Source organism: Amycolatopsis sp. GA6-003, assembly GCF_046267895.1.
Classification (GTDB): Bacteria; Actinomycetota; Actinomycetes; order Mycobacteriales; family Pseudonocardiaceae; genus Amycolatopsis.
Genome location: NZ_CP176499.1, coordinates 5,345,571 through 5,460,019, shown reverse-complemented (window position 1 = coordinate 5,460,019; position 114,449 = coordinate 5,345,571). Strand labels below are relative to the sequence as shown.

General features: G+C 68.5%; 109 protein-coding genes and 1 pseudogene (2 of these 110 cut by a window edge). 64 read left to right on the top strand and 46 right to left on the bottom strand.

The genetic code is table 11. From position 1 onward, the window contains the following. Positions 1-184: the 3' portion of a hypothetical protein gene (locus tag F9C12_RS24565; protein ID WP_409184189.1), read on the top strand. 389 nt of this gene lie to the left of the window's left edge; 184 of the gene's 573 nt are visible here — the last part of the coding sequence; its start codon lies beyond the left edge, outside the window; the stop codon is at positions 182-184. Between the two features lie 305 nt (positions 185-489). Here F9C12_RS24565 and F9C12_RS24560 read toward each other — a convergent pair whose 3' ends face one another. Beyond that, on the bottom strand, positions 490-2,793 hold the full coding sequence (locus F9C12_RS24560; RefSeq protein WP_409184188.1) for an oxidoreductase: 2,304 nt from the start codon (positions 2,791-2,793) through the stop codon (positions 490-492). Between the two features lie 257 nt (positions 2,794-3,050). Here F9C12_RS24560 and F9C12_RS24555 point away from each other — a divergent pair, with 257 nt between their 5' ends. The 4 genes from F9C12_RS24555 to F9C12_RS24540 are packed head-to-tail and all read left to right on the top strand — an operon-like array spanning position 3,051 to position 6,172. After that, positions 3,051-3,572, top strand: a complete 522-nt coding sequence (locus F9C12_RS24555; RefSeq protein WP_409184187.1) for a hypothetical protein — start codon at positions 3,051-3,053, stop codon at positions 3,570-3,572. After that, positions 3,559-4,167, top strand: coding sequence for a DUF3558 domain-containing protein (locus F9C12_RS24550; RefSeq protein WP_409461967.1), 609 nt, complete (start codon positions 3,559-3,561; stop codon positions 4,165-4,167). Before F9C12_RS24555 ends, F9C12_RS24550 begins: the two co-directional genes overlap by 14 nt. Position 4,168: 1 nt before the next feature. Further along, the gene (locus F9C12_RS24545) at positions 4,169-5,404 is read left to right on the top strand and encodes a hypothetical protein (RefSeq protein WP_409461966.1); all 1,236 of its coding nucleotides are present in this window, start codon (positions 4,169-4,171) and stop codon (positions 5,402-5,404) included. 27 nt (positions 5,405-5,431) lie between these two features. Next, a complete protein-coding gene (locus F9C12_RS24540) occupies positions 5,432-6,172 on the top strand; it encodes an ESX secretion-associated protein EspG (RefSeq protein WP_409184184.1) in 741 nt (246 codons plus the stop codon). Between the two features lie 43 nt (positions 6,173-6,215). Here F9C12_RS24540 and F9C12_RS24535 read toward each other — a convergent pair whose 3' ends face one another. Genes F9C12_RS24535 through F9C12_RS24525 form a run of 3 tightly spaced genes read right to left on the bottom strand, consistent with a single transcriptional unit; the run spans position 6,216 to position 8,844 of the window. Then, entirely contained in the window at positions 6,216-6,989 is a 774-nt protein-coding gene (locus tag F9C12_RS24535) for an amino acid ABC transporter ATP-binding protein (protein WP_409184183.1), read from the bottom strand. Next, the gene (locus F9C12_RS24530; protein ID WP_409184182.1) at positions 6,986-7,945 is read right to left on the bottom strand and encodes an amino acid ABC transporter permease; all 960 of its coding nucleotides are present in this window, start codon (positions 7,943-7,945) and stop codon (positions 6,986-6,988) included. The genes F9C12_RS24535 and F9C12_RS24530 overlap by 4 nt, the downstream gene beginning before the upstream one ends. Before the next feature lie 23 nt (positions 7,946-7,968). Then, a complete protein-coding gene (locus tag F9C12_RS24525; protein ID WP_409186839.1) occupies positions 7,969-8,844 on the bottom strand; it encodes an ABC transporter substrate-binding protein in 876 nt (291 codons plus the stop codon). A 208-nt stretch (positions 8,845-9,052) separates the two neighbouring features. On the opposite strand from F9C12_RS24525, the gene F9C12_RS24520 reads away from it, so the two are divergent. From F9C12_RS24520 to F9C12_RS24500, 5 genes are all read left to right on the top strand, one after another. Then, complete coding sequence (locus tag F9C12_RS24520; protein ID WP_409461965.1) at positions 9,053-10,714, top strand: circularly permuted type 2 ATP-grasp protein; 1,662 nt, start codon at positions 9,053-9,055, stop codon at positions 10,712-10,714. A gap of 16 nt (positions 10,715-10,730) precedes the next feature. Next, entirely contained in the window at positions 10,731-11,678 is a 948-nt protein-coding gene (locus F9C12_RS24515; protein ID WP_009085091.1) for an alpha-E domain-containing protein, read from the top strand. Beyond that, positions 11,675-12,517: a transglutaminase domain-containing protein gene (locus F9C12_RS24510; RefSeq protein WP_409184180.1), complete on the top strand. Its 843-nt coding sequence runs from the start codon at positions 11,675-11,677 to the stop codon at positions 12,515-12,517. Before F9C12_RS24515 ends, F9C12_RS24510 begins: the two co-directional genes overlap by 4 nt. Before the next feature lie 74 nt (positions 12,518-12,591). After that, positions 12,592-12,927: a hypothetical protein gene (locus F9C12_RS24505; RefSeq protein ID WP_409461964.1), complete on the top strand. Its 336-nt coding sequence runs from the start codon at positions 12,592-12,594 to the stop codon at positions 12,925-12,927. Next, positions 12,924-14,672, top strand: coding sequence for a hypothetical protein (locus F9C12_RS24500; RefSeq protein ID WP_409461963.1), 1,749 nt, complete (start codon positions 12,924-12,926; stop codon positions 14,670-14,672). The genes F9C12_RS24505 and F9C12_RS24500 overlap by 4 nt, the downstream gene beginning before the upstream one ends. A 54-nt stretch (positions 14,673-14,726) precedes the next feature. On the opposite strand, the gene F9C12_RS24495 is transcribed toward F9C12_RS24500, so the two are convergent. Together F9C12_RS24495 and F9C12_RS24490 are read right to left on the bottom strand one after the other, a co-directional pair. Further along, the gene (locus F9C12_RS24495) at positions 14,727-15,707 is read right to left on the bottom strand and encodes a FecCD family ABC transporter permease (protein WP_409184179.1); all 981 of its coding nucleotides are present in this window, start codon (positions 15,705-15,707) and stop codon (positions 14,727-14,729) included. Beyond that, complete coding sequence (locus tag F9C12_RS24490; protein ID WP_409461962.1) at positions 15,704-16,720, bottom strand: FecCD family ABC transporter permease; 1,017 nt, start codon at positions 16,718-16,720, stop codon at positions 15,704-15,706. Before F9C12_RS24490 ends, F9C12_RS24495 begins: the two co-directional genes overlap by 4 nt. Before the next feature lie 62 nt (positions 16,721-16,782). On the opposite strand from F9C12_RS24490, the gene F9C12_RS24485 reads away from it, so the two are divergent. Then, positions 16,783-17,796, top strand: a complete 1,014-nt coding sequence (locus F9C12_RS24485) for an ABC transporter substrate-binding protein (RefSeq protein WP_409461961.1) — start codon at positions 16,783-16,785, stop codon at positions 17,794-17,796. A 45-nt stretch (positions 17,797-17,841) separates the two neighbouring features. Here the strand turns inward: F9C12_RS24485 and F9C12_RS24480 are convergent, their stop codons facing one another. Then, the gene (locus tag F9C12_RS24480) at positions 17,842-19,263 is read right to left on the bottom strand and encodes a M20/M25/M40 family metallo-hydrolase (RefSeq protein WP_409461960.1); all 1,422 of its coding nucleotides are present in this window, start codon (positions 19,261-19,263) and stop codon (positions 17,842-17,844) included. 361 nt (positions 19,264-19,624) lie between these two features. On the opposite strand from F9C12_RS24480, the gene pdhA reads away from it, so the two are divergent. The 10 genes from pdhA to F9C12_RS24430 all read left to right on the top strand — a co-directional run bounded on the left by pdhA (position 19,625) and on the right by F9C12_RS24430 (position 29,793). After that, positions 19,625-20,863, top strand: coding sequence for a pyruvate dehydrogenase (acetyl-transferring) E1 component subunit alpha (gene pdhA / locus F9C12_RS24475; RefSeq protein ID WP_409461959.1), 1,239 nt, complete (start codon positions 19,625-19,627; stop codon positions 20,861-20,863). After that, a complete protein-coding gene (locus F9C12_RS24470; protein ID WP_409184174.1) occupies positions 20,863-21,855 on the top strand; it encodes an alpha-ketoacid dehydrogenase subunit beta in 993 nt (330 codons plus the stop codon). The genes pdhA and F9C12_RS24470 overlap by 1 nt, the downstream gene beginning before the upstream one ends. Positions 21,856-21,871: 16 nt before the next feature. Beyond that, entirely contained in the window at positions 21,872-23,227 is a 1,356-nt protein-coding gene (locus F9C12_RS24465) for a dihydrolipoamide acetyltransferase family protein (RefSeq protein WP_409461958.1), read from the top strand. A gap of 106 nt (positions 23,228-23,333) precedes the next feature. Continuing rightward, on the top strand, positions 23,334-23,900 hold the full coding sequence (locus F9C12_RS24460) for a TetR/AcrR family transcriptional regulator (RefSeq protein WP_409186838.1): 567 nt from the start codon (positions 23,334-23,336) through the stop codon (positions 23,898-23,900). A 20-nt stretch (positions 23,901-23,920) separates the two neighbouring features. Then, on the top strand, positions 23,921-25,855 hold the full coding sequence (locus F9C12_RS24455) for an ABC transporter ATP-binding protein (RefSeq protein ID WP_409467064.1): 1,935 nt from the start codon (positions 23,921-23,923) through the stop codon (positions 25,853-25,855). A gap of 32 nt (positions 25,856-25,887) precedes the next feature. Continuing rightward, positions 25,888-26,472 (top strand): ATP-binding cassette domain-containing protein, encoded by a 585-nt coding sequence (locus F9C12_RS24450; protein ID WP_409461957.1) that lies wholly within the window; start codon positions 25,888-25,890, stop codon positions 26,470-26,472. Further along, complete coding sequence (locus F9C12_RS24445) at positions 26,469-27,653, top strand: hypothetical protein (protein ID WP_409461956.1); 1,185 nt, start codon at positions 26,469-26,471, stop codon at positions 27,651-27,653. Before F9C12_RS24450 ends, F9C12_RS24445 begins: the two co-directional genes overlap by 4 nt. A gap of 108 nt (positions 27,654-27,761) precedes the next feature. Further along, positions 27,762-28,226 carry an FxsA family protein gene (locus tag F9C12_RS24440; protein WP_409184170.1) on the top strand — a complete coding sequence of 155 codons (465 nt, stop codon included), beginning with the start codon at positions 27,762-27,764 and terminating at the stop codon, positions 28,224-28,226. A gap of 12 nt (positions 28,227-28,238) precedes the next feature. After that, complete coding sequence (locus F9C12_RS24435) at positions 28,239-28,667, top strand: very short patch repair endonuclease (protein WP_409184169.1); 429 nt, start codon at positions 28,239-28,241, stop codon at positions 28,665-28,667. 10 nt (positions 28,668-28,677) lie between these two features. Next, positions 28,678-29,793 carry a DNA cytosine methyltransferase gene (locus F9C12_RS24430; protein ID WP_409461955.1) on the top strand — a complete coding sequence of 372 codons (1,116 nt, stop codon included), beginning with the start codon at positions 28,678-28,680 and terminating at the stop codon, positions 29,791-29,793. Positions 29,794-29,895: 102 nt separating this feature from the next. On the opposite strand, the gene F9C12_RS24425 is transcribed toward F9C12_RS24430, so the two are convergent. After that, the gene (locus F9C12_RS24425) at positions 29,896-30,348 is read right to left on the bottom strand and encodes a very short patch repair endonuclease (RefSeq protein WP_409184167.1); all 453 of its coding nucleotides are present in this window, start codon (positions 30,346-30,348) and stop codon (positions 29,896-29,898) included. A gap of 86 nt (positions 30,349-30,434) precedes the next feature. Between F9C12_RS24425 and F9C12_RS24420 the strand changes: the two genes are divergently transcribed. Further along, positions 30,435-31,721, top strand: coding sequence for a DNA cytosine methyltransferase (locus F9C12_RS24420; RefSeq protein WP_409184166.1), 1,287 nt, complete (start codon positions 30,435-30,437; stop codon positions 31,719-31,721). A 20-nt stretch (positions 31,722-31,741) separates the two neighbouring features. On the opposite strand, the gene F9C12_RS24415 is transcribed toward F9C12_RS24420, so the two are convergent. The 4 genes from F9C12_RS24415 to F9C12_RS24400 all read right to left on the bottom strand — a co-directional run bounded on the left by F9C12_RS24415 (position 31,742) and on the right by F9C12_RS24400 (position 36,733). Then, positions 31,742-32,701, bottom strand: coding sequence for a NaeI family type II restriction endonuclease (locus F9C12_RS24415; RefSeq protein ID WP_409184165.1), 960 nt, complete (start codon positions 32,699-32,701; stop codon positions 31,742-31,744). Between the two features lie 59 nt (positions 32,702-32,760). Continuing rightward, positions 32,761-34,587 (bottom strand): DEAD/DEAH box helicase, encoded by a 1,827-nt coding sequence (locus F9C12_RS24410; protein WP_409184164.1) that lies wholly within the window; start codon positions 34,585-34,587, stop codon positions 32,761-32,763. After that, complete coding sequence (locus F9C12_RS24405; RefSeq protein WP_409184163.1) at positions 34,588-35,985, bottom strand: transcriptional regulator; 1,398 nt, start codon at positions 35,983-35,985, stop codon at positions 34,588-34,590. It lies immediately after the preceding gene. Positions 35,986-36,052: 67 nt separating this feature from the next. Beyond that, a complete protein-coding gene (locus F9C12_RS24400) occupies positions 36,053-36,733 on the bottom strand; it encodes a hypothetical protein (RefSeq protein ID WP_409184162.1) in 681 nt (226 codons plus the stop codon). Positions 36,734-37,426: 693 nt separating this feature from the next. On the opposite strand from F9C12_RS24400, the gene F9C12_RS24395 reads away from it, so the two are divergent. Both F9C12_RS24395 and F9C12_RS24390 read left to right on the top strand, forming a co-directional pair. Beyond that, entirely contained in the window at positions 37,427-38,119 is a 693-nt protein-coding gene (locus F9C12_RS24395) for a hypothetical protein (protein ID WP_409461954.1), read from the top strand. Between the two features lie 246 nt (positions 38,120-38,365). Further along, positions 38,366-38,587, top strand: a complete 222-nt coding sequence (locus tag F9C12_RS24390) for a hypothetical protein (protein WP_409461953.1) — start codon at positions 38,366-38,368, stop codon at positions 38,585-38,587. 61 nt (positions 38,588-38,648) lie between these two features. On the opposite strand, the gene F9C12_RS24385 is transcribed toward F9C12_RS24390, so the two are convergent. Both F9C12_RS24385 and F9C12_RS24380 read right to left on the bottom strand, forming a co-directional pair. Then, positions 38,649-39,227, bottom strand: a complete 579-nt coding sequence (locus tag F9C12_RS24385; protein WP_409184159.1) for an SCP2 sterol-binding domain-containing protein — start codon at positions 39,225-39,227, stop codon at positions 38,649-38,651. 30 nt (positions 39,228-39,257) lie between these two features. Next, entirely contained in the window at positions 39,258-39,902 is a 645-nt protein-coding gene (locus tag F9C12_RS24380; RefSeq protein ID WP_409184158.1) for an SCP2 sterol-binding domain-containing protein, read from the bottom strand. A 120-nt stretch (positions 39,903-40,022) separates the two neighbouring features. Here F9C12_RS24380 and F9C12_RS24375 point away from each other — a divergent pair, with 120 nt between their 5' ends. Next, a complete protein-coding gene (locus F9C12_RS24375; RefSeq protein WP_409461952.1) occupies positions 40,023-40,679 on the top strand; it encodes a TetR/AcrR family transcriptional regulator in 657 nt (218 codons plus the stop codon). Positions 40,680-41,185: 506 nt separating this feature from the next. Here F9C12_RS24375 and F9C12_RS24370 read toward each other — a convergent pair. After that, positions 41,186-42,022, bottom strand: coding sequence for a MaoC/PaaZ C-terminal domain-containing protein (locus F9C12_RS24370; protein WP_409461951.1), 837 nt, complete (start codon positions 42,020-42,022; stop codon positions 41,186-41,188). A 3-nt stretch (positions 42,023-42,025) separates the two neighbouring features. After that, positions 42,026-43,360 (bottom strand): 3-oxoacyl-ACP reductase, encoded by a 1,335-nt coding sequence (locus F9C12_RS24365; protein WP_409461950.1) that lies wholly within the window; start codon positions 43,358-43,360, stop codon positions 42,026-42,028. A gap of 95 nt (positions 43,361-43,455) precedes the next feature. On the opposite strand from F9C12_RS24365, the gene F9C12_RS24360 reads away from it, so the two are divergent. Next, the gene (locus F9C12_RS24360) at positions 43,456-44,745 is read left to right on the top strand and encodes an acetyl-CoA C-acetyltransferase (protein ID WP_409184155.1); all 1,290 of its coding nucleotides are present in this window, start codon (positions 43,456-43,458) and stop codon (positions 44,743-44,745) included. Between the two features lie 49 nt (positions 44,746-44,794). Here F9C12_RS24360 and F9C12_RS24355 read toward each other — a convergent pair whose 3' ends face one another. Continuing rightward, positions 44,795-45,301, bottom strand: a complete 507-nt coding sequence (locus F9C12_RS24355) for a DoxX family protein (RefSeq protein WP_409461949.1) — start codon at positions 45,299-45,301, stop codon at positions 44,795-44,797. Positions 45,302-45,485: 184 nt separating this feature from the next. On the opposite strand from F9C12_RS24355, the gene F9C12_RS24350 reads away from it, so the two are divergent. From F9C12_RS24350 to F9C12_RS24330, 5 genes are all read left to right on the top strand, one after another. Next, complete coding sequence (locus tag F9C12_RS24350; protein ID WP_409184153.1) at positions 45,486-46,244, top strand: MerR family transcriptional regulator; 759 nt, start codon at positions 45,486-45,488, stop codon at positions 46,242-46,244. A gap of 153 nt (positions 46,245-46,397) precedes the next feature. Beyond that, positions 46,398-47,588: an ATP-binding protein gene (locus tag F9C12_RS24345; RefSeq protein ID WP_009085137.1), complete on the top strand. Its 1,191-nt coding sequence runs from the start codon at positions 46,398-46,400 to the stop codon at positions 47,586-47,588. A 256-nt stretch (positions 47,589-47,844) separates the two neighbouring features. After that, positions 47,845-47,994, top strand: coding sequence for a hypothetical protein (locus F9C12_RS24340; protein ID WP_162836041.1), 150 nt, complete (start codon positions 47,845-47,847; stop codon positions 47,992-47,994). A 263-nt stretch (positions 47,995-48,257) separates the two neighbouring features. Further along, on the top strand, positions 48,258-49,187 hold the full coding sequence (locus F9C12_RS24335) for a GNAT family N-acetyltransferase (RefSeq protein ID WP_409184152.1): 930 nt from the start codon (positions 48,258-48,260) through the stop codon (positions 49,185-49,187). After that, the gene (locus F9C12_RS24330; RefSeq protein ID WP_409184151.1) at positions 49,188-49,475 is read left to right on the top strand and encodes a hypothetical protein; all 288 of its coding nucleotides are present in this window, start codon (positions 49,188-49,190) and stop codon (positions 49,473-49,475) included. Here the strand turns inward: F9C12_RS24330 and F9C12_RS24325 are convergent. Then, entirely contained in the window at positions 49,463-50,038 is a 576-nt protein-coding gene (locus F9C12_RS24325; RefSeq protein WP_409184150.1) for a peroxidase-related enzyme, read from the bottom strand. The genes F9C12_RS24330 and F9C12_RS24325 overlap by 13 nt on opposite strands. 82 nt (positions 50,039-50,120) lie before the next feature. On the opposite strand from F9C12_RS24325, the gene F9C12_RS24320 reads away from it, so the two are divergent. Next, positions 50,121-50,771, top strand: a complete 651-nt coding sequence (locus F9C12_RS24320) for a hypothetical protein (RefSeq protein ID WP_409461948.1) — start codon at positions 50,121-50,123, stop codon at positions 50,769-50,771. 7 nt (positions 50,772-50,778) lie between these two features. On the opposite strand, the gene mctP is transcribed toward F9C12_RS24320, so the two are convergent. Together mctP and F9C12_RS24310 are read right to left on the bottom strand one after the other, a co-directional pair. Continuing rightward, complete coding sequence (gene mctP, locus F9C12_RS24315; protein ID WP_409184148.1) at positions 50,779-52,443, bottom strand: monocarboxylate uptake permease MctP; 1,665 nt, start codon at positions 52,441-52,443, stop codon at positions 50,779-50,781. Beyond that, positions 52,440-52,718, bottom strand: a complete 279-nt coding sequence (locus F9C12_RS24310; RefSeq protein WP_409184147.1) for a DUF3311 domain-containing protein — start codon at positions 52,716-52,718, stop codon at positions 52,440-52,442. The genes mctP and F9C12_RS24310 overlap by 4 nt, the downstream gene beginning before the upstream one ends. Positions 52,719-53,022: 304 nt before the next feature. On the opposite strand from F9C12_RS24310, the gene F9C12_RS24305 reads away from it, so the two are divergent. After that, complete coding sequence (locus tag F9C12_RS24305; protein WP_009085150.1) at positions 53,023-53,292, top strand: helix-turn-helix domain-containing protein; 270 nt, start codon at positions 53,023-53,025, stop codon at positions 53,290-53,292. Between the two features lie 394 nt (positions 53,293-53,686). Here the strand turns inward: F9C12_RS24305 and F9C12_RS24300 are convergent, their stop codons facing one another. The 12 genes from F9C12_RS24300 to F9C12_RS24245 form a co-directional block, all read right to left on the bottom strand. Beyond that, complete coding sequence (locus F9C12_RS24300; RefSeq protein ID WP_409184146.1) at positions 53,687-54,262, bottom strand: EndoU domain-containing protein; 576 nt, start codon at positions 54,260-54,262, stop codon at positions 53,687-53,689. Positions 54,263-54,308: 46 nt separating this feature from the next. Next, positions 54,309-55,577: a hypothetical protein gene (locus tag F9C12_RS24295; protein ID WP_409461947.1), complete on the bottom strand. Its 1,269-nt coding sequence runs from the start codon at positions 55,575-55,577 to the stop codon at positions 54,309-54,311. Continuing rightward, positions 55,571-56,176: an ATP-binding cassette domain-containing protein gene (locus F9C12_RS24290; RefSeq protein ID WP_409467063.1), complete on the bottom strand. Its 606-nt coding sequence runs from the start codon at positions 56,174-56,176 to the stop codon at positions 55,571-55,573. The genes F9C12_RS24295 and F9C12_RS24290 overlap by 7 nt, the downstream gene beginning before the upstream one ends. Next, positions 56,173-57,066, bottom strand: a complete 894-nt coding sequence (locus F9C12_RS24285) for a TIGR03621 family F420-dependent LLM class oxidoreductase (protein ID WP_409461946.1) — start codon at positions 57,064-57,066, stop codon at positions 56,173-56,175. Before F9C12_RS24285 ends, F9C12_RS24290 begins: the two co-directional genes overlap by 4 nt. Positions 57,067-57,153: 87 nt before the next feature. After that, positions 57,154-58,974, bottom strand: a complete 1,821-nt coding sequence (locus F9C12_RS24280; protein WP_409461945.1) for a phosphoenolpyruvate carboxykinase (GTP) — start codon at positions 58,972-58,974, stop codon at positions 57,154-57,156. Between the two features lie 400 nt (positions 58,975-59,374). Further along, positions 59,375-60,070 carry a DUF6802 family protein gene (locus F9C12_RS24275; protein WP_409461944.1) on the bottom strand — a complete coding sequence of 232 codons (696 nt, stop codon included), beginning with the start codon at positions 60,068-60,070 and terminating at the stop codon, positions 59,375-59,377. A gap of 88 nt (positions 60,071-60,158) precedes the next feature. Further along, positions 60,159-61,991: a dynamin family protein gene (locus F9C12_RS24270; protein WP_409461943.1), complete on the bottom strand. Its 1,833-nt coding sequence runs from the start codon at positions 61,989-61,991 to the stop codon at positions 60,159-60,161. After that, positions 61,988-62,452: a nucleotide exchange factor GrpE gene (gene grpE, locus F9C12_RS24265; RefSeq protein WP_009085166.1), complete on the bottom strand. Its 465-nt coding sequence runs from the start codon at positions 62,450-62,452 to the stop codon at positions 61,988-61,990. The genes F9C12_RS24270 and grpE overlap by 4 nt, the downstream gene beginning before the upstream one ends. Positions 62,453-62,521: 69 nt before the next feature. Continuing rightward, a complete protein-coding gene (locus tag F9C12_RS24260; protein WP_409461942.1) occupies positions 62,522-63,124 on the bottom strand; it encodes a TetR/AcrR family transcriptional regulator in 603 nt (200 codons plus the stop codon). Between the two features lie 7 nt (positions 63,125-63,131). Then, complete coding sequence (locus F9C12_RS24255) at positions 63,132-63,611, bottom strand: hypothetical protein (RefSeq protein WP_409461941.1); 480 nt, start codon at positions 63,609-63,611, stop codon at positions 63,132-63,134. A 44-nt stretch (positions 63,612-63,655) separates the two neighbouring features. Then, entirely contained in the window at positions 63,656-64,249 is a 594-nt protein-coding gene (locus F9C12_RS24250; RefSeq protein ID WP_409461940.1) for a hypothetical protein, read from the bottom strand. Positions 64,250-64,281: 32 nt separating this feature from the next. Continuing rightward, a complete protein-coding gene (locus F9C12_RS24245; protein ID WP_409184136.1) occupies positions 64,282-65,826 on the bottom strand; it encodes a dynamin family protein in 1,545 nt (514 codons plus the stop codon). Between the two features lie 166 nt (positions 65,827-65,992). Here F9C12_RS24245 and F9C12_RS24240 point away from each other — a divergent pair, with 166 nt between their 5' ends. The 8 genes from F9C12_RS24240 (at position 65,993) to trmB (ending at position 73,044) form a co-directional block, all read left to right on the top strand. Beyond that, positions 65,993-67,195 carry a sensor histidine kinase gene (locus F9C12_RS24240; RefSeq protein ID WP_409467062.1) on the top strand — a complete coding sequence of 401 codons (1,203 nt, stop codon included), beginning with the start codon at positions 65,993-65,995 and terminating at the stop codon, positions 67,193-67,195. Beyond that, positions 67,192-67,848: a response regulator gene (locus F9C12_RS24235; RefSeq protein WP_009085178.1), complete on the top strand. Its 657-nt coding sequence runs from the start codon at positions 67,192-67,194 to the stop codon at positions 67,846-67,848. The genes F9C12_RS24240 and F9C12_RS24235 overlap by 4 nt, the downstream gene beginning before the upstream one ends. Before the next feature lie 235 nt (positions 67,849-68,083). Then, on the top strand, positions 68,084-69,019 hold the full coding sequence (locus F9C12_RS24230) for an ABC transporter ATP-binding protein (RefSeq protein WP_409184135.1): 936 nt from the start codon (positions 68,084-68,086) through the stop codon (positions 69,017-69,019). 28 nt (positions 69,020-69,047) lie between these two features. Continuing rightward, on the top strand, positions 69,048-69,788 hold the full coding sequence (locus F9C12_RS24225) for a hypothetical protein (RefSeq protein ID WP_409184134.1): 741 nt from the start codon (positions 69,048-69,050) through the stop codon (positions 69,786-69,788). Positions 69,789-69,944: 156 nt separating this feature from the next. Further along, positions 69,945-70,853, top strand: coding sequence for an ABC transporter ATP-binding protein (locus F9C12_RS24220; RefSeq protein WP_409461939.1), 909 nt, complete (start codon positions 69,945-69,947; stop codon positions 70,851-70,853). Continuing rightward, positions 70,850-71,593, top strand: a complete 744-nt coding sequence (locus F9C12_RS24215) for a hypothetical protein (protein ID WP_409461938.1) — start codon at positions 70,850-70,852, stop codon at positions 71,591-71,593. The genes F9C12_RS24220 and F9C12_RS24215 overlap by 4 nt, the downstream gene beginning before the upstream one ends. A gap of 215 nt (positions 71,594-71,808) precedes the next feature. Further along, a complete protein-coding gene (locus F9C12_RS24210; RefSeq protein WP_409186834.1) occupies positions 71,809-72,303 on the top strand; it encodes a hypothetical protein in 495 nt (164 codons plus the stop codon). 21 nt (positions 72,304-72,324) lie between these two features. Then, the gene (gene trmB / locus F9C12_RS24205) at positions 72,325-73,044 is read left to right on the top strand and encodes a tRNA (guanosine(46)-N7)-methyltransferase TrmB (protein ID WP_409461937.1); all 720 of its coding nucleotides are present in this window, start codon (positions 72,325-72,327) and stop codon (positions 73,042-73,044) included. A gap of 102 nt (positions 73,045-73,146) precedes the next feature. Here the strand turns inward: trmB and F9C12_RS24200 are convergent, their stop codons facing one another. Together F9C12_RS24200 and F9C12_RS24195 are read right to left on the bottom strand one after the other, a co-directional pair. Further along, complete coding sequence (locus tag F9C12_RS24200; RefSeq protein WP_409461936.1) at positions 73,147-75,417, bottom strand: FtsX-like permease family protein; 2,271 nt, start codon at positions 75,415-75,417, stop codon at positions 73,147-73,149. Next, positions 75,414-76,109 (bottom strand): ABC transporter ATP-binding protein, encoded by a 696-nt coding sequence (locus F9C12_RS24195; RefSeq protein ID WP_409461935.1) that lies wholly within the window; start codon positions 76,107-76,109, stop codon positions 75,414-75,416. Before F9C12_RS24195 ends, F9C12_RS24200 begins: the two co-directional genes overlap by 4 nt. 188 nt (positions 76,110-76,297) lie before the next feature. On the opposite strand from F9C12_RS24195, the gene F9C12_RS24190 reads away from it, so the two are divergent. Genes F9C12_RS24190 through F9C12_RS24180 form a run of 3 tightly spaced genes read left to right on the top strand, consistent with a single transcriptional unit; the run spans position 76,298 to position 80,088 of the window. Further along, a complete protein-coding gene (locus F9C12_RS24190) occupies positions 76,298-78,100 on the top strand; it encodes a sensor histidine kinase (protein ID WP_409461934.1) in 1,803 nt (600 codons plus the stop codon). Continuing rightward, positions 78,097-78,750 (top strand): response regulator, encoded by a 654-nt coding sequence (locus F9C12_RS24185; protein ID WP_409184127.1) that lies wholly within the window; start codon positions 78,097-78,099, stop codon positions 78,748-78,750. The genes F9C12_RS24190 and F9C12_RS24185 overlap by 4 nt, the downstream gene beginning before the upstream one ends. A 30-nt stretch (positions 78,751-78,780) precedes the next feature. Continuing rightward, the gene (locus F9C12_RS24180) at positions 78,781-80,088 is read left to right on the top strand and encodes an amidohydrolase family protein (protein WP_409461933.1); all 1,308 of its coding nucleotides are present in this window, start codon (positions 78,781-78,783) and stop codon (positions 80,086-80,088) included. A gap of 2 nt (positions 80,089-80,090) precedes the next feature. Here F9C12_RS24180 and F9C12_RS24175 read toward each other — a convergent pair whose 3' ends face one another. The 6 genes from F9C12_RS24175 to F9C12_RS24150 all read right to left on the bottom strand — a co-directional run bounded on the left by F9C12_RS24175 (position 80,091) and on the right by F9C12_RS24150 (position 87,994). Then, complete coding sequence (locus F9C12_RS24175; RefSeq protein ID WP_409461932.1) at positions 80,091-80,768, bottom strand: SDR family oxidoreductase; 678 nt, start codon at positions 80,766-80,768, stop codon at positions 80,091-80,093. A gap of 52 nt (positions 80,769-80,820) precedes the next feature. Beyond that, positions 80,821-82,491: a hypothetical protein gene (locus F9C12_RS24170; protein ID WP_409461931.1), complete on the bottom strand. Its 1,671-nt coding sequence runs from the start codon at positions 82,489-82,491 to the stop codon at positions 80,821-80,823. A 99-nt stretch (positions 82,492-82,590) separates the two neighbouring features. After that, a complete protein-coding gene (locus tag F9C12_RS24165) occupies positions 82,591-83,988 on the bottom strand; it encodes an SdrD B-like domain-containing protein (RefSeq protein ID WP_409461930.1) in 1,398 nt (465 codons plus the stop codon). A gap of 54 nt (positions 83,989-84,042) precedes the next feature. After that, a complete protein-coding gene (locus F9C12_RS24160; RefSeq protein ID WP_409184122.1) occupies positions 84,043-86,121 on the bottom strand; it encodes a PhoX family protein in 2,079 nt (692 codons plus the stop codon). Positions 86,122-86,291: 170 nt separating this feature from the next. Further along, positions 86,292-87,512 (bottom strand): MFS transporter, encoded by a 1,221-nt coding sequence (locus F9C12_RS24155; RefSeq protein WP_409184121.1) that lies wholly within the window; start codon positions 87,510-87,512, stop codon positions 86,292-86,294. Continuing rightward, complete coding sequence (locus F9C12_RS24150; RefSeq protein ID WP_409184120.1) at positions 87,509-87,994, bottom strand: MarR family winged helix-turn-helix transcriptional regulator; 486 nt, start codon at positions 87,992-87,994, stop codon at positions 87,509-87,511. The genes F9C12_RS24155 and F9C12_RS24150 overlap by 4 nt, the downstream gene beginning before the upstream one ends. A gap of 85 nt (positions 87,995-88,079) precedes the next feature. Here F9C12_RS24150 and F9C12_RS24145 point away from each other — a divergent pair, with 85 nt between their 5' ends. Together F9C12_RS24145 and F9C12_RS24140 are read left to right on the top strand one after the other, a co-directional pair. Further along, the gene (locus F9C12_RS24145) at positions 88,080-88,718 is read left to right on the top strand and encodes an HAD family hydrolase (protein WP_409461929.1); all 639 of its coding nucleotides are present in this window, start codon (positions 88,080-88,082) and stop codon (positions 88,716-88,718) included. Continuing rightward, the gene (locus F9C12_RS24140) at positions 88,715-88,921 is read left to right on the top strand and encodes a hypothetical protein (RefSeq protein ID WP_409461928.1); all 207 of its coding nucleotides are present in this window, start codon (positions 88,715-88,717) and stop codon (positions 88,919-88,921) included. The genes F9C12_RS24145 and F9C12_RS24140 overlap by 4 nt, the downstream gene beginning before the upstream one ends. Before the next feature lie 72 nt (positions 88,922-88,993). Here the strand turns inward: F9C12_RS24140 and F9C12_RS24135 are convergent, their stop codons facing one another. Together F9C12_RS24135 and F9C12_RS24130 are read right to left on the bottom strand one after the other, a co-directional pair. Further along, positions 88,994-90,082, bottom strand: coding sequence for an inositol-3-phosphate synthase (locus tag F9C12_RS24135; protein ID WP_409184117.1), 1,089 nt, complete (start codon positions 90,080-90,082; stop codon positions 88,994-88,996). Between the two features lie 65 nt (positions 90,083-90,147). After that, the gene (locus F9C12_RS24130) at positions 90,148-90,705 is read right to left on the bottom strand and encodes a PadR family transcriptional regulator (protein ID WP_409184116.1); all 558 of its coding nucleotides are present in this window, start codon (positions 90,703-90,705) and stop codon (positions 90,148-90,150) included. A gap of 245 nt (positions 90,706-90,950) precedes the next feature. Here F9C12_RS24130 and F9C12_RS24125 point away from each other — a divergent pair, with 245 nt between their 5' ends. From F9C12_RS24125 to F9C12_RS24115, 3 genes are all read left to right on the top strand, one after another. Beyond that, the gene (locus tag F9C12_RS24125; protein WP_043831456.1) at positions 90,951-91,352 is read left to right on the top strand and encodes a DUF5318 domain-containing protein; all 402 of its coding nucleotides are present in this window, start codon (positions 90,951-90,953) and stop codon (positions 91,350-91,352) included. Between the two features lie 349 nt (positions 91,353-91,701). Then, positions 91,702-94,347, top strand: a complete 2,646-nt coding sequence (locus tag F9C12_RS24120; protein ID WP_409461927.1) for a transglycosylase domain-containing protein — start codon at positions 91,702-91,704, stop codon at positions 94,345-94,347. 423 nt (positions 94,348-94,770) lie between these two features. After that, positions 94,771-97,086 carry a transglycosylase domain-containing protein gene (locus F9C12_RS24115; RefSeq protein ID WP_409467061.1) on the top strand — a complete coding sequence of 772 codons (2,316 nt, stop codon included), beginning with the start codon at positions 94,771-94,773 and terminating at the stop codon, positions 97,084-97,086. Between the two features lie 66 nt (positions 97,087-97,152). Here F9C12_RS24115 and F9C12_RS24110 read toward each other — a convergent pair whose 3' ends face one another. Beyond that, on the bottom strand, positions 97,153-98,211 hold the full coding sequence (locus tag F9C12_RS24110; protein ID WP_409461926.1) for a Gfo/Idh/MocA family oxidoreductase: 1,059 nt from the start codon (positions 98,209-98,211) through the stop codon (positions 97,153-97,155). 57 nt (positions 98,212-98,268) lie between these two features. Here F9C12_RS24110 and F9C12_RS24105 point away from each other — a divergent pair, with 57 nt between their 5' ends. Together F9C12_RS24105 and F9C12_RS24100 are read left to right on the top strand one after the other, a co-directional pair. Next, positions 98,269-99,336 carry an ROK family transcriptional regulator gene (locus tag F9C12_RS24105; RefSeq protein ID WP_409461925.1) on the top strand — a complete coding sequence of 356 codons (1,068 nt, stop codon included), beginning with the start codon at positions 98,269-98,271 and terminating at the stop codon, positions 99,334-99,336. 35 nt (positions 99,337-99,371) lie between these two features. Then, positions 99,372-100,937 carry a glycosyltransferase family 87 protein gene (locus F9C12_RS24100; RefSeq protein ID WP_409461924.1) on the top strand — a complete coding sequence of 522 codons (1,566 nt, stop codon included), beginning with the start codon at positions 99,372-99,374 and terminating at the stop codon, positions 100,935-100,937. Positions 100,938-100,992: 55 nt separating this feature from the next. On the opposite strand, the gene F9C12_RS24095 is transcribed toward F9C12_RS24100, so the two are convergent. Next, positions 100,993-101,766, bottom strand: coding sequence for a deoxyribonuclease IV (locus F9C12_RS24095; RefSeq protein ID WP_409184111.1), 774 nt, complete (start codon positions 101,764-101,766; stop codon positions 100,993-100,995). Positions 101,767-101,869: 103 nt separating this feature from the next. Between F9C12_RS24095 and F9C12_RS24090 the strand changes: the two genes are divergently transcribed. From F9C12_RS24090 to dnaB, 12 genes are all read left to right on the top strand, one after another. Beyond that, the gene (locus tag F9C12_RS24090) at positions 101,870-102,691 is read left to right on the top strand and encodes a hypothetical protein (RefSeq protein WP_409461923.1); all 822 of its coding nucleotides are present in this window, start codon (positions 101,870-101,872) and stop codon (positions 102,689-102,691) included. A 133-nt stretch (positions 102,692-102,824) separates the two neighbouring features. Continuing rightward, positions 102,825-103,775, top strand: coding sequence for a hypothetical protein (locus F9C12_RS24085; RefSeq protein ID WP_409461922.1), 951 nt, complete (start codon positions 102,825-102,827; stop codon positions 103,773-103,775). Positions 103,776-103,904: 129 nt separating this feature from the next. Then, positions 103,905-104,831 (top strand): hypothetical protein, encoded by a 927-nt coding sequence (locus F9C12_RS24080; protein ID WP_409461921.1) that lies wholly within the window; start codon positions 103,905-103,907, stop codon positions 104,829-104,831. 101 nt (positions 104,832-104,932) lie between these two features. Further along, positions 104,933-105,256, top strand: coding sequence for a 30S ribosomal protein S6 (gene rpsF / locus F9C12_RS24075; protein WP_106964995.1), 324 nt, complete (start codon positions 104,933-104,935; stop codon positions 105,254-105,256). 29 nt (positions 105,257-105,285) lie between these two features. Then, positions 105,286-105,807, top strand: a complete 522-nt coding sequence (locus tag F9C12_RS24070) for a single-stranded DNA-binding protein (RefSeq protein WP_409461920.1) — start codon at positions 105,286-105,288, stop codon at positions 105,805-105,807. A gap of 34 nt (positions 105,808-105,841) precedes the next feature. After that, complete coding sequence (gene rpsR, locus F9C12_RS24065) at positions 105,842-106,090, top strand: 30S ribosomal protein S18 (protein WP_009085242.1); 249 nt, start codon at positions 105,842-105,844, stop codon at positions 106,088-106,090. A 14-nt stretch (positions 106,091-106,104) separates the two neighbouring features. Next, positions 106,105-106,569 (top strand): 50S ribosomal protein L9, encoded by a 465-nt coding sequence (gene rplI, locus F9C12_RS24060; protein WP_037364230.1) that lies wholly within the window; start codon positions 106,105-106,107, stop codon positions 106,567-106,569. 195 nt (positions 106,570-106,764) lie between these two features. Next, on the top strand, positions 106,765-107,127 hold the full coding sequence (locus F9C12_RS24055; RefSeq protein WP_409184106.1) for a hypothetical protein: 363 nt from the start codon (positions 106,765-106,767) through the stop codon (positions 107,125-107,127). 7 nt (positions 107,128-107,134) lie between these two features. Beyond that, the gene (locus F9C12_RS24050) at positions 107,135-107,734 is read left to right on the top strand and encodes a DUF3558 domain-containing protein (protein WP_409184105.1); all 600 of its coding nucleotides are present in this window, start codon (positions 107,135-107,137) and stop codon (positions 107,732-107,734) included. Between the two features lie 42 nt (positions 107,735-107,776). Beyond that, positions 107,777-109,156, top strand: coding sequence for a hypothetical protein (locus tag F9C12_RS24045; RefSeq protein WP_409184104.1), 1,380 nt, complete (start codon positions 107,777-107,779; stop codon positions 109,154-109,156). A gap of 11 nt (positions 109,157-109,167) precedes the next feature. After that, the gene (locus F9C12_RS24040; protein WP_409184103.1) at positions 109,168-109,965 is read left to right on the top strand and encodes an ESX secretion-associated protein EspG; all 798 of its coding nucleotides are present in this window, start codon (positions 109,168-109,170) and stop codon (positions 109,963-109,965) included. 713 nt (positions 109,966-110,678) lie between these two features. Next, positions 110,679-112,082, top strand: a complete 1,404-nt coding sequence (gene dnaB, locus F9C12_RS24035) for a replicative DNA helicase (RefSeq protein WP_409184102.1) — start codon at positions 110,679-110,681, stop codon at positions 112,080-112,082. 364 nt (positions 112,083-112,446) lie between these two features. Here the strand turns inward: dnaB and F9C12_RS24030 are convergent, their stop codons facing one another. After that, a complete protein-coding gene (locus F9C12_RS24030) occupies positions 112,447-113,067 on the bottom strand; it encodes a TetR/AcrR family transcriptional regulator (RefSeq protein ID WP_409461919.1) in 621 nt (206 codons plus the stop codon). 93 nt (positions 113,068-113,160) lie between these two features. Between F9C12_RS24030 and F9C12_RS24025 the strand changes: the two genes are divergently transcribed. Next, positions 113,161-113,991 (top strand): SDR family NAD(P)-dependent oxidoreductase, encoded by an 831-nt coding sequence (locus F9C12_RS24025; protein WP_409461918.1) that lies wholly within the window; start codon positions 113,161-113,163, stop codon positions 113,989-113,991. A gap of 30 nt (positions 113,992-114,021) precedes the next feature. Here the strand turns inward: F9C12_RS24025 and F9C12_RS24020 are convergent. After that, positions 114,022-114,449: pseudogene (locus tag F9C12_RS24020) on the bottom strand (SDR family NAD(P)-dependent oxidoreductase); it runs 218 nt beyond the window's last position.

Here is a 114,449-nt window from a genome sequence, read left to right as displayed (position 1 = left end):
CCGGTACCTGCCCGCGACGCCAGGGGAATCCGGGTATCCGGTGCTGTCGGTCTACCAGACCGACGTGGTTTATTACGGCTGGGACCTGCGCAGCTACCTGCGGCACGAGTTCGGCGGGGAACCGCTGGGGGAGGAACCCGCGAACGTCCGGGTCGTGGAGTTCTGGTCGCGGTTCGTGGAGTGAGTGGTGTCTTTGGCGCCGGCTCCGCCGGCGCGGCGGGATCGCTGTGTTTGGTGGCGACGGCTCCGCCGTCGCGTGCGGGATCGCCTTTAAGTCGGCGGACGCGATCCCGCCGTTCGGGTCAAGTCGGCGTCAGGCCTGGTCTGACCAAAACCGGCCAAAGACCACCACCCAACCCGACCCGAACGCGGGATCGCGTCGGCGTCTGGCGGGAGCGGCGTGCACGGCCCCCGGGCCGGGTGCGTCGTTCCCGCCAGACGCCGACTTGAAGGCGATCCCGCCGCGACGGCGGAGCCGTCGCCAAAAATTCAAGACTCCCTCCGCAGCATCCGGCTGACGCCCGCCGCGACCGTGGTCGCGAGGATCCAGCCGGACGCGGTGAAGCCGGCCGCCACCCAGTTGTCCGCCCCGTGCATGTACCAGCGCGACTTGTTGCCGAAGTCGACGATCGGCACCAGCAGGTCGGCCGTGTAGATGACCGGGTTCCATTGCAGACCGGAGTCCTGCTGGTTGACCAGGCAGCGCGGCCCGCTGGTCATGTAGCGGCCGGTGCGGTCGTTGACGCAGTCGTCCTTGCCGAGGCCGAACCACAGGCTGCCGAGCACCAGCAGCGTGAACAGCCAGCCGAGCGCGCGCACCGGACGGAAGCCGTAGCCGACCATCGACCGCTGCAGCCAGCTCCACACGCGGACACCGGGGCCGAAGAACTTGAAGCCCTTGGCGAGCGCTTCGTAGCGGAACTGCTGCTTTCTCAGCGCGACGGTGGAGGCGTGCTCCTCGTTTCCGGCCGCGCGCAGGGTCGCGGCGAGCTGGTCGTACGGACCTGGGCGGTAGCCGCGCATTGCCTTGCGCAGCAGCTCGATCCGGTGGTCCAGCGCTTTGTCGTCGTCGAGGGCGATGCCGTGTTTCAAGGCGTCGTAACGGAAATCCTCGAGTTCGAGACCGTCGGTGGCGTTCCAGATCTCTTCGTTGTCGGCTAGCGCACCGCAATGCGCCCTGCGCAGCCGCACCGAGCCAGTCGGCGGTTCCGCCGGGGACAGGACGAACTCGTCCGCCGTGACGTCGCTGGCGTCGAGCGCGATCCCGTGCGGGGCAAGGGATCCCAGCTTCGCGCCGTGCATGTCGAGCCTGCGCGCGATCTGGGCGCCGTCGAGGTTCACGCCGCCCTCGGCCAGGAACGGCCGGTCCTTGTCCTCGGTCAGCACGAGGTCGCGGCCGATCCGCGCGGTGCGGATGTCGAGGGAGAAGCTGCTGGATTTCCGTTGCCCCGGCTCGGTCAGCAGCGTGCCGAACATGTTTACCGAGCCGCCGATTTCCGCGCCTTGGAGCCGCAGCGTGCCCTTCAGGGTGGCGTCGGTCAGCTGGAAATTGCCGGAAATCTTGGCTCTCCGTGCGGAAAACACGTCCCGTCCCGGATGGAGGAACATCGAATTCCAGGCGAGGAAGTTGCCGCCGACGGTGATGTCCGCGAGCCGGAGCTGCCCAATCGGCACGCGGAGGTTGGTCGCTTCGATGTCGCCGCCGATCGTGGACCCGTCGAGATGCAGCGCCCGGTCGTAATACGGCGTCGCGCGGCCGCGCACCATGGTGATTTCCGCACCCGCGAGCCTCAATGACCCGCCGATGCGCGCGTTGACCATGCGGAGCGTGCCGAACGCCCGCAGCCCGTCGGACAATTCGAGATTGCCGTCGACCTTCAGCCGATCCGCGACCAACGCCGGCCGCGGATCGAGGTACGGATCCCCGGATTTCCAGGCGTCCACGACGACCGGCCCGCGCTGGTCGACTTGAAGCCGCGCCTCGCGCAGGACGATGTCACTGTCCACAGTGGCGCTTGGAAGGTAGAGAACCCCCTTGGCGGAGAACCGTTTCCGCTCGCTGGCCGGACCGTAGTTGTCGACCTCGCACAGCAAGCTGCCGCCGATGTGCAACCCGTTCCCGTTGAACGCGAAGCCATCCGGATTGTCGAACGTGGCCCCGGAGAAGTTGACGTTACCGCCGGTCCGCATGCCCGGCAGCCGCACCTCGCCCTCGGCGACCATCCGATAAGCCAGCAGGGCCCCGGTAATCACCAGGCGGTCGCCTTGAATAGCCTTGCCGTGCGGATGCTTGATCGTGGTCCTGGTGAGCACGACCGACCCGTCGATCACCGCGTCGGTGAGATTGACCGCGGCGTTGGGCATGCCGCGCTCGCGATCGTCCCCGCGCTGCACCGTGGTGGTCTCCAGCTCGAACCCGTCCGCGGCGATTTCCACGACGCTGCGAATCAGGCGCAGGTCATTCCGGCTGCGCAGATTTCGAGCCCGCAGACCGGGAAGCCAGCATTTCCGGAAAACGAGCCCGAGAAGAGTCGCCTCGCGCACGTCCGGCGGATGCTCGAACCGGCACCGCTCGAATTGGAAAAGGAAATTGAGATCGGCGGCGCGCAGATCGAGCGTACCGGTGATATAGGCGTCCTCGACCAGCACGATCGGCGCGTTGGTGGCCTGCCGTCTCCAGCGAAGGATGCCGGTGGTGCCAGGTTTGAGCAGGTCCGCGGCCTTCACCTCATACCGCTTGTCGGGAACCCCGGCAAACGGATCAAGCGGCGGCAAGGTCGTATCGGTCGGCACGAGCCCCTTCTCCCCACGATCGTTCGGTCCTCAGGGAATCGGATCAACGGCGGATGAGCAAGGGGCCGGGTGGAGTAGTGGGTGGTAGCGGTTACTTAGTGCTTGCGGGTGACTACTGAAGTGCTCCATTGGCCGAGCGATCTTGCGAGAACCACCTTCCCGGGCGGCGCGTGCCTGCTATGGTCACGTGCCGAAGCTGATCAAGAACAGAGGGTAGGCCGCACCCGGGAACCGCGGCCCGTGCGGGGAGGCACGACATGCCAGACGGAAGCACCAGGGACCCCCAGGCTGTCCTCAAGGACGCCCTCGCGCCGACCCAGCCGTTACCACCGGGCAGCCCGCCCCTGCCGTTGGGCGCGACCGGGCAGACGGCCACGACCGGCCAGCGCCTGGACTACACGACGCTGGGCGCCAACCAGGCGAAAGCGGACTTCGCGGCCGCGGCGGGCAATGGCGGCTGGACTTTCAATCCCGAGGCGATGGACAAGGTCATCCAGGAGTTGGAAGACAGCCTGGACGGCGACTTTCGCAAGGCGCAGAACCACGGCCAGATGATGGCCCTCATGACGCCTCCGGGCGGGGAGCACGTAAGCACGAACTATGTGTCAACGGCTGTGAAAACCGTGGTCGCGCACAACGAGTTCGTCAAGGGCGCGGTGGACTACGTCACGTCGTACCTCGAGACGCTGAAAAAGGTGCGCACCGCCTACGTAAATCAGGACCACGCTGCTATGGACGACCTACGGAAGACTGGGACCCTGCCTGATGAACACCGCTAAAGCAACCATTCCGGTCATCGTCGGCACCGCGGCGGCGCTCCTGCTCTCGGCCTGCAACAGCAATCCTGGCTCCCCAGCCCCCGCGTCGCCCCCCTCTTCCGGCACCGCCAACAGCAGCGCCAGTGCTCCGCCGAAGGTCGCGGACCCGATTACGAACACCTCAGCAGCGGAGAAGGACCCCTGTTCCGCACTGCCGACCAGCGAGGTCGAGAAACTCGGCGGCAAGGTGCGCACGACAGCGGTGGACACGACGCCCGTCGGCATCACCTGCGGCTGGATCTTCGCCGACGGAACTGGTTCAGTCAACGGAGGGCTCGCCAGCGGCGCGAACGGGCTGCAAGGCCTCTATCAGCGAAACGCTGTAGGCGGGCTGAAGAAATTCGAGGTCCAGCCGGCCATCCAGGGCTACCCCGCGGTCGTATACGACATCGGCCTGAACGGCGATGGCGCTTGTGCGCTCGCGGTCGGGATCAACGACCGGTTGGCCTATGCCGTCAACACGCAGTTGCGGCCCGGGAATCCGAACGTCGCCGATCCGTGCGCGCTGGCGACCAAGCTCGCGTCCGCGGCTATCACCAGTCTCAAGGCGAAATGACATGGCTTACACCGGTGCAGACATCTACAAGCTGATGCACAGTCCGGGCGACACGTCGAGCCTCGACAACAGCCGCACTGCCGCCGAAGAACTCAAAGGCGTGCACGAGAACCTCGGCAAAATGCTGGCCAACAGCCAGAAGGCACTTGATTCTTTCTGGAAGGGGACTGCCGCCGACGGTGCCAAGCAGGGCTTGAACCCTCTCATTCAGGCCTCTCAAATCGCGGCGCAAAACCTCGACCGAACCCAGCAGTCGATGGCCGACCAGTCGGCGTCCTTCACTACGACGAAGAACTCAGTACGCCCGGTCGCGGACTCGCGCCCAGACGATCAAAAATTAAGCGATTACGTTTCACTCGGCGCTAGCGACGACGAAAAAGCGGCCGCTCAGTTCGATTACGACACAAAGATCAACGTCGAGCAGTACACGAACTACGAGGTTTCCACAAATCCTCGTATCTCATTCCTTCCGGCCGGCTATCCGTCGGCGCACGACCCGAACGTTTCCGCGAGCGAAATCACCCCGACCGACTCCGGAACAGGACCTGCTACCGGGCGGATCGGTTCCGGAGTCGGTCACCATTCAGCGGGCGGTTCGTCTCACAACTACGGCGGCGGGCCGTCGAACAACTACAGCAACGGGCCCAGCACCTACTCCGCTCCTCCCGGGGCCGCTGGCATGCCGGCTCCTCCGCCGCCCGGGCACGGTGGGGTCGGGGCTCCTCCTGTGTCTCCGCCGAATGACAGCACTCGGGCGGCTTGGGCTGATCCCACTCCGCCGACTCCGCCGCCGACGTGGCAGCCTCCGGCTACGGTGCCGGGTGGCGGAAATCCTGGTGGGAATCCTGGCGGGATGAGCGGCGGGTTCGGGCCGGTCGGCGGGTTTGGCGGATTCGGGCCTACCAGCGGTGGCGGCGGCGGATTCGGCCCGGGCGGGTCCGGGTCCGGTGGCGCGGGCAGTGCGGGCGGCGGTGGTGCCGGACCGCGAGGTGTTGGCGGTGGTACTGGTGCCGGTGCGTTCGGCGAGGGTGCGGCTCGGCCTGGGATGGGCGGGGCTGGCGCCGCTGGGGCGAAAGGACAGCCCGGCATGGGCGGCATGGGTGGCGGCGGCAAGGGCGGCAAAGGGCCCGAGGACGAGGAACACCAGCGCAAGATCCTGCTGGCCGAAGAGGACCCGGATTCGATTTTCGGGGGTTACGACGGCAATCGGCCGACGCCGCCGGTTATCGGGGCTTAGCGGAATGGCCAAGGGGGAGGGAAAGCGGTGCTGCGCAAGCCCGTTGAGCTGAGCCTGCAGACTTTCGAGGTGCTGCTGGAAAGGCTGAATCTCGGCGACATTCACCCGACGCTGGTTCGCGGCGCTTTGTGGTACTCGCCGGAGGAGCGGCGGCAGCTGGCGGCCGACACGGATCGCGAGTTGCACAATGTCGGGCTGATGCAGCGTGGCCGGCTTAGCGACGAATTCGTTGAGACAATGCATTTGCTGCAGCGTCCGGGCGTCGAGTACTACTCGTGGGTCAAATCGGAGCGTGGCGAGCGGACGGTGCGTGCCGCGGCGAGTGGGCGGGACGCGGCGACTGTGGTTGCGGTGAACCAGAAGCTGTATATCGCGCCGTGTTCGGCGGATACGTTGGTTCGCGAGTTCATCGGGCTGCTGCCGGAGGCTCCGGCCGCGCGGGTTCTGTCGCTTAACTGTTCCGACGAGGATCTGAACCTGGTCAAAAGCGGGCAGAACACGGGACGGACCAGTCCGAGTATTCGCGACGCCAAGCAGGTGCTGCAGTGGCTCGAGAAGCCGCACACGTACTTCGGGCGGCTGTACGTCGCGGTCCGGGACAGCCGGGGGAAGCGGCGGCGCAACGAGAATCCGCCGGGATGGGCGGATATGGAGGAGGGGCGGATTCTGTTCGGGGTGGACAAGTCCGGATGGATCAGCTTGGCCGGGGCGGGGCCGCAGGAGATGGCGAAGAAGGTGCAGCAGCTGGAGAACGAGCTGCGGCGTTAGAAAGGGCCGCCCGGAGATAACTCCGGGCGGCCCCAGCAAAAACTCAAGCGTTCGGGTTCAGCACCCGGGCCAAAAACGCCTTCGTCCGTTCATGCTTCGGGTCCCCGATAACCTCTTCCGGAGACCCGGACTCCACGACAACCCCGCCGTCCATGAAGAAGACCTTGTCGGCCACTTCGCGGGCGAACTGCATTTCGTGGGTTACCACGACCATCGTCATGCCGTCCTTGGCCAGTTGGCGCATGACGCCCAAAACATCCCCGACCAACTCCGGGTCCAAAGCGGACGTCGGCTCGTCGAAGAGCATCAGCTTCGGCTGCATCGCCAGCGCTCGCGCGATGGCCACCCGTTGCTGCTGGCCGCCGGAAAGCTGACCGGGGTAGGAACGGGCCTTGTCCGCCAGACCGACTCGGTCCAGCAGTTCCAGAGCCCGTTCCCGGACCTGGCCCCGAGGCTCCCGGCGGACCTGGATCGGGGCTTCCATGACGTTTTCCAAAGCCGTCATGTGCGGGAACAAATTGAATCGCTGGAACACCATGCCGATGTTCTTGCGCTGCTCGGCGATTTCCTTGTCCCGCAGCTCGTGCAAGCGGCCGCCGCGTTCGCGATAGCCGACCAGCACCCCGTCGACATAAAGCCGGCCCGCGTCGATTTTCTCCAGGTGGTTGATGCAGCGCAGCAGGGTGGACTTGCCGGAACCGGACGGGCCGATCAGGCAGAGCACCTCTCGCTCCTGCACTTCCAGGTCGATGCCCTTCAGCACGTCGAGCGAGCCGAAGCTCTTGCACACCTTCTGTGCGGAAACAACGGGAGTCATCGCGAAGCACCCCCGCTCCCGGCACCGCCGCGGCCGAAGCGGTAGCCCAGCATTCGCGCTCCCCACCTGTTCTTCTGCGCGATCGCCCGGGAGGTGCCCCTGGCGAAATACCGCTCGATGTAAAACTGCACGACCGTCAGCACCGACGTCATGAACAGATACCACGTCGCCGCCACGATCAGCAGCGGAACCGTTTTGTAGTTCTGCGAATAAATCGTCTGCGCCGACACCATCAGCTCGAAGTACCCGATGACGACGACCAGCGACGTGGTCTTCAACATCGAAATGGTCTCGTTGCCGGTGGGCGGGATGATCACCCGCATCGCCTGCGGCAGGATGATCCGGCGCAGCGTCTTGCCCCGGCTCATGCCCAGCGCGGACGACGCTTCCAGCTGGCCGCTGTCCACGGACTGAATACCGCCGCGGACGATTTCCGCCATGTACGCCGCTTCGTTCAGGCCCAGGCCGAGCAACGACGCGACGAATTGGGTGATCAGCGTGTTCGTGTCCCAGCTGATGAAGGTCGGCCCGAACGGAATGCCCAGGCCGATCCTCGAATACGCCAGCGCCAGGAAGTTCCAGATCACCAGCTGAGTGATCAACGGCGTGCCGCGGAACAGCCAGATGTACACCGACGCCGCACCCGACATCAGCGGGTTCGGCGACAGCCGCATCACCGCGAGCAGCACGCCGCCGACGATGCCGATGATCATCGAGATCACCGTGAGCAGCAACGTGTTCCGCACGCCGTTGAGAATCCGGTTGTCGAAGAGGTACTCGCCGACGACCGGCCACTGCAACGCGGAATTCGTGACGACGCTGCGGATCACGATGAACGCGACGAACACGATGATCACGCCGGCGATCCAGCGTCCGTAATGCCGGACCGGGACCGCCTTGATCGGGGTGGTGTCGACCTCCTGCCAGGAATCGGCGGGGCCGGGGGAAGTGGACACGAGTGACTACGTCCTCAGTTTCTTCAGGAAGCGGACGGGTTGATCTCCGACTTGGTGATGGCGCCGGAACCGGACAGACCCCACTTGTCCAGGATCTTCTTGTAGATTCCGGTGTCGATGAGCTTCTGCACCGCGCCCTGCACCGCCTTGGCGAAGTCGCCGCTGCCCTTCGGCAGCACGATCCCGTACGGCGCGGTGTCGTACGGCGCGCCCGCGGACTCCAGCTGGCCGCCGGTCTGCTTCACCGCGTAGTCGATCACCGGCGAGTCGGCCAGTTCGGCCTGCACGCGCTTCGCGGTCAGTGCCAGGTTCACGTCGGTCTGCGCCTGGAACTGCGTGATGTTGATCGGCTGCTTGCCCGCCTTGGTGCACGCGGTGTTGCGCTTGCCGAGGTCGTCGACCTGCGTGGTGCCCTTCTGCACGGCCACATTCTTACCGCACAGGTCGTCCACCGACAGTTTGTCCGGATTGCCCTTGAGCACCGCGAGCGAGGTGCCCGCGCTGTAGTACGAGATCATGTCGACGGTCTGCATCCGCTCGGCGTTGATCGTGAACGACGAGATGCCCATTTCGTACTTCTTCGCCGAAATACCGGGAATGATGCCGTCGAACGCCGAGTTCTGGAACTCCGTCTGCACGCCGAGCACCTGGCCGACCGCGGTGGCGAGGTCGACGTCGAAGCCGGTCGCCTTGCCGTTCTCGACGAATTCGTTCGGCGGGTAGGTCTGGTCCTGGCCGATCACGATCTTGCCGTCGGCCTTGATCTCGGCGGGCACCTGCGCGGCCAGTGCCGCGTCCTTCTGCGCGGTCGGCGCGCTTTCCGTGCCGCCGGGAGCCTGGCTGGAACCCGCGTCGGTGCCGCCAGAGCCGTTGCCGCCCGCGCCGCACGCCATCGTCATGCCGACCAGCGCGAAAGCGGGGAGAAGGGCGAGTGCCTTCACTTGCTGTCCTCGGGCCACTTCGTCACTCCTCGTAGTTCTCAAGGGCTGAGAGCTGGCATATTGCCACTCGTAAGCGGGTATGCACAGCACTGATGCGTCACGGGGAAGTTTCGCACAAGACTTGCCGGAAGACGGGTGTCCCGGCCGCCGCGCACGGTAAGTCAGGATGTCCCCCATGAACAGCAACCCCGGACCCCGGCTGCCGCCAGCCGGTCGACGTGCGCGAACGGTGAACGGCCGCCGCACGGCCCGGCCCGGCGCGCAGTTCGACGGATACCTCGCCCCGGAGCGTCCGCACGCCGGCGCGTACGACGAGATGTTCGCGCCCGACGGCACGGTCCGCGCTCCGTACCGCGCGCTGTACGGCTCGCTCGCCGCGCTCGACGCCAGCGACCTCACCAACCGCTCGCAGGCGCTGGACCGGGCGATGGTGGACCAGGGGATCACGTTCTCGCTGTCCGGCCAGGAGCGGCCGTTCCCGCTCGACCTCGTGCCCCGCGTCATCCAGGCGACCGAATGGTCCCGGCTCGAACGCGGCGTGACCCAGCGGGTCCGCGCGCTGGAGGCGTTCCTCGCCGACGTCTACGGCGACCGGCAGATCCTGCGCGACGGCGTGCTCCCGCGCAGGCTGATCACCTCGTGCGAGCACTTCCACCGCGAGGCGTACGGGATCAAACCGCCCAACGGCGTGCGGATCCACGTGTCCGGAGTGGACCTCGTGCGCGACGAAGAGGGCACCTTTCGCGTACTGGAGGACAATCTCCGCAACCCCTCCGGCGTGTCGTACGTGATGGAGAACCGCCGCACGATGGCGCGCGTGTTCCCGGACCTGTTCGCGCGACACCGGGTCCGGCCGGTCGGTGACTACGCGTCACATCTGCTTCGCGCACTGCGAGCGGCGGCCGCGCCGAACGTCGCCGACCCGATGGTCGTCGTGCTCACCCCGGGCGTCTACAACTCGGCGTACTTCGAGCATTCGCTGCTCGCCCGGCTGATGGGCGTGGAGCTGGTCGAGGGCCGCGACATGTTCTGCCGCGACAACGTGGTCTACCTGCGCACCACGGAGGGCGAACGCCAGGTCGACGTGATCTACCGGCGGATCGACGACGAATTCCTCGACCCGGTGCACCACCGGCCGGATTCGGTGCTCGGCGTCGCCGGGATCCTCAACGCCGCCCGCGCGGGCAACGTCGTGGTGGCGAACGCGGTCGGCAACGGCGTCGGCGACGACAAGCTCGTCTACACCTACGTGCCGGAAATGGTGCGCTACTACCTGAACGAGAAACCCATCCTGCCCAATGTGGACACCTTCCGCTGCTGGCTGCCCGACGAGTTCGACCACGTCATGCAGCACGCCGACGAATTGGTGATCAAACCCGTCGAGGGTTCCGGCGGGTACGGCATCGTCTTCGGGCCGGAAGCGTCCAAAAAGGAACTCGACGCGTTGCGCCGCAAGGTGCGCGCGAACCGGCGCGGCTGGATCGCGCAGCCGGTGGTGCAGCTGTCGACCGTTCCGTCCAAGGTGGACGATCGGCTCGCGCCGCGGCATGTGGACCTGCGGCCGTTCGCGGTCAACGACGGGAAGGACATTTTCGTGCTGCCCGGCGGGTTGACCCGGGTCGCGCTGCCCGAGGGCAGTCTCGTGGTGAACTCGTCGCAGGGCGGCGGTTCGAAGGACACCTGGGTGCTCGCTTCGCGGTCCTCGACGTCGGAGCAGGAACTCGACCGGCCCGCGCTCGGCGAGGTGTCCGTTGTGGACGGTGTGGCCGCGGAACAGGGTCCGGAGCTGTCCACGTCGCAGCAGCAACAACAGCAACAGCAGAGCTGAGGGAGGGAAATCCATGATGCTGGCCCGCAACGCGGAGTCGCTGTACTGGATCGGCCGTTACGTCGAACGCGCCGACGACACCTCCCGCATCCTCAACGTCTCGGTGCATCAGCTGCTGGAAGACGCGAGCGTCGATCCGGACCACGTCAGCCGTCAGCTGCTCGCCGTGCTCGGCATTCCGTTCGACGCGGGCGACGCGCTCGACGTGTGGAAGCTGACCGAACTGGTCGCTTACGCGAAGGACAATCCGTCGTCCATCGTCGGCTCGATCAACTCCGCCCGCGAGAATACCCGCGGCGCACGCGAGGTCGTTTCGACCGAACTGTGGGAATGCCTGAACGCGACGTGGAACGCGGTGCCGGACCGGCAGCGGTACGCCCGCCGCGCCGGACCGCACGCGTTTCTGTCCTTTGTGGAGGAGCGCGCGGCGATGTTCGCCGGGCTCGCCGATTCCACGATGAGCCGCGACGACGGCTGGTTGTTCCTGGTGCTCGGCCGATCGGTCGAACGCGCGGACATGGTGGTGCGGCTGCTGCTTTCGCGGGTGTCCGACCGCGCTTCGTCGCCAGGCTGGATGACCGTCCTTCGCTCAGCGGGCGCGCAGGACACCTACCTGCGCACCAACCGCGGCGCACTTGACGCGGCACGCGTCGTGCAATTCCTGCTGAGGGACACGCTTTTCCCGCGTTCGGTGTTCCACGCGCTGCGTCAGGCAGAGGATTGTTTACGCCAGCTCGATCCGGGAATCAACGCTCGGGGCAACGAAAAGTCCGAGGCCGTCCGGCTGCTCGGCCGGGCCCGCAGCGAGCTGGAATTCCTCCACCCCGCGGCACTGCTGGACGACCTGCCGCGGCGGCTGCGCGGGCTGCAGGAAGCGATCAAGGAAGTCGGGGAAGCAGTGTCCATTCAGTACTTCCACACGTCGCCGTGGGTGGCGTGGAGCGGTGCGGAGGTGTCCCTGTGAGCTGGCAATTGCGGGTGACGCACCGGACCGGCTACCGGTACGCGACGCCGGCCACCCAGTCGTACAACGAAGCGCGGCTCACCCCGCGTTCGGACCGGCGGCAGACCACTTTGGCCACTCGCATCGAAACGTCGCCGGCCACCCGGGCCTATCGTTACACCGATTACTGGGGCACCGACGTCACGTCGTTCGACCTGCATGCGCCGCACACCGAGTTCACCGTGCTCGCGACTTCCGTGGTGGAAACCGCCGACGAAGCGGAACCGGTGCGTTCGGCGACGTGGAAGGACCTGCAGAGCGAGTCCGTCCGCGATCAGCGCACGGAGTTTTTGACCCCGACTCCGTACACGCCGAACGACCAGGAACTGTCCAAACAGGCCCGTGCGCTGCGCAAAGGACTGGACCCAGCGGACGCGGTGCTCGCGATCTGCGGCTGGGTGAACGAGCAGTTGAAATACCAGCCCGGGACCACTGGAGTACACAGCACAGCGACCGACGCGTGGCGGGCGCGCGAGGGGGTGTGTCAGGACTTCGCGCACGTGTCGCTGGTGATGCTGCGAGCGATCGGCATCCCGGCGCGGTACTGCTCGGGATACCTGCACACCAAGCCGGAGGCCAAACTCGGCGAGAAGGTAGAGGGCGAAAGCCACGCCTGGGTCGACGTCTGGACCGGCGGCTGGTGGGCGCACGACCCAACGAACGCGATCCCGGTCGGACCGCGGCACGTGTGGGTCGCGACTGGACGCGATTACGCGGATGTGGCTCCGTTGAAGGGGATCTTCACTGGGGCTAGTCAGTCCACTTTGGATGTTTCAGTGGAATTAACCCGAATGGCGTAGTCAACCCTTGTAGCGCCTTTCCCGTGTCCGGCGACTCTTCGCGCATACCAATCTATCAACAAGCGCGAGGAGCCATGGACGACAACGAGCAAGCATTGCCGGAACTAAAGGATTGGCCGACCAGATCCAACACCCTCGGCTTCCTGCCCGGCCGGAGTTCCGCACAAGTGGAAACTTTGCGCAAGGTGCTCGAGCAACTACCACTCGCCCCGTCCGATGAAATCGAGGTTACCTATACGCGAGCTGGTCATCGCCGCATCCCCTGCGAGAGGTTGATGATGTCCCAGCTGAGCCGAGGTTCGTTTGCTGCCGCGGAAACGACGGGCGCTGGCATCCGACACCGCCGCTCCTTCAATGGCTATCGACCGCGGACAATCTTTTCTTGGCACACCATATCCATGCAAACGTGAAGTTCTTTGGTGAACTTCTCGCTACCATCAACCGCGAGACACAAGTAGAGGACCTGCGCAAGTCCGCGAATGAGTTTGGCTTGCATTGGACGAGCTCGGACCAGATAAACCGGAGAGTATCTTGGCTGCAAAGCCTTGGCTTGCTTGAGCGTTGGAGAATTGGACACTGGCAGGTGACCGAACTCGGCGAACGCTTCCTCCGTGAAGCGACACTCTGCACCCCCGCTGAGGCCATGGGTATGAAGGCAGAGGCAGAAGCCGAAGCTCACACCCTCCCTGAGATCGATCCAGAACTGTCTTCACTATTAGCTCTGGACACAGTCGGACTGCGGGCCCGCAAGACCCTGATCGGATATATCCCGCGAGGGCAGAACAAGCCGGATATCGCCGAGGCGAGCACGAAGTCCGGCCTGATCGACTCGATCAGATTCTTCGTCGACATGGTCGACGAAGAATCTTCCACGGACGAATTATTTCAGCGAGCCATCCTGGCGCTCGGCCAAAAGAAGAGCTCCTTCACGCAAAGCATGCACACTTTTCGAAACATGGGGATGATCGACACCGTAGCACTGAATCGATACGGCCGCACCAGAGCCGCATACGCCTACCTCGAACCAGGCAACGAGGTCGGCCTGGTCAGGTACTTACACAGCCGATACCGGTTCATCGGCGAACTTCTTTCCGCGATTCACGAGACAACGACCGTTTCCGAGCTAGTTGGTATCGCGAAATCTCGGTACCAGTGCGCCAATATCGACAGTGCGGAAGTGCGAGCAAGGCTCAGCATCATGCTCGACGCCGGCCTGGTCAAGCGAATCGACTGGACTCGCTACCGCAGTACGGCCACCGGGAAAGCGCTGGCAGCGCAGCTTCCTCTGGAGACAGCCATCGAAAGCGACCTCGGCCTGGAACCCGAGTCGGACAACGGAAGCGGTGCCGAACACCACCACGATACGGACGAACTCCTCGGAATTACCCGCGACTTGCGCGCCTACTCAGGAGTTGCCGACGCGAGCACGGAGTTCGAGCGAACCGTCGCTAGAGCCTTCCACTACTTCGGCTTCCGCGCTGAACACATCGGCGGCAGCGGGAAGACTGATGTGCTGGTCAGTACCGAACTCGCGGCCTCGGAGATGTTCCGCGCCACCGTTGACGCCAAAGCCTCCAGCAGCGGGGTCATCAGCGACAACGCGATCAAGTTCGACGCGTTGAAGGACCACTTGCAGAAGCACGACGCCAAGTACGGGGCTGTCGTAGGACCCGGATTCACCAACCGGGTACAGGCCTGGGCGGAAAGCAACGGGTTCCGGCTGCTGACTGTCGAAGAGTTGATCGATCTCCTGACCCGGCACCATGACCACCCGGTGTCGGTCGTGGAACTTCGCCAGATTTTCGAGCAACCAGGGCAAGACCTCAGTGAACTCGCGGAACTCTACGACGCAGCCGAGAATCGGGCCGTGCTGCTCACCCGGTTGATCGACGCACTCTTCCAAGAAGGCAATGAGGAAGACCCGGTGGCGGATGGCTTCATGAGCTTGGAGAACCTGTACTACGTACTTCGGAAGGAGGTCGTACCTCGGCCGTCTCAAGGCACAGTCGAGGCCTGCCTGCAGTTTTTGACCACCAATCTGGTCCGAGCCGCGGAGCGAACCGGCGACAAATACAAACTGATCGACGCCCCGCGCAACATCGCACGGAGACTGCGTGGCCTGGGACTGGGGCTACCGTCGCTTTCGGCCGGGTAGCCGGGATAGCCGTATGTTCTCCTGCCCGAGCCGGCCCTGACGCGGATGGCGTAGTCACGCGGTCTGGCGACGGCGGGAAACCGCCAGCAGCCACAACAAGTACCCGCCACCCAAAGCGGCCGCGACCACGCCCACCGGCAGCAGTGAAGCGTCCAGCACCCGTTGGCCCACGAAGTCCGCCGCCAGCACCAGCACCGCGCCCATCGCCGCGGAGGCCAGCAGGTTCGGTCCCGGGCGGCGGGTCAGGCGGCGCGCGAGTTGCGGTGCGGCGAGGGCGACGAACGGGATCGGCCCGGCCGCGGCGGTCGCGGCGGCGGCCAGTGCGACCGCCGCCAACAGGACCACCGCACGCACTCGTGGCACGGCGACTCCGACCGCGACCGCCGCGTCGTCGCCCATTTCCAGCATTCGCAGTGCGGGCTGGTGCACGAAGAGGAACGGCGCGAGCACCAGAACAGCCACGCACAGCGGGATGAAATAATTCCAGTCGCGGCCCGCAAGATCGCCGGTCAGCCAGCCGACCGCCTGTGCCGCGGCCTCGAGTTTCGCTTGCACCAGCAGGTAACCGTTCACCCCGGCCAGCACCGCGCTCACCGCGATGCCCAGGAGCACCAAGCGGGAACTGAGCAGACCGTGCGGGGCACACAGCGCGGTGACCAGCAAAGCAGTGAGCAAACCGCCCGCGACGGCGCCGACCGAGACCAAGCCGGGGCCCGCGCCGAACAGCAGGATCATCATGATCCCTCCGGTCGCCGAGCCGGTGGTGAAGCCGATGATGTCCGGGCTGCCGAGCGGATTCCGGGTCACCGTCTGGAAAACCGTGCCCGCCAGCGCGAGCGCGATGCCGACGAAAATCGCCACCAACGCGCGCGGGAGGCGGCCCGTGACCACCAGGTACTGCGCCTTCGTGCCGGATCCGGCGAGCGTCTGCAGCACTTCGAGCGGCGACATCTCGTAATCGCCAGTGCCCACGGCGAGCACCAAAAGCACCGCCGCCACCAGCGTCAGCAGTCCGACGACCAGCCACGTCCTCATCGCCGCACCGCCTTCAGCCGCCGAGCCACGATCACGAAGGCGATGCCGCCGATCACGTCCGTCATCACGCCCACCTGGATTTCGCCGTTTCCGCCGAGCAGCCGGCCGAGGACGTCGCAACCGAGCAGCAGCACCGGCCCGAGCAGCGCGGACAACGGCAGCACCCACCGTTCGTCTTGGCCGACCAGCGCGCGCACGACGTGCGGAATCATCAACCCGACGAAGGCGATCGGCCCGCACGCCGCGGTCGCGGTCGCCGACAGCAGGCCGACCGCGATCATGCCGGCCGCGCGGGTCAGCGCCGGATTCGCGCCGAGGCCGCGTGCGCTGTCGTCGCCGAGCGCGACCGCGTTGAGCGGCCGCGCGAGCACTCCCGCGAGCACCAACGCGACCAAGAAGAACGGCAGCAGCCCGGCGAGGCTGCCGAGGCTCCGGTTCACCAGCGACCCGACGAGCCAGTACCGCATCTGGTCGAGGCTGTGCGTGTTGATCATCTGCATGCCCTGGTTGATCCCGACGAACACGGCCTGCACCGCGACGCCCGCGAGCACCAGCCGCAGCGGGCTCACCGAGCCGCCGATCACCGTGACCAGGACCGTTCCGGCCAGCGCGCCGAAGAAGGCGAACCACACCAGCTGCTGCGGCGATGTCACCGAAAACACCGCGCCGCCCAGAACGATCGCGACCGCCGCGCCGTGATTGATGCCGAGCAGGCCGGGGTCGGCGACCGGGTTGCGCGTGATCGCCTGCAGCAGCGCGCCAGCCAGCCCGAGCCCGACGCCGACGGCCAGCCCGAGCAGAGTCCGCGGCAGCCGGTCGTCGCGGATCACCACGTCCTCGAACGTGCCGCTGTAGGAGAACAACCCGTGCCAGACGCTGCCGAGCGGCAACCGGTTGGAGCCGAAGGCGATGGACAGCACCACCACCGCGACGAGGGCGACGAGCGCCGCGACCAGGACTGTCGCGCGGACGCCCCAGCGCCGGGATGTGACGCGCTCCCCAAGCAGGACCATGGCGTTCACCCTAAGGCAAGGCTAACCTCAGGCGGTACCTCACCCGATCCTCCGGAGTTCCGATGACCCTCTCCTCGGCGCGGCTGTCCCGCCGCGGTTTTCTCGCCGGCACCGCCGCCGCGGGCACGCTCGGCCTGCTGAGCGCCTGCGGGTACAAAGACGACCAGCCCGCGGCCGGCGGTGGCGCGACGTGGTCGTTCACCGACGACCGCGGCCGCAAGCTCAGCGGCGAGCGTCCACAACGGATCGTCGCACAGGTGACCGCCGCGGCCGCACTGTGGGACTTCGGCGTGAAATCGGTGGGCATCTTCGGCCCCTCGCGGCTGCCGGACGGCAAGACCGACCCGCAGGCCGGCGGCGTCGACCTGAACTCGGTGACCTCGCTCGGCAACGTGTGGAACGAGTTCAACTTCGACAAGTTCGTCTCGCTGAACCCGCAGCTGCTGGTCAGCGTGATGTACCTGAAGCAGCAGATGTGGTACGTGCCGGACACCTTGGCGGACAAGGTGGACAAGGCCGCGCCGAGTGTCGGCATCGGACTGCAGGACATCGCGATGCCGCAGGGGATCGCGAAGTTCGAGGCGCTGGCGAAGGCACTCGGCGCGAACGTCGCGACGCCGGAAATCCAGCAGGCGAAGGAAAAGTACGAGGCCGCGGACGCCAAGTTCGCCGAGGCGGTCAAGAAGACGGCCGGGCTCAAGGTCGTGCTGCTGTCCGCGCAGAAGGACACGGTCTACGTGGCCAACCCCGCGAAGTTCGCGACCTCGAAGCACTACCAGGAGAAGGGGATGCAGTTCGTCCTGCCGGAGAAGCCCGACGAGAGCCAGGGCGGCTACTACGAGCAGGTGAGCTGGGAGAACGTCGGCAAATACTCGGCCGACGTGATCATGTACGACTCGCGCGGCGGTTCGCTGTCGCTCGGCCCGGACGGGCTCGGCGGCGTCCCGACCTGGCAGCAGCTGCCCGCGGTGAAGGCGGGCAAGCTGATCCCGTGGAACAACGAGACGCCGTTCTCGTACCAGCGGTTCGCGGCGGAGCAGACCCGCGTGGCGGACGCGCTGGCCAAACTCTCGTGAGTGCCTATCCCGGTTAGAACCGCGATAGGCACTCACGAGGGAAGGTCAGCTGCGGGCGTGCGCGTCCAGCAGGTGCGCCACCGCTTCGGTGACCTGCTGGGCGTAGTCCAGGTTCAGCCACTCGTCCGGCACGTGAATGTTCGAATCCGCGCCGCACGCGCCGGTGACCAGGAACTGCGCCTGCGGGTACTTCTCGCCGAGCAGGCCCATGAACGGGATCGACCCGCCCATGCCCGCGGCGCGGTGCGGACGGCCGAACACCTCGTCGTCGACCCGGCGCAGCGCTTCGGTCAGCCACGCGGCTTCTTCCGGTGCGTTCCAGCCGTTCTCCGCCTGCTGGTCCTCGGCGATGGTGACCTTCGCGCCGTACGGGACATCCGTGGTCAGCGCCCGCTTGATCGCCGCGAGCGCGTCTTCCGCGACCGCCGTGGGCGGCAGCCGGAAGCTGAGCGTGAGCGTGGTGCTCTGCCGCAGCACGTTGCCCGCTTCGGCGGGCTTCGGAAGCCCTTCGCCGCCGATGACCGACAGCGTCGGCCGCCAGTAGTTGTTCAGCAGCAGCTCAAGCGCGTCCTCGGACACCGTCTTTCCGCCGCTCACCAACGGGAACGCGGTGCGCAGCGCCTCCGGGGCCACCTCCGCGACCGCCTCGATCTCGGCGCGGCGGCTGGCCGGCACCTCGACGTTCAGCTCGGACAGCTTGATCTCGCCGGTTTCCGCGTTCTCGATGCGCTCCAGCAGCTGCCGCAGCACGCGGAACGAGCTGGCGACGACCCCGCTGGCGAGGCCGGAGTGCTGCGCGGTGGCGAGCAGCTGGACGGTCACCGTCAGGTGCACCATGCCGCGCAGGCTGGTGGTGAGCCACAGCCGCTCGTAGTCCATGCCGCCCGCGTCGAGGCACACGACGAGGCTGACTTCGCCCAGCCGCGCGCTCAGGTGCTCCAGGTACGCGGGCAGGTCCGGGCTGCCGGATTCCTCGCCGGTTTCCAGCAGCAGCGCGATGCGCGCGTGCTCGCCGCCTGCCGCGTGCACCGCTTCCACCGCGGCGCTGGCCGCGTACCCGGAGTAGCCGTCGTCCACCGAACCGCGGCCGTACAGCCGCCCGTCGCGGATCACCGGCGTCCACGGGTCGAGGCCCTCGGACCAGCCGCCGACCGGGGGCTGCTTGTCGAGGTGGCCGTACATCAGGACGGTGCCCTTGTCCGTCGCGCCCGGGGTGGCCGGAATGTCGACGAACAGCAGCGGGGAACGGCCGTCCAGCTCGACGACCTCGATCCGCGCGCCGGGCAGGTCCCGGCCTTCGAGGTAGCTCTTGACGTGCTGGACGGCGGCGGCGAGATGCCCGGTCGACGCCCAGTCCGCGTCGAACGCCGGGGACAGCGCGGGGATCGCGATCAGACCGGACAGGCTCGGCGTGACGTCGTTGATCCACGTCGAGACCACGGATTCGCGTACGGATTTTTGCTCCACGGCGCCATCTTGCCACGGTGACCGACGTCACCGGAGCGACCGAACGTCGTGAGTGCTGATCCCGGTAAGAACCGCGATCAGCGCTCACGAGGGCAGGTGGGACCCCGGTTGAGTACCCGACCATCGCCTCTCCGATCCTCGGGCTTCCAAGCGTTTCCCCTGTTCAGCGAGGTTTTCTCAGCAACAAATCAGCAACTGCCGCTCTCCATCGGAGCAATTCTCGTGCCAGGATGTGGCCACGAACCGTCAACGCCGACGGTGACCGGGGTGCCTCGGACCCGAGGCGCCGGTCCCCGCCGGTGCAGTCGCTGTGGCCGCCACAAGCGGCCGTCAGAGGCGCCGACACCGAGGAGAACTGCTCATGCCGTCCGAACAGTGGACGCACCCGGAACCTGGAGACGGGCCGGCCGCCGTAGCGGCCCAGCCTTCCCCTGAACAGGTGATCGCCGGTTTGCGAGCGACAAGCGAAGGTGGCGCTGAGCTCACTCAGCTGCTCACCCCCGAGGGCCAGCGGGTCCCGTCCGAGCGGTTCGACCGCTACGTCGAGGACGTCGACGACGAAACGCTGAAGAACCTCTACCGCGACATGGTGCTGGTGCGCCGCGCGGACCGCGAGGCCAACGCGATGCAGCGCCAGGGGCAGCTGGGCATCTGGGTGCCGCTGCTGGGCCAGGAAGCCGCGCAGGTCGGGTCCGGTCGCGCGCTGCAGCCGCAGGACATGGCGTTCCCGAGCTACCGCGAGCACGGCGTCGCGTACACGCGCGGCATCGACATGCGCGACCTCATCGGGATTTTCCGGTGCACCGACCACAGCGGCTGGGACTACCAGGCCCACCGGTTCCACCCGTACACCATCGTGATCGGCAACCAGGTCCTCAACGCCGCTGGTTACGCGATGGGCCAGAAGTTCGAAGGCAAGGTCGGCGACGAGGGTGGCGAGGCCACCATCTGCTACTTCGGTGACGGCGCGACTTCGCAGGGCGACGTGCACGAAGGGTTCGTCTGGGCCGCGGTGTACGACGCGCCGCTGGTCTTCTTCTGCCAGAACAACCAGTGGGCGATTTCCGAGCCGACCGAACGCCAGTCGCGGCTGCCGCTCTACCAGCGCGCCCGCGGCTACGGTTTCCCCGGCATCCGCGTGGACGGCAACGACGTCCTCGCCTGCCTCGCCGTCACCCGGTGGGCGCTGGAGGAATGCCGGCACGGCAACGGCCCGGTGCTGATCGAGGCGTTCACCTACCGGATGGACGCGCACACCACCACCGACGACCCCACCCGCTACCGGCTTTCGGACGAGCTGGAGGAGTGGAAGCTCAAGGACCCGATCGAGCGCGTTCGGGCGTTCCTGGCCCGCAACGGGCACGCGGATCAGGCGTTCTTCGACAGCGTCCAGGCCGAGGCCGACCAGTTCGCCGCCGAGCTGCGCGACTACACGTTCAACATGCCGGAGCCGCCGCCGGAGCGGGTGTTTTCCCAGGTATACGCGGAACCTTCGCCGGTGCTGGAAGCGCAGCGCGAAGAGTATCTGTCCTATCTCGACGGTTTCGCCGCCGAAGAGTCGCTTGCGGGCTCGAGCATTCACAGTCGGGGTGAGCACTGATGACTGATCTGCAGAAGCTCACGATCGGCAAGGCGCTCAACCTCGGTCTCCGCCGTGCGATGGAAGAAGACCCGAAGGTCCTGATCATGGGGGAGGACGTCGGCAAGCTCGGCGGCGTTTTCCGGATCACCGACGGACTGCAGAAGGACTTCGGCGAGCAGCGCGTGCTGGACACGCCACTGGCCGAATCGGGCATCATCGGCACCGCGGTCGGCCTCGCCGTGCGCGGTTTCCGGCCGGTGTGCGAGATCCAGTTCGAAGGGTTCATTTTCCCCGGCTTCGACCAGATCTCCTCGCAGCTGGCGAAACTGCACTACCGCACGCAGGGCAAGGTCAAGATGCCCGTCGTGATCCGGGTGCCGTTCGGCGGCGGGATCGGCGCGGTCGAGCACCACTCGGAGTCGCCGGAATCGCTGTTCTCGCACATCGCCGGCCTCAAGGTGGTGTCGATTTCGAACGCCGTGGACGCGTACTGGGGCATCCAGGAGGCGATCCGTTCGGACGACCCGATCCTCTTCTTCGAGCCCAAGAAGCTGTACCACTCGGGCGCGTTGAAGATGGAGGTCGACACCTCGACCGCTCCGTCGCGGGTGTTCTCGTCGCAGCTCGTGCGCGAGGGCACGGACGCCACGGTGGTCGCGTACGGCCCGTCGGTGAAGGTGGCGCTCGAAGCCGCCACTGCCGCCGAGGCCGAGGGCAAGTCGCTGGAGGTCATCGACTTGCGCACGCTCTCGCCGCTCGACCTCGGACCGGTGTTCGAGTCGGTCCGCAAGACCGGACGGCTCATCGCGGTCAGCGAAGCGCCGTCGGAATCCTCGCTGACCTCGGAAATCGCCGCCCGGGTCCAGCAGGAATGCTTCTACTCCCTGGAGTCCCCTGTCCTGCGCGTGACCGGATTCGACACGCCGTACCCGCCCGCGAAGCTCGAGGAGCATTACCTCCCCGATCTCGACCGGGTGCTGCACGCTGTCGACCGATCTCTCGCCTGGTAAGGGGGTTCCTTCCGAAATGCCTGAGTACAAACAGTTCCCCTTGTCGGACACGGCGGAGGGGCTCACCGAAGCTGACATCCTCGCCTGGCGCGTGAAGCCGGGCGACACGGTGACGGTCAACCAGATCGTGGTCGAGGTCGAGACCGCGAAGGCCGCCGTCGAACTGCCGATCCCGTGGGCCGGGGTGGTCACCGAGCTGCACGTGGAACCGGGGCAGACGGTGGAGGTCGGGACGCCGATCCTGACCGTGGACGTGGATCCGGACGGGAAAGCCTCGCCCGCTCCCGCCGCTGCTCCCGCCGCGGAGTCCGCTCCGGCCGAGGAGGAGATGAAGCCGCTGGTCGGCTACGGCTCCAAGGCGGCCGGGACTACCCGGCGGGCGCGTAAAAGCGCGACCCCAGCACCGGCTCCCGTTGCGGCGGCACCGACCCCGGCGGCACCCGCCCCGGCCGCTCCCGCGCCGGTGGCCGAAACCCCGCGCGGCGGTTACGTCCCGCTGGCCAAACCGCCGGTTCGCAAGCTGGCCAAGGACCTCGGCGTCGACCTGCACTCGCTCACCGGCAGCGCGGACGGCGGCGTGATCACCCGCGAAGACGTGCACCGGGCAGCCAACGGATCCGCCGCGCCCGCCGGGACCCCTGTGTCCACTGTGGACTCCGGATACGACCCGGCCACCCGCGAGCGGCGCGTGCCGATCAAGGGCGTCCGCAAGGCGACCGCGGCCGCGATGGTGCAGAGCGCGTACACCGCTCCGCACGTCACGGAGTTCCTCACCGTCGACGTCACGCCGATGATGGAACTGCGCGAGAAGCTCAAGAAATCGCGTGAATTCAGCGGCGTGAAGCTCACTCCGCTGGCGTTCGCGGCGAAGGCGGTGTGCCTCGCGGCGAAGCGCACGCCGGACGTCAACGCGGTGTGGGACGAGGCCGCGCAGGAGATCGTCTACAAGGACTACGTGCACCTCGGCATCGCGGCGGCGACCCCGCGCGGTCTCGTGGTGCCGAAGATCCGGGACGCGGATTCCTTGTCGCTCAAGGAACTCGCGGTCGCGCTCACCGAGTTGACCGACGTCGCGCGCGAGGGCAAGACGACGCCGGCGGCGATGCTGGGCGGCACCTTCACGATCACCAACGTCGGCGTGTTCGGCGTTGACACCGGCACGCCGATCATCAACCCGGGCGAGTCGGCGATCCTGGCGGTCGGGGCGATCCGCGACACCCCGTGGGTGGTCGACGGCGAGATCAAGGTGCGCAAGGTGATGCAGCTGTCGCTGAGCTTCGACCACCGGGTGGTCGACGGGCAGCAGGGGTCGGAGTTCCTCGCCGACGTCGGCGCGCTGCTCGCCGATCCGGCGGTCGCGATCACGTACTGAGCCGAAGGGGCCGGGTGTGCTCGGCCCCTTCGTTGTATCCCATTGACGGAGTGAGTACTCACTCCGTACCGTGGAACGCATGGAGACGAGAAAACGAGCGCCCGGGATGGCGCCGGACGACCGGCGGCGGATGATCGTCCGCGCGGTGCTTCCGCTGGTCGTCGAGCACGGCCGAGGGGTCACGACCGCGCAGATCGCCCGCGCCGCCGGGATCGGCGAGGGCACCATCTTCCGGGTTTTCCAGGACAAGGACGAACTGTTCGACGCGTGTGTGGAAGCCGCGCTCGACCCGGCGGAGGCGCTGGAGATGATCGGGGAGATCCCGGCTGAGCTGCCGTTGGAGAAGCGGCTGGCGGAGGCCGCCGAGGCGATGAACGCGCATCTCCAGCGCATGGGCGCGGTGATGGCCGCGACGATGAAGGGACGGCCGCGTCCGGAGGAGGCGCGCAATCGCAAGTCCGTGACTGGCGACAGCCGGCGCGAGTCGATGGAGGCGATGCAGCGGGCGGTGCGCGAGCTGTTCGTTCCGGACGCCGCCCGGTTGCGGCTGCCGGTCGACAAAGCCGCCTCGCTGTTCTTGGCGCTGCTGTTCACGCAATCCCGCCCGATGCCGGGTGCCCCGACCACGGACGAGGTCATCGACGTCTTCCTGCACGGTTCGGTGCTGGCGTGATCCCGGGCGGTGGGGGCGGGATCGAGATGGCCCTCGGCCGCCGCGGTCGCCGCCGGATGGCGCAATCCGTGCCGGACAGCGGCCTCACCGGGCCGGTCGACATCCCGGAACCGGAGCAGCCGGAACAGCCGAAAGGCCTGCGTGCGCGGCTGTCCCGGATGCGCACCTCGGTGGCGGGCACGGTCCGCGGCCTGCCGAAAGTCGCGAGACTGACCTGGCAGGCCAGTCCGACGCTGACCATCGTGCTTGCGGTGATCACGCTGGCGTCCGGCCTGTTGCCGACGGTCACCGCGTACGTCGCGAAAATCCTGCTGGACTCGGTGGTCGCGGCGATCCAGCATCGCGGGTCGACCGCGGACATCGTGCGCATCACGGTGTTCCAGTTCGGCGTGCTGGTGGCGACCGCGATCAGCAGCGCGCTCACCACGATCGCGCAATCCCTGCTGCAGGAACGGATGACACTCGCCATCCGGCACCAGGTCATGCAGCACGCGAGCGATCTGCACCTGGCGTACTTCGAAGGCTCGACTTCGTACGACATGCTGCGCCAGGCCGCGCAGGAAGCGCCGACGCGTCCGTTGTCGATGATGACCTCGGCGTTAGGCCTGATCCGGACGCTGATCACCTTCGCCAGCATGATCGCCCTGCTGGTGTCGATCAGTCCGCTGCTCGCGCTGGTCGCGTTGCTGGCTCCGATCCCGGCGTTCATCTCGCAGTCGAAGTACGGCTCGCGGGCGTTCTGGCTCACGTTCATGATGTCGCCGATCAAACGGCGGATGGACTATCTGTCCTCTTTGGTCACGACGGACACGTATGCCAAGGAGACCAAGCTGTTCGGCCTCGGTCCGTACTTCGTGGACCGGTTCCGGAAGCTCGGCGTGGTGGCTTATGAACGGCAGCGGAAGCTGACGGTGAAACGGAATGTCAGCTCGACGTCGTGGGGTTTGCTGAGCACCCTGGTCGGCTCGGCGATCGCGTTGTACATCGCGCTGGAAGCGGTCGGCGGCCGGCTCACCCTCGGCGACCTGGCGTTGTACTCCGCCGCCGCGACGTCCGTGCAAAGCTCGGTGACCGGGCTGTTCGCCGCGTTTTCCGGGATGTACGAGAACAATCTCTACCTGGACACGTTGTACAAATTCCTCGACACCGAACCGGAAATCACCGCTCCGGCGAAACCGCGGCCGCTTCCGTCCACTGTAGACGGACACATCCAGTTCGAATCGGTGAGCTTCAGTTACCCGGGCGCGGACGAACCGGCGCTGCACGGGGTGAGCTTCGAGATCCGGCCGGGCGAAACCGTCGCCGTGGTGGGGCGCAACGGTGCGGGCAAGTCGACGCTGTTCAAGCTGCTGTGCCGGCTGTACGACCCGACGGCAGGCCGGATCCTGCTCGACGGCGTGGACATCCGCGAGTACGACCCGGTCGACCTGCGCACCAAGATCAGCGCGATGTTCCAGGATTACGTGACCTACCAAGGCACCGCGGCGGAGAACATCGGCCTCGGCGACCTCAACCGGCTGACCGACCGCGAGCACATCGAGGACTCCGCCCGCCGGGCCGGAGCCGACGAGCGCATCGCCCGGCTGCCCACCGGGTACGACAGCCCGCTCGGCCGGTGGTTCGACCAGGGCGTGTCGCTGTCCGGCGGGGAATGGCAGAAAATCGCGCTGGCCAGGGCCTTCCAGCGGGAGGCCCCGATCCTGATCCTGGACGAGCCGACGTCGGCACTGGACGCGCAAGCCGAGCACGACCTGTTCGACCGGCTGCACACGTTGTCGCGCGGGCGGACCACGCTGTACATCTCGCACCGGTTCTCGACGGTCCGCCAAGCCGAGCGCATTCTGCTGCTGGACCACGGAAAGGTCGCGGAATACGGCACGCATGAGGAGCTGATGGCGGCCGGCGGCGGGTACGCGGAACTGTTCACGCTGCAAGCGGAGGCGTACCTGAAGTGACTATCTTGAGGTGATCAGCCGAGGGGGGTTTCGTGCTCATCACCACTCAAGACCTGGGGGTCACCGCGGGCGAGACAGCGCTGTTCAGCGGTCTCGACCTGGCCGTCGACGCCGGCGAATGCCTGGTCGTCCGCGGTGCCAACGGGGCGGGCAAATCGACCTTGCTGCGGTGTCTCTACGGGAACCAGCAGCCCACGTCCGGTTCCGTGTCCGTCTGCGGCGGACCGCCGGACGAGCGGTCCGCCGCTTTCCGTCGCCGGGTTTCCGTCCTTTTCGACGATTCGGCACTCTTCGACGAACTCACGCCGCGCCAGCATCTCGATCTGCTGCGCAATTCCTTCGGCGGGGAACTGGCCGAGGGCCCGGTTCCGGCTCCCGATGTTCCCGCGGCGGAACTGTCCGCCGGACAACGACGGCGGCTCCTGCTGCACGCTGCGGTCGCGCGTCCGCACGAGGTGCTGCTGCTGGACGAACCGGAACGCGCGCTCGACGCCGAGGGCCGGGCCTGGCTGTCCACGCTGGTCGCGACCAGCACGGGACGCGGCGCGGCGGTCGTGGTGGCAAGCCATCACCCGCCGCTCGCGGACGAGGTCGCGGATTACGTGGTGGACCTGTGAAACGCCCGGACCTGGTCCTCGCGCTGATCATCGCGGCCGGCCTGCTGGGATCGCCGTTCTACAACACCGAACTGGTGCGCAGCCAGCTGATCGGCGGCGCACCGGTGGGCACGCTGGGCAGCGTGCTCGTGCTGTGCACCGGCCTCGCGCTGGCCTGGCGGGCGACGCTGCGGCGCGGGTACCTCTGGGCCCATCCGGCCACGCTGACCTGGGATGATTTCGACGGCCAGCGCCCTGCCGCGCTGACCCGGCGGCTGGTCCTGGACTGGGCCGCCCGGTTCGGCGTGGCGGCTTATTTTTTCGCGGTGTCCGGGATGCTCATCGGTTTCCCCAGCTCGCTAGCCGGCCCTCTTGCGCTTTTCGCGGCCGTCGCCGCACTGGCGCTGACGATGGGCCACCGACGTCCGTTCCCCGGCGAATCCCTTGCCCCGCTTACCCTCGCACTGGCGCTGGTCATTCCACTGTGGACCTACGCGCTGGTCGCCGGTCTCGCGGCGATCGCCCTGGCCTGGTCTTCTCCGCTGCCTCGGACGGTTTCCCGAGACACGTTGATCCGGCACTACACCGAACGCATGGTGCGCCGGACGTCCGCCGCCTTCCTGGACGTCTGGGCACTGCTCCCGGCCGGCCGCCCAGTGCCGTGGCGAAACGCGCTGGCCGGCCGCTTCATCGTCACCCGCTATGTAGTGACGGGGACTCTCGCCCGCCGGTACACGCTCGGCCTGCCGGTCTTCCTGGCACTCGCCGTGCTCGCGACGCACGCGACGTTCCCCGCCGTGACGTCAGTGTGGCTGCTGGGCGTCGGCGGTTATCTGGCGCTGCTCCCGTTCACCGCGCCGGTCGCGCAGCTGCATCGAGTGCCCGGACTGCGCCGCTGGCTGGACGCGTCGAACTTGCGGCTGCATGCCGTGACCTGCGCTTTCCTGTGCCTGCTAGCCCTGCTCTGGGCGGGTGTGGTCCTGCTGCTGGGGATCCCGGCGTCGCTGAGCGCAGTGGTAGCCGTGCTGCTCGCCGCACTCGCGGCTGTCCGCTCGGTGACGCGCGGCCCGCTGGATTTCAGCTCGATGGGGATGGTGCTGTACGAGGGAGTCCTGATCCCAGCTGGCCTGGTGCGGCAGCTTGTCCGAGGCCCGGACCTGCTGGTGCTGGGGTTGATCGCAGCGAGCTTTGTCCCGCTCTGATCGTCGGCTCCTCCGCCAGGGAAGTAGCCAGCCGTGTGCCTGCGGACCCTCTGACCTGGCCTTTTTCCCGATCGGGAGCAAAACCCGCCACTCGATCGTTGAATGGATATGGCTGTCGTGTTCCTGCTCTACGTCATCGCTGAAGTCGCCGCCATCTGGGCGGTCGGCTCGGTCGTCGGTGTGCTCGGCACGATCGGCCTGCTGATCGCGGGCGCGTTCGTGGGCTCGTGGCTGGCCCGCCGGGAGGGCGGCAAGGCGATGCGCGCGTTCCTGGCCACCGCGCAGTCCGGGCGCAATCCGGAGAAAGAGCTGACCGACGGCATGCTCGTCGCGCTCGGCGGGGTGCTGATCATGGTTCCCGGCTTCGTCAGCGACGTGCTCGGCCTGTTTCTCCTGCTGCCGCCGACGCGCTCGATCGCCCGGCGGTTTTGGCTGCGTCGCGCGGAGAAGCGCGCCATCCGGTACGCCAACCAGCGCCGCGGTCCGGTGATGGTGGTGGACAGCGAGGTCGTCGCGGAGGAGCCGCGGCCGACGAATCATCCGGTGATCGAAGGCCGGATCGTCGAAGGCTGAGCCTTTGCCACAATGACTCCCGTGGAGCGGCTGGAAACGACTTCCGCGGTGAGCGCCCGCATGAGCAGGCAGAAGTCCCGCAATACCTCGATCGAAATGGCGCTGCGCAAGATCCTGCACGCCGCCGGGTACCGCTACCGAGTCCACCGCCGTCCGGTGAAAGGCGTCCGCCGCGAGGCTGACCTGGTGTTCGGCCCGGCGCGAGTGGCGGTTTTCGTCGACGGCTGCTTCTGGCACGGCTGCCCCGAACACGGCACCTGGCCGAAGAACAATGCCGATTATTGGCGGACCAAGATCGAAACCAACCGCCGCCGGGACGCGAATACCGACGCGCTGCTGCTCGAAGCGGGCTGGCTGTCCGTGCGCATCTGGGAACACGAGGCGAGCGAGGTCGCCGCGTCGCGGGTGATCGAGACCGTGAAGGAACGCCGGCCCCATTAATGTTGGCGCCATGCCTCTACCGGGTCAGCCCACCGCCGCGGAATTTTTCGCCGGTATCGGTCTCGTGCGCCTAGGCCTCGAACCGGCCGGCTTCGACGTCGCGTGGTCCAACGACATCGAACCGGCGAAGCAGGCCATGTACGAGGCGCACTTCAACGACCAAGGCACGCACGAGTACGTACTGGGCGATGTCGCCGCCCTGCGCGGCTCCGACCTGCCCACTGGCCTCAGCCTGGCCTGGGCATCCTTCCCCTGCACCGACCTTTCGCTGGCCGGCTGGCGGCGCGGCCTGGCGGGCTCGCACTCGTCGACGTTCTGGGAATTCACCCGCATCCTCGACGAACTGGGCCAGGACCGGCCGCCGGTAGTGGCGCTGGAAAACGTCGTCGGCCTGGCCACCAGCCATGGCGGCGACGACCTTCGCGCGGCGATCCGCGAACTCAACCGCCTCGGCTACTCCGCCGATGTGCTGACCCTGGACGCCCGGCGGTTCGTCCCGCAGTCACGGCCGCGGTTGTTCATTGTCGGCGCGCAAAACCCGCCCGCGGACTCGCCCGCGCCGTCCCCGCTGCGCCCCGCATGGCTCACGCTGGACCCGTCCTTGCGGACACATCGCGCCCCCCTGCCCGCCCCGCCGCCGCTGCTGGTCACCGGCCTGTCCGCGGCCGTCGAACGCCTCCCCGCCGACGACGAGCGGTGGTGGACTGTGCCACGCGCTGAGGCGTTTATCGGGTCGCTCTCGCCGCTCCAACTGGAACGGCTGACGCAGCTACAGGCGGGAAAGAAGCTGGTCTACCGGACGGCCTACCGGCGCACCCGAAACGGAAAGCCAGTGTGGGAAGTCCGGCCAGACGACATCTCGGGCTGCCTGCGCACCGCGCGCGGCGGGTCGTCTAAGCAGGCCGTAGTGCAAGCGGGCCGGGGCAGCGTGCGGGTCCGCTGGATGACGCCCCGCGAGTACGCCCGGCTGATGGGCGCGGGGAAATACTCGCTGGACGGACTGCGAAACAACCAGGCCCTGTTCGGCTTCGGGGACGCGGTGTGCGTGCCGGTGGTGCGGTGGCTGTCGGAGAATTACCTGATGCCGTTGGCGCGTGGGGAGATGAGCCTCGAGGCCGCGGGCTAGCGATCAGCCGCAGCCACTCTTTCGTGCATCTTGGCGGCGCGCCGAGTGCTCGGATCAGGGACTTTGCCGAGCCTTCGCACTACTGTCGAACACGTGTTCCAGCTAGCTCATCGCATCAGTGACCGCGGCCACTGCCTCCGGCAGCGGAACGTGTTCCCAGATGCGCACCACGTTCCATCCGGCTTCGCGCAACGCGCCGGTCACCAGCTCGTCCCTGGCCATATTGCGTTGCAGCTTGGGCGTCCAGTACCACTCGTTGCTCGTCGGCTGCCGGCCGTGCTCGGGACACACATGCCAGAAGCAGCCGTCTACGAAGACGGCGATCTTTCGCGCCGTAAAGACAATGTCCGGCCGCACCCGGACGCCTCCGTCGAGCACCAGAGGAAGGTCTTTCCGGTAGCGGTAACCAAGCCGATGCAGTTCTTTGCGGAGCGTTACCTCAGGCTTGGTGTCAGTACGGCGGTTGGCGCGCATGTTCCTCGAGCGGCCCTCGCTGGCAGGGGCGGGGTAGAGCCCCTTGGCATGCGCTTCGTCCCGAGCCTCGCGGCCTGCCATCGGCACCCCTTCTCGCAGGCTTCAAGCTATGAGGAAAGATACCGTTCCGCGCCCAAGCATCTCGCGCGAGCCTTGAGGAGGTTACTGTGAGTGAGGCCTTCGAGGTCATCGAGATCTGCGCTGGTGCCGGCGGCCAGGCATTAGGCCTGAAGAAGGCTGGCTTCACTCACCGTCTCGCGATCGAGCTTGACCCCAACGCGTGCGCGACACTGAGAGCCAACTTCGAGGGCGAGGAGCACATCGTCCGAGAGGGCGACGTCGCCGATCCCGGGACGTGGATACCGGAACATCACCGGCCGGACAACGATGCGGGGTTGCCGGAACTCGCGCTCCTGGCAGGCGGGGTTCCGTGCCCTCCATTCACCATCGCCGGCAAGCAGCTGGGCGCGAACGACGAGCGTGATCTGTTCGCATGGGCCGTGGAGCAAGTCAACGTCATCAAGCCGCGCGCCGTGATGCTTGAGAACGTCCGCGGTCTGAGCATGCCCCGCTTCGCCGGCTACCGCCAGCATGTAATGGACCAGCTCGTGAGCTTTGGTTACGTTGCCGAGTGGCGCCTCCTGCACGCAGCCGGGTTCGGCGTGCCGCAGCTCCGGCCACGTTTTGTGCTTGTCGCGCTCCAGAAGGAGTATGCGGACCACTTCTCCTGGCCGGAAGAGTCCGAGCGTGAGGTCACCGTCGCGGAAGCCATCGGAGACCTGATGGGCAAGCACAAGTGGGAAGGCCTCGAAGACTGGAAGAAGAAGGCCAGCAAGATCGCCCCTACCATCGTCGGCGGCTCGAAGAAACACGGCGGCGCGGATCTCGGACCGACTCGCGCGAAGCGCGCATGGGCCGAACTCGGCGTGGATGCGATGGGCCTCGCTGACGACGCACCGAAACCGGGCGATAAATTCGAGGGGAAGCCTGGGCCCAAGCTGACCAACGAGATGGTGGCTCGCATTCAAGGCTGGGCAGATGAGTTCGGCGACTGGAAATTCATCGGCCGGAAGACCTCGAACTACCGGCAGATCGGCAACGCGTTCCCGCCACCCATGGCATTCGCCGTCGGGAAAGCAATCATGAAGGCGCTGCAGAAGGAGGGCAAAGTCAGCGACCGGCAGATAAACCAGGAACACGATCCGGTTTATCGCGCCCTCCGAGACACCGATAAATTCGTTACGGCGGAGGACCTTAAGAAGGAAGCCGGGCTTCAGCTGGATATCCCAGAACTGGAGAAACGAATCAGCCTGATCAACCAGGACTTTGACGTGGAGATCAAAGAGGGTCCCAAGGGCGTCGAGTACAAGCTCGGTGCCTTCAAGGCGTTCGTGGGCCAGGATGACCACGTCCGGCACGAGGCTTTCCAGAAGAACCGGACCAAGATCAGCTGACCCGGACGCCTGAGCTGCCGTCAGACTCGCGGCAACTCAGGAGCAGGATTCGTGAGCTGCTCGTCAGGGGAAGCGACGACCCAGTACTCGCCTTCCAGCTCCACAGAAGGCCCTAGGTCGCTCGCAGTCCTCGGTCGCAGCCGCACGCTGACGAACTCGCCTTCGCCCGGCTCAGCGATATTCAAGGTCTTCGCGACGTTAACGTGGTTGACGTAGTCGCCAAGGATGACGAAGCCTTCTCTTTTCAGAATGGAACGCGCCCCACCGTTTCCCCGAACGCGCTTCATATAGTCAGCCTGCATGGCGACTGTGGCGACGACGTTACGCGACACTCGTCTGCCCGCAGCTACGCGAAACAACGAATTGACCCGCTGCTGCCCGGACTTTGCCGCGAAGACTTCCTTGATTTCTTTCTCGCTAAGACGCAACAGCAAGTTTTCTTGCAGTGGAGCATCACGGAAAAGCCAGCGAATCTGACCCTTACCGTAGACGTTGAGGGAGCGTTTACCATCCCGGTTTTCGCGGATCCGCAGATACTCCCGCCTGGCTCGCACCAGACCTACACACCACCGGGACGCCTCGTCGCTGGCCCACACCACCATCAGCAGATGATCATTAGCTTCCGGGGGAATCATCCAGGCACCGTTCTGCTGCGAGAATTTGCAGTCGACGTCGACGCCGCCAATCGCGTAGTCCATCGATGCGCCGCCGGCGAACTCGAACTCGCGCTGAATGTTGATCTCGATCAGCGTGCCGGCATGCGTCTTCTCGGTCTTGTGCAACTGATCCCAGCGATAACGGCCAGTGTTCTGGCCGTCGAGCAGCATGTCGATGCTCCGGCGGATGGCCTTCGCGAATCGCCGCCCGTCCGGGTCGGCCTTGCGGAGGATCGCAGCGACCTCTTCAAGCTGGGGATCCGGATCCTGACGGGCGGGCTCGTTCCACAACTCTGCTTGACCGGCCTGCTCGTCGTCCGCCATGCGAACGACACTAGTTCGCTCCGCGGCTCGCTCGCACCGATTTCCCGAAAGTCCCGGCCTCAGTTCTGGCGTGCCGCGATGTGCAGCATCAGCGCCTCGACGTCCGCTGAATCCATGCCCGCCACCGCTGCTGGCTCATCATCCGGGTCACCGAGTTGCTGAACAGCGGAGTCGTCGAGGATCCGGCCCATGAAGTCAAGCTTCTCGTTGAGCCGCATCGCGACGACCTCGTCGATCGTTTCGCGAGCGGTGAGGATGGTGACGTTGGTTTCCGCATCCGGCGCGAGACCGAGGCGATGAATCCGGTCCAAGCTCTGCAGAAAGCGCCCCGCTTGGAAGTCGCGGTCGACATAAACCGCGTCGTGGCAGACCTGGTGCAAGCTGATTCCCTCGCCGAGCGTTGCCGGGTTGGAGATCAGCACCTGGCACGCCGGATCAGTCCGGAACCGATCAATCTGCTCCTGCCGTTCCGGTGTGCCACCGTGCACCACTGCGGGGGAGAAGTCAGCGAGCAAGCTCTCCAAGGTGGTGATACTGCGTACGAAGCTGGCCCAGACCAGGGTCTTCCGTCCTTGGGCCGCGTTGCCCGCCACGATCGCGAGTGCTTCCTGGTACTTCGGCGGTATCTCGTACTCGCCCAATGAACCAAGCAGCTCGTAGAGCGGGTTTTCGGGAGGCACCTCCAGTGGAGGAACCTGCAAGGATATCGGCTCGTAGCGAGAAGCCCCTTGCGAGAGCAGGGCGGGGCTGGTCGCAGCCATGATCATACGAAGAACAGTCCTGCCCAACGAGTCGAAGTCAGATCGGCTCCGTTCCGCGCGCGCAGATGCGAATTGCCCCAGAAGCGCGTCGTAGATCTCCCGATGCAGAGGAGGCATGTCGACCGTGCGAACCCGGAGACTGACGGGCGGCAGACCCAGCTCTTGTTTCGTCGTACGGGCATACATCGGCTTCAGCACGCGGCTGGCGTAGTCCAGGTTGCCGCCCTCAACGGCCTGGCTCACCACCCGTCGGCCACGGCCTGGCCAGACGAAAGCGAGCAAGCTCTCCAGGTCGCGAGCACCGTTAGGGGCCGGCGTCCCGGTCAAGATCAGCCGTGCCTTGCTCAACGGGGCGAGCGACATGCAAGCCATGCCATAGACGCCGGCCGTGCCCAGCTTCATCCGATGAGCCTCGTCGAGAATCACCAGTGCGGGACCCGCATTCAGCCAGTCTGCCAAGGTTTCAAGCGAACGGCCAAGCCTCTCGTAGTTGACGATCAGCAAGTCCGCGGCGCGGAAACCAGCTCGCCCCAGGAATTTCACGGTAAAGCCGTCTCCGAAACACTCCTGGCTCTCGTCAACCCACGCTTCGTACGCGGACTTCGGGCTGACCACCAGGACGCGGTCGACCTTCCGTTGTTCCCGCAAAGCCGAAAACACCGCGAGCGCGACGCGGGTCTTGCCGGCACCGGGAACGCTGAAGTTCGCGCCGTGTCCCAGAGAGAGAAGCTTGGCGATGTCGCGGCGCTGGAACTCCGTGAGGTCCGCCGTCCACCCAGAGCCGAGGATCCCCGGGACATCCTCCGCGGAGACCTGGTTGCTGCCCAGATCTCCGGCGAGGATCTCCTCTGACCGTTCCGCGTCTTGGAGCAGGGCCAGAGCCCGGGTGCGAAAATTCTCTTCCCAAACGACGGTAGCGGGTTCAGGCCAGTTCGCCAGCTCTTCGAGCCCAGCCAGAAACTCGTCAATCGGTACCTGGGCCGCCAGGCGGTCCACCATCCGGCCGCCTGGAAACCGTGCCATCAAGCTAGCAAGCGATTCCCGGTAGGGCGGTTGCGCACGGAGTTCCGCACGCGTTCTTGTCTGGTCAAAGGCCAGCACCAGGCTGGGCGACGATTCAGCCACTCAGGAACCAGACTCGAGCATCACGTGGCGCAGCCAATCGACGCCCTCGCCAGGGTCATTGACCGTGCGCGTTCCTTCAACCGCCAGCCGGCGAAGGACCTTTTTCAGCTTCAGCAGCGCGTCGTTGAACGCTTCTTCATCGAGCGATCGGTCGGCACGCGACATCACCAGGTCTGTCACGCACTGCTGGAGCTGGTCGGTCGCGGCGGTGACCCGATCCGATACTTTTCGTTTCTTCTTCGTCAGTGTCTGGTCGCTGCCGGCCAGCTTGATCGCGTTCTCCACCAAACTGCGAACCTCTGTCCAAGAGTCAGGAGTTCCGTCGGCGGTAGCCGACTTCTCAGCCACCGCGCGAAGCACCTTGTCAGTGAACGCTCTGGCCGTAGCGGCTTGGCTGGACCCCGCCTTCACCGACCTGCCCAATCCAGGGATGGCAACTTCGGCTGACTCGGTCTCGGGGATGAATCCGTCCGGCAGCCGGGGAGAGAGGTAGCGATCCAGGAAGTCTGGCTCGATGAACCGGACATCTGTCTTGGAAAAGTCCAGCGCGATCGCGGCGAGACGTACTTCCTTCAGGATTTCAGCATCGTCCGGCTTGACGGCTTTGACCTTCTGATAGGTACGTGCCAGCTCCCGCATCTTCTCCTGGTCGCGCTCGAACTCGATGAGCGGAATGCGCCGCCCGTCGGCCTCGCTGCGCTCGATCATCGACTTGATCGCGGAGAAGACCCACAAGTCCTGCTCGCACGCCGGCACTGTACTGCGGAAAGTCTGCGCGATAGCTGGCATCGGGACGCCCTGGCTGACCAGCTCGTCGATAGCCAGCAACCTGTTGATGTACGAGTAATCGCGCCGATGTTCCTTCCGCAGCTGGAGAGAGAGCTCGACATCTCGCACATCGGACCAGTCGCAGGACGCCGGCAGCACCGCTACCCGCATCGTCGCTTCAGGACCGTGAAGCTCCATCAGCGCAGCACGGCGAGTATTCCCATTGACGAGCACACCATCAACGGTCGTCAGCCCCGGCTCGGTCTGCTTGTACTCCCGGAGGCTCTCCTTCAGCTCCGTGAACGCCGGATCGATCTGCGTCGGGTCCGCCGACAAACTCTTCAGAAGCTTGTCGAGGTACTGCTGGCTTTCGACAGACCAGGGATCTTCGTCCACCAGTGCGTCAAGCCGCGGATCGTGGCTGCGCTGTGCACGGACCCGGTGGGTCGCCGGGTTGTAGTAGAGGTCCCCGATTTTCACCTCGACGACATCGAGGTGGACCTGCTTGCCACGCCAGTCGACGGTCTGAGTTTCCCGTGGCCCGGTTGCGTCAGCAACCTCCTTGAGCCGCCGCTCGATGAGGTTCCGGATCTCGTCAGCTCGGGGCGGTTGCCCATAGTCTTTGATCATTACCACTCCTGCGCTGGCCACGGGCTTCCCGATAGAAACGATATCCCGGGCCTAGCCCGGGCACGCCTCAGTCCAAGCCAATCGCACCGCGGACACTGGCCCGCGCCTCGGCCGGCAGCGCGCGATAGCTGGCCCATACGCGCTCCACCTCCCGAAAGTCCCGTTCGCCGGCTTCGATCCAGCTTGCCAGGACCCGCTGATCCTCCTCGCTCAAGCCTTTCGCCCGGACCGCCACCCCCGCGGCATCCGCGACCAGCTTGTTCCCTCCGAGCCGGCACCTGCGGCACTCGGCGACAAGCTGCACCGCCACACCACCGTCCGGCACCCGTACCTTCCGGCGCGCGATGTCGAGCTGCGCGCCTTCGCCCGTGTCTTCATGGACGTCACCGGGGGTAATACCGCACGAGCGGCACATATTGTCGTCATGGGCGATGATCTCCCGGCGGCGCGTGGCCCCAATGGCCGGCGCATGCGACGGCCTGGAGGTCACCCCCTTCTCCCACACCGGCTGGCCCTGCTTCACGAAGCGCTGCTCCGGGGCGGCCAAGGTGACGTCCTCCCGGTTCGTGTCGATGCGCCATCCGAAACTCCGGAGATCACGCATCCGCCGGTCGATCTGCGAGACACCGGGAAAGGTGTCGCGCAGCTGAGCCTTGGTGAACTTGTTACCTTCGCCAACTTCGGCAACAAGCCACAAGGCAACCCTTTTCATGGTGCCCAGGTTTTTATCCTGCCACGAAAGCGGCATCTCTCCTCCGTCGCGTGTAGGCCCGGCCGCAAAGCCCTTCTCCACCGATTTATATCAGGAACCGGGAGACCTGTCTGCAACTGCGGACAGAATGCAATTATTGCAGAAATATTATCACAGCGATCATTGCAGCAAAAATCGATTCTTTACTCGGTAAAATTTCACTATGCGGACCTACTGTTTCACACTGCGAAGCGGCAGAAATGTCGACTTAGCGACCCGGAGACCAGTGACCGCGACAGAACCGATCTCCGACACCGCGTACGCGCACCGAGCACCGCGAAGAGTGCGTACGCGGCCGACACTCCGTACGCAGAACTGCTGCCGCTTCGCCAGCGAAGGCTGCTAGGCTCGCCTGGCACCATCATTTCGAAAATGCGGCGCAAGCCGGAGACAACGCAGCTGGAGACAGCGCAAGCCGGAGACAGGGGGTCGTGCCGGAGTTAATCGACCATCGAAGCAGCACCTCCATGAGCTAGACCTCGCGTGCACTAAACCCTCGCGCGCACTAAACCCGTTGGGGTGCAACAGGTCTACTGGCACAGCAGATATACCGACGCCGCCCGCCGCGTCGGGTCTTAAGCCATCACGAAGCCGGTCTTCAACGTGCGCTTCGCAATGGCCCGGACGTCAGCGCAAGCACAACCAGAACCCACAACCAGAATCAGAGTTCAGAAGAGGAGATCAAGGAACATGCCAGCCCTGGGGCAAGTCGGGAAACGGCTCGGACGCCCTCCGACCCCGGAAGTAATCGCGTTCGCGGCCGCGCTCAAGAAACTGTATCTCCGCCTGCCGAAGCAGAGCATGGTGCGCAACGCTGCCGTCCTGCACGTATCGCAGCCCGCGCTTTCCCAGTACCTGAATTTGACAAGGATCCCGCCCGCGTCCTTTCTCAGGACGATCTACCTGGCAGCCTCGGCCAGGACGCCCGCAGGCGAACTGCCGTGCCGTTTAAACGAGCTCATCGAGCTGCGCCACGCAGCCAAAGAGAGCCTTTCGCACGCCGGTACGCGATGCCAAGATGCCCCTAATGCTGTGGCGCACGCCACATCCTGGGATAAAACGGCAGGAAAAAAGGACCGGCGCAACGGCAAGTCGTGCCGGGCCGAGGACCGGCGCAACGGAAACTGCGTCGCGCCGCGCGAACCGTGCGGCGGCGCGAACAAAGGTGCGCGGCCTGTTTCCAGCGACCCGTACTCCGAGGTTGAGAACCGGAAGGAGGTTGAGAACCGGAAGGTCCCGCCGGGAACCACACCCGTCTTGGCCGCTGCGGACATGATCTCGGCGGCACTCGCATCTCTGCAGCTACACGACTACGCGACCGTGCGCGAACTGCTCGAGCAAGCCAAACCATTATTACACAGAGCAACTGTTGCCTGGGCATGACATCGGACCCGAACGGAAGGGACCCGAACGAAAGCCGACCACGGAAAGAGTCGATTGCTTACTTACTGTAAACGACACTTGCGGAACATCTCACGCACCCGCATAAGCACCTGGCCGACGTGCGCTCGGGACCCGCCGTGCGACCTTCCGCGAGCATCCCGAGACGGGACTGACCGAGTTGCCGGCATGCGATCGGCCAGCCCCATCCCTTCGAACACGACCGAACACCTAGGAAGGCCATGTTCTATGGTCAATAGTAAGCGTGACCTGGGCCGCAAGCGCCCCGGCCGCGGAATCGTCACCCCGTCCAGCGGTCGCTGGAGGCGGAAGATCGCCCGTACCAGCGTTACCATTCGCCGACGCGGCAAGGACGTTCAGAAGGCTGTCGACAACCCCTGGTTCAAGCTCATGAGCTTCTTCTTCAGGCTGCTGTCGCTGATCGTCCGCCTGACCCACTGGCACTGGTAGGTCACGAGGATGGGCTCAGGCCGGCGCGCTGGCGTGAAGATCGTTCACGCCAGCGCGCCGGCTAGTCCGCCCCAGTCGGCTTAGGAATGTCGAAATACCCCGACAACCGCACCGCCGGCGCGTACTCGCCCTTGACCTTGACCTTCCCGGTCACGAACATCGCCGCCACCGCCGCGTTGCCGGTCGCCATGCGGATGAAGTCCTCCACCGCCACGGTGATCGTCGTGTCCGGGGTGCGGGACAGGTCGGTGCTCGACACGCACAGGCCGTCCTCGATGACCGTTTGGTAGCGGTCGAAATCGTCTCCGGCCGGGAAGCGCCAGGAGACCACGACGTCCACGTGCCGGGCTCGGTCCGGGCGGAAGTGTTCCGACATCCGGCGGAAGATCTCGTCCAGGAAGACCGCGCGCAGTTCGTCGTGGTCGGCGATGCCTTTCAGCTGCTCCCGCGTAGCCGCCGCGACGACATCGACCAGGGACTGCGTGGTCAGCGAGGCGATGTCGATGCCGGCTCCGGCGGTGCCGAGCATGTGCAGCGTCTCCAGGACCTGCACGAACTGCTCCGGGGTCAGTTTGCCCACCTCGAGCGTGCGGGCGAAACCGTTCACCGCGTGCTCACCGGGTGAGTGCGCGGCACGCATGCGCGAGCGCCAGCGGGACACCGGAGCGGCTCAGGCCGGTCGGGGCAGGTCGAAGTGGCCGACCAGCCCGGCTGCGAAGGCGAGGTCGCCCTTGACCTTGAGTTTCCCGGTGACGAACAGGACCGCGGGCGTTGCCTGGTGGGTGATGATGCGGAAGAAGTCCACGGGCGAAAGCGTAATCGTCACGCGGGGTTTCTCGCGCATTTCGCGGGACACTGTGCAGGTTCCGTCGGAAAGCACCGTCTCGTAGCGGTCATAACCGCCCTCGCCGGTGCCGCCGGACAGCCGCCAGTGCACCACCGCGCGCAGCGACTTCGCCCGGATGTGCGCTCCCATGCGGGCGAAAATCTCGTCCAGCACCCGCTCGCGCAGTGGACGTTCGGCGGCCACGGCCTCCAGCTGCGCCCGCGACGCGCGCGCGACCAGCGTGGCGAACTTCGTCGGGTCGACCTTGTCCAGCGAGAACGCCGGCACCTGCTCCGACAGCCGCATCAGCGCCGCCAGCAGCCGGTTCAGGTCGGAACGGCCCAGCTCACGAGGGTCGATGGCGTCCGCGACCGCGTTGGCGTCGAGCGCGCTCGCGTCGACGGCTTCGGTGCGGTCCAGCGCGTCCAGCAGCGCGACCCCGCGCAGGCCGGCCAGGTCAGAGCTGGTCGCCTCCGGGTTGTCGGCCATCATTCACCCCTTCCGGAACTTTCCGCCGTAAGGCTACCGGCGAGTAGGTAGCGCGGCAAGCAACGCCGCCGACCTGGGGACGGGTACCGTCCGTGCCAGCGAGAGGGAGGAAAGAGCAGCGTGCCCGACGAAGATCAGCGCCCACCCGAGCGAGCGAGACGGCTCCCGAGGGCGGTCCGTGAACGGCAGATCCTGGACGCCGCGGTGCAGGTGTTCTCGAAACACGGCTACCACTCGGCGTCGATGGACGAGATCTCCGAGGTCGCGGGCGTCTCCAAGCCGATGATCTACACCTACCTCGGCTCGAAGGAAGACCTCTTCGGCAAGAGCATCCAGCGCGAGGCGACCCGACTGCTGGAAGCCATCCAGGCGGGCGTGCAGCCCGACCTGCCGCCGGACATGCAGCTGTGGCACGGCCTGCGCTCGTTCTACCGCTTCGTCGCCGAATACCGCGAGTCCTGGACCGTGCTGCACCGCCAGGCACTGACGGTCGGCGGCGGATTCGCCGCGGAGATCACCGCGATGCGCACGCGCGCGATCGAACTGGTCGCGGCGCTCGTGGTGGCCGCGGGCACCCGCAAGGGCCTCGGCGAGCAGACGGAGTTCTCCGGCCCCGGCCTGGCCGCGGCGCTGGTCGGCGCGGCGGAATCGCTGGCCGACTGGGCACTGGACCACCCGGAGATCTCCGACGGCGTGCTCGCGTCGTGGCTGATGAACCTGGTGTGGCTGGGGTTCAACGACCTCGTCGAGGGGCAGGTCTGGAAGCCCTCAGAGTGAGCGGCGTGGCTCTGACGGTCTCGATCGGGGCGTTGGTGTTCACGGTCTTCTCGTTCTGGTGGCTCAATGCGCGACCTGGTCGATTGAAGACCTTTCCTCCGCACACCTTTGCTTCTGGCCCAGAGCGGAACGGCGGACAGTCGGTCCTCATCCCGTTGGTTCTTCACAACACTGGCGCACTGCCGATCGTCGTTCGAGACCCGCGCGTTGTAGTGCTGGGTGAGCCAGCGATGAGCCCGCTGAGATGGGAGAGGACACGCCCACGGCTACGCGGGGAAAACGACGCAGATCTCCCGTCGACGTTCGCCGTTCCCGGCCGGAGCGTCACCCAGATATTCGCTGAGTTCGACTCCGCTCCACCGGGCTTCCAACACCAAGATCGCGAGATCCGCGTCGAAGCTCAACTCGGACGACGGGCAAGGTGGCACCACGTCGTCAGTTTTGTGCTTCACGCGTCGGCGGCCATCCATCCAGAGCAATACCTCGAGTACCGAAACGAGAAGCCCTCAGAGGGCTGAGATCACCCCGTCCAGGTGCGGTTTCGGCTTCCGCGCATGCCACAGCTCGAAGGCCCATCCATCGTCGGTCTGCCAGGTCGTGAACGCCGCGCGGCCGGGCAGCAGCACCGGCTGCTTGAACCGCACCGCGACGGTGTACGCGTCTGGCAGCCTGCCTTCGAAGGACGCCAGCGCGTGTGCCTTCGTCCACATGCCGTGCGCGATCGCCTGCGGGAAGCCGAACAGGCGCGCGGTCAGCGGGTGCAGGTGGATCGGGTTGCGGTCGCCGGAGACCTCGGCGTAGCGGCGGCCGATGTCGCCCGGGATGTGCCACAGCGCGGACGGTTTCGGCGGCGTCAGCTGGGGGCGCGAAGCGGACCCGGTACCCGAGCCGGTGCGGCGGAGGTAGGTCGACACCTCGCTCCACACGGTGTCCGCGCCGGAGTGGACCTCGCTCACCATGTCGAACTGGCTGCCTTTTTCGTGCGGGCGCAGGTTTTCCGCGCGCACGCTCACCCGGAACGTCTCGCCGAGCGACAACGGACGGTGCTGGGTGATCCGGTTCTCGACGTGCACCAAGCCCAGCAGCGGGAACGGGAAACCCGGCTCGGTCATCAACGCCATCTGCAATCCGAACACCAGCATGTGCGGATACGTCACCGGCAGCTCGTCCGAGAACCGGAATCCGCAGACTTCGTTGTAGGCCGCGACATGTGCCGGGTCCACGACGACCTCGGGACGCACCAGTTCCGTGGTCGGCAGCGTTGAGCCACCGCCGCGGCGCAGAAGGGCTTTCGGGTACAGCGTCGCCAGGCTCGGCGCGCTCGTCACTTCACGGACGGCCATCGCTCACGCCCCCAGCAGCGCCTGGCCGCACACGCGGACCAGGTTCCCGTTGACCGCCGCCGACGCCGGGTTGGCATACCAGGCAATGGTTTCCGCGACGTCCACCGGCAGCCCGCCCTGGCCGAGGCTGGACAGCCGCCGTCCGGCCTCGCGGATGAACAGCGGTACCGCGGCGGTCATCTTGGTCTCGATGAACCCGGGCGCGACCGCGTTGATCGTGCCGCCGTACTCCGCGAGCCGCGGCGCGCCGACGTTCACCATCCCGATCACGCCCGCCTTCGACGTCGCGTAGTTCGCCTGGCCGACGTTGCCCGCGATGCCGGCGATCGAGGAAACCCCGATGATCCGGCCGTTTTCGCGCAGGATCTTGTCGCCGAGAAGCTTGTCGTTCACCGCGAGCTGCGAGGCGAGGTTCACCGCGATTACCGAATCCCAGCCGCCCTCGGTCAGGTTGCCGAGGGTCTTGTCGCGGGTGATACCGGCGTTGTGCACCACGATGTCCACGCCGCCGTGCCGCGAGGTCAGGTACTCGGCGAGCTTGTCCGGCGCGTCGGCCGCGGTGATGTCCAGCTGCAGCGCGGAACCGCCGATCCGATTGGCCACAGTGGACAGATCGCCGCCCTGCGCGGGGATGTCCAGCGCGACCACGTGCGCGCCGTCGCGGGCGAGCGTTTCGGCGATCGCCTCGCCGATGCCCCGCGACGCACCGGTGACCAGCGCGACCTTGCCGTCCAGCGGCTTTTCCCAGTTCTCCGGCGCGGGCGCGGTCTTCGCGTGCGTGCCGACGCGGATCACCTGGCCGTCGACGAACGCCGACTTCGCCGACAGCAGGAACCGCAGCGTCGACTCGGCCGCGTCCTCCGCCCCCTCGGCGACGTAGACCAGCTGCGCCGTCGCGCCGCGCTTGAGTTCCTTGCCGACCGAGCGGACGAACCCTTCCAGCGCGCGCTGGGCGATCTGCTCGCGGCCCTCGGCCAGCTCCGGCGGGGTGCCGAGCACGACCACCCGGCCGGAGGCGCCCACCTTGCGGATCACCGGGTGGAAGAACCGGTAGACCTCACGCAGCTGTCGCGGGTCCTGCACGCCGGTGGCGTCGAAGACCAGCGCGGCGTGCCGGTCGGCGGGCGCGCTGAGCACCTCGATGCCCGCCTCGGTGAGCTGCGCCCGGACGGTCTTCTCCAGCCGTCCGCCGGGCGCGGCGCCGAGAAGTGCGGGACCCTCGAGTGCGGGCTGACCGGGACGGTACCGGCGCAACGTCGCGGGGTTGGGCAGGCCGAGCTTCGGCACCACGAACTTCCCCAGCGGGGTTTTCGTGAACTGCTGGTACCTGTCCGCCATCACGTGCCTCCCGTGCAGTCTGCGTCACGTCGCAGTCTAACCTACTCGCTAGTAGGTTACAGTGTGAAAGGCACGACTCCAGAGAGGTGGACGGCATGGCGACCAGGAAAACCCCCGCGGTGCGCAAGGTCGCGATCGTCGGCGGGAACCGGATCCCGTTCGCGCGGTCGAACGGCCCGTACTCCCGGGCCTCGAACCAGGACATGTTCACCGCCGCGCTGGACGGTCTGGTCAGCCGGTTTTCCCTGCAGGGCGAGGTGATCGGCGAGGTCGCCGCGGGCGCGGTGCTCAAGCACTCCAAGGACTTCAACCTCGCCCGCGAAAGCGTCCTGGGCAGCAAGCTCTCGCCCGCGACGCCGGCGTCGGACGTGCAGATGGCGTGCGGCACCGGATTGCAGGCGGTCATCAACGTCGCCCACAAGATCGCGCTCGGGGAAATCGATTCGGCGATCGCCGGCGGCGTAGACACCACGAGTGACGCCCCGCTGGCGGTGAACCCGCAGCTGCGCCAGATCCTCGTGCGGCTCAACGCGGCGAAGACGCTCGCCGACCGGCTCAAGCTGGTCGCGAAGATCCGCCCGGGCCACCTCGTCCCGGAGATCCCGCGCAACGCCGAACCGCGCACCGGCCTGTCGATGGGGGAGCACGCCGCGCTCACCGCGAAGGTCTGGGACATCACCCGCGAGGCGCAGGACGAACTGGCCGCGACCAGCCACCGCAACCTCGCCGCCGCCTACGACCGCGGCTTCTTCGACGACCTGGTCACGCCGTACCTCAAGCTCACCCGCGACCAGAACCTCCGCCCGGACTCCTCGGTCGAAAAGCTCGCCAAGCTCAAGCCGGTCTACGGCGGCCCGGACGGCACCATGACCGCCGGCAACTCGACGCCGCTGACCGACGGCGCGTCGACCGTCCTGCTCGCCACCGAGCAGTGGGCGAAGGCGCACAAGCTGCCGGTTCTGGCGTACCTGACGTTCAGTCAGACCGCCGCCGTCGACTATGTGCACGGCGACGAGGGTCTGCTGATGGCCCCGGCCTACGCGGTGCCGCGGATGCTCGAGCGCGCCGGATTGACCCTGCAGGACTTCGACTTCTACGAGATCCACGAGGCGTTCGCGTCGCAGGTGCTCGCCACGCTCAAGGCGTGGGAGGACCCGGCGTTCGCCAAGGAGAAGCTCGGCCTCGACGCGCCGCTCGGCTCGATCGACCGCGCCAAGCTCAACGTGAACGGCTCGTCGCTCGCGGCCGGGCACCCGTTCGCCGCGACCGGCGGCCGGATCGTCGCCACGCTCGCGAAACTGCTGAACGAGAAGGGTTCGGGGCGCGGCCTGATCTCCATCTGCGCGGCGGGCGGCCAGGGCGTCACCGCGATCCTGGAGAAGTAAGCGCGAGAGGCCGCCGCCCGGACGCTCGGGCGGCGGCTTTTTCGCGCGTTCAGTCGGTGAGCGTCTTCTCCGCGCGCTTGGCCAGTTTGTCGGCGCGCTTGCCCGCCTTCTTCGCCGCGCGCCGGGCCCGCCAGCCCAGCGACGGCTTGCCCGCCGTGTCGCTCGCGGCCAGCAGCAGCCCGCCGGCCAGCGACGCGTTCTTGAAGAACTGGACCTGCTGGGCCTGCTTCTCGCCCGGATCGGACAGCTGCCAGAACCGGTGCGCGGCCAGCGTCGTCGGCACCAGCGAGCCGAGCAGCGCGACCGCCGCCAGCCGCGGCGCCTTGCCGCTCGCCAGCGCGAGCCCGGCCCCGATCTTGACCGCCGCGTCGATCCGCACCAGCGTGGCCGGATCGCGCGGGACCTGGTCCGGGACCAGGCCCTCGACCTTGTCGAAGGTCTCGGTGAGGAACGGTTCGGCCGCCTTCGCGTGGCCCTGGGTGTCGCGCAGGGCACCGATGCCGCCGAACACGAAGATCGACGCGAGCAGTGGACGTGCCACCCGGCGCAGTATCACGGTCTCGCCTCTCTGGTCAGGAATCCCTGTACAAGAACCTACAACCGGGATTGCCCGCCCCGCTCCCCGCCGAACCGGGCTAGCGATACCTAGCCGAATATTGCTCTATCGCTAGATTCCCCTAGACAGTTCTAGCGGACTCACGCTTGACCTTGCCGCTACGTCAACCTCTACCGTCGAAGCCGTGGTCAGGACGGAATGGTCGATCCAGGACATCGCCCGGTTCGCGGGCACGACGAGCCGGACCCTGCGGCACTACGACGCCGTCGGGCTCCTGCCGCCGACGCGGATCGGCGCCAACGGCTACCGCTACTACGACGAGCAGGCGCTCGTCCGGTTGCAGCGGATCCTGCTGTTGCGCGACCTGGGCTTGGGCCTGCCCGCGATCGCCGAGGTGCTCGACGGCCAGCGCGACGGCGTCGCGGCGCTCGAAACGCACCTGGCGCTGCTGAAACAGGAACAGCAGCGGATCGGGCGGCAGATCGACTCCGTGCGGACCACGCTCCGGAAACTGAAGGGAGGTGAACAACTGATGGCAGAGGAAATGTTCGACGGGTTCGACCACACCCAGTACGAGGAAGAGGTCACCCAGCGCTGGGGCGCCGACGCCTACCGCAAGGGCGACCAGTGGTGGCGGTCGCTGTCCGCGGACGAGAAGAAGGCTTTCCAGCAGGAACAGCTGGACATCTCGGCGGCGTTCGGAGCTGCCCGCGAGGAGGGCCGCGACGCCGGTTCGGACGAGACCCAGGCGATCGCCGCGCGGCTCTACCGCTGGCTGCGCCCGGCCGCGGGGACCGTGTCGAAGAGCTACTTCGCCGGTCTCGGGCAGCTGTATGTCGACGACCCGCGATACGGCTCGTACGACGAGAAGCACGGCCCCGGCACGGCCGAGTACATCCGCGACGCGATGAAGATCTACGCGGAGCGGAACCTGACGGACTAACGCTCCGTCAGAGTGGGCGCTGGGGGTAAGGATGGACGGGGCTGCAGACCCGGCCATCCTTCGAGCACCACGCGCTAAGCCGCCGAGCAACACGCGCTAGCCATCTATGGCCAAATATCGGGCTCGCTCTAGATACCTCGATACGGTGACAGAGTGGACCCCATCCGCAACCCCTTCGCGCCCGGCGCCGGGCAGCGGCCGCCGGAGCTGGCTGGCCGGGAAAGGGAGCTGAAGGCGTTCGAGGTCGTCCTCGAACGCGTCGCTCGCGGACGCCCGGAGCGCAGTCTCGTGCTGACCGGCCTGCGCGGCGTCGGCAAGACGGTGCTGCTGGGGGAGTTGCGGTCGATGGCCGTCCGGCGGCGCTGGGGCGCGGGCAAGATCGAAGCGCGGCCGGACGCGGAACTGCGGCGTCCGTTGTCGGCGGCGTTGCACCGGGCGATCCGCGATCTGGCCGTGCGGCATCGCGCGCCGGACCGGGTCGAGGAAGTGCTCGGGGTGCTGAAAGCGTTCGCGCTCAAGGCGAACAAACCGGACGCGAAACTGCGCGACCGCTGGCAGCCCGGCATCGACGTGCCCGCCGCGCAGGGCCGGGCCGATTCCGGCGACATCGAGATCGACCTGGTCGAACTGTTCACCGACGTCGCCGAGCTGGCCGCGGACGTCGGCACCGGGGTCGCCCTGCTGATCGACGAGATCCAGGACCTGCAGCCGGACGACGTCTCGGCGCTGTGCGCGGCTTGCCACGAGTTGTCGCAATCCGGCGCGCCGCTGGTCGTGGTCGGCGCCGGGCTGCCGCATGTGCCCGCGGTGCTGTCGGCGTCGAAGTCCTACTCCGAGCGGCTCTTCCGCTATTCGCGCATCGACCGGCTCAGCCGCGAGGACGCCGACTACGCGGTCCTGGCTCCGATCGAACGCGAGGACGCCGGGATCGAACCGGAGGCGCTCGACGCGCTCTTCGACGCGTCCGGCGGTTATCCGTATTTCATCCAGGCCTACGGCAAAGCCGCCTGGGACGCCGCGCCCGCGGACCCGATCACGGTCAAAGACGTGCAGGTCGCCGCGCCCGAGGCGGAGTCCGAGCTGGCGGTCGGGTTCTTCGGCTCGCGCTACGAACGCGCGACACCCGCCGAACGCGAGTACCTGCTCGCGATGGCCGAGCTGACCCAAGGCCGCGACGAGGCCGCCGGTACCGCCGATGTGGCCGTCTACCTGGGCCGCAAGCCGTCGTCGTTGTCGCCGGCGCGCGACAGCCTGATGAAGAAAGGCCTGGTCTACTCCGCCGAACGCGGGCAGATCGCCTTCACCGTGCCGCACTTCGGGCACTACCTGCTCGGCCGCGACTGAGCGGATCTTCCCCTCGCTACCGGTCTATCCGGCTGCCTAGCGGTATCTAGTTATTTCGCTAGAAATCCGTAGAGAGCGGTAGCGCGTTAGCGGCTTGTGACCGCCAACACGAGATCTGTCCGGCGTTCTCCAGGATGTCACCGATGATTCTTCGGCAAGTGCCCCATGTCACCGCAGATTCGTTGGATTCCTTGTGAAAAAAGGTGCATACTAGAGACACAGCCACCGAAGACCTCTGAAGGGGATGCAGAAGACCATGAGCAACATCGCCGCCAAGCTCCGTGCCCGTCGCGCCGAGGCTCGCACTCGCCGGGCACTGAACCGGGCGATCGACACCGCGGCCACCTCCACGGTCCGGCAGGAGCTCATCGCCCTCGCCCAGGCGCGTCAGCCGTTCATGCGCTGACCTGCACGACCAACCTGTTGGTGAGTCACTCACGCGAGTGATCTAGACCACAGAAAACCCTGGGTGTAACGCCGCGAAGAGCCGCGTCGATACCCACTACGACCCCGTGATGCTGGCGGACCCCCGACCTGGCAGCATCACGGGGTTTCCATATGTCTGGACCACTTCCTCCGCGCCGCTCCACCACCGAGGGAATTCCCTTGCCCCGAGTGGGCGAAGGGGAGATGCTTGACTCAGTCAACGATCGAGTCGAGGTGGTCCCCGTGCCGGATTCCGTACTCGCCGAGCGCGTCGCCACGGTTCGCGCGTTCAACCGGCTCTACACCGGCGTGATCGGCGTCCTCGACGAGGGACCGGCCGACGCCGAATACTCGCTGAGCGAAGCACGGGTGCTGTTCGAACTCGCCCAACAGGACCGGCTGCAGGTCAGCGATCTGCGCAGACGGCTGTCCCTCGACGGCGGCTACGCGAGCAGACTGCTGGGAAGGCTGGAAACCCGCGGCCTGATCACCCGCGAACGCTGCGCGGACGACGCCCGCCGCCAGCTCGTCGCGCTCACCGAACAAGGCCGCGCCGCCTTCGCCGACCTCGACCGCCGCTCGGCCAGCCAGATCGGCAGCCTCCTCGACCAGTTCGCGGACGCCGACCAGCGCCGGCTGCTCGGCGCGATGGGGACCATCACCGCACTCGTCAGCGATTCGGCACCGGAACCGGTAGTCACCGTGCGCGCCCCGCGCCCGGGCGACCTCGGCTGGGTGGTGCATCGGCACGGAGCGCTGTACGCCGAGGAGTACGGCCTCGACGAACGCTTCGAAGCCCTCGTCGCTCGCGTGGTCGCCGACTTCGCCGAACGCCGCGACGACCCGCGCCAAGCCGGCTGGATCGCCGAACTCGACGGCGAACGGGCCGGCAGTATTTTCTGCACGCCCGGCGACGAGGAAGGCACCGCGAAGCTTCGGCTGCTCCTGCTGGAACCAGCCGCGCGCGGGCACGGGGTCGGCAAGCGGCTGGTGCGCGAATGCGTCGAATTCGCCAGCGCGCGGGGATATCGGGCGATGGAGCTGTGGACGCTGTCGTTGCTCGCCGCCGCGCGCGGGATCTACCGGAGTGCCGGATTCGAACTAGTCGGCAAGGAAGAGACGGACGCGTTCGGTCCGCTCGTGACCGGCGAGACCTGGCGGCGGGAGTTGTAGATGTTCGTCCTGTACTGCGCCGTGTGCGATCGCCGCACGCTGCTGGGCGTCGACGAGGTCGACTGGGTGGAAAACCTGACGCGCGGCGTGATCTCGGTGTCCGGCCACTGCCCGCTGGGCCACGACGCGGTCATCCTGACCGGCGACGCGTTCACCCCGCACGCGGACCCGAGGTGTTTCGGGCCCGCGCCGCGAGTGTGGACGAAACCGATGCACCGCCTGCGCGACTGGCTGCGCACCCGGTTCGAGCTCAGCCGCGACCTGCCCGGACCGTTCTACCGCTTCTGACGCCCCATCAGGTAAAACTCCGGATTCGGCTTGAGCGCGGTCAAATGCGCGAGCCGGTTGGACATCGCGAACAACGCGGTGATCGCGCCGACGTCCCAGATCTCGTCCTCGGTCAGCCCCGCCTCGCGCGCCGCCTCCAGGTCGCCCTCGCCGAACAACGCGGATTCGTGGGACAACGCCAGCGCGAGGTCGACGATCGCCCGGCCGCGCTCGTCGAGCTCGACCTGCCACGGATTGGTCGCGACCCGGTCGGCCAGCTCCGGGTCCTTGGCGCGGATCCGCAGGATCGCCCCGTGCGCGACGACGCAGTAAGTGCAGTGGTTCGCACCGGAGGTGGCCACGACGACCAGCTCGCGTTCGGCTTTGGTGAGCCCGCCTTCGCGTTCCATGAGCGCGTCGTGGTAGTCGAGAAAGGCCCTCAGCTCGGCGGGCCGGTGGCCCAGGGCGCGGAAGATGTTCGGCGTGAAGCCGGATTTCTCCGCGATGGCGCCGATGCGCTCGCGGAGATCGTCGGGAAGGTCTTCGAGTTCCGTCACGGGGAACCGGCTCACGGGGTTGGTCATACCGCCCACGCTAACCGGCGCGGTTCGCGTACGGGAGGGGGTCGGATGCATCCCGTTCACCCGGAAGGGGTTTGCTTACCCCGTGAACTGGACCGCGTACGTGGACGGTTACTGCGAGCGCACCGCGCCCGGGCTCTGGGGTGAGCCGCTCAACGACCTGGCCAACCTTGCCTTTCTCGTTGCTGCCGGGTTGGTCTGGTGGCGGGCCGGGCGGCAGCGCGCTGGGCGGGTGCTTGCCGTCCTGATCGGGGTGATCTTCGTTGCCAGCAGTGTCTTTCACCTGGTCGCCACGCGCTGGGGTGCGGTCGCCGACTCCGCGGCCATCCTGATCTTCAGCTTGTTCTACGCCGCGGCCTTTCCCCGGGCGTTCTTTCCGGCGACGGCCAAATGGTCCTGGCTCGGGGCACCGGCGTTCCTCGCGATCACCGGCGCATCGGCGGCGCTTGGGGGCGGGCTGTATCTGCCAGCGCTCGCTGGCCTAGCCGGGTTCGCCATCGCGTTGGCGGTCAAGCGTGATCCGTACTGGCTGCACTTCGCCATGGCCGCCGCGGTGTTCGCGTTGTCGTTGTCCTTCCGCACTATCGACGGGGTGATCTGCGGGGATTTCCCAGCGGGCACGCATTTCCTGTGGCATTTGCTCAACGCGGTGGTGCTGTACCTCGTCGCGAAGGCGATGATCGGCAAAACGGAAGAGGCCCCCGCGCCGGAAAACGACGCGGAGGCCTCTGTCTAAAAAGGACTCAGTGCGCGCCGATCGGGCGCAGGTCCTTGTCGTGTTCGTCGGCGTGGTAGTCCTCGGGTTCGGTTTCGTCGTTGCCCGGGCTCCACTTCGCGGCACGGGCGATCACCGAAACCACCGCGGCTACCACGATGTTCGCGATCAACGCCACGAAACCGGGGTAGATCTGGACCACGGCGAGGCCGGTGCCGCGGAAGGGGTGCCAGCCGAAGATCGACAGGTTGCCCATCGCCAGTGCCGAACCGCCGAAGTGGAGTTTTCCGTTGGCCGGGTTGGGGATGCCGTACAGCATGATCAGGCCCCAGGCCATGCCGACGATCCAGCCGGCGATGAGGCCCGCCTTGTGGAACCAGCGCGTGTACAGGGCGATCGCCACCGCGGGCAGGGTCTGCAGGATCAGCACGCCGCCGATGAGCTGCAGGTCAATCGAGAACTGCGGGTCGATCAGGATGATCACCAGCACCGCACCCAGTTTGACCACCAGCGACGCCAGTTTGGCCTGCTTCGCTTCCTGCTTCGGGGTCGCGTCCTTGCGGATGTACTCCTTGTAGATGTTGCGCGTCCACAGGTTCGCCGCGGCGATCGACATGATCGCGGCGGGCACCAGGGCTCCGATGCCGATCGCGGCGAAGGCGATGCCCGCGAACCAGTTCGTGAACTGCGAGTCGAACAGCAGCGGGACGATCGTGTTGCCGTCCGGCTTTCCGGTGGCGGCGTTCTTCAGCGGCTTGACGCCCGCCGAGATCGCGACGTATCCGAGCAGCGCCAGCAGGCCCAGCACGAACGAGTAGGCAGGCAGCGCCACCATGTTCCGCTTGATCACGTTGCGGCCGCGCGAGGCGAGCACGCTCGTGAGCGAGTGCGGGTACAGGAACAGCGCGAGCGCCGAACCCAGCGCCAGCGTCGCGTACTGCAGCTGGTTGCTCGAGGTCAGCAGGATCGAACCGGCCGGTTTGCCGGTGTTCGGGTTCGGCTTGGCGAGGGTTTCCTTGGCGGTGCTGAAAATGTGGTCCCAGCCGCCGAGCTTCGAGGGCAGGTAGAGGACCGCGACGATGATCACGAGATAGATCAGGATGTCCTTGACGAACGCGATCAGCGCGGGCGCGCGCAGGCCCGACTGATACGTGTAGAGCGCCAGGATGATGAACGCGACCAGCAGCGGCAGGTGCCCAACAATGCCGGAGCCGTTGATGCCCATCGTGCGCAGCACGGCTTCGAGGCCGACCAGCTGCAACGCGATGTAGGGCATGGTCGCGACGATGCCGGTGATCGCGACCAGCAACGCCAGCGTCGGCGAGCCGAAGCGGCCGCGGACGAAGTCGGCCGGGGTCACGTAACCGCGCGAACGGCTGACCGACCACATGCGCAGCGCGGGCAGCAGGACGATCGGGTAGACGACGATCGTGTAAGGCAGCGCGTACAGGCCGAGCGCGCCGGCGCTGAACACGAGCGCGGGGACGGCGACGAAGGTGTAGGCGGTGTAGAGGTCGCCGCCGAGCAGGAACCAGGTGATCCACGACCCGAACTTGCGGCCGCCGAGGCCCCATTCGTCGAGGTGGTCGAGGCTGCCGCCGGCCTTCCACCGCGAGGCGACGAAGCCGAGCACGGTGACCACGACGAACAGGAACGCGAAGACGATCAGCTCGACCCACTGAATGTTGTTCATCGGGCGTCCCCCTCGTCCAGGTCGTCGACGCTCAGCTCGTCCCGGCCCGTGTTGCGCGGCTTGTCCTTGGTGGCCAGGTAGACGATGCCGGTGCACAGCACGCCCAGCACCACGAACGCCAGCTGGAACCAGTAGAAGAACGGAAGGCCGAACAGCCGCGGCCCGTCGAAGTTGAACAGCGGCGTGACCAGGATCAGCAACGGGATCAGCAACAGCAGGTTCCAGGCACTGAACTGGAACCCGCGCACCCGACCGCCCGGTTTGGCAGTGGACATCGAACCTCACCTAACACTCACGTGACACGCGACCGCCTGACCCTAGACCCCGGTCATCCCGCCGTCATACGACTTCGATATCGATTCGATCAGCACTACGAACACGTTCCAGGGTGTGGACAACCTCGGGGACAACCCGCTCCCGCGCGGCTCCGGAGAGTCGTCCGCTACCCCTATCGGCGGGGCCGGGCCGCCCCGAAAGCCCCAAGGAGTTGTGCTGGAAGGCGGTTGTCCACCGGGTTCGGCAGCTTGTGCACAGAGTTATCCACAGGCAGTGGACAACTCTGTGGCTAAACTGGACGGCATGGTCCGCGTGCCCCTCACCGACGAAGAACGCTCCCGCGGCGAGCGGCTCGGCCTGGTGCTGCGCGCCGCCCGGGCCAGCCGCAGCATGGTCGACGTGGCCGCGGAAGCGGGCATTTCGGTCGAAACCCTGCGCAAGATCGAGACTGGGCGGATTCCTACGCCCGCGTTTTTCACGGTGGCGGCGATTGCTGACGCGGTGGGGATGCCGTTGGATCAGCTGCGGGTTGCTTGTGCGGGGGATGCGGCTGCGTTTTCGCAGGCCAGTTGAGGGGGTTGGGGGCGTTCTGTCTCGTCGCCTGGCGGCGACATTGCAGGTGGGTCGTTGCGTGGGGCACCCCGAAGGTTCATTGTGCTGACGGTTCGGGGGTGCTTGTCAAGGCGGGAAAGATGCCTTGACAAGCACCCCCGAACCGCAGGGAGGCTTCGTATCGGGGTGTGGGGGAGGGGCTGGGTGCCTCGCTCGTTGGGTGCAGCGGCGGCGGTTTAGGGCTGAGTGCTGCGTGCGTGGGTGCGGCGGCTGCGGGTTTGGGGGTGGGGGCCTTGCTGTTTGGGGGCGGCGGTGAGGTTTTTAGGGCTGGGCTGTGCGAGTGGGTGCAGCGGCTGCGGTGTGGCGGTGGTGGTTGAGTGTGTGGGTTGGGCTGCGGGGGTTTCTCGGTGATATCTCAGCCGCGTAGGTCTGCTAGGACTCGTTCTCGGTCGTTGAGGTAGTGGCAGTCTCGGACTGGCAGGTCGAAGGAGTTCAGCAGCTTCTCGAAGTCCGCGTACTCGTCCGGGTTCAGCTGGATGCCGGTCACCTGGAAATGTGCGGCGAGGGTGTCCGCCAGTTCCTCCCATTCGCCGGACCACTGCAGGTCGCGGTAGTGCTCCAGGTCTTCCGGCGGCATTCGGTGGGCGAGCAGGCGCAGGACGCTGTCGACGAAGTAGCTGATCCGGTTGCCCGCACGGTCGTCGACGGTCGGGTTTGCCGGGTCTCGTGCGGCGTCCGCGTTTCGGATCACGCCGGGGCCTGGCAGCGGGTAGCTGGTGTGCACGAGACCGTCGCCGTTGACCAGGACCACCACGCGCACGCCGTATCGTTCGCCGACGCAGCGCCAGCGGCCGTTGTACTGCTGCCGCCGGGGTTCGCCCGGATCGTTGGCGACGTCCTTGACCACCGCGATGATCTGCTCGTCGCTCCATCCGGGCGGAAACTCGCACGTCGCCCTGCGGCCGATGCCGGAAGCGTGTCCACCGCCCACCTTCGGCTCCTCTCGTCGGCACGGAGCCTAACCCGGGCGCGGCCGTTCAGCCGAGTTGTGCGAGCACCAGGATTCCGACCGCCAGCAGGTCCGGACCGCGGAACAGTTGCCGCATAAGGTTTGCTGGCATGGGGCCAGCGGGGGTGTCGACGAAACCCGCGCTGCTGTAGTCGACCGGCTGACGCGTGACCGTGCGCAATACCGAGAGCACTGCCAGGGCAACAGTCACCCACGAGAGCGGCGAAAACGTGGTGCCCAAAGCCAAAAGCGCCACTGAGAGCAGAGCGCACCAGACCAGGCCGACCGCGGTCCGCGCGACGCCGTGGGCAAGCACCAGCTCTCGCGACGACGAGCCCAGCCACCGGCGCCGACCCGGATTTCGCCACAGCACGCCAAGACCGGCCCCGAAAGGAGTAAGCGCGACATACGCGCCGATCCCGACGAGCACTGGTCCCGGCAGCGTGGGAACAGCAACATGGCCCACGGCTACCGCGAAAGCCACTAACAACACCGCACTCGCGTATCGGGACCGGCCGACGATTCCGAGCCACGCGAGCCGGAACGCGGTGGGCGGGCGCAGCGACCAAGAGCCCGCGGGCGCGGATTCCGGCAGCATCATCATCGGGTCGAGGAAGCTCACCGCCATCGCCCGCAGCACCCGCGCGTTCCAGCCGTCGAGCAGCACCGCGCGGCCAGCACCGCTGACTGCTTTGCCGCCGAAAGCCAGCAGCAGACCGCATAACGCGAGCGCCGCGCCGACGTACTGCACCGTCGTCGCGTCCAGCCGAGCCGCGGCTAGCACCACCCCGGCCACCGCGAGGAGCAGCGGGCCGGCGGCTTCGAAAAGGAACGCGGTACGCCGCGCGGTGGTGAACGCGAGGATCGTGCCGCCGGCGACGAGCGCCGCCGCGGCGCGCCACCAGTCGAGCGAAGCGCCGCCGACCGCCAGCATCAGCGCCGCCAGATACCCGAGCACCACCACGAATCCGGTGAGCACGCTGGCCAGCCGGGCTGTGACGACGCGGCGGCGGTCCACCCGGGCGAAGTCCATCCAGGTCAGCTCGGCCGGTTCGGCCCAGACGAATCCCCGGCGCAGCAGGCTCCGCCAGCCCACCGCGGCGCACAACGCGACCAGGCCGAGCACCGCCGAGTAGTCCACTGCGGACGGTCCAAAGAGGACTCGGTGCCAGGCGTCGGTGCGGAAGAAGGCGGTGAACAGGAAGCCGCCGCCGAAGATCAGCACGAACGTGGGGCTGTCGCCGCTGAAAATGCCGCCGAACCGCTTGCGGCCGGGCACCCGCAACCGGGTCACCACAGTTCGAGCACGCTGTCGGCGGTGTCCAGCAACGGTTGGTGGTGCGTGGCGACGACCACTGCCGCACCCGCCGCGGTGGAGCGGGCGATCAGCTTGACCAGCCACTCCTTGCCCGCGGTGTCGAGCGCGCGTTCGGGTTCGTCCAGCAACAGCACGCGATGCGGCCGCGCGGTGACGCCCAGCAACAGCAACCGGCGACGCTGCCCGGCCGAGAAATGCCCGGCGGTGACGCGAGCGCGTTCGGCGAGACCGGCGTCCGCGAGCAACTCTTCGAAATCGCCGAGATCCTCGCCGAACGAGCCGGAAAGCAGTTCCAGATGCTGCACCGGGGTGAGTTCGGCGAAGAAGTCGGAATCGTCGAAGAGGACGGACACCTTGCGGCGAAAGGCAACGCTGCGTTCGTCCGGCTTCGCGCCGTCGATCAGCACCCGGCCCCGCTGCGGTTCCTGCATTCCGTACAGACACCGCAGCAGGGTGGATTTGCCGACGCCGTTAGGCCCGACCAGCACCGCGCATTCTCCCGGGTCGACCGAGAAATCGAGATCCTCCAACAACCACAGGTCACCGGCCTTCACGCCGAGCCCGCGCGCGTCGACTATCGGCGGCACAGCAACTCCACCACCGGGGCCAGCACTTCGAGGTTCGGCTCGAGGACGGTGAAATAGCTGATGCCGAACCGAGCGCGGTGCGCGACCAGCTGCTCAGCGATTTCCTCCACAGTGCCGACCAGCACGGTGGGGACCTCGGCCAATTCGTCCAACGTGAGCGAATCCCCTACGCGCGCATGGATTTCCCGCAACGCGCCTTCGCGATCATCAGTGACCTGGACGAGCTGCACCAGCAGGTTGAATTCGGCGTCCCGGCCAGCGAGCCGCTCGGTGACAAACCTCGTGCGTTCTTCCACCGCGTCCGCCGTCGCCAGCATCAACGGCGAACCGTCGCGCACTTTTGCCATGCCGCTGAAGGCAATCGTCGTCGCGTGCTCGGCGGCGAGCGAAAGCAGCCGGTCGCCGCGGCCGCCGATCATCAGCGGGGGACCGCCGGGCCGCACGGGTTTCGGCGCGTATTCCGGATCCGCGTAAAGCCGCTGGAGTTCCTTGACCACGAGTTCGAGGTGCTCGACCCGCGCGCCCGCGCTGGGAAACGGCATTCCGGCCGCTTCGAACTCCTCTTTCACGTATCCGGCGCCAAGACCGAGTTCGAGCCGTCCGGACACGAATTGGTCCGTGCCCGCGACTTCCCGCGCGAGCAGCACCGGATTGTAGAACGGCGCGTTGAGCACAAAGGTGTTGAGCCGCACCCGTTCGGTGACCGCGCCGGCCAGCACGAGCGCGGGAAACGGCGGCGCGATGCCGAGATGGTCGGCCACGCTCAGCACGTCGTAACCGAGTTCCTCGACCCGGCGGCATTTCGCGACCCACTCCTCGCGCGAGCCGGGCCGCACCAGGTTCACGCCGAACCGGAAAGTCTTCTCCCCATCAAAGCTCATGCGGTCCACGGTAGCCGTTTCCCGGACCCGAAGAAGGGGACGTCGCCGCCCGGTGCGAACGTCCCCTTCTTCAAGCAGCGGTGAGCGTCAGCCCAGACGCTGGGCCAGCGCGTCCAGCTCGTCGCGCAGCGGCGTCGGCACCTCGCCGATCTTCGCGAACCACTCCTCGATCAGCGGCAGCTCCGCGCGCCACTCCTCGTTGCGCACCTCCAGCGCGGCCTGGATGTCCTCGACCGGCTCGGAAAGGCCCTCGAGGTCGAGGTCCTCGGCGTTCGGCACGAACCCGATCGGGGTCTCGACCGCGTTGCCCTTGCCCTCGACGCGCTCGAGCACCCACTTGAGCACGCGCGAGTTCTCGCTGAAGCCCGGCCACAGGAAACGGCCGTCGTCGCCGCGGCGGAACCAGTTGACGTAGAAGATCTTCGGCAGCTTGTTCGCGTCGGCGTTCTTGCCCAGCTCCAGCCAGTGGTTGAAGTAGTCGCCGGCGTGGTAGCCGAGGAACGGCAGCATCGCCATCGGGTCGCGGCGCACGTTGCCGACCGCGCCGACCGCCGCGGCGGTGGTCTCCGACGACATCGTCGCGCCCATGAACACGCCGTGCTGCCAGTCGCGGGCCTGGTTCACCAGCGGCACCGTGGTCTTGCGCCGTCCGCCGAACAGGATCGCCGAGATCGGCACGCCCTTCGGGTCGTCCCACTCCGGCGCGAGGATCGGGCACTGCGACATCGGCACGCAGTAGCGCGAGTTCGGGTGGGCGGCCTTCTCCTCCGAGTCGGGCGTCCAGTCCTCGTGCTTCCACGACGTGGCGTGCGCGGGGGTGTTCTCCATGCCCTCCCACCACACGTCGCCGTCGTCGGTGAGCGCCACGTTCGTGAAGACCGTGTTGCCCTTCTCGATCGTGCGCATGGCGTTCGGGTTCGTGTGGTTGTCGGTGCCCGGCGCGACGCCGAAGAAACCGAACTCCGGGTTCACCGCGTACAGCCTGCCGTCCTCGCCGAACCGCATCCACGCGATGTCGTCGCCGAGGGTCTCCGCGCGCCAGCCCGGGATGGTCGGCTGCAGCATGGCGAGGTTGGTCTTGCCGCAGGCGCTCGGGAACGCCGCCGCGACGTAGTGGACCTTGTTCTCCGGCGAGATCAGCTTGAGGATCAGCATGTGCTCGGCGAGCCAGCCCTCGTCGCGGGCGATGACCGAGCCGATGCGCAGCGAGTAGCACTTCTTGCCCAGCAACGAGTTCCCGCCGTAGCCAGAGCCGTAGCTCCAGATGAGACGCTCCTCCGGGAAGTGCGAGATGTACTTGGTTTCGTTGCACGGCCAGGCGACGTCCTTCTCGCCCGGGGCCAGCGGCTTGCCGACCGAGTGCAGCGCGGGCACGAATTCGCGCTCCGAGCCGTCCGGCGCGATGAACTTGTCCAGCGCGGCCTTGCCGGCGCGGGTCATCACGCGCATCGAGGCGACGACGTAGGCGAAGTCGGTGATTTCGATGCCCAGCTTGGGGTTTTCGTCGCCGAGCGGGCCCATGCAGAACGGGATGACGTACATCGTGCGGCCGGCCATGCAGCCGCGGTACAGCTCCGTCATGGTGGCCTTCATCTCGGCCGGGTCGACCCAGTTGTTCGTCGGGCCCGCGTCCTTCTCCTCCTTCGAGCAGATGAAGGTGCGGTCCTCGACCCGCGCGACGTCGCCGGGGTCCGAGGTGGCCCAGTAGGAGTTCGGCTTGGCGTCCAGCTTCACGAAGGTGCCGGCGTCGACCAGCTCCTGGTTGATCCGGGCGGCTTCCTCGTCAGACCCGTCGACCCACACCACGCGGTCCGGGGTGGTCAGTTCGGCGACCTCCCGGACCCAGGACAGCACGCCACTGTGCGTCGTCGGCGCTGTGTCCAGTCCGGGGATGGCGACTGCGGTCATCTCTACTCCTGACTTCCGACGACAAAAGAGCCCACACCGCGAACGACAGTGTTCTTGGTGCGGGCTTCGTTGCCGGCGACCGAATGGCTTCGCACACCGGCGGAAGACCGGTGTGCGGGTTTTGGGATTCCCCGACTGTAGCCGGATGGACGGCAGGTAACCGAGAGCTGACCTGTCGGTTCTCTCACAAGAACGATAAGGGAATCGATTCAGTTTCACCGGAACGGGCCAGCGCCGAAAATCTTTCCGCGTGGCCCGCGTCGCATTCGTGCCCGATGCCGGGACCTGGTCTGATCAAGCGCGCGCGGGTGTCAACGCTGTCAGCCGTCCCCGGCCGGGAAACGGCGAACGGGCCCGGCGCGCGGCTGGACCCGTTCGTGTGACGTCAGTTACCGAGTGCTCAGTTGGGGCTGATCCACTGCCCGGTTCCGCTGTCGATCTTCGCGACGCCGCTGAGCAGCTGGGCGCCCTCGCCGCCCCAGGCGGAATCGCTGCCCGGGTCGGCCGCCGCGTGGCTCGCGCCGCCGTCGGCCTCGGTCCACTGGCCCTGGCCGGTGTGCTCGAAGGTGTGCGTGGAACCGTCCGCGCCGACCTGCACCGCGACGTCGGCCTGGCCGTCGCCGTTGGTATCGGTGAAGGCGATCGTGCCGCCGGACTTCGTCTCGACCACGGCGGTGTCGTTGTGCCCGTCGTGGTCGGTGTCGATGGTGGCGACCCCGGCGTCGACGTTGCCGTCCGGGAGGTCGGCGTGGATGTGCCCGGTGGTCGAGGTGTCCTGCGTATGCGGGTCGGTGCCGTCCGAGCCGGACTGGCCGTGGCCGGATTCGACCCAGCTGCCGCTCTGCTCGTCGTAAACCGCCTGGTCCACGACGTGTCCGGACGCGTCGAGCACCGCGTAATGGTCGGCGACGCCGTCGTGGTCGGTGTCGGCGAACGCCTGCGCGGTGCCGTCGTCGTGCTCGACGACCGCGGTGTCGGAGACCCCGTCGTGGTCGGTGTCGTAGTTGACCTCGGCCTGGTACTCCTGGCCGTCGACGTGGACGGTCAAGGCCTCCGGGCCGGTCGCGTCGGTGCCGCCGCTCTCGTCGACCCACATGGGTTGGTCCCCCTTAGTACGCCGGGTCTGCCGTTTCTCGCTCGGTATGACTCACGTTAGGCCGGTTCGGTTCCCGTCCACAAGCCGATCACGCACCAGCCCGATCGCGGACCGTGCGGATGCGGGCCAGCAGCGTTTCGGCTCGGGTGTGGCCCTCGGTGACGTCCTTGAGGCGTTTCGAGACGATCGCGATCTTCTTCGCCCGCTCCTGCGCGCTCATCTTGATCGTCTGGTCCACCTCCTTCAGCTCCGCCTCGATCGCCTCGATGCGGCGGCCCAACGCCTCGTCCAGGGCGAGCGACAGTTGCTGTTCGGCCTCGATGAGCTGTTCGGCGATCAGCTGGTCGAGCGTCGAGCGGGCGTCGGCGATCGCCTCGACCAGCCATTGCTTCAGGTGCTGTTTGTCCGAGGCGTGTTTGCGGGTGCGGGCCATCCACCAGCCCGCGCCGAGGCCGATCACGATCGTTGCCGGCAGCACCACCGGGTTGAGGATCGCGACCCCGGCCAGGGGCAGCGCGGCGATCTTCCCGGCGCCGACGCCGCCGGAGATGCCCATGAAGACCAGCAGTTTGTCTTCGGCCGTCGGCGGTTTCTTGTCCGGCGGGCGCAGCACGACCGGCGGGCCGCCGGCGCGGGCGAACTGGGCTCGGATCACGTCGAGTTCTTCGGTGGAGAACAGCTCCGACAGCGCCGTGTTCGTCACCTGGTTCAGCCGCTGCGACAACTGCATCGACACCCGCTGCGAAGCGGTCTGCAGCGCGATGTCCACTTCCTGCGGCAGCGCGGCCAGTTCGTCACGCTTCGCGGCGTCGATGCGTTGCCGGAAATGCGCCTGGGCCTCGCGCATTTCGCGGCTGCTCTCGTGACCGATCTCGACCCGCGTGCGCTGGATCTCGCCGCGCAACCGCAGTTGCCAGCCCCGGGTGGAGGTGCGGCGTTGGGACTGAAGATCGTCGCGGCGGGCGCGGAGTTGTTCGGCTTCCGCTTCCCCGGCCGACAGGGCACGGCTTTCCGCCTGCAGCTTCGCCTTGATCCCGGCCAGCGCGCTCGACAGCGAGCGGAGCGTGTTGGCTTCCTTGAGCATCATCGACCGGCCGACCAGCAGTTCCTGCAGTGCGACCTGCACCGCCGCGATGCCGGACTTCTCCCGCAGCATGGCGGCGACCTGGTCGTTCGGCGCCTTCGCGGCGGTCTCGAACACGCGCGCCGACACCGGGTGGAAGACCGCGTCGGCGAACCGCGGCGCGTGTTCGGCGAGCAGTTGCCGGTCGGCTTCCAGGATCTCGCGCCAGCCGCGGAACGCGTCGGTTTTGGCCAGCACGAACACCACTGTCTCGACGCGGTCCGCGACCTCGCGCAGGAACTGCAGCTCGGTCGAGGTGAACGGGGCCGACGCGTCGACCACGAACACCAGCGCGGTCGCGCCCGCGGCGGCCTCCTTCGCGAGTTCGCCGTGCAGCGAATCGAGCCCGCCGACGCCCGGGGTGTCGACCAGGGTCAGCCGTTCCAGCAGCGGGACCGGGCCGGAGACCTCGACGTAGCGCGGCGGCAGCTGTCCCGGCGGCAGTTCGTGCGCGGCGGACACCCAGTCGACCAGTTGCGTCAGGTCGAACGGGACCGGCGCCAGCTGCCCGGGATAACAGGCCTGCGCGCCCCACTGCGGCGCGTGCTCGAAAACGAGGTAGGTCGCGGTGGCCACGTCAGCGTCCACAGGGGACAGTCCCGGGGTCGCGAGCAGGGCGTTGACCAGCGAACTCTTGCCGCGGTTGGTCTCGCCGACGACTACCACGGACGGTTTCTCCGAACGGGCCTTGCGCTGGTCCTCAACCCACTTCGCGGCCTGCGGATCAGCCTCGCGGACGACGCCGAGCAGTTGTTCGCGAGCGGCCTGGACCTGTGCGGGAAGCGTCGGTGCGGTCACTGCGCCCGCTTCGCGTAGACGGTGACGATGGGCGCGCGCAGCAGCCGGTCCTGGTCGGCGAACCCGACGACCTCGGTCTCCGCGACGACGCCTTCCAGCTCCGGATCGTCGGTGGGCACCGCGCCGCCCGCTTCGTGGCGCGCCGGGTCGAAGCGCTCGCCCTCGGCGCGCAACGCGGTGACGCCGATGGCGGCGAGCCCGTGTTCGAGCCGCTCCACGACTCCGCTGCTACGGGCGCGGTCCAGCGCGTACAGGCAGAGCTGGATGAGCGCCTGCCGGTCGGAAAGCGCGCGTTCGAGGTCACCCGGGGCAGCTACGAGGTCCACATCGGGATCCGACGCATCCGCCGCGGCGGCGGTTCCGTCCGCCTCGGCGATGATCCGCGCGAGTGCGTCCGCGCTGATCTCGCCGGTCGGCGCTTCGGCCGCGTCGCCTGCTTCCTCGTGGCCGAACCACGCCATCGAGCCCCTCCCCTGGTAGTCCCCGTGATTCCACCAGTTTGCGACACCTCGGCGCGCGGCGGGGGCGGATCACTCAGACGGGCCGAGAATCCGCCTCAGCAGCTGCCGCAGCACCGCCTGCTCGTGCTCGACGTCCAGGTCGGGATCGAGGCTCGCGCGGGAAAGCAGGGCGTCGACCAGCGCGACGACCCAGTTGCCCGCGTCGCTCGGGGCCAGCATGGGGGAGAAGCGGCCGGTTTGGACGCCGCGCTCGATCAAGCCGACGAGACCGACGCGCATGACGTCGTCGTTGCTGCGGATCAGCTCGGCGAACTCCGGATCGCGCGCGGCCTGCGCGGCCGCTTCGAGGATCAGCCGCACGACGCCGGGCAGCACGATCGCCGCGGACATCCGCTCGACCACGGCGAGCACGGCTTCCCACGGGTCGGCCATTTCGACCGCGGCGGCGAGCAGTTCCTCGTTGTCGGCGGTGTCGGCCTCGAAAATGCCGACGAAAACCGCGCGTTTGCTGGGGAAGTAGTGGAACAGGCTGCCGGAGCTGATCCCGGCGGCGCGGCAGATGTCCGCGGTGGAGGTCTTCTCGAAACCGTTGCGGGCGAAGCAACCGGCGGCCGCGTCGAGAATCGCGCGGCGCTTCGCCGCGTGCTTCTCCGGGTCGACCGTCCTCACCACGGGGACATCATCGCTCAGGCGGCGGTTCGTCGAGCCACGGGCGGCCGTGCGCGGTGAACGCTTCGGCCAACTGCTTCCGGGGCAGGTCCGTTTTCTCGCGGGCGATTTCCCGGTCGTTCTCGCCGAGCAGCACGAGCTTGCCGTCGTCGACGAAGACCGCGGTGAGGGGAGCGTCGATGCGCCGGCGCCGTTCGCGTCGTTCGAGGGTGACGCGCGTGGCGGACACCGTGACGATCAGCCGGTCCCACGCCCAGACCCAGGCGAACGCCACCCCGAGCAGCAGGCCGACGACGACCGCGCCGATCAGCCGCCACGGCTGCGGCACCGAATGCAGCAGCCGGAACGGACCCTGCACCGGGAACCAGGTCAGCGACGTGATCCAGCCGGTGAGCGACTGGACGCCCCAGCCCAGCAGGGCCCCGGCGACCGGACAGGCCAGCCAGGAGCCGCGGCGCACCCACACCGGTTCGTCGACCACGGTTTCCATGGGGATCATTATTAGACCGAGTACTCGGTTTATCAAAGTCGGGGTCAGGCGAGTTCGCGGATCAGCGACCGCATGGCCGTCTCGAGCGCCGGAACATCCGCCGCCAGCCGGGACGAGACCAGCAGCTGGTGTTCCGCCGTGCGCAGCCATACCCGGCCGGCGACCGGGATCTCCAGCACCGACAGCCGGAACGGCCGGGCGCGGCGGCCCAGTTCCACCTCGGTTTCGCGGACTAGCCTGCCCAGCCGTTCCCCGGCGAGGATCTGGCGGCGGTGGAAGCCGGACGAGACCGGCCGGCGGGCCGCGGCGAAGTGTTCAGCCGCGGCCGGGGCGAAGTGCTGGGCCGCGAGGTCGATCGCCGAACCGTCGCCGGGAGCGGGGCTTTTCCGGCGGGTGCGGGCGGAACCGCGCTCGCGCAGGAAGGACAGCAGGCCGTTCCACCACGGTTCCCACTGCGCTTGCACCGCCGCGCGGTCGAGGGCGGGCGGGACGTGCACCGGCACGGCGGGCTCCACCGGCGGCAGCAGCTGGCCGTCGGCGACCGAGAGCGCGAGCACGTCCCGGAGGAACAACGCCACGTCGACGTCGTGGTCGCTCCCCCAGTTCACCCGCCACGAGGTGGTGTCCTCCAGCCGCACGACATTCAGCCTACGCGTCGCGGCCGAGTTGTTTACTGTTCGCGAATCTGTTGCCAGATCAGGAAATAGGCGCGGTGCACGACGTGGGCCACGCGGCTTTGCGCCGGAGTCGCGCCGAACGACGCGAAAGACCGCCACCAGCCCGCGCGTTCCAGCGCGTGCGCCGCCAGCTCCGGACGCGGGGCCCCGGGAAGGCCGAGTTGTGCGCCGATGTCGGCGTTGCTGCCGACCCGAAGCACCTCTTCCGCCAGGTCTTCCGGCATTTCCACGGCCCCGGACGCGACGAGCGTCAACGCTTCCAGCAACCGCAGCTGATGCGCTTCCGGGCGGGCCAGCAGCACCTCGATCGCGTCGTGCACGCGCTGCCGTTCGCCCGGGTCGCCGGACGCGTGCGCCAACGCGGTCACCGACGCCAGCGCGGCCGCGGCCTTGATCCCGTCCGCCCGCGCGGCGAACACGATCGAGAGCCGGCGGCGTACCGCGTCGAGTCCGGAGAGGTCGAGAAGCTTGCGGCGCAAGGCGCCCGCGGTGATCTCCGGTTCCGCGCGGATCGCGTCGACCGCGCAGCGGATTCCGAAAAGGTCGAGTTTCTCCAGCAGCCGCAACCGGATCCCGGTCGGGACGGCGCACTCCCAGCTGGTGAAGATGTCCGCCGCGATGAGCATGGTTTCGAGGACGTCGTCGTCAAGCGCGGCGAGCTGGCCGAGCGCTTCGGCGTCGGCCGAGGTGAACCCGCCGGACTCGGCCGATTCGGCGATCAGGCCGATCACCGGCAGCACGTCCGCGACGCGCGGCTTCAGCGTCGCGGCCTGCTTCTCGGCGAGCAGTTGCGCGGCCTTCCAGACGTCTCCGCCGGAGCCTTCGACGGAGTCCGCGACGATCGTGTCCGCCTTGTTCAGCACGGCGATCGCGTTGACCGGCCCCGCTTCCCGGCTCGCGGTCGCGGCGGTGAACGCGGCCAGCGCCTGCTGGTCGTCCGCACGCACGCCCTGGGTCACCACGTACAGCACGGCCTCCGCGCCCGCGACGGCGTTGCGCGAGGTGTCGTCGAGGTCGTCGGAACCCTCGTCCTGCTCGGCCGCGCCCAGCAGCTGCTCGGTGCGCGACACCGACGCGGCGTCCAGCGAGCCGAGACCCGGGGTGTCGATCACCGTCATGTCCTGCAGCACTGCGTTGGTGAGGTACGCCTCGAGGTGCGAGACCTCGGAGATGTCGACGCCCAGCTCGGCCGGGATCGACCCGTCCGCGGCGAACGGCAGCACCTGCTTGCGGCCGTCGAGGAACACCACCTCGACCCGGTCGACCGTGCCGTACTGGAACCGGGTGACCAGCCGCGTGCACTCGCCGACGTCGGTGGGCGCGACCCGCCGCCCGATCAGCGCGTTGACCAGCGTCGACTTGCCCGATTTGATCCGCCCGGCGACCGCGACCTGCAGCGGCGCGCCGAGCCTGCGCAGCACCTCGGCGAACCCGGCGGCGGTGCGCGGCGACACCTGGGACCGCAGCCGGTGGCACAGCTCCGCCACCGACGCGGACAGTGGGCCGGCGAGGCGTCCCCGTTCCGCCGTTCCCGTCACCGCCCCGGCCCCCTTCCGGCTCGTCCGCTCGCCCGTGCGGGAATCGTCGCATGCCGGTCATCCTCCGGTCGCACCGAAGGTGCTACCCGCGACCGACGCGGCATCCGGTGCCGCGACCTACTGTTGACTCGTGCGACGGCTCAGCCTCTGGATGCGTGCCCACCCGATGGTGGGGGACTCGCTGCTGGCGCTGTTTCTCGCCGCGTTCGACATCCTGGTGTTCGCCACCGGCGGCCTCGAGCCGGAACTGCCCGGACCGGACTGGTACGTCGCGATCCCGATCGACCTCGCCGTAGTCGCGCCGCTGGTGTTCCGCCGCAAACGACCGGTGCTCGCCGCGTACGTGGTGTACGTCGTTTCGTACGCGCACAGTGCGCTGGACCTCGGGGTGTCCGGCCTGGCCGCGCTCGCGATCAGCCTCTACTCGGTCCAGGTCTACGTCGGGCGGAAGCAGGGGCTGCTTTACGGCGGCGCGTTCGTGGTGGCCATGGCCGTCACCGCGATCGTCAAACCCGAGCCGTCGATGGCGGCCCAGTTGCTGTTCAGCGCCTTCACCATCGCGTTCTGCTGGCTGCTCGGCGAGTTCATGTACGCCCGCCGCGCCTACCAGCGCGAGCTGGAGGCCCGGTTGCACCTGCTGGAAACCGAACGCGACCAGGCCGCGCGCATCGCGGTGGCCGAGGAGCGCGGCCGGATCGCCCGGGAACTGCACGACGTGGTGGCGCATTCGGTGAGCGTGATGGTCGTGCAGGCCGACGGCGCGGCGCTCGCCCTGAAATCCAATCCGGAGCTGGCCGGACGCGCGCTGGGGACGATCTCCGAAACCGGCCGCGGCGCGCTCGGCGAACTGCGCCGGCTGCTCGACGTGCTGCGGGGCGACCGCGGCGACGACGAGCCGCGGGTGCCACAGCCGGACGCGACCGCGCTGGGCGATCTCGCCGAGCGCATGCGCGCCGCGGGCGTCCCGGTGGATCTCTCCCTCGGCGACGGGCTGGACCACTTGCCCGCCGGGGTGTCGCTCGGGGTCTACCGGATCGTCCAGGAATCGCTCACCAACACGCTCAAGCACGCCGGGGCCGGAGCCAGCGCCGCGGTGCGGGTGCGGCGGACCGGCGACCAGGTCGAGGTGCTCGTGCGCGACGACGGCGCGGGCCGGGCGCGGCGGCTCGAACAGGTCGGCCCGAACGGGGCGAACGGGGCGACGGCGGCGGCCCGGCAACCCGAGCCGCGGCTGTCGGTCGCGGGCGGGAACGGATTGATCGGGATGCGGGAGCGGGCGCACGTGTACGGCGGGACACTGGAGGTGGGCCCCGCCGCCGGCGGTGGCTGGCAGGTGCGAGCGGTGCTGCCGGTTAGGTTGAACTCGTGATCCGAGTGGTGGTCGTCGACGACCAGGAACTGATGCGCGTCGGGTTCCGGATGGTGCTGGGCGCGCAGGCCGACATCGACGTGGTCGGCGAGGCGGGCGACGGCGCGCAGGCCGTGCGGATGGCCGCCGAACTGCGGCCCGACGTCGTGCTGATGGACGTGCGGATGCCGGTGCTCGACGGCGTCGAGGCGACGAAACAGATCGTCGCGGCGGGCACCGCGCGGGTGCTCGTGATGACCACCTTCGACCTCGACGAGTACGTCTACGCCGCGCTGCAGGGCGGCGCGTCCGGCTTCCTGCTCAAGGACACCCAGCCGGACTACCTGGTGTCCGCGCTGCGCTCGGTCGCCGACGGCGACGCGGTGATGTCGCCCTCGGTCACCCGCAGGCTGCTCGACCGGTTCGTCGGCTCCGGCGGTTCGGAAATGCGCGATCCGGCCGAACTCGACGTGCTGACCGACCGCGAACGCGAGGTGCTCGTGCTGATCGCGAAAGGCATGTCGAACGTCGAGATCGCCGAGACGTTGTTCCTTTCCGAGGCTACGGTGAAAACACACGTCGGGCGGATCCTGTCGAAGCTCGACCTGCGCGACCGCGTGCAGGCGGTCGTCCTCGCCTACGAAACCGGGCTCGCCCGGCCGGGGATCGGCTGAACCGTCCGATTCGGACACTGTCCACACCGGACCCGCCGCGGATTCCGCCGTGGGGTCCTTGGCGCTCCGGGCAAAGTTCAGGGTCGGCTCAGGGGCATCCCCCATCGCGCTCCACCCTGCGACCCGGTTGGGTACTACTCAGGTCGGGTAGCCGGTTCGGTCCACGGGATGACGCGAAAACGGCGGCGCTGAGACAGGATGAATTCCGTTAGCACCGCCGTAGAGGGAGCAGGGGATGATCGAGGCAACAGGTCTCACCAAGCGTTACGGGAGCACGCTCGCGGTGAACAACCTGTCGTTCAGCGTGGCGGCGGGGAAGGTCACCGGATTCCTCGGCCCGAACGGCGCCGGCAAGTCCACCACCATGCGCATGATCCTCGGCCTGGACAACCCGACCGCGGGCCAGGTCCGGATCGGGGGCAAGCTCTACCACGAGCTGAAGGAGCCGCTGCGCACGGTCGGCGCGCTGCTCGACGCGAAATGGGTGCACCCGAACCGCTCGGCGCGAGCGCATCTGCAGTGGATGGCCCGGTCCAACCGGATCCCGCCGGCGCGGGTGGAGGAGGTGCTCGACACCGTCGGGCTCACCAGCGTCGCGGGCAAGCGGGCGGGCGGGTTCTCGCTCGGCATGTCGCAGCGGCTGGGGATCGCCGCCGCGCTGCTCGGCGACCCGGAGGTGCTGCTGTTCGACGAGCCGGTGAACGGCCTCGACCCGGAGGGCATCCTCTGGATCCGCAAGTTCATGCAGCGGCTCGCCGCCGAGGGCCGGACCGTGTTCGTGTCCAGCCACTTGCTTTCGGAGATGGCGCTCACCGCGACCGACCTCGTGGTCATCGGCAAGGGCCAGCTGATCGCGCAGTCCACCACCGAGGAATTCGTGGCGCGGGCGGCGGAAAACACCGTGAAGGTGCGCTCGCCGCAGCTTCCGCAGCTGCGCCAGCAGCTGATCTCCGCCAGCGCACAGGTCGCCGACGCGGGCGAAGCGCTCATTGTGTCCGGAATGGACAGTGCGAAGATCGGTGAGATCGCCGCTTCGGCGAACCTCGTGCTGCACGAGCTGAGCCCGCAGACCGGCTCGCTCGAACAAGCCTTCATGCAGATCACCGGCGACTCCGTCGAGTACCACACCGGGCTCGAGGCAGAGGCGCGGCAGGCCGCGGCCATCCGCTGACCACACTCTCGTTGGGAAGAGAAAACTCATGACTTTGCTCGCGGTCGAACGCATCAAGCTCTTCACCACCCGGTCGCCGTGGTGGTGCGCCCTCGTCGCACTCGCGCTCACCATCGGGTTCGCCGGCCTCATGGCGGGCTCGCTGCCGAGCGGGGAGACGATCTCGGTCGCCAACACCCAGGTCGGGCACCAGTTCGGCATCGCGGTGATCATGGTGCTGGCGGCGCTCGCGGTGACCACCGAATACCGGTTCGGCACGATCCGCACCACGTTCCAGGCGGTGCCGAACCGCGGCAGCGTGCTCGTCGCGAAGGCCACCGTGGTCGCGCTGCTGTCGTTCGTGATCGGCGAGATCGGCGCCTTCGCCTCGTGGGGCCTCGGCTACGCGATCCGCCCGTCGGACTCGGTCGCGCTGAACACTTCCGCGGACTGGATCAACGTCGCCGGCGTCGGCGTGGTGTTCGCCTTCGCCGCGATCATCGCGGTGGCGGTCGGCACGCTGATCCGGCACAGCGCGGGCGCGCTCTCGCTGCTGCTGATCTACGTGCTGGCAGTGGAAAACCTCGTCCAGCTGATCCCGACCGTCGGCCAGAAGATCCACGAGTGGATGCCGTTCACCGTCGCGGAGCGCTTCCTCGGCGGCGTCCGCCAGGTGCCGGGAGCGCCGGAGGCGGCACTGTCGCAGTGGGGCTCGCTGGCCTACTTCGCCGGGGTGGCCGTGGTGCTGCTGGCCATCGCGATCGGCGTCGCGAAGAAGCGCGACGCGTAAAGACCCACAGGGGCGTTCGGACGAGTCAGGCGGGGGCCGGCGGAGCCGAACAAGGGGAAAAAGGGAAAAAGGGGAACAAGATCCGGGTCGCCATTCGGGGGGCGGCCCGGATCTTTTCGTTTCGGTAGAGTTCGGGGCCACGAGAAGGGGGACGGCGTGCTCGAAGCGACTGGGCTCACCAAGTCCTACGGCGACACGGTCGCGGTGCGGGACCTGACGTTCACCGCGCGGGCCGGTCGCGTCACCGGATTCCTCGGCCCGAACGGGGCGGGGAAATCCACCACGATGCGGTTGCTGCTCGGGCTCGACGCGCCCACCGCGGGCACCGCGCACATCGAGGGCAAGCCGTACCGGCAGCTGACCGATCCGCTGCGCACGGTCGGCGCGCTGCTCGACGCGACGTGGCGGCATCCGGGCCGTTCCGCCCGCCAGCACCTGCGGTTCCTCGCCGCGACGAACGGGCTGCCGGACCGGCGCGCCGACGAGGTGCTGGAACTGGTCGGGCTGTCCGCGGTCGCGCGCAACCGCGCGGGCACCTTCTCGCTCGGCATGCTGCAGCGGCTCGGCATCGCGAGCGCGCTGCTCGGCGACCCGCGCGTGCTGCTGTTCGACGAACCGGTGAACGGCCTCGATCCCGAGGGTGTGCACTGGGTCCGCCAGCTGCTGCACGGGCTCGCCGCGGAAGGCCGCACGGTGTTCGTGTCGAGCCACCTGCTGCCGGAAATGGAGCAGACCGCACAGGATCTCGTCGTGATCGGCCGCGGCCAGCTCATCTACCAGGGCACGATGGCCGATTTCGTGGCGCGTGCCGGTTCGCGCGGGGTCCGGGTGCGCACGCCGCACGCCGACGCATTGCGCACCGCGCTCACCGAGCGGCGCGTGGTTTTCACCGAGGAATCCGGTGCGTTCCTGGTGTCCGAAATGGACAGTGCGGCGATCGGCGAACTCGCCTTCGCCGCGCGCGCCACGCTGCACGAGCTGAGCCCGCTGGCCGGTTCGCTCGAGCACGCCTACCTCGAATTGACCGGGCAGGCAGCCGAATTCACCAGTGGAGGTGCGCGGTGAATCTGCTGCGGGCGGAACGGATCAAGCTTTTCAGCACTCGCGCGCCGTGGTGGTGCGCGCTGATCGCGGTGGCCGCGCCGATCGCGTTCACCGCGTTGTTCCTCGGGCTTTCCGGGGCGGAAATCACCGCGGACGTGAGCAATACTCAGCTCGCCACCGGCACCGGCCGCACGGTCGCGCTGGTTCTCGCGGTGCTCGCCGCGACGGCCGACTTCAACTGGGGCACGCTGCGGCTCACCTTCCAGGCGGTCCCGACGCGGACGCCGGCACTGCTGGCCAAGGGCGCGGTGGTGCTCGCGGTCTGCGCGGTGCTCGGCCTGCTCGCCGGCGTCGGCTCGTGGGGCATGGCGCATCTCGTGCGCCCGGACGCCGATCTCGGCCTGCACTCCGGAGCGGATTGGCGCGTCGTGTTCGGCCAGATCCTGACCTTCGCGCTGACCGGACTGCTCGGCGTCGGCGTCGGCCTGCTGCTGCGCAGTTCCGCGCTGGCGCTGGCGATCGTGCTCGGGTGGACCCAGCTGGTCGAGGGCCTGGTGCTGCTGATTCCCAAGATCGGCAGCGACCTCTACCAGTGGATGCCGTTCTACGCGGCCTCGCAGTTCGCCGGTGGCGATTTCACCAGGACGACCCTGAAACTGTCGCCGCCTTTCGGTCCGTGGGGTTATCTCGCGTATTTCGCGGCCATCGCCGCGGTGTTGTTCGCCGCGGGCGTGGTCACCGCGAATCGGCGGGACGCCTGACCTGCACGTGCACATTCCCGAGTGCGCGGAGAGCATTCGGATTAAATCCTCGTAAACCGGTGTGGCTTCTCTCACACGGAGCGGACATACTGTCAGAAACCCACGGATATTCACAGCAGAGCCCCGTCTCAGCTCTCCGGAGGTGAACCGTGACGGTGGACGTTGATCACTTCGTTTCCCGCGACGCTGCGGTACCGACCCCCCGCCTCGAACCGATGCTGGACCTCGAATGGTCCCAGGCGATCGAACTGCCCCGGTTCGCGCTGCCCGCGACCCGGCCCGCCGAATTGCGCCAGGCGTGGGTGCATCGCGCCCCCGAGGACGCGGTGCTCGGGCTGTACCGGCGGGCCAGCGGCACCGACGACGTGCTTCCCGCGCCGTGGTGGCTGCGCGCGGTCGCGAGCGGACGGCTCGAATCGCGCGAACTCGGCTTCCGCATCGAGGACCGGGTGGCGCAGCTGCTCGGCAAGCGGATGGGCTGGGAGTTCGTGCCCTGGGCGGCCGACGGCGAATCCGGGTACTGGGAGTTCATGCCGTCCGAACGCGGCAAGTCCGGCCATTCCATCCCGACGACCGTGCTGAACACCGACCGGCACGACGGCTGGATCGACGTGTTGCCGGCGCATTCCGGCCGCGCGCCGGAACCGGTGGCGGTGGCCGGGCTCGCCGGACTGCGCTCGCGGCTCGGGGAGTTCGAAGCGGTCCGCTGACCCGATGCGTATGTTGTCCGGGTGGAAAACGAGGACCAGCCACGGCTGCGCAGCGTGGTCAGTTACGTCAAACGCGGCGGCCGGATGACCGTCGGCCAGCAGCGGGCCTGGGAAGAACACTGGCCGCGGCTCGGCCGGACGGTGTCGGAGCTGCCTTCCGGGCCGGTCGACTTCACCGAGTGGTTCGGCCGCGAAGCGCCGGTCATGCTGGAAATCGGCTCGGGCATGGGCGAGACGACCTCGCAGCTGGCCGCCGCCGCGCCGGAGCTGAACTACGTGGCCGTCGAGGTGTACGACCCCGGACTCGGGCAGCTGATGCTGCGCGCGGAAAAGCTGGGCGTGACGAACCTGCGCCTCATGCACGGCGACGCGGTGGTCCTGCTGAACTCGCACGTCGAGCCAGGCACGCTGTCCGGAGTGCGGCTGTTCTTCCCGGACCCGTGGCCGAAGAAGCGCCACCACAAGCGACGGATCGTGCAGCCGGATTTCGTGGCACTGATCGCGTCGCGGCTCGCGCCGGGCGGGACTTTCCACATGGCGACCGATTGGGAGCACTACGCCGAGCAGATGCTCGAGGTGTGCTCGGCGGAACCCGCGCTGCGGAACCGGTACGCCGACGAGCCGGGCGGCTGGGCCCCGCGGCCGGAGTGGCGGCCGGTGACGAAGTTCGAACAGCGAGCCGACCGCGAGGGGCGGGTTTCGCACGATCTGATCTTCGAGAAGCGCTCACCCCTGGGCTAGCGAAGCGACGAAGGGCCGTCGCCGGGTTCCCATCCCCGGTGACGGCCCTTCGCTTCCTTCACCCCCGGTGCCGCCCCTCCCCCGACGAGGGGCGGCCGCCAGTCATTCGTCGGCCAGTGGCTCCGCCTGGACCCGCTTCAGCGCGGGCGTGCAGACCGACGCGCCGAGCAGCGCGACCCCGATTCCCAGCACCACCGGCGCGGCGATCCACGGGCTGAACACGACCGACCCCCGTTCCATCGTCGCCATGAACAGCCCCAGCCCGACCACGACGCCGGTCACCCCGGCACCGATCGTCGCCACCAGCGAGGGCAGCGCGGCCTCCATCCGCAGCGCCCGGGACAGCACCCGCACCGGGGTGCCCGCCGCCATCAGCGCGCCGAACGTCCGCCGCCGGTCCATCACCGAGCCCGCCGTCGCGACCGCCGCGCTGCAGCCGGCCAGGATGCCTGCCGCGACGAGGCCGATGACGGTGACCCGGCGCAGGTCGCTGAGCTGCACCTGCTGTCCGTAGAGGTGCTGCTCGCGGCTGCCGATTTCGTTCCCGACCGCGTTGGGCACCAGCGCGGTCCGCACGACCTCGCGATTGGCTTCGGAGGTCGGCACGACCAGGGTGACCTGGCTTGGTTGGACGCCGGCGGGCACCGCGGACGGATCGAGCACGTATTCGCCGTAGTTGTTGTGCTTTTGCGGGTGGTAGGTGCCGGTGGCGACCGCGCCGAGCGGGGTGCCCGTGCTGTCCTCGCCGCCGTACCGCGCGACCCGCAGGTTGTTCGTGTCCAGCTGGTACGGGGCGTAGAGCCCGACGCCGGGCTTGCAGTCCTGCTGGGTGATCCCGAGCCGGGTCAGCTTGGCGGCATCGGCGCAGGTCATCACGTACGCCCGCTGCATCGACCGGTAGTTCCCCTCGCCCTGCATCACGTAGACGCTGGCCACCGGGACGACGCGTTCGGACAGTCCGGCCTTCGCGAGCGTGGCGTTGGTCCGCTCGGCCGCTTCGGGCGCCCGGTCCGCGGTGACGTCGACGTACAGCGCCGAGTCCACGTACTGGCGTCCGCCGCCGGCGAGGGATTCGATCGACGGCAGCAGGGTGAGCGCCATCGACCCGGTGAACACCGCGAGCACGATCCCCGCCGAAGCCCGGTAAGACCCCTTCGGGTCGTTGCGCAGCCGACGTCCGGCCAGCAGCGACGACGGCCGCCGCCAGATCCGCACGAACGTGCCGCCGACCGCCGAGGTCACCCACGGTCCGACCACCATCGCCGAGGCGACCACCAGCAGCAGGCCGAATAGCACCAGGTTGCCGCTGCCGCCGTTGCGCGTGCTGAAAACGGTGTAGAAGAAGAACAACCCGGCCGCGGGCAGCGCGAGCAGCCGCCACCAGCGCAACGGCTTCACGGTGTGCCCGCCGGTCGCGAACAGCGGCGTGCGCACCACCCGGCGCAGGCCGAGCACCCCGGCGAGCACCACGAGCAACGGGACCAGCAGCACGGCGAGCACAGTCAACGCCACCGGCAGCGAGAAGTCCGAGGCCAGCCAGGTGCCGCCGTCCCACGGCACGAACGTGGCCAGCCCGCGCAGCGCCGGGCTCAGCAGCAGGCCGAGCAGCGCGCCGACACCCGCGGACAACCCGGTTTCGGCGGCGACCATCGCGGTCACCTGCCCCGGTGTCGCTCCGGCCAGCCGGATCGCGGCGAGCCGCTGTTCCCGGCGGGCGGCGGTGAGCCGGGCCGACGACGCGACGAGCACCAGGCTCGGCACGAGCAGCACGATGATGCCGACCCAGGACAGCACGGTAAGCAGGCTGTCCGGATGACCTTGGCCGAACGGGAAGGACGCGGCCGGGAAAGCGTCCTGGCCCGGCTGGTCCTTGTGCCCGTACGGGCGCATCTCCTGCGGGCTGTGCCCGACGAGCGCGACGAGCTGCTCCGGGTACCGCAGCGCCTCGTCCCCGAACGCGGCGACCGGTTTGCCGAAGCGGTTCCCGAGCTGGTCGGCCGGGGTCGCGGTGAGCAGTTTCCCGAGCGCGGGCGACACGATCGTCTCGCCGGGGCCGGGCAGCCGAGGGATGCCCGCGGGCAGCCGCAGCGAGTCGGCCGGCCCGATGACCGCGATGTCGACGCGGGCGACCTGCTTGCCGTTGAAGTAGTCCTTGGAGGAGTTGACCAGCAGGGTGTTCTGCTGGCCGGAGTCGTAGCGGCCGCTGCTTTGCCACAGCGCCCGCTGCTCGCGCGCCTGAGTGGCGTACGGCAGGGTCGCCAGCAGCAGCACGAGCCCGGTCGCGACGGCGACGCCGACCGCGGTGAGGATCGCCGAGGTGCGGGTCCGCCGGTCGCCGCGCAGCACCCGCATGGCGAGCTGGAACGGGTTCATGCCGCGAGCCTCGTCGCGATCAGGCCGTCGCGGATCGCGACCGTGCGCGGCATCGACTCGGCGAGTTCGCGGTCGTGGGTCACCACGAGCACCGCGGCGCCGGACGCCTGCGCGGCGGCCAGCAGCGCGTCCATCGTCTCGCGGCCGGTGCGGGTGTCGAGCGCGCCAGTCGGCTCGTCGGCGAAGATCACCTTCGGCCGGTGGGTGAGCGCGCGGGCGATCGCCACGCGCTGCGCCTCGCCGCCGGAAAGCTCGCCGGGAAGCCGGGCCTCCTTGCCGGCCAGCCCGAGTTTGCCGAGCCATTCCCGTGCCGCGGCGATCGCCTCGCCGCGGGTTCCGCCTGCCAGCAGCGACGGCAGCGCGACATTTTCTTCGGCGGTCAGCTCGGACACGAGCATTCCGGACTGGAAGACGAAACCGAATTCGGTGCGCCGCAGTTCGCTGCGCCGCTTTTCGCCGAACTGGTCGATTCGCTGTCCCTGCAACCAGATCTCGCCGCTGTCCGCGCGCAGGATGCCCGCGAGCACGTGCAGCAGCGAGGTTTTGCCGGAGCCGGACGGGCCGACGATGGCGATCGCCTCGCCCGGCTGGACGTCGATGTCGATTCCGGCCAGTGCGTGCTGCTGCCCGTAGCGCTTTACCAGCCCGCGCCCCGACAACACCGCTCCGGCGCTCAGGTGTGGATTCGTCATCCGCCAGCTCTCTCCCTGTCTCCGTCATGCGTCTTCGATTGCGACGGAAGGCAGCTTCGCGGATCCGGGCGGGTGTCCACTTCGGGCAGACGGCCGGTCCCTGCCCTTCCCTCATCGGCCGATCGGCCGATGAGGGACGAACCACGTGGCCAAGGTGCGCGCTGGCGCGGATCCTCTACCGTCACGGTGTGCCGCACACCCCGCCGTCGAAAACGCTTGCCGCGCGGGCGACCGAACTCGCCCGCCGCCTCGACATGTCCGTGCTCGTTTTGCTCGCGGCGCTGGCGTTCGACGTCGTGTTCGTGACCAACGCGGCACTGGACAACGTCGGCTCGCGCTTCGTCGACCTCGGCCTTTTCCCGGGCATTTTCGCGATGGCGGCGTGCGCGTTCTGGGCGCGCAAACGCGCGGCGGTGGCGGGCGTATTCGGTGCGCTGACGCTGATGTTCTGCACCTTCGCGATCCGCTACCTCTCCATCCCGACCTACTCGAGCGTGCTGGCGAATCTGTCCATCACCGAAGTGGTGGCCGGGATCGAAATGGTCTACTTCCTCGCCCGCCGGGCGCGTCCGGGCGTCGCGTTCGCGGTGATCAGCGCACTGGTCATGGGCACGCTCACCGCGGTGTTCGGCCGCGAGGCCGAGATCCGGTTCCACGCCAGCAGCATCCTGCAGTCGTTGCTCTTCGGTTTCCTGCTCCTCGTCGCCGCCGTGGTCACCGGCGCGGTCGGGCGGCCGCGGCGCGAACGCGACCCGGCGACGGTGGAACGCCTGCGGACCATGCACCGGTTCACCGAACTGGTGCGCGGCCAATGGCCGTTGATCGGCATGCTCAGCATCGGCGTGCTGATCGAATTCGGCTACACCTACGAAAGCGGCAGCCGCGGTTTCCCGCTGCTGGCCTGCTCGATCGGCGCCGCCGCGGTGACCGCGCTGTCGCCGCGCCGCCCGCGCGACGCGATCCTGGTGGTGGCCGGGATTCTCCTGCTGTCCGCGCTGATGACGCCGTTCCTGCACCCCAGCCACAGCTACCAACTGCTCGGCGGCATTCCGCCGACCCAGATCGTGGCCGGGTTCGGCGTGGTCGTGAACGTCGTGCGGGCGGTGCCTCTCGCGCGCGCCTGGCCGCGCATCGTGGTGCTGTCCGGCGCGGTCGCGGTCGGCACGATCCTGAACTTCAGCCAGTACCGCACCGGCCGCCTGCTCACCGACCCGGCGACGCTCGGAATGCTCGCCACCGTCGCGGTCCTGCTGCTCGGCATCGCCATCGCGATCGGCCTCTACCTGCGGTCGCGCGATTCCGAACGCGCGCAGGTGGTGAAATCCGCGGTCACCGACGCGCAGACGGCCGAGCGGATGGCGCTGGCGAGGGAACTGCACGACGTGGTCGCGCACCACGTGACCGGGATCGTCGTGCAGGCGCAGGCCGCGCGGATGATGGGGGAGAAAAACCCGGAACTCGCGCTGGAGGCGATGGGCCGGATCGAGAACGCCGGCGTCGAGGCGCTCGCCGCGATGCGCCGGCTGGTCCGCAGCATGCGCGGCGACGCACAGGCCGGTTCGGGCGAGTTCAACGAACAGGCGACCACCGACCTGGCGGCTGACCTGCACCGGCTTGTCGAAGCGGGCAACCACGGCATCCCGACGCGGCTCAGCCTCGACCTCCCGGCGGACCTGCCGCACGAGGTCGGCCGGTCCGCGCTGCGGCTGATCCAGGAGTCGCTCACCAACGTCGGCAAGCACGCCTCGGACGCCACCGAGGCGCTCGTGCTGGCCGAGGTCGTCGACGGCGAACTGCACCTGCGGGTGACCGACGACGGCAGCGGGCAGACTCATCGCCCGGCAGGCGGGTCGGGCGGATACGGTCTGGTCGGCATGCGCGAACGCGTCGCGCTGCTGCACGGCAGGCTTTCGGCAGGCCGCGAGCCGAACGGCGGCTGGCGGGTCGAGGCGTGGCTGCCGCTCGAGGCGAACGGGGAGACAGACGGGTGATCCGGGTACTGATCGCGGACGACCAGGAAATGGTGCGGATGGGTTTCCGCATGATCCTGGACGCGCAGGACGACATCGAGGTGGTCGCGGACGTGCCGGACGGGGTCTCCGCCGTCGCCAAGGCGCGCGAACTGCGCCCGGACGTGTGCCTGCTGGACATCCGCATGCCGGGCCTGGACGGGCTGGAGGTCACCCGCCAGCTGGCCGGGCCGGACGTGGCCGACCCGCTGAAGGTCGTCGTGGTCACGACTTTCGACCTCGACGAATACGTGCACACCGCGCTGCGCAACGGCGCGAGCGGCTTCCTGCTCAAGGACGCCGGGCCCGCGCTGCTGATCGAAGCGGTGCGCGCGGCCGATCGCGGCGACGCGCTGGTGTCGCCGCAGATCACCGTGCGGCTGCTGAAGCACTTCGACGGCGGGAACACCGCCAAGCGCGAGGCTCCGGCCCCGTCGGAACCGCTGACCGCGCGCGAGCTGGACGTGGTGAAGGCCGCCGCCCGCGGGCTCACGAACACCGAAATCGGCGCGGAGCTGTTCCTGTCGCTGTCGACGGTCAAGACGCATCTGGCTTCGGTGCAGGGCAAAGTCGGCGCCCGCAACCGGGTGGAAATCGCGGCTTGGGCCTGGCGCAGCGGCGTAGTGGATTAACCGCTACTGGCACGCCCGTACTATCTCGTTATGTCGCGTCGCTTCCATGCTCCAGTCGTTCTGCCCGCCGACCCGTCCTGCTCGCTGCTTCGCGACGCCGTCGTGGATGTCGACGGCGAAGGCCGGATTTCCTTCGTCGGGCCGGCTTCGGACGCACCGGAGTTCGCCGGCGAGCAGACCCGGCTGACCGGAATCCTGGTGCCCGGCTTGGTGAACTCGCACGCGCACAGCCCGATGACGCTCCTGCGCGGCATGGGTGGCGACCTGCCGCTGCTGCGCTGGCTGCGCGAGATCATCTGGCCGGCCGAGGCGAAGCTGAAGCCCGCCGACGTGCGCACCGGCATGCTGCTCGGATCGGTCGAAATGCTCCGGCACGGCATGACGACCAGCGCGGAAATGTATTTCGAAGGCGAGCAGCTCGTCGACGCGGTGCTCACGACCGGCGGGCGAGTGCTCGTCGCGCCGCCGGTGATCGAACTGCCCGGGATGGACTGGCGGGCGACGCTCGCCGCGATCGACCGGTGGATCGACGCCGACGGACTGCGGTTCGGTCCCGGCGAGCGGATCGAGCTGGGGTACGGGCCGCATTCCGCGTACATGCTGAACCCGGAGGGGTTGCGGGCTACCGCCGAGTCCGCGGCCGCCCGGGGCGCGCTGGTGCAGATTCACGTCGCGGAGGCCGCCGCGGAGGATCTGGAGCAGCGCAAGCAGTACGGATCGGTGCCTCGGCTGCTGGATTCGCTGGGGATGTTCAACGGCCGGACGCTGGCGGCGCATTCGGTGCATTTGTCGGACGAGGACATCGCGATCTTCGCCGCCCGGGGCGTCGGGATGGCGCATTGCCCGGGGTCCAACGCGAAGCTGGCTTCCGGGATCGCGCGGATCAAGGACCTGCGGGCGGCCGGCGTCGCGATCGGGCTCGGCACCGACGGTCCGGCGTCCAACGACGACATCGACCTCTGGGAAGAGCTGCAGCTGACGGCGATGCTGGCTCGGCTGGCCAATGACGATTCCACCGTGGTGACCGCCAAGGACGTGTTCCTGATGGCCACCCGGGGCGGGGCGGAGGCGCTGGGCCGTCCCGACCTCGGGGTGCTCGAGGCGGGCCGCTGGGCGGACCTGGTGCACGTCGACCTCGACGACCCGGCGTTCGCGGCCGGGCTGGACGTGCCGGACGAGCAGTTGCTGGCGAACCTCGTCTGGGCGGCCGGTTCTCGCCGGGTGCGGGACGTGTGGGTCGCGGGCGAACAGGTCGTCGCCGACGCGGAGCCGACTCGGGTCGACCGCCGCGAGATCCAGGCGACGGTGGCGGACACCGCCGCCCGGCTGCGGGCCTGACCTCAGCGAGGACGGATCTGGATTTCGGTGAGGTGTGCTTCCGGGGTGGCGGTTACCGCGGTGAGGACGGCCGTTGCCACCGAGTCTGGGCGCAGGTACTTGTCGACGTCGTAGCTGCCGCCCTCTTGGACGCGGACTTCGCGTTGCATGTCGGTGTCCGTGCGGCCGGGGAAGATCGACGTCACGCGCAGGCCGGGTTCTTCGGCGCGGAGTGAGTCGGCGAAGGCGCGGGCGGCGAATTTGCTTGCCGCGTAAGGGCCCCAGCCGGGACGGGCGTGGTATCCGGCACCGGAGTTGATCACGACGACGTGGCCGTTCGCGTTGCGCAGCGCGGGAAGCAGCAGGCGAGTCAGTTCCGCGACCGCGATGACGTTTACCTCGAGGTTCGTGCGCCACACGGAGGCAGGCGAGTCGGCGACCGTGCCGATTTTGCCGGTACCGGCGGAGTGCACCAGCACGTCCAGGCGGTCGATCTTGCTGGCCGCGGCTTCCAGCGAAGCCGCGTCGGTGAGGTCGACCGGCCAAGGCTGCGCTCCGGGCAGTTCCTCGGCCACCTTCGCCAGTGCGTCGGTGTCGCGGCCGCCCAGAAGAAGCCGGTGCGTCGGGGAGAGCTGGTGCGCGATAGCCGCGCCGATGCCCCTCGAGGCACCGGTGATCAAGGCGAGCGGGAGGTCGGTCATACCGGCCACGGTAGGCGTCCGGCGCGGATTCGCCAGCCGGGGGAGTCGTCGATCACTTCGCCGGAGCGCACTGAGCCGCGGCCCGGGGATCGCGGGGATAGCGGATCTCCGTGCGGTGCACCGCGCCGGTGAAATTGTCGATAAACCGACTCCAGGTGAGCGGTTCGCGGGTGGAGGCGAGGACCTCCTGCACGTCGGGGCAGCGCAGTGCTTGGCGGGCGGCGTCGATCTCGACGGGCTGGAACATCCGGATCTCGCCGTCGGTGGCGTAGTCGCCGCGTCCGGCTTCGGCGATCTCCCAGGCCGCGGCCAGCCACTTCGAGTGTCCGGGGCGGCCGCCCGCGATGGCCGACGAGTGTGCGGCCAGGTCGCTGGCCAGCCCGTAACCGTCGTGGATGCGGACGTCCAGCGAGACGATGTTGCTGATCGCGCCCATGCTGTCGGCCGCCATGGTCACGTACGGGCGGTCGGTCGGGAAGCGGAACCACTGCTTGACGTCGCCGTAGCTGTAGACGAGCACGGCTGGCTGCTGCGTCGCCCGCACCGCGTCGACGGCGTGGCGGATGACGTCCTGGCCGAGGTAATCCGTCGCCAGCACGGGGTGTTCGCGTCCGGTCGCCCAAGACCAGTAGCCGCGTTCGTCGGTGACGCTGACCGCGAGATGGGTGCCTTCGTACGGCACCCGCAGCCAGCCGCCCGCGATGACCGACCACACGGCGACTCCGGCGACGAACGCGATCGTCTTCCGGGTCACCGGAATCGCCAGCACGGGAAGCAGCAGCGCGAACAACGCGGGCAGCAACATCCGGCCGTGCATGAAATCGCCGCCGACCCGCACGACGTACAGCGCCAGCAAAAGCGCGCCTGCCAACGAAGTCAGCAACAGAATCCGCGACCGGCGCGCCAGTACCGCGGCAATCGCCAGCAGCAGCAACGGAATCCACAGCACGTACGGGCTGATCAGGTCAGCGAGGTACGCGAAGCCGCGCGGCCAGTCGCTGTTGGTCGCTTCCTTCGCGAGCGCGGTGTTCGGCGTGAGCAGACCGTAGTAGCCCATCCGAAACACTTGATAGGCCACCGGAATCGCGATTCCCGCGCCGAGCCAGCCCAATGCGGCAAGCCATCGCGGACGGCGCAGCAGCACGAGTGCGACGAAGCCGACCACGCTGAACAACGCCAGGTCCGGGCGCACGAGCGGACCCAGTCCGAGCACGATCGCGGTGGCGACCGGGGTTTTGCCGCGCACCAGAAGCCACCAGCTCAGCCCCAGCCACAGGAACACCAGGCCGGTTTCCAGTCCGGAGGTCGCGAAGTCGCGGAACGGCGGGAGTGCGCAGACGACCAGCGCACCGGCGGGAACGACTGGTCCGGCGTAGAGCCGCCGAGCGCCGTCGAGGCCGAAGAACAAACCGCCCACCGCGCACAGCAGGCCGGTGATGACCGCGAGCCATTCCAGTGGCGGGCCGGGAATGGTGCCGACTCCGGCGAGCAACCACGTCCACAACGGACTCGTGCTCGCCTCGACGCGCTCGCCGACGTTGAACACCGGCCCGTTCCCGGCGAGGATCTGCCGGACGGTGCGGAGCACGAGCAGTCCGTCGTCGCTGATCCACCGGCGTTGCCAGGCGAGTACCGCATACAGCGCGAGGACCGCCCCGGTGGCGGCCCACGTCCAGGTCATCGGGCGGCGGTACCACGAGGGCGGGTCGGCGACCGCGGTCATGATTGGTCCAGACCTCCCCGAGACGTGGTGTGCAGCCACAGTCTCGCATCCGCCCGGACGTGACGCTCAGTGGTCGCCGCGAAGGTCCGGGAAGGACGGTCAGCGCGCGGCCGAGGCGGAGGCGGTGGGCAGCGGCGGCCCGCTCGGCGCGGACGGGACGGTCGGCAACGGCGGGGCGAGGCCGATGTCCAGGTCCATCCGCTCGCGGTCCTTGCCGCCGAGGGTGAACGGCGAGGTGCAGCCGGTCACCGGGTCGACGGCCGAGTCCAGCCCCGGCGTGCCCGCGCCGCGCTGGGTGACGGTGAGGCGATCCGGCAGCTTCGAGATGTCGAAGCACACCTGGTAGGTGCCGTCCTTGCGCTGGTCGAACAGGTAGCCGCCGTCGGCGTTCGTGCGCGCGGTGGCGACGGTGCCGCCCGCGCCGTCCTTGAGCGTGACCGGCAGCTCCGGGAAGCCGGGTTCGTCGTCGTCCTGCGTGCCGTTGCGGTTCAGGTCTTTCCACGCGCGGTCGCCGATCTTGCCGACCGAGGGCTGCGGCGTGACCATGACCGTCGCGGACGCCTTCTGCTCGGCGAGCGGCCCGCCCGGACCGGCGCCGGTGACCTTCGCGGTGTTGACGTGCCCGTTGTCGTCCTCGGTGAGGTTCGGGTGGGCGCAGGCGAGTTCGCGCGACGCGTTGGCGGCGAGGTCGAACGCGCCGGGAAGCCCAGTGCACCACGGGTCTTTCACGAGCAGCCCGGTGAGCGGTTCGGAGCCGGTGTTGGAGACGGAGATGCGGAAGTGCGCGGCGTCGCCGGCCGGGATGGCAGCCGACGGGCCCCACGTTCCGTGCGCCGGATTCCGCACCTCCATCTTCACCGCGAACGCGGCGAGAGCCACGTGCACGCAGTCCCACAGCACCCAGTTGTGGTTGGTGCTGGCGAAAAAAGAGACCCCCGCGGTGTCGTCCGGCGCGGCGAACGGCGGCAGCTCCTGCCGCGCGAGCCTGCCGTCGGACGCGACGTCGTGCGTCACCGCGAGCGGTTTCTCCACCAGCACACGACCAGCGCGGTCGGCGAAGCGCAGTCCGGTCGTCGCGCTCGCGCGCGAACCGAGGCCGGACTGTGCGGTACCCGCCCACACCGACAGGGAGTATTGCCCGCCGGGCACCGCTTTCACCTGCTGGCTGGCCGAGCTGACCCGGCCGTCCGGCGTCTGGATCTGCGCGTTGACGTGCCCGTCGACCGCGTGCGCGGTGCTGGTGAGCAGTTTCGGCACCCGGTCCGCCGGGGTGCTGCGCGGAACCGGCGCGGCGGGGGTGAAGAGATACTCCCGGGGAGGCCCGCCGGGCGAACCGGCGTCCTCCACGCTCGGGTTGGCCGCGATGCCGCCGCACTCCGGAGCCCCCTCGGCGGGAGCCGATCCGGGAGTGACGACGGCGAGCGCGCCGACCAGCATCGCAGTGCCCGCCGCCGCGCCCGCCGTACGTCCGATCGCGACTTTCCTTGCCCGCCTCACGCGGTGAAGCTAGACCCAGGAAGCCCGATCGGCGGTAAGAAACACCCCAAAGTGTTACCGGCGGCCGATCCGGCCCGGCAATCCGAAGGCGCCCTTCTTCCACACCGACACGATCGCCGGCCGCGGCTGGGAGCTGCCGCCGTCCGGCCAGTGCGAGGTCGGGTTCGCCGAACTCGGCGCGTCCTCGCCGGGGTGCTGCACCGCGACGAGCACGAGGTTTTCGGTGACGACCGGACCGCACGTCTCCGCGCCGACCGGCACGGACAGGAACTGCTTCACGTGCCCGCGCTCGGGTCCGGTGACCGGAACCGAGAACAGGCCGTCGTTCGCGCCGAGGGTGTTGCCGTCGGTGGAGATCCACAGGTTGCCGTGCGGGTCGAAGGCCACGTTGTCCGGGCACGAGATCGGGCTGACCTGGTCCTTCGGGAAACCGCCGAAGTAGGTGTCGGCCGTGGCCGGATCGCCGCAGACGAGCAGCAGCCGCCAGGAGAACCGGGTCGAGGCGGCGTCGCCGCGGTCCTCGTCCCATTCGAGGACGTGCCCGTTTTTGTTGCGGGTGCGCGGGTTCGCCTCGTCCGGGGCCGCCTTGCCCGCCGCGCCGCGGTCGGAGTTGTTGGTGAGCGCGGCGTAGATCCGGCCGTTGACCGGGTTCGGCTCGATGTCCTCCGGACGGTCCATTTTGGTCGCCCCGGCGCGGTCGGCGGCTTGCCGGGTGAACACGTAGACCTCCTCCGCGGTGAATCCGTCCACAAAGGACTTGTCGCCGCTGGCAAGGGGAATCCACTCGCCGGTGCCGTCGAATTCGCCGTCGGCGGGCAGCTTGCCGGAACCGTCGATCTCGCCCGGGCTGTTGCCGGAGAACTTGGCGACGTACAAGGTCCCGTCGTCCAGCAGCGCCGAATTGTGCCGCCGGGCGAGCGCGGAGTTCCCCTTCTTGTACTTGCCCTTCGACACGAATTTGTAGATGTACTCGAACCGCTCGTCGTCGCCGGAGTACACCGCGACCCGGCCGTCCGCGGTGATCTTGACGTTCGCCGCCTCGTGCTTGAACCGGCCGAGCGCGGTGTGCTTCACCGGCGTGGAATGCGGGTCGTTCGGGTCGATTTCCACGACCCAGCCGAACCGGTTGGGCTCGTTGGGCTCGCGTGAAACGTCCCAGCGCTTGTCGAAACGCTCCCACTTCCGCGTGCTCTCGCCGGTGCCGATCGCGTACCGCTTGAGCCGCGCGGCCGCCGCCGGGTCGGTCACCTTGTCGGCGTGCGCGAAGTACTGGTGGAAGTTCTCCTCGCCGGACAGCACGGTGCCCCACGGCGTGACGCCGCCGGAGCAGTTGTTCTGCGTGCCGCGCACCCGCTTGCCGGACGGATCGGCCGAAGTCTTGAGGTACTTCGAACCGGCCGCCGGACCGCGCACCTCGAAAATCGTGTCGAGCGTGATCCGCCGGTTCAGCGGGCTCGGCACGGTGCGCAGCGCGCCGCCGATCGGGTCGCGCAGCGTCTGCACCACCGACAACCCGTGTGCCGCCCAGGCGATTTTCACCTGCTCCTCGGTGGGATTGGCCGGGTCGTACTGGTCGGCCGGGAACAGGTGCACCTCGGTGGTGTACTCGTGGTTGACCACCAGCAGGTTGCGCAGGCCGAGCGGATCCTGCGGGATCAGGCCGACGAAGTCGTTGTTGTAGCCGAACTGCTTGGCCTGCGCGGCCGCGGTCTGCTTGCGGAAGTCGAATTTCGGCGCGCCCGGGACCACCGGGTCGCCCCAGCGGATCACCACGTGCTGGGCGTACCCGTCGGGGATGCTGACGGCGTCGAGCTTGTTCGGCGGCACCGGCGTGAAGTCGGTGCCGGGCACGGCGCGGCCCTTCGCCAGCGGCGCCGGAGGTTGAGCGGGGGCGGCCGCCGCGGTGCCGGACAGCGCGGCGAATCCGCCCGCCGCCGCGGCCATTACCGCGCCCGCCTTGAACACGCCGCGGCGCGAAACGCCCTTGGCGATGTCGCCGAAGTATTCGTTGCCGGTCGGGTTCGGGGCCTCGTGCGCGCACGCGTTGCCGCAGCGGTATTCGCAGGTGATCGGTGACCGGCCGGCGGAATGCGCGGTGAACAGGGGCAGCAGTCGTCCGGGCTCCAGGGACACGGGGCCTCCAGGGTCGCTTCTCGGTGGGAACGCAGCGACCGTATGCGGCGAAAACCCCTGGAACCGGACCAAAAGGTGAACAGCGGGTGTATTCGGCGAAAGACGACGATCGCCCCCGAACAGACAGTCCGGGGGCGATCGCCGAGGGTGGCTGTATTGACCGGAGAGGCTCAGAACTCCTCGTCGCCGACGAGCGCGGCCTCCCTCGGCACGGTGTGCGGGTCGGCCTTCTTCTCCCGCTGCGAAAGCAGCACGGCGGCGATCAGGCAGAGCACCGCGGCGACCAGGAACGGTCCCTGCTCCCAGCCCATCCACTCGGCGACGTGCCCGACGAGCGTGGCCGCGATCGCGCCGCCGAACCAGCGGCAGAAGTTGTACCCGGCGCTCGCGACCGGCCGCGGCGCGTCGCTGATCGACATCGCGGTGCCGGTGAACAGCGTGTTCAGCAGCCCGGAAACCAGCCCGGACACGATGATCCCGACGACCACCACCGGCTTGCTCGGAATGGCGAGCACCAGCATCAGCACGGTGTAGCCGGCCACCGCCAGCGCGGCCGCGTGCCGTTCGCCGAAGCGGGCGGCCATTTTCGGCGCGAGCACCACGCCGGCGATCGCCACGCACAGGCCCCAGCCGCAGAAGATCAGCCCGACGGCGATGGCGTTCCAGCCGAGCACGAACGGGGACCAGGCGAGCACCGCGAAGAACGCGGCGGTGTAGAGCGCCGACGCGATCGACGTGCGCAGCAGGCCGGGGTGCTTGAGCGCGCGGAGCGGGTCGAGCAGCTTGATCGGTTCGCGTTTCTCGGCCGAGTCGCTCTTCAGGAAGATCGAGCACAGCACCAGCGCGGCGACCATGAGCACCGCGGTGCCGAGGAACGGACCGCGCCACGAGATCGTGCCCAGCAGCGCGCCGAGCAGCGGGCCGACGGCGAGCCCGACGCCGAGCGCGGCCTCGTAAAGCAGGATCGCGCCGGATTGGCCGCCGGTCGCCGCGCCGACGATCACCGACAGCGCGGTGGCGATGAAGAAAGCGTTGCCGAGGCCCCACACCGCACGCAGGCCGACGAGCTGTTCGATCGAACCCGCCGCGGCGCACAGCGCGGTCGCGGCGACGATCAGCGTCAGCCCGACCAGCACGGTCCGCTTGGCCCCGAACCGGGCGGACATCGCGCCGGTGAAGAGCATGGCGATCACCTGCACGCCGAGATACGACGTGAACAGCAGCGTGACCTGGGACGGCGAGGCGTTCAGCCCCTTGGCGATGGAGAGCAGGATCGGGTCGACGAGGCCGATGCCCATGAACGCGATGACCGCGGCGAACGCGGTGATCCACACCTGTTTGGGCTGGCCTTTGACCGCGTCCAGCAGGCTCGAGTGGTGCTCAGCGCTCATCGCGGATCAGTTCCTCCTTCGGCTGTTGCGGCGAGTTCCGCGGCGGGATCGTCACGGTGGAAGTCGGCGATCAGCTTCGTGAGCGCGGGAAGCGCGGCGTCGATGACGGCGCGCTCCTCCGGGTCGAGGCGGTCGAGCCGCGCCCGCAGCTCCGCCTCCCGGCCCGCGATCATCTCGGCGTAGAACCGCTCGCCTTCCGGCGTGGCCTCCACGAGCACGGCGCGCCCGTCCTCGGGATCGGGACGGCGGGTCACCATGCCGAGCCGCTCGAGCCTGCGCACGACGTCGGTCATCGACGGCATCCGCACCCGCTCGAGACGGGAGAGCCGGCTCATCCGGCTCGGCCCCCGGCCGACCAGCTCCGACAGCACCGACCCCTGGGTCAGGGTCAGCAGCTGCGCGGATTCGCGGCGCACCAGGTAGTACAGCCGGAACACCACCGGCCGCAGCCGCTGCGCCAGATCGCCCCTCGAGGAAGTCACTTAGCTAGGCTAACAAAAATTAGTTAGGGTGGCGAAGTAATTCGGCTCACAAGGTGGTCCAGTCCAGGACCCCTAGGCTGGAGAAGTGGATGCGGTGATCTTCGACCTCGACGGCGTACTGGTGGACTCCGAGACGACGTGGGACGAGGTGCGCCGCGCCGTGGTCGCCGAGCACGGCGGGACCTGGCGCCCCGAGGCGACCCGCGCCCAGCAGGGGATGAGCACCCCGGAATGGGCGCACTACCTGGTGGACACCCTGGGCGCGCGGCTCACCCCGGACGAGATCGCCCGCACGGTGATCGACGAGATGGCCGCCCGGTACGCCGACCGCCCGCCGGTGATCGACGGGGCCGACCAGGTCGTCCGCGAAATCGCCCGGCACTGGCCGGTCGCGATCGCCAGCTCGTCGCCGCCGGTGCTGATCCACTCGTTCCTGACCGCGTGCGACCTGACGTCGCTGGTCCCGGTGGCGGTGTCGAGCGAGGAAGTGGCCGCGGGCAAGCCGGAGCCGGACGTCTACCTGCGGGCGGCGATGCTGCTGGGCGTCGAAGCTTCCCGCAGCGCGGCGGTCGAAGATTCGACAAACGGCCTGCGCGCGGCGTTCGCGGCGGGCATGACGGTGTTCGCGGTGCCGAACCCGCACTTCCCGCCGGACCCGGAGGTGTTGCGGGAGGCGACCGTGCTGCCGGATCTGGCCGCACTGCCTGCCGCGCTCCGTGAGTGACGCAGCCCACCTCGGCAAACAACCCCAAATCGGTCGCGGCAGGTATCCGGCCGGACGATCGCCTCGCCTGGCTCGCCGGACAGGGCTGGCGGACGACCGTCGACCGCGCGGGCGAGCTCGCCGCCAGCTACGGCAAACAGCTGCCCGGCCCGCTCCGCGACGCGATGACCAAAACCGAACTGGTCACCGTCGACCTGCCCTGAAACTGCCGTGCGGGGAACCCTGCCGGAATCAGATTCCCGCAGGATTCCCCGCACGGACAGGCAAACGGCGGCTCAGCGCTCCACTTCGCCGCGGATGAAGGCGTCGACCGCGTCGCGAGCGGTCGAGTCGTCGTACTGCTCCGGCGGCGACTTCATGAAGTAGGACGACGCGGACAGGATCGGGCCGCCGATGCCGCGGTCCTTGGCGATCTTCGCCGCGCGCACCGCGTCGATGATGATGCCCGCCGAGTTGGGGGAGTCCCACACCTCGAGCTTGTACTCCAGGTTCAGCGGCACGTCGCCGAACGCGCGGCCCTCGAGGCGGACGTAGGCCCACTTGCGGTCGTCGAGCCACTGCACGTAGTCCGACGGTCCGATGTGGACGTTGCCCTTGCCGAGCTCGCGGTCGACCTGCGAGGTGACCGACTGGGTCTTCGAGATCTTCTTCGACTCGAGCCGCTCCAGCTCCTTCATGTTCAGGAAGTCCATGTTCCCGCCCACGTTGAGCTGCATCGTGCGGTCGAGCTGCACGCCGCGGTCCTCGAACAGCTTGGCCAGCACGCGGTGCGTGATGGTGGCGCCGACCTGGGACTTGATGTCGTCGCCGACGATCGGGACGCCCGCGTCGGTGAACTTCTTCGCCCACTCCGGGTCGGAAGCGATGAAGACCGGCAGCGCGTTGACGAACGCGACGCCCGCGTCGATCGCGGCCTGCGCGTAGAACTTGTCGGCCTCTTCGGACCCGACGGGAAGATAGGAGACGAGCACGTCGACCTGCGCGTCGCGCAGCGCGCCGACCACGTCGACCGGAGTCTCGTCGGACTCCTCGATGGTCTCGCGGTAGAACCGGCCGAGGCCGTCGTAGGTGTGCCCGCGCTGGACGGTGACGCCGAGCGGCGGCACGTCGGCGATCTTGATCGTGTTGTTCTCGCTGGCGGAAATCGCCTCCGAGAGGTCCCGGCCGACCTTCTTCGCGTCGACGTCGAACGCGGCGACGAACTCGATGTCGCGCACGTGGTAGTCGCCGAACTGGACGTGCATCAAACCGGGGACGCGCGTACCGGGATCCGCGTCGCGGTAGTACTGCACGCCCTGGACCAGCGACGAGGCGCAGTTGCCGACGCCCACGATGGCCACCCGAACGCGGCGGTTCTCGCCCATGCCGGTTTCTCCTTCAATCTCATTCACTTGCATCTGCAGGTCTGCCGCCCCGTTGCGGCCGCCGCTCAACCCAGTCCCGGCTGCTCCGGGCCGCGCTGTTCGGCTTGTTCGTGCGCGATCAGCTCGTTGAGCCAGCGCACCTCCCGCTCGCTCGACTCCAGCCCCAGCCGGTGCAGCTCGCGGGTGTAGCGGTCGATCTTCTCCTCGGCCCTGGCCAGCGCGTCCCGCAACCCTTCGCGCCGCTCCTCGACGCGGCGGCGGCGGCCTTCCAGGATTCGCATCCTGACGTCGGCCGGTGTCCGCGAGAAGAACGCCAGGTGGACGCCGAATCCCTCGTCGTCCCACGTCTGCGGTCCCGCGTCGCCGAGCAGTTCGGCGAAGCGTTCCTTGCCCTCGGCGGTGAGCTTGTAGACGCGGCGGCCGCGCCGGGACCACGCCCGGTCGTCCGCCTCGTCGAACTCCTCGACGAGGTAACCGGCCCGCAGCAGCCGGCGCAAGGTCGGATACAGCGAGCCGTACGAGAACGTCCGGAACATCCCGAGCGTCTCGTGCAAACGTTTGCGCAGCACGTACCCGTGCATGGGCGCCTCGTGCAGCAATCCGAGGATCGCGAGTTCGAGCACACCACACCCCATTCCGGGAATACGCCGCGGCCGGAACCGTTGATCACCCGGAACCGGCTCAGCCAACCTACTCGCCGAGTATATCGCGCCGATACATCGGAGTGGCGGAAGTAACCCGCGACCAGCACGCGCGCGCCGATCCGTGATCAGAGCGTTAGCAAACTTTCGGCGTGTCCGAACGGTTGCCCTGGGTACGGGAAAGCAGGGGGCACCGCGGACACAGAAAGAGCCCGTACTCTGTCCTCGTGCGAAACCAGCGGCAGGTTGTGGATTACGCCTTGCAGCGCCGTGCGCTGCTGGCCGGCGTCCGCTCCGGACGCGTCGGAGACCACGAGGTCTGCGACGCGAGCCCGTACCTGCTCCGCGCGGCCAAATTCCACGGCAGACCCGAGGACCGGGCCTGCCCGATGTGCCGCCGGGCCCCGCTGCACCTCGTCTCCTGGGTGTACGGCGACGAGCTCAAGCACGTCTCGGGATCGGCACGCACCCCCGCCGAACTGGCCCGGATGTCCGGGATTTTCGGGGAGTTCACCGTCTATGACGTAGAGGTGTGCCGGACGTGCCACTGGAACCATCTGGTCCTGTCCTATGTCCTCGGCACGGGAGAGCCCCAGCCGACCCGGCCGCGAAGGACTGCCGGGCAGTGACGAGTACCACAACCGCTGCAGAACGCAGGGCGGTGCGCCGCGGTTCGTCCCGGACGGCGGCGCCGGCAGTGCAGCCCTCGGAGGCCCATTCGTGAACGACGACCGCAACCGCTCCTGGCCGAGCCAGGAGCCAGATGCACCTCGCCGTGCCCGGCGACCCCAGGAGGACCCCGGTCCCGCCTGGCCCGCCGATGACGCCCCCCGGCGCCCCGCGCCGCCCCGCCGTCCTCCCGCCGGCGGGCCGCGCCCGCCGCGCGCCCCGCGTGCCGAAGCCGGTCCGGAATGGCCGAGCGGCGACGAGGGCGCTCCGCAGTGGCCCGCCGCCGACGAGCCGCGCCGCCCGCAGCGCATGCCGCAAAACCGCGCCCCGCAGGGCCGCGCGCCCCAAGGCCCCGGCCCGCAGGACCGCGGTTCGGGCACCCGTGCCTCGCAGATCCTCGACGGACAGGGCGCGCCGCCGCGCCGCCAGCCTCCGGGCGGACGACCCGGGCCCAACGGCGGCCCGAACGGAAACGCCACCCAGGGGCTCCGGCAGCCGCCGCCCAACGGACGGCCGCCCCAGGGCCGCCGGGTCCCGCCGCCGCCTCCGCCGTCCTATCCGGAGACCGACCGCGAACCGGACCTGATCACGCATGCCGCGCACAACGGCTACGCGCCCTACGACGACCGGTACGACGACGGCTACGACCCGTACGACGAGGAAACCCGCCTCGCCCAGTACTCGGACGACGCGGACTTCGAGGACGAGCCGGAAAGCGAGGAGGACGGCAAGAAGCCCAAGACCCCGCTCTCGCCGGCGCAGCGCCGCAAACGCCGGTGGAAGATCGTCCGGCGCGTGCTGTACGCGATGTTCGGCCTGTTCGTCGTGGTGCCCGCGATCGCGTTCGTGATCACCTATTTCACCGTCGACGTGCCCTCGCCGCAGGAAGTGCTCGCGAAGCAGAGCCAGCCGATCACCTTCTTCTACAGCGACAAATCGGTGATGGGCCGCGTGGTCCCGGAGGGCGGCAACCGCGAACTGCTGCAGCCCAACCAGGTGCCCGAGGTCGTCAAGCACGCCGTGTACGCGGCGGAGGACGCGACCTTCGAGACGAACTCCGGCTTCAACGTGATGGCGATCCTGCGGTCGGTCTTCAACCAGGCGACCGGCGGCACCGGCGGCGGTTCGACCATTTCGCAGCAGTACATCAAGCAGGCGACCAAGAACGACGCCCCGACGCTGACGCGGAAATGGACCGAGCTGGCGAAGTCGTTCAAGCTGAACAACGAGGCGTCCAAATCGGACATCATCACCGGCTACCTGAACATCGTCTTCTTCGGCCGCGGCGCGAACGGCATCGCCGCCGCTTCGAAGGCGTACTTCGGCAAGGACGTCAGCCAGCTCAACGCGTCCGAGGCGGCGCTGCTCGCCGGGATGATCCAGGGCCCGAGCCGCGACCGCGACACCGCGTACGTGCAGAAGCGGTGGAGCTACGTGATGGACCAGATGGTGGCCAACCACTGGCTCTCGCCCGCCGACCGGCAGGCCGCGCAGCTGCCCACGCTGATCCCGCGCGACGCGCAGCGGAAGCAGGACGCGGGCACGCTGGACTACTTCATCCGGCAGCGCATCGTGCAGGAGCTGGAAGCCAAGGGCTACGACGAGGACAAGCTGTACTCCAGCGGCGCGAAGATCTACACCACGATCGACCCGAACGCGCAGAAGCTCGCGGTGCAGTCCATCCAGGACAACATGGAGGGCCAGACCGACGAGAACCTCCGGGGAGCGCTGGTCGCCGTCGACCCGAGAACCGGGGGCGTGCTCGCTTATTACGGCGGGCCGACCACGGTGAAGAACGACGCGGGCAAGGACGTGCTCGCCACCGACTGGGCGAACACCCCGCAGAACCCGGGTTCGTCGATGAAGGCCTTCGACCTCACCGCGTGGCTGAAGATGGGCAAGGGCCTCGGCGAAACCTTCGACGGCACCGACCGGCGGGAACTCGGCGGCCGCGTGGTCCGCAACGCGGGCGAAAGCTCCAGCTGCGGTCCGCAGTGCACGGTCAAGAAGGCCATGGAGGTCTCGGCCAACACCGTGTTCTACGACATGGTGCTGAACTGGACTAAACCAGCGCGGGTCGCCGAAGCCGCCAAGGAAGCGGGCGTGCAGCCCGCCCCGAAGGGCAAGGCGAAACTCGGCACGAGCGACGCCAACATCGCCCTCGGCGGTGGCGCCACCGCGGTCACCCCCGAGGACATGGCCGCCGGGTACTCGTCGTTCGCCTCCGGCGGCGTCCGGCGCGACCAGCACTTCGTCGCGAAGCTCACGAACTCCCAGGACGAGGTCATCTTCGACGACACCAACGGACAGGGAAAGCCCGCGTTCGACGACAACGCGGACAAGAGCAAGCAGATCGCCGGGAACGTGACCGAGGCGCTCGGCCCGGTCATCGCCGAATCGCACCTGAAGTGCCCGAGCGGACACGAATGCGCGGGCAAGACCGGCACCCAGCAGTACGACCCGCGAGACGGCGACCCGAGTTCGTACAAGGACCGCAACGCCCAGACCTGGATGGTCGGGTACACCCCGTCGGTGGCGGCCGCGGTCTGGATCGGCGGCGACGGCAACAAGCCGCTGCACGACAAGAACGGCAAGCCGATCTTCGGTAAGACCATCGCCGGCCCGGCGTGGCAGGACTTCCTCACGAACTACCTGAAGGACAAGCCGGGCGAGAAGTTCGACAAGGTGCAGCCGATCGGCAAGGACGCGGACGAGGTCGTCACGTCGACCAAGGCGGCCCCGCCGCCGCGGCAGACCACGAGCGAAGAGGCACCGCCGCCGTCGACGCCGTCCTCGTCGTCGGCGCCGCCGTCCAGCTCGTCGCATCCGCCGTCCTCGACGACCACCAGCCCGACCCGGCCGGGCGGCATCTTCGACGGCGGAACCGAAGGCGGCAATCCGGGCAGCGGCGGCGGTCCGGTGGTGAACGGCGAACCGACCCGGCGCGGCGGCTGATCCGCGTCCGACCCGCTCCAAGAGGCTCCTCTCCACCCCGGAGAGGAGCCTCTTTTCGTCGGTACCGCCCGGCTGGGGGTGCGGTAGGTTCACCGACGGTCTCCTCCCCTCGCGAAGGGGATCGGCCAGGGGAGTGAACCTCTACCGGGGTCGCCGCGTCTGGTCAACAGAGGGCCTTCTGCGTCCGCAGGCTGCCCGTGTCCGAGAAGAGGATCCGCAGTGAACGACGACCGCAGCCGCTCCTGGCCCGACCGGGATCCCGACCCGCGGCGTCAACCACCCCCGTCCCAGCCCGGCCCGCCGCCGTGGGCCCGCGGCCCGCAGCGTCCGGCCGCCGGTCCGGCGGGTTCTCCGCCGCCGGGCCGCCGTCCGCCGCCGCCCGGCCGCCGCCCGGTCCCGCCGCCGCAGCGCGAGCCGGAGCTGATGACGCACCGGATCGCCGAGGACGACTACCGCGATCCGGGCTACCGCGACGCCGGCTATCGCGACGAGGGACCGCTCGACCCGGACGAGGGCTATCCGGCGGAAGACCTGGACAAGAAGGGCCGCACGCCCGCGCCGCGCAAGAAGAGACGCTGGAAGATCATCCGGCGCTGTGCGTACGCGTTCGTCGGCCTCTTCATCGTGCTCCCGGCGATCGCGTTCGTGATCACCTACTTCATGGTCGACGTGCCCTCGCCGCAGAGCGTCGCGCAGGGCCAGAACCAGGCCGTCACCTACCTCTACGCCGACGGCAGCCCGATGGGCAAGGACGTGCCCTCCGGCGGCAACCGGCAGATCCTCACCCCGCAGCAGATCCCGGACGTGGTGAAGCACGCGGTGATCGCGACCGAGGACGCGACGTTCGAGACCAACTCCGGCTTCGACGTCACCGGCCTGCTCCGCGCGGTGTTCAACAACCTCACCGGCGGCACCGGCGGCGGGTCCACGATCTCGCAGCAGTACATCAAGAAGGCCACCGACAACGACGCCCCCACGCTCACCCGAAAATGGACCGAGCTGGCGAAGTCCTTCAAGATGAACCAGACGTACGAGAAGCAGGACATCATCACCGCGTACCTGAACATCATCTACTTCGGGCGCGGGGCGTACGGGATCGGCGCGGCGTCGCAGGCCTTCTTCCACAAGGACGTCTCGAAGCTGGACTACTCCGAGGCGGCGCTGCTCGCCGGGCTGATCCAGCAGCCGGGCCGTTCGGAGAACCCGAAGGTGGCGCAGGGCCGCTGGAACACCGCGCTCGACCGGATGCTCGAGAACAAGTACATCACCGCGCAGCAGCGGCAGGAGGCGAAGTTCCCGGCGGTGATCCCGCTGGACGAATCGAAGGGCGACGCGAACGCGCCGTACAAGTTCATCACCGCCCAGGTGAAGGCTGAGCTGGCGCAGCACGGCATCGACGACGACAAGTACTACTCCGGCGGCTACACGGTCCAGACCACCATCGACAAGCGCGCCCAGGAGGTCGCGACCCAGGTGGCGACCGACGCGCTGAAGGACCAGACGGACGACCGGCTGCTCGATTCGCTGGTGGCGGTCGATCCGAAGACCGGCGGGGTGCTCGCGTACTACGGCGGGCCGGCGACCATCGACGTGAACGGGAAGAAGCAGGGCGCCCGCGACTGGGCGAACACGCCGCAGAACCCCGGTTCGTCGATGAAGGCGTTCGACCTCACCGCGTTCCTCAAGATGGGCAAGGGAATCAACTCGACCTTCGACGGCAGCAACAACCGGGTCTTCGACGGCCGTGTCGTGCGCAACGCGGGTCCCAGTTCCAGCTGCTCCGGGCAGTGCACGGTCGCCGAGGCGATGAAGCGGTCGGCGAACACGGTGTTCTACGACATGGTGCTGAACGAGACGCATCCCGGTCCGGTCGGGCAGGCCGCCCAGGAAGCGGGCGTCAAGACCAAGGACAAGGGCGGCCAGTCGCTGATCTCCACCGCGGACGCGAACATCGCGCTGGGCGGTGGGCAGACCCAGATCACGCCCGCGGACATGGCCAGCGCGTACGCGACCTTCGCCGCCAACGGCATTCAGCGCGACCGGCACTTCGTGAAGAAGGTGACCAACTCGCAGAACGAGGTCGCTTACGAGGCGCAGCAGAGCGCGGGCAAACCGGCGTTCGACAGCAGCGCGGACAAGAGCAAGCAGATCGCCGGCAACGTGACCATGGCGCTGGGCCCGGTGATCGACTTCTCGCACCTGAAGTGCCCGTCCGGCCACGAATGCGCCGGCAAGACCGGTACCCAGCAGCACACGAAGCGGCCGGGCGAACCGGCGTGGGCGGCGAACGCGAACGCGCAGACCTGGATGGTCGGCTACACGCCGTCGGTCTCGGTCGCGGCGTGGGTCGGCGCGGACGGCGACCAGAACCTGCACGGTCCGGGCACGTCACCGATCTACGGTTCGACGATCGCGGGCCCGATGTGGCAGAAGTTCCTCGACGGCTACCTCAAGGGCAAGCCGGGCGAGAAGTTCGACCAGGTGCCGCTGATCGGCGCGCAGGCCCCGCCGCCGGACCAGGGCGACCAGAACGCGGGCGAAGAGCATCCTCCGCAGCAGACCACCGGCAACGAACCGGAGGATCCCGGCGACGGGAACGACCACGGCGGGCCGATCACCGGCGGGCCCAGCCAGCCGCATTGGCCGAGCGGGTTCCCGCACTGGCCGTCGGGCAAGCCGTCGTCGCACAACCCGCCCAGCGGCGGTCCGTCGACCGGCGAGCAACCGCCGCAGGAGTGACGAAAAAGGCCGTGGCCGCGACGGTGGGGGGAGGCCGTCGCGGCCACGGCCGTTCGGAGGGCGGCTTCAGCCGCCGAGTGTGAGCACGCGGCCTTCGGCGCCCGAGCGGTGCGCGGCTTCGATCACGCGCAACGCCTCGACCGCGCTCGCCGGGTCCACCGGGAACTCCGCTTCCCCGCGCAGCGCGTCGCGGACCTGGGCGTAAAACGCTTCGTAGCAACCGGTTTCGGTCGGCACCACTTCGGTGTCGTCGTTCACGCCGAGCACGCCGGCGTCGCTTTCCGGCTCCACGCCCCAGCCCTCGTCGCCGGGCCGGAGACCGGCTTTGATCTGCGGTTCCTGGACGTCGAGGCCGTATTTCGTGAACGTGGCCTGGTCGCCGAGCACGCGGAAGCGCGGGTTGCGGGTGCCGGCGAGCGCCGACGACCACAGATGCGACCGCACGCCATTCGCGTGGTGCAGGGCCACGAACACGTCGTCGTCCACCTGCACGCCGGGGCGGCGGCGGTCGACCTCCGCGTACACCTGGGTGACCGGGCCGAACAGCTGCAGCGCCTGGTCGACGATGTGCGCGCCGAGGTCGTAGAGCAGCCCGCCGGCCTCGGCCGGGTCGCCGAACTCACGCCAGTTGTCCTTGATCTTCGGCACCCAGCGGTCGTAGCGGGATTCGAAGCGGAAGACGGCGCCGAGCCTGCCGGACTCGAGCACCTTGGCGACGGTGCGGAAATCCGAGTCCCAGCGCCGGTTCTGGAAGACCGTGAGGCCGACGCCCTTCGCCTTCGCCGCGTCGACCACCTGCTGTGCCTCGGCCGCGGTCGGCGCGAACGGCTTGTCCACGACCACCGGAATCCCGGCCTCGATCGCGCGCAGGGCGAGCGGCACGTGCGTGCGGTTCGGCGTGGTCACCACGATCAGGTCGAGATCACCCGCGCGGGCGAAAAGCGCGTCCGCGTCCGGGACCACCTCGGCGCCGGGGTGCTCGGCGCGCGCCTGCGCGGCCCGCTCCGGGTTCGCGGTCACCAGCACGGCCGGGACCAGGCCCGGCGTCGCCGCGACCAGCGGCGCGTGGAAAATCCGGCCGCCGATCCCGTACCCGAGGATGCCGACCCGCGCGTCATCAGCCATGACCCCCATTAAACAACACTGTTGCGTAATAGGCCACCCGTCCGAGATGATCGGCCGATGGCGGAAACCGGCGTCAACCTGCGCGGGCTGCGACGCCACAACCGCGCGCTGCTGCTCGGGCACATCCTGCGCGCGGGCGGGCTGAGCCGGGTCGAACTGGCGCAGCGGTCCGGGCTGACCCAGCAGGCCGTGTCGAAAATCGTGTCCGACCTGCTTCCGGAAGGACTGCTCGACGTCGAACGCGCACCCGCGGCCGGAGTCGGCAAACCGCGCACGATGCTGCGGCTGCGCGCGGAAGCCCGCTGCGCACTCGGCGCGCAGGTCGACCGGGACGGTTTCCTCGTGCTGCGCACCGGCCTGACCGGCGAGGTCGAGGAGATCGTGGAAGGCCCCCTGCCGATCGGCTTCGGCCCGGAGGCCGCGGTGACCGCGATCGCCGACGGCGTGCGCAAACTGCTCGCGGGCGTCGACCCGGCCCGCGTGCTCGGGCTCGGCGTCGGCGCGGTGGGACCGCTCGACCACCACGCGGGCCGGGTCCGCGACGCCACCAACATGCCCGGCTGGCACGACGTCCCGCTGCGCGATCTGCTCGCCGAACGCACCGGGCTGCCGGTCACGCTCGACAAAAACACCAACTCCGCCGCCTTCGCGCACGCCTGGCCGGAGGAAACCTCGGCCGCGACCGCGGTCGTGCTCGTCGGCACCGGAATCGGGGTCGGCCTGCTCATCGACGGGCGCGTTTACCGAGGTCCGCGCACCAACGCGGGTGAGTTCGGCCACACCACCATCGCCTATGCCGGACCGCGCTGCGCCTGCGGACGCCGCGGCTGCGTCGAGGTCATGCACCGCGCCGCCGGAACCCCGCACGACGCCGCCCGGCTGCTCGGCATCGGGCTCGCCGACCTGGTGCAGGTGCTCGATCTCGAACGGATCGTCCTGTTCGGACGGACCGTCCGCGGCGCGCCGGAGGTCTACCGCGAAACGGTCTCGCAGCAGCTGCGCGAACTGCTGCCGGTGCCGTACTGGCAGCGCATCGACGTCGAGCTGAGCGATCTCGGCGAGGAGGCGGTGGCCCTCGGCGCCGCTTTCGAGGTGCTTGCCGGGTTTTACGAGGATCCGAAATGACCGGCGCCCCACCCGCGGACCGATAGCATCCCGACGTGTCCCGCGTCTCCGAACCCGCCGACGAGCCGGATTCGGCTCCCCGCACGCTCACGCCCGCCGAGCGGATCGCCCCCAGCAGGCACGATCCGCTGGTGGCCGCGGCGACGAGACCCGTCGGCGGCCCGATCGGCGCGCACGCGGCGGTCGGCAGGCAGTGGTTCTGGTCGCCGCAGCGCGTCGGGCTCGCGATGGCCGTGCTCGCGCTGGTGGTGTGCTGGTTCGGCAAGGCCTCCTGCATCCAGCAGTACAGCGACTCCAACGGCGTGCACCAGCTCGACTGGCGGTCCGGCCGCCCGTTCGTCGCCATGTGCTACTCCGACATCGTTCCGCTCTACAGCTCGGAAAAGCTCGACGACGCGAACACCTTCCCCTACGTCACGTCGTGGCAGGAGGATTCGCAGACCGCGGAGAACCAGACCCGGTACATGGAGTACCCGGTGGTCACCGGCCTGTTCCAGTGGATCAACGCGAAGCTCGCGGCGGGCTGGACCTCGGTCGCGAACGCGGGCTGGCTGCCCGGCGCGCTGCCGGTGGCCATTTACTTCAACATCTCCGCGTTCTGGCTCGCGCTCGCCTGGCTGGTCACCGTGTGGGCCACCGGGCGGACGACGAAACGCCGGCCGTGGGACGCGGCGCTCGTCGCCCTTTCCCCGCTGGTACTGGTCCATACCTTTACGAACTTCGACGCGCTCGCCACCGCGGCCACCGCCGCCGGGATCCTGGCGTGGGCGCGAAAACGCCCGGAGGTCGCCGGAGTCCTCTTCGGACTCGGCGTCGCCACCAAGCTGTATCCGCTGCTGTTGCTGGGCGTGCTGTTCCTGTTGTGCCTGCGTGCCGGAAAACTGCGTGCCTGGAGCCGGACCGCGGCGTTCACCGTGCTGGCCTGGCTGGTGGTGAACGTCCCGTTCATCGTGGCCGCGCCGCGCGGCTGGTGGGAGTTCTTCCGGCTCAACACGTTGCGCCCGATGGACCCGGATTCGCTCTACAACGTCATCTCCTACGCCACCGGCTGGGCGGGCTTCGACGGCGTACTCCACAAAGGACAGACGCCGGCCGTGCTGAACATCGTGGTCTCGGTGCTGTTCCTGGTCTGCTGCGCGGGAATCGCCTACGCCGCGCTCACCGCGCCGCGCCGGCCGCGGTTCGGGCAGCTGGCTTTCCTTGTCGTGGCGGCGTTCCTGCTGACGAACAAGGTGTGGAGCCCGCAGTACTCGCTGTGGCTCGTCCCGCTGGCGGTGCTGGCGATCCCGCGCTGGCGGCTGCTGCTGGGCTGGATGGTCATCGACGCGGCGGTGTGGGCGCCCCGGATGTTCTACTACCTCGGCGTCGACCACAAAGGACTGCCTGCGGGCTGGTTCCTCGGCGGCGTGGTCGTCCGCGACCTCGCCGTCGCCGGGCTCTGCGTACTGGTGCTCCGCGAGATCTACCGCCCGCGCACCGACCTGGTCCGGCTCTCCGGCGACGACGACCCGGCGGGCGGCGTGCTGGAACGGGCCCGCGACAAGGTCGTCTTCCCGCCCTTCCGCCGCTCCCGCACCGCCGCCGAGCAGCCGGTCTCGTGAGCCGGGAAGGACTCCTTCCGGGACTCCGCGTCCGGCGAGGAGCCCTTCCCGGACTTCAGCCGAGCTGCTTGCGCAGGTAGGCGATGTCGGCGGCCTGGCCTTCGCCCGGCGTCTCGACGACCACCGGCGCGCCCGCCTGGCGCACGACCTCGGCGAGCAATTCCGGTTCGATCGTGCCGTCGCCGTCGACCACCGAGGCGTGCCGGTCGCGGTTGGAGCCGTGCTCGTCGCGGGAGTTGTTGCAGTGCACCAGGTCGATCCGGCCGGTGATGGCCTTGACCTTCTCCACCGCGGTCTCGAGGTCCCAGCCCGCCGCGTACGCGTGGCAGGTGTCGAGGCAGAAGCCCGCGCCGAACTCGCCGACCTTGTCCCACAGCCGGGCGATCACGTCGAGTTCGCGGGTCATCGCGTTGTCGCCGCCCGCGGTGTTCTCGATCAGGATCGGCACCGCGAATCCGCCCTTCTCCGCCTCGCGCTCGAAAAGCTTGCGCCAGTTGAGCAAGCCCTCCTCGACGTCGTCGCCCGCGCCGACGTGCCCGCCGTGCACGATCAGGCCCTTCGCCCCGATCGCGGCGGCCCCGTCGGCGTGCTGGGTGACGTTCTTGCGGGACGGGATGCGGATCCGGTTGTTCTTGGACGCGACGTTGATCAGGTACGGCGCGTGGATGAACACCTCGACCGGGGAGGCTTTGATCTCCTCGCCGTGCGGATGCGGTTTCGGTGCCTTCCACCCCTGCGGGTCGGAGAGGAAGAACTGGACGACGTCGGCTTCTCGCTCGGCGACGGCGGCCAGCGGATCGTCGTCTCGGACATGGGCGCCAATCTGCATGCCCTGACGCTACTACCGGGCGAATCTCCCCCTTCCGCCTGAGTTGGTGACGCTCGTGGAGTACCGTGAGCGCGTTCCGTGATCCAGTCGGGGGAGGAAAGGCATGCGGAAACGCGCTGGACGGACGATTTCGCTGGGGATCGCGCTCGCCGCTCCGCTGCTTCTCGCTTTTCCCGCCGCTGCCTCCGCGGACCCGAGCCCCACGATCAGCGGCGACTGCGAATCCACGCTGCAGAACGACAAGAACGGCACCGGCCTCGCGCTCGACGCGGGCGCCCCGCTCAACGCGCCGAACCGGCTCACCGTCGGCCTCGATTCGAAGGCGAAGCAGTCCGACGGCAACAACACGTTGCTCAACCTCCCGGTCGGCGACACCGTGCGCACGCTGGGCGTCGGCGAGGTCCCCGTCGTTGGCGAGACGGCGGCGAAGGACACCTGCCCGATGCTGCAGGCCGCGGCGAACGGCGTCGGCAACGCGACCCAGGAACTGGTCGGCGGCCTTCCGGGAAACCCGACCCCCGGGCCGCCGCAACCGACGCCCAAGCCGCCCAACCCCACGCCGAACCCGCCGTCCCCGGCCCCCGGTCCCGGCGGCCCTGGCCAGCCCGTCCCCGGCGGCGACACGCTCGGCCCGGTGACGTCGGTCAGCGGCGACCTGTCCGGCCTCGACTCGGTGTCCGGCATCTTCACCGGAGCCGCGATGCTCCCGGCGAGTTTCGTGCAGGCCCCGATCGTCACCCAGGTCGTGCCCGGCCAGCTGCCGCAGGGCCAGGTGCCGACCGTCGACGCGAAGCGCTCCGGCACCGCCGAAGCACTGCCCGCGGCCACCCCGCCCGCCCGGCTGCCGCTGCTGATCGCCGTGCTGGCGCTCGCGCTGGTGGCCGCCGCGCTGGTGCGCGCGTGGCTGCGCCGCACGCCCGCCTGACTCTCACCCTGAGTAGCGCCCGCTTCCACCCGAATGCCTGACCTCGGAGGGGAGGCGGGCGTTACTCGTCTTCGTTACCGTCGTTGTCCACAGCGAGGCAGGTACAACGGACGCGGCGAAAGGGTCGACGGCCATGCAGCAGCACCGGGCACGAAGGGCCACCGCGGTCGGCGCCGCCGCTTTCGTCCTGGCCGGCTCGGCCGCGCTCGCCGCACCGGGCACCGCCTCCGCGAGCACCCTGACCGCGACCTGCGGCTCCACCATCACCGCCCATCCGGGCGACCACGTCCAGGCGACCACTCCGCTGCTCGGCATCCCGATCGACCTCGGCATCGTCGGCCAGGTCTCCGGCGTGCTCACCGGCACCATCAACGCGGTGCTCGGCACGGTCTGCAAGGTCACGGTGAACGTGGTCAACACCGTCGTCGCCCCGGTCCCGGTGGTCGGCGCGCCGGCCGCGAGCGCGGTCAACGGCGCGGTGGCGGGCGGCACGAACACGCTCCAGCAAGGGGTCGCCGCGGCGGGCCAGGCCTTCAGCGGCAGCCAGCCGGGCAAGCAGAACCCGGCCCCGAACCCGCAGCAACCGCCGTCCGGCGGCAACGGCGGCAGCCCGCAGCAGGGCGGTTCTCCCGGCGGTGGCCAGCAGCAGTCCCCGATGCCGGGCTCGACCAGCCCGGTGCTCGGCGATTACGGCGCCGCGGGCGGCGGGGCCGCGCCGTTCTCGGCCTTCCTGCCGAACTTCAGCAATCTGTCGTACGGCTACAACACCGGTTACGCGCCGATGCGCGACTACAGCGGCATCCCGATGGCGATGGCCGGCCTGTTCAGCCCGTCGCCGTCGCTCCGGTACGGCAGCCAGATCCCGGGTTACGCGCCGCAGTACGGCGTCGCGAACCCGGACGGCTCGGCCGGCGGCGATCGCACGATCCAAAACGCCGGCAACGCCGAAGCATTGCCCGGTACTGGCGGCAACCACACGAACGGGTTGGACTGGCCCGTTCTGGTGGCAGTTTTGGCACTCTCCGGAGTCAGCGCCGGGCTGGTCCGCACGTGGGTGCTCCGCCGAATGGCCGCTACGAGCTAGCCCGCCCCACCCCAGCCGCCACCCTCAGTCAGCGGCTTCGCCGCACTGTTGTCACTGCGCCAGTATCTTTACCGGAGTCCATTCGTTGTCCTAGACGCGACGAACCATGCCCGCGGACCCCGGAGGATAGTGCTCGTGCGGAAAATCCCCACCTGGAAGCGAACCCGTCGAGCACTCACCGTCACCGCTCTCGCCGCCCTCTTCACCGGCGGCACGTTCCTGGGCGCCGGTCCCGCTTCCGCGGCGACCACGCTCGCGAACCAGTGCAAGGGCGCGGTCACCGGCGGCATGGGCGACACGGTCGCCGTGCCCGGTTCGGCGGTCAAGGAGATCGTCCGCCGGTCGGCCCAGGATCAGGTCAACTTCTGGCGCCTGCTCACCGTGTGGCCGGATTCGCTGGCGAATGCCATCGCGAACAAGGGCAACCTGCCGGTCGGCTCGATCCCGAACGCCGCGGGCGGCACGATCAGCGGCGACGCGATCGGCCAGGTCGTGGCGAACGCGCTGAAGGACGAGTGGGGGCTCGGCGTCCTCCCGGACACCAAGACCAAGGTGCTGAACGGGATCCGCGGCGGCGTCGCGTCCGCGTGCGGGCTCACCACCACGGCGAACAACTACCAGGCGCCGTCCTCCCCGAACTCCCCGGCGAACGGCGGGGCCCCGGCGAACGGCAACGGCACCGCGCCCGCGCAGAACGGCGGCGGCAACCCGCTCGGCAGCTACCAGCCGGGCTCGACCGGCATCGCCCCGCCGCGCGACTACGGCAACATCCCGACCGCGAGCCCGGGCACCCCGGGCGTGCTGGGCACCGCGATCGCCCCCGGCGCGCGGTACGGCACGCTGCCCGGCTCCGGCGCGCTGCCGCAGCAGCCGTCGGCCGGACAGGACCCGCAGGGCCAGCAGGGCCCGGACATCCGCAACGCGGGCAACGCCGAAGCGCTGGCGAGCCAGGGCGGAGCCTCGGACGTCCAGCTGCCGATGCTGCTCGCGGTGATCGTGCTGGCCGGCGTCACCGCCGGGCTCGTCCGCACCTGGGTGCTGCGCCGCGTCAGCTGACCCGCCGCGCCGGACCGTCGGACCCGCCGGGTACGCTTACCTGGACAAACCCTCCTGTCACGGAACCGCCGTGACCGCGAGCCCATAGGAGGTGAGTGGTTATGTCACGCCATTACGAGGTAATGGTCATCCTGGACCCGACGCTCGACGAGCGTACGGTCGCGCCCACGCTGGACAACTTCCTCAACGTGATCCGCACTTCGGGCGGAAGCGTCGAGAAGGTCGACGTGTGGGGCCGCCGTCGCTTGGCGTACGAGATCAAGAAGAACGCCGAGGGCATCTACGCGCTGCTGGACCTGAACTCGTCGGCCGAGGCCGTCAAGGAACTGGACCGCCAGCTGTCGCTGCAGGAAACCGTGCTGCGCACCAAGGTCATGCGCCGCGAGGTCAAGGCCGCGGCCAAGCCCGCGCCCGCCAAGGCCTGATCCGAGCCCGAGCCGAAGGGACGCCATCCGTGGCTGGAGACACCGTCATCACCGTGGTCGGAAACCTGACGTCCGACCCGGAGCTGCGCTTCACCCCGTCCGGGGCGGCGGTCGCGAACTTCACCGTCGCGTCCACCCCGCGCACGCTCGACCGGCAGACCGGCGAGTGGAAGGACGGCGAGGCGCTGTTCCTGCGCTGCAACATCTGGCGGCAGGCGGCGGAGAACGTCGCCGAGTCGCTCACGCGGGGCGCCCGCGTGGTGGTGCAGGGGCGGCTGAAGCAGCGGTCGTTCGAGACCAAGGAAGGCGAGAAGCGCACCGTCGTCGAGCTCGAGGTCGACGAGATCGGCCCCTCGCTGCGCTACGCGACGGCGAAGGTCAACAAGGTCAGCCGCGGTGGCGGCGGCGGTGGCGACTTCGGCGGCGGCGGCTTCAACGGAGGCGGCGGCAATCGCGGCGGCGGCAACAGCGCGCCCGCCGACGACCCGTGGGGCTCGGCCCCGCCCGCGGGCGGTGGCGGCGGAGGCTTCTCCGACGAACCCCCGTTCTGATCTCATCTCTTTCTAGAATTCCAGGAGCACACCAGTGGCCAAGCCACCCATTCGCAAGCCCAAGAAGAAGGTCTGCGTGTTCTGCAAGGCCGAGAAGAAGGGCCGCCCGGAAACGATCGACTACAAGGACACGAACCTGCTGCGGAAGTACATTTCCGACCGCGGCAAGATCCGTGCCCGTCGCGTCACCGGCAACTGCAGCCAGCACCAGCGCGACATCGCCATCGCGGTGAAGAACTCGCGCGAGATGGCTCTGCTGCCCTACACGTCCACCGCGCGCTGAGGGGAGCACCAGTCATGGCGAAGATCATTCTCACCACCGACGTGGCGAACCTCGGCGGCCCCGGCGACATCGTCGAGGTCAAGGACGGCTACGCCCGCAACTACCTGCTGCCGCGCGGCTACGCCATCGTGGCCACCAAGGGCGCGGAGAAGAACGTGCGCACGATCCAGCGCGCGCAGGAATCCCGCCGCATCCGCGACCTCGACCACGCCAAGGAGATCAAGGCGACGCTCGAGGGCCTCGGCGCGATCCAGCTGACCGGCAAGGCCGCGGCGGGCTCGAAGAAGCTGTTCGGCTCGATCACCGCCGGCGAGATCGTCGACGCGATCAAGGCGCAGGGCGGCCCGCTGCTCGACAAGCGCGTCCTCGACCTCCGCGACCACATCAAGACGGTCGGCAAGCACTCGGTCAACGCCCGCCTGCACCCGAACGTGAAGGTGGACCTCCGGCTCGAGGTCAAGGCCGTGGCCGCGAACTGACGTTCGCGTCTTTTTTCCGCGAACCGCCCCCGGGAGATTCTCCCGGGGGCGGTTTCGTTTCCCCGGACTTCCCGCAGCTAGAGGCCGCTCTCGAAACAACTGAAGGCGAAGCGGGAACCAACTGGCGTGCGTTACCATCCAACATGCTGATCTCGCCGCTTGGGGAGCGAGAACTGTGCCAAAGGGGGTCACCGGATGTCCGACGTACCACCGCCCGCGCCGATCATGGTCGGCGGTTACGGAACGGCAGGCGGGTACAAATTCAGCGAGGACGAGGTCGACTCTGTCATCAAGCAGTGGGAAGACCTGCTCGCGAATCTGAACAACGACCTCAGTCACGCACGGACCATCGCCGAGGTCAAGCGTCCGGCGGACGAGTTCGCCAGCAACGACTTCGTCGACAAGGGAGCGAACCCCTCCGGACAGACCCTGCTCCAGCAGCACCAGCGCATGGTTGACTACGTCACCAACTTCATCACCGCGTTGAAGGCCGCCAAGAACAAGATCACCGTCGCCGAGCAGGAAGCACGCGACGCCGCAAGCAAGACGAAGGTCTGAGCTGCTCATGCCGCACCGCACCATCCGGATCGCCGCCGCTGCCGTCGCCGCTCTCGGTCTCCTGACCGCTTGCGGCGGAGGAAAAGCCGACGGAGGCAACACCCCCTCGCAGGCGCCCGCCAGCTCGAGCGCGACCGGAGGCGGGTCGGGCCCGAAGGTCCCCGCCGCGCTGCCCACGAAGGACCTGCTCGGCGACAACCCGTGCAAGGTCCTCACCGACGCGGAGACCTCCGATTTCGGCCTGGTCGTCCCGGGGAAGACGCTGACCGGGGATCTCCCCGGCTGCCAATGGAGGTCGGCCGACAACGGCCAGAACTCCATCGGCATGCGAGTGGTGCAGCAGAACAAGAACGGCATCAGCGACATCTACGACCAGAAGGCCCGGCAGGCGTATTTCGAGCCGGTCACCGTCGACGGATATCCGGGCGTCCTCGCGGACACGCAGGACGGACGCCCGTCGGGTACGTGCACGCTGTGGCTCGGGGTCACCGACCAGCTGTCCGTGTCGATCATCCCGGCGATCGGAGCCGGCCCGAACAAGAGCAACCCGTGCGGTCTCGCGCAGAAATTCGCGGGCGCAGTCGTCAAACATCTCAAGGCGGCATGACCGCCCAGCGGCCGGTGCCCGGCTCGGAAGGAGTGGCTCATCATGGGGAATGACGCCAACACCGTAGGCAAGGAATTGAAGTACGCGGCAGGCGGCGCCGTCGCCGGAGCCGCGGTCGGTTCGGTCGTGCCGGTCGTCGGCACCGCGGTCGGCGCGGTCGCGGGCGCGGCGGTCGGCAGCCTCGTCGGGCTGTTCAGCGGAGGCCCGGACGCGAAGCTCGCCGAGGCGGACCTCGGCGGCCGCTCGATCGACGCGCGCACGATCTGGGAGAAGATCCACGTCGGCGACAGCTCGTCGCTGCAGGGCGGCGTCACGGCGGCCAACAACCTCAAGACCGTGCACGACTCCCGGATCACCGAGATCGACAACCTGAACAAGAAGATGGACGCCGCCTGGCAGGGCGGCGGCGCCACCGCGGCGCAGGCGGGCGCGCACCCGCTCGGCGTCTGGCTCCAGGACTCGGTCAACAACCTCGGCAAGAGCCACACCTACCTGAACACGCAGGTCGAGTGCTTCTCGACGGTCAAGGGCAAGGTGCAGGAGATCGCCAAGGAACCGCCGCACGCCGGTTTCGTCGACGGGATCAACCCGTTCAGCGACAAAGACGACGAGATCAACCAGTACAACGAGACCGGCAAGGCGAACGTCCAGGCCTACACCAACTACTTCAACGCCAGCGGGCAGAACGCGAGCCAGCTGCCGCAGTACAGCGCCTGGCAGGGCAACAACATCTCCAACCCGGGCAGCAACGGCGGCGACTTCGGCGGCGGACCCGGCGGCACCGGCGGCAACTTCGGCGGCGGACCCGGCGGCGGGGGCGGCGGCTTCACCCCGCCGAAGATGGACCCGCCCAAGTTCACCCCGCCCACGACTCCGCCGCACACCCCGCCCAGCACTCCGCCGCACACGACGTTCCCCGGCGGACCGGGCGGTCCCGGGCACGGCGGCGTCACCGACCCGACCGGGCACTACCCCGGCAGCGGGAACGACGGCGTGACGACCTCGGGCTGGACGCCCCCGACCGACACCAGCAAGTTCACCCCGAGCACCTTCGGTCCCGGCGGCTCCGGCCAGTTCGGTCCGGGCGGCGGTGGCGGAGCGGGTTCCGGCGCCGGTGCGGCCTTCGGCCCGGGCGCGTTCGGCGCGGGCGCGGGCTTCGGTCCCGGCGGCTCCGGTTCCGGTGCGGCCGCGGGCGGCATGGCCGGCGGCGCCGGAGCGGGCGGCATGGGAGCCGGCGCCGGCATGCGCGGCGGCACGGCGGGCAAAGCCGGTGCGCCCGGAATGGGCGGCATGGGCGCCGGCGGCAAGGGCGGCAAGGGCCAGGAGGACGAGGAGCACCAGACGAAGTACCTGGTGGAAGAGGACGCCAACGAACTCTTCGGCTCCGACCAGCTGACCGTTCCTCCGGTTATCGGTGAATGAGGCCAGCCGACGTGATCACGCTTGACCGACCCACCAAGTTCACCCTCCCGACGCTGTACAACCTGATCCGGCGTCGGGGCGGTGAGCCCCATCAGGCCATCGCCGAAATCCCGGTGTTCCACGACCCGGACGCCGAGCGGAAGCTGGACCAGCAGGTCAACGAGGCGCTGACCGAGTCCGGTCTGATGGGACCCCGCGGCATGGACCGCGATCTGCTCGCGCTGATCGAGTCCATCTCGCATCCGCACCTGGAGTTCTACGGCTGGTTCGACGGCACGTTCTCCGACGGCAGCCCGGGCAACTACTCGGTGCTGTGCGGCAGCGGCAACGGCGGCGGCTTCGGGCTGCTCCGGATCATCGGCGAGAACACCGTCACGGTGTCGCGCCAGCGGCCGGACCTGCTGCTGCAGACGTTCCTCGACCTCATGCCCGCGGGCAAGGCGGCGAGCGGGCAACCGCTCGTCACCAGCCGCAGCGAGTACCAGAGCGGCCGGGCCGCCGGGTCGGAGGACGTTTCGCAGGGTTCGATCATGCAGAGCGGGCAGCGCAACGAGCAGCTTTCGCCGCTCAAGGAGATCCAGCGGATCCTCAAGCTGCCGCGGACCGGCAGCGGCGCGCTGTACGTCGCGGCCCGCCCGAACGGGGGACGGCGGCGGCGCATTCCGAAGCCGGTGAACTTCATCGACACCAGCGAGGGCCGCTGGCTGATGGAGGAGCGGCCGGGACAGGACTCGCTGATCGTGTTCACTCCCGGCACGATGCAGGCGATCTCCGAACGGCTGCGCCAAGCGCAGAGCGCCTTGGGCTGAGCGCCCCGAGCGTTACTCCGGGTGGGGTTCCCGGCATGGCACCGCGAGGTGGCCGGCCGGTGAACTCCACCCGGTTTCGCGTTTGCACCCGGTTAACCTGCGGTTTTGCCTAGTTGCTCACTGTGTGCAGCCGTCAGCTGGGCCGGGCGGGCAACTCTCCTTCGTTCAGCCCATCGGGTCGACTCTCTACCGTGCGTAGCAACCATCCACAGGACGGTGGACGGACACGGGTGCGACACGCCGAAGAACCAGTTCGACGCGACACGCCGGACGAGTTTTCGCGAAGTTCTCCACAGTCTCTACACAGGCCTTGACCTGCGGGTTTAGCGAAGCTGATCTGCACTGTCCCCACTTTGTCCACAGGCTTGCCGGTACCTGTGATTCGTTGCTCCCAGTCATCCACAGGTTGTCCACAGGACGGTCAACACCCGGAATTGCGCTCGTCCTTCCGGGGGATCTAGCGTGCGTTCGCGCCCAGTACTCCCGGTGGCTCCGCGTGGCGGTCACCGGTACGGGGAACCGCCCGGTCCATCATCGAAGAAGATCGAACGGGCGAGGTGGGAAAGCCGGGCCGACTCCGGCATACTCGAACAGGTGTTCGCCTGGACCGGTCTCTTCGCGAGGCGGGCGGTGGACGCGGTTCGGCACAGGACAGGCGCACGAAACGACGGGGACGGCCGGAACGACGGCCGGGCGAGGGAGGTGTCCGGGCAGTGGCGGTGACCGATGACCGCGGTCCGGCGTACGCGGAGTCCGATCCGGGTCCGGGCGACCCCGGCCCCGGCGGGTTCGACCGCCAGCCGCCGCAGGACATCGCGGCGGAGCAGTCGGTGCTCGGCGGCATGCTGCTGTCGAAGGACGCGGTCGCCGACGTCATCGAGGCGCTCGGCCCCGGCGATTTCTACCGGCCCGCGCACCAGGCCGTGTACGACTGCATCCTCGACCTCTACGGCCGCGGCGAACCGGCCGACCCGATCACCGTGGCCGCCGAACTGGAACGGCGCGGCGAACTCGGCCGCGTCGGCGGCGCGCCGTACCTGCACACGCTCATCGCGACCGTGCCCACCGCGGCCAACGCGGGCTATTACGCGGAGATCGTGTCCGAGAAGGCGGTGCTGCGCCGGCTCGTGGAGGCGGGCACCCGCATCGTGCAGTACGGCTACGGCGCGGCCGCGGCCGACGGCGCGAACATCGACGAGGTGGTCGACCGGGCACAGGCCGCGATCTACGACGTCACCGAACGCCGCACGAGCGAGGACTACGTCGCGCTGGAGGACCTGCTCCAGCCGACCATGGACGAGATCGACGCGATCGCCTCGCGCGGCGGCCAGTCCCAGGGCATCCCGACCGGGTTCGCCGACTTCGACGAGCTGACCAACGGCCTGCACCCCGGCCAGATGATCATCGTCGCCGCCCGTCCCGGTGTCGGCAAGTCGACGTTGGGACTGGACTTCGTCCGCTCGGCGTCCATCAAGCACGGCCTGACCAGCGTCATCTTCTCGCTGGAAATGAGCCGGACCGAGATCGTGATGCGCATGCTGTCGGCCGAGGCGAAGATCCGCCTCGCCGACATGCGCGGCGGCAAGATGTCCGACGACGACTGGACGCGGCTGGCCCGGCGGATGAGCGAGGTGTCGGAGGCCCCGCTGTTCGTCGACGACTCGCCGAACATGACGATGATGGAGATCCGCGCGAAGGCCCGCCGGCTCAAGCAGCGACACGACCTGCGGCTCGTGGTCGTGGACTACCTGCAGCTGATGACGTCCGGCAAGCGCGTCGAATCGCGGCAGCAGGAGGTCTCGGAGTTCTCCCGGCAGCTGAAGCTGCTGGCGAAGGAGATCGAGGTGCCGGTGATCGCGATCTCCCAGCTGAACCGTGGCCCGGAACAGCGCACCGACAAGAAGCCAATGCTGTCGGACCTGCGTGAATCCGGCTCCCTGGAGCAGGACGCGGACATCGTCATCCTGATCAACCGCCCGGACGCCTGGGAACGCGACGACCCGCGCGCCGGCGAGGCCGACCTGATCCTGGCGAAGCACCGGGCCGGTCCGACCAGCACCATCGTGGTCGCGCACCAGCTGCACTACAGCCGGTTCGCCGACCTCGCCCACGACTGACCCGAGCCGCTGCGGGGTTTCAGCCTCCACTGCGGCCCGCCAGGCCGGGCGAGTACGCGCTGATGGACACCACGCGGTTGGACGTGTTCACGCTGGACCCGGTCTCATCGGTCGCTTCATCTCCGCTTCATTGATGAAGAGCGGACCCAGCGAGCGGCCGAAAGCCCTTGGGTGGAGTGGTACCGGAATCAGACGGACCGAGTGCGAGCCAAGTCGCTCGAGACCGCGGAACGGCTCAGGGCTGAAGAACCTAAGCGGCAGTGAGGCCAGCTGCGGAATCGCGGATCACGCAAGATCAACATGTCAGGTGTGATTAGACCCTGCAGCCGGTACCGCTACTTCCGGTTCTCGTCAGCCGCTTCGGTTATCCGGCGCGGACGGCGGCGAGCGCTCGGTCGGTGAGCGAGTTCAGCTCGTCGAGGCCACCCTTGCCGCCGTGTTGGAGCCAGATGGCGGTGGCGGCGTCGAGGCAGGCCAGTGCGGTGGCGACGATCGCCTGTCCGCGCAGGCCGGGCGGGTCGGCGCTGTCGCCGAGGCGGCGTTCGACCTCGGGGGCGAGCTGTTCCTGCCACCGCAGGTGCTTCTCCAGGTGGGCGGCGCGCAGGCTCGGGCTGGCGGTGACCAGCCGGGCGATCGTCAGGCCGCGCTGTGGGTCGGCTTGGGTGCCCAGCACCCCGAACGCGTGCCGCAGCGCCTCCCAGATGGGCTCGTCGTCCGGGCGTGCGCGCAGCGCTTCCAGGAGCACCGGGCCCTGCTCGGCGAGGTCACCGAAGACGATGTCCTCTTTTGTGCCGAAATAGCGGAAGAAGGATCGCTTGGAGATCCCGGCCGCGGTGACCACCTGGTCGACGGTGGTGTCTTCGAATCCCTGCTCCAGGAACAGCCCCAGTGCGACGTCCATGACCTCCTCGCGGACTCGCCGCCGGGTCCGTTCCCACATCGGGCCCTCGTCCGCCGCACCCGGACGGTCCATGCGCGCGATCACGCAGCCACCCTAGCAGGCGATGCCTGTTCGACCCTTGGTGCCCGATAGACATCTAGTGCTAACCTGGCACTAGATGCCAACCAAGGAGTCGACATGCCGCTAGACCACCAGGGCGCACTGACGCTCGTCACCGGGGCCAGCTCCGGAATCGGTGCCGAGTTCGCTCGCCAGCTCGCCCGCCGAGGCTCGGATCTCGTCCTCGTCGCCCGCCGGGCGGACCGGCTCGAAGCACTGGCCGCGGAACTGAAGGCCGCGCACGGCGTGACCGTCACCGTGCTTGCCTGCGACCTCACCGCGCCGAACGCCGTCGCACACGTCGCCGCCGAGCTGCGCGAGCGCGGCCTGCGGCCGACCGGGCTGGTGAACAACGCCGGCTTCGGCACGAACGCGCCGTTCGCTCAGGAGAAGCCCGAGCAGTTGCGCACCGAGATCGCCCTCGATGTCCAGGCGGTCGTGGAGCTGACCAGGACGTTCATCGAGGACCTGCGCGCGGCCGACCGCGGCGTCCTGATCAACGTCGCGAGCATGGCCGCGTACACCCCGGTGCCGTGGATGGCGGTTTACGGCGCGGCCAAGGCGTTCGTGCTCAGCTTCACCGAGGCTCTCTGGTACGAGTACCGGGGAACTGGCCTGCGCGTGCTGGCACTGTCTCCAGGGGCTACCGGCACCGAGTTCTTCGACACTGCCGGCGCGGAAGCGGCCAGCGGTCGCCGGCTGCAGACACCGCGGCAGGTGGTCGAAACCGCGCTGCGTGCGCTGGACCGGCGCAACCCGCCGCCCAGCATCGCGGTCGGCCGGGCGAACCGGCTGATGCTCGGGTTGGGCCGGCTGGCCAGCCGCAAGCGCTCGGTCATGCTGATGGGGAGATTGACCGCATCCGGGGCCACGACGGTCCCCGCCACGACGCCGCAACCCGCCCGCTGAGCGCGGCGCTCCTGTCCCGATCAGGCGGTCCTATCTGACCGTCAATCCACCGTCGACGCGCAGCACCGTGCCGGTCACCCAGCGGGCCTCGTCCGAGGCGAGGTAGACGGCGGCTTCGGCCACGTCCTCGGGTTCGCCGATCCGCTGGGCCGGATACGCGTCGCGGACGTAGTGCTCGTAATCCGCGCGCTGGTCCGAGGTCATCCGCGCGAGATAGCCGCGTTCGAACGTCGGCGTACGGATCGAGCCGGGCGCGATGGCGTTGACCCGGATGCGCGGACCGAGTTCGTTGGCCAGTGCCTTGGTGAGCGAGTTGAGCGCGCCGCGGGTGGCCGAATAGACCGAGGACGGGCGCCCGGCGACCATTTTGTCCGCCCAATAACTGGAAATGTTCACGATCGCGCTCAACCGCTCGCGCAGCAGCTGGGTCAGCACCACCGGGACGCGCAGGTTGAGGT

Bases quoted from the DNA above. Each gene is read 5' to 3' on its own strand.
- F9C12_RS24555 (WP_409184187.1), top strand. From the start codon at position 3,051: ATGCCAGACGGAAGCACCAGGGACCCCCAGGCTGTCCTCAAGGACGCC.
- F9C12_RS24550 (WP_409461967.1), top strand. From the start codon at position 3,559: ATGAACACCGCTAAAGCAACCATTCCGGTCATCGTCGGCACCGCGGCG.
- F9C12_RS24545 (WP_409461966.1), top strand. From the start codon at position 4,169: ATGGCTTACACCGGTGCAGACATCTACAAGCTGATGCACAGTCCGGGC.
- F9C12_RS24535 (WP_409184183.1), bottom strand. From the start codon at position 6,989: ATGACTCCCGTTGTTTCCGCACAGAAGGTGTGCAAGAGCTTCGGCTCG.
- F9C12_RS24525 (WP_409186839.1), bottom strand. From the start codon at position 8,844: ATGACGATGGCGTGCGGCGCGGGCGGCAACGGCTCTGGCGGCACCGAC.
- F9C12_RS24520 (WP_409461965.1), top strand. From the start codon at position 9,053: ATGTCCCCCATGAACAGCAACCCCGGACCCCGGCTGCCGCCAGCCGGT.
- F9C12_RS24515 (WP_009085091.1), top strand. From the start codon at position 10,731: ATGCTGGCCCGCAACGCGGAGTCGCTGTACTGGATCGGCCGTTACGTC.
- F9C12_RS24505 (WP_409461964.1), top strand. From the start codon at position 12,592: ATGGACGACAACGAGCAAGCATTGCCGGAACTAAAGGATTGGCCGACC.
- F9C12_RS24495 (WP_409184179.1), bottom strand. From the start codon at position 15,707: ATGAGGACGTGGCTGGTCGTCGGACTGCTGACGCTGGTGGCGGCGGTG.
- F9C12_RS24490 (WP_409461962.1), bottom strand. From the start codon at position 16,720: ATGGTCCTGCTTGGGGAGCGCGTCACATCCCGGCGCTGGGGCGTCCGC.
- F9C12_RS24485 (WP_409461961.1), top strand. From the start codon at position 16,783: ATGACCCTCTCCTCGGCGCGGCTGTCCCGCCGCGGTTTTCTCGCCGGC.
- pdhA (WP_409461959.1), top strand. From the start codon at position 19,625: ATGCCGTCCGAACAGTGGACGCACCCGGAACCTGGAGACGGGCCGGCC.
- F9C12_RS24470 (WP_409184174.1), top strand. From the start codon at position 20,863: ATGACTGATCTGCAGAAGCTCACGATCGGCAAGGCGCTCAACCTCGGT.
- F9C12_RS24465 (WP_409461958.1), top strand. From the start codon at position 21,872: ATGCCTGAGTACAAACAGTTCCCCTTGTCGGACACGGCGGAGGGGCTC.
- F9C12_RS24460 (WP_409186838.1), top strand. From the start codon at position 23,334: ATGGCGCCGGACGACCGGCGGCGGATGATCGTCCGCGCGGTGCTTCCG.
- F9C12_RS24440 (WP_409184170.1), top strand. From the start codon at position 27,762: ATGGCTGTCGTGTTCCTGCTCTACGTCATCGCTGAAGTCGCCGCCATC.
- F9C12_RS24435 (WP_409184169.1), top strand. From the start codon at position 28,239: ATGACTCCCGTGGAGCGGCTGGAAACGACTTCCGCGGTGAGCGCCCGC.
- F9C12_RS24430 (WP_409461955.1), top strand. From the start codon at position 28,678: ATGCCTCTACCGGGTCAGCCCACCGCCGCGGAATTTTTCGCCGGTATC.
- F9C12_RS24425 (WP_409184167.1), bottom strand. From the start codon at position 30,348: ATGGCAGGCCGCGAGGCTCGGGACGAAGCGCATGCCAAGGGGCTCTAC.
- F9C12_RS24415 (WP_409184165.1), bottom strand. From the start codon at position 32,701: ATGGCGGACGACGAGCAGGCCGGTCAAGCAGAGTTGTGGAACGAGCCC.
- F9C12_RS24405 (WP_409184163.1), bottom strand. From the start codon at position 35,985: ATGATCAAAGACTATGGGCAACCGCCCCGAGCTGACGAGATCCGGAAC.
- F9C12_RS24400 (WP_409184162.1), bottom strand. From the start codon at position 36,733: ATGCCGCTTTCGTGGCAGGATAAAAACCTGGGCACCATGAAAAGGGTT.
- F9C12_RS24395 (WP_409461954.1), top strand. From the start codon at position 37,427: ATGCCAGCCCTGGGGCAAGTCGGGAAACGGCTCGGACGCCCTCCGACC.
- F9C12_RS24390 (WP_409461953.1), top strand. From the start codon at position 38,366: ATGGTCAATAGTAAGCGTGACCTGGGCCGCAAGCGCCCCGGCCGCGGA.
- F9C12_RS24385 (WP_409184159.1), bottom strand. From the start codon at position 39,227: ATGCGTGCCGCGCACTCACCCGGTGAGCACGCGGTGAACGGTTTCGCC.
- F9C12_RS24380 (WP_409184158.1), bottom strand. From the start codon at position 39,902: ATGGCCGACAACCCGGAGGCGACCAGCTCTGACCTGGCCGGCCTGCGC.
- F9C12_RS24370 (WP_409461951.1), bottom strand. From the start codon at position 42,022: ATGGCCGTCCGTGAAGTGACGAGCGCGCCGAGCCTGGCGACGCTGTAC.
- F9C12_RS24365 (WP_409461950.1), bottom strand. From the start codon at position 43,360: ATGGCGGACAGGTACCAGCAGTTCACGAAAACCCCGCTGGGGAAGTTC.
- F9C12_RS24360 (WP_409184155.1), top strand. From the start codon at position 43,456: ATGGCGACCAGGAAAACCCCCGCGGTGCGCAAGGTCGCGATCGTCGGC.
- F9C12_RS24340 (WP_162836041.1), top strand. From the start codon at position 47,845: ATGAGCAACATCGCCGCCAAGCTCCGTGCCCGTCGCGCCGAGGCTCGC.
- F9C12_RS24330 (WP_409184151.1), top strand. From the start codon at position 49,188: ATGTTCGTCCTGTACTGCGCCGTGTGCGATCGCCGCACGCTGCTGGGC.
- F9C12_RS24325 (WP_409184150.1), bottom strand. From the start codon at position 50,038: ATGACCAACCCCGTGAGCCGGTTCCCCGTGACGGAACTCGAAGACCTT.
- mctP (WP_409184148.1), bottom strand. From the start codon at position 52,443: ATGAACAACATTCAGTGGGTCGAGCTGATCGTCTTCGCGTTCCTGTTC.
- F9C12_RS24310 (WP_409184147.1), bottom strand. From the start codon at position 52,718: ATGTCCACTGCCAAACCGGGCGGTCGGGTGCGCGGGTTCCAGTTCAGT.
- F9C12_RS24305 (WP_009085150.1), top strand. From the start codon at position 53,023: ATGGTCCGCGTGCCCCTCACCGACGAAGAACGCTCCCGCGGCGAGCGG.
- F9C12_RS24285 (WP_409461946.1), bottom strand. From the start codon at position 57,066: ATGAGCTTTGATGGGGAGAAGACTTTCCGGTTCGGCGTGAACCTGGTG.
- F9C12_RS24280 (WP_409461945.1), bottom strand. From the start codon at position 58,974: ATGACCGCAGTCGCCATCCCCGGACTGGACACAGCGCCGACGACGCAC.
- F9C12_RS24275 (WP_409461944.1), bottom strand. From the start codon at position 60,070: ATGTGGGTCGACGAGAGCGGCGGCACCGACGCGACCGGCCCGGAGGCC.
- grpE (WP_009085166.1), bottom strand. From the start codon at position 62,452: ATGGCGTGGTTCGGCCACGAGGAAGCAGGCGACGCGGCCGAAGCGCCG.
- F9C12_RS24255 (WP_409461941.1), bottom strand. From the start codon at position 63,611: ATGGAAACCGTGGTCGACGAACCGGTGTGGGTGCGCCGCGGCTCCTGG.
- F9C12_RS24240 (WP_409467062.1), top strand. From the start codon at position 65,993: ATGGTGGGGGACTCGCTGCTGGCGCTGTTTCTCGCCGCGTTCGACATC.
- F9C12_RS24230 (WP_409184135.1), top strand. From the start codon at position 68,084: ATGATCGAGGCAACAGGTCTCACCAAGCGTTACGGGAGCACGCTCGCG.
- F9C12_RS24225 (WP_409184134.1), top strand. From the start codon at position 69,048: ATGACTTTGCTCGCGGTCGAACGCATCAAGCTCTTCACCACCCGGTCG.
- F9C12_RS24210 (WP_409186834.1), top strand. From the start codon at position 71,809: ATGCTGGACCTCGAATGGTCCCAGGCGATCGAACTGCCCCGGTTCGCG.
- F9C12_RS24200 (WP_409461936.1), bottom strand. From the start codon at position 75,417: ATGAACCCGTTCCAGCTCGCCATGCGGGTGCTGCGCGGCGACCGGCGG.
- F9C12_RS24195 (WP_409461935.1), bottom strand. From the start codon at position 76,109: ATGACGAATCCACACCTGAGCGCCGGAGCGGTGTTGTCGGGGCGCGGG.
- F9C12_RS24180 (WP_409461933.1), top strand. From the start codon at position 78,781: ATGTCGCGTCGCTTCCATGCTCCAGTCGTTCTGCCCGCCGACCCGTCC.
- F9C12_RS24175 (WP_409461932.1), bottom strand. From the start codon at position 80,768: ATGACCGACCTCCCGCTCGCCTTGATCACCGGTGCCTCGAGGGGCATC.
- F9C12_RS24170 (WP_409461931.1), bottom strand. From the start codon at position 82,491: ATGACCGCGGTCGCCGACCCGCCCTCGTGGTACCGCCGCCCGATGACC.
- F9C12_RS24155 (WP_409184121.1), bottom strand. From the start codon at position 87,512: ATGAGCGCTGAGCACCACTCGAGCCTGCTGGACGCGGTCAAAGGCCAG.
- F9C12_RS24135 (WP_409184117.1), bottom strand. From the start codon at position 90,082: ATGGGCGAGAACCGCCGCGTTCGGGTGGCCATCGTGGGCGTCGGCAAC.
- F9C12_RS24120 (WP_409461927.1), top strand. From the start codon at position 91,702: ATGCCGCAAAACCGCGCCCCGCAGGGCCGCGCGCCCCAAGGCCCCGGC.
- F9C12_RS24115 (WP_409467061.1), top strand. From the start codon at position 94,771: ATGACGCACCGGATCGCCGAGGACGACTACCGCGATCCGGGCTACCGC.
- F9C12_RS24110 (WP_409461926.1), bottom strand. From the start codon at position 98,211: ATGGCTGATGACGCGCGGGTCGGCATCCTCGGGTACGGGATCGGCGGC.
- F9C12_RS24105 (WP_409461925.1), top strand. From the start codon at position 98,269: ATGGCGGAAACCGGCGTCAACCTGCGCGGGCTGCGACGCCACAACCGC.
- F9C12_RS24095 (WP_409184111.1), bottom strand. From the start codon at position 101,766: ATGCAGATTGGCGCCCATGTCCGAGACGACGATCCGCTGGCCGCCGTC.
- F9C12_RS24090 (WP_409461923.1), top strand. From the start codon at position 101,870: ATGCGGAAACGCGCTGGACGGACGATTTCGCTGGGGATCGCGCTCGCC.
- F9C12_RS24085 (WP_409461922.1), top strand. From the start codon at position 102,825: ATGCAGCAGCACCGGGCACGAAGGGCCACCGCGGTCGGCGCCGCCGCT.
- rpsF (WP_106964995.1), top strand. From the start codon at position 104,933: ATGTCACGCCATTACGAGGTAATGGTCATCCTGGACCCGACGCTCGAC.
- rplI (WP_037364230.1), top strand. From the start codon at position 106,105: ATGGCGAAGATCATTCTCACCACCGACGTGGCGAACCTCGGCGGCCCC.
- F9C12_RS24055 (WP_409184106.1), top strand. From the start codon at position 106,765: ATGTCCGACGTACCACCGCCCGCGCCGATCATGGTCGGCGGTTACGGA.
- F9C12_RS24050 (WP_409184105.1), top strand. From the start codon at position 107,135: ATGCCGCACCGCACCATCCGGATCGCCGCCGCTGCCGTCGCCGCTCTC.
- F9C12_RS24045 (WP_409184104.1), top strand. From the start codon at position 107,777: ATGGGGAATGACGCCAACACCGTAGGCAAGGAATTGAAGTACGCGGCA.
- F9C12_RS24025 (WP_409461918.1), top strand. From the start codon at position 113,161: ATGCCGCTAGACCACCAGGGCGCACTGACGCTCGTCACCGGGGCCAGC.